The organism is Sphingomonas sp. RIT328 (assembly GCF_000632225.1).
Taxonomy (GTDB): Bacteria; Pseudomonadota; Alphaproteobacteria; order Sphingomonadales; family Sphingomonadaceae; genus Sphingomonas; species Sphingomonas kyungheensis.
The window spans coordinates 1-94414 of sequence record NZ_JFYV01000011.1; the positions used below are offsets into that span (position 1 = coordinate 1).

The 94414-nt window shown below is 69.8% G+C and carries 89 protein-coding genes, 1 tRNA gene, 1 pseudogene and 1 riboswitch; of the genes and pseudogenes, 46 read left to right on the forward strand and 45 right to left on the reverse strand.

The window, feature by feature from the left end:
* The first annotated feature begins 81 nt into the window (after nt 1-81).
* The 5 genes from BW41_RS20025 to BW41_RS05920 all read left to right on the forward strand — a co-directional run bounded on the left by BW41_RS20025 (nt 82) and on the right by BW41_RS05920 (nt 3311).
* Nucleotides 82-657 (forward strand): DUF6445 family protein, encoded by a 576-nt coding sequence (locus BW41_RS20025; RefSeq protein WP_051583295.1) that lies wholly within the window; start codon nt 82-84, stop codon nt 655-657.
* 26 nt (nt 658-683) lie between these two features.
* Nucleotides 684-863: a 50S ribosomal protein L32 gene (gene rpmF, locus BW41_RS05905; RefSeq protein ID WP_037532429.1), complete on the forward strand. Its 180-nt coding sequence runs from the start codon at nt 684-686 to the stop codon at nt 861-863.
* Between the two features lie 32 nt (nt 864-895).
* A complete protein-coding gene (plsX, locus tag BW41_RS05910; protein ID WP_037532431.1) occupies nt 896-1927 on the forward strand; it encodes a phosphate acyltransferase PlsX in 1032 nt (343 codons plus the stop codon).
* Nucleotides 1924-2892 carry a beta-ketoacyl-ACP synthase III gene (locus BW41_RS05915; RefSeq protein WP_037532432.1) on the forward strand — a complete coding sequence of 323 codons (969 nt, stop codon included), beginning with the start codon at nt 1924-1926 and terminating at the stop codon, nt 2890-2892. Before plsX ends, BW41_RS05915 begins: the two co-directional genes overlap by 4 nt.
* Before the next feature lie 119 nt (nt 2893-3011).
* Nucleotides 3012-3311 (forward strand): integration host factor subunit alpha, encoded by a 300-nt coding sequence (locus BW41_RS05920; RefSeq protein ID WP_037532435.1) that lies wholly within the window; start codon nt 3012-3014, stop codon nt 3309-3311.
* Nucleotides 3312-3383: 72 nt separating this feature from the next.
* Here BW41_RS05920 and BW41_RS05925 read toward each other — a convergent pair whose 3' ends face one another.
* The 3 genes from BW41_RS05925 to BW41_RS05935 form a co-directional block, all read right to left on the reverse strand.
* On the reverse strand, nt 3384-4910 hold the full coding sequence (locus tag BW41_RS05925; protein WP_037532437.1) for a peptide chain release factor 3: 1527 nt from the start codon (nt 4908-4910) through the stop codon (nt 3384-3386).
* Nucleotides 4911-5030: 120 nt separating this feature from the next.
* Nucleotides 5031-5906 carry an aldose 1-epimerase family protein gene (locus BW41_RS05930; protein WP_037532439.1) on the reverse strand — a complete coding sequence of 292 codons (876 nt, stop codon included), beginning with the start codon at nt 5904-5906 and terminating at the stop codon, nt 5031-5033.
* A gap of 47 nt (nt 5907-5953) precedes the next feature.
* The gene (locus BW41_RS05935; protein WP_235199618.1) at nt 5954-6547 is read right to left on the reverse strand and encodes a L,D-transpeptidase family protein; all 594 of its coding nucleotides are present in this window, start codon (nt 6545-6547) and stop codon (nt 5954-5956) included.
* 283 nt (nt 6548-6830) lie between these two features.
* Between BW41_RS05935 and BW41_RS05940 the strand changes: the two genes are divergently transcribed.
* Nucleotides 6831-7463, forward strand: a complete 633-nt coding sequence (locus tag BW41_RS05940) for a murein L,D-transpeptidase catalytic domain family protein (RefSeq protein WP_152542159.1) — start codon at nt 6831-6833, stop codon at nt 7461-7463.
* Between the two features lie 537 nt (nt 7464-8000).
* On the opposite strand, the gene pheT is transcribed toward BW41_RS05940, so the two are convergent.
* The 5 genes from pheT to rpmI form a co-directional block, all read right to left on the reverse strand.
* On the reverse strand, nt 8001-10382 hold the full coding sequence (gene pheT, locus BW41_RS05945; RefSeq protein WP_037532444.1) for a phenylalanine--tRNA ligase subunit beta: 2382 nt from the start codon (nt 10380-10382) through the stop codon (nt 8001-8003).
* The gene (pheS, locus tag BW41_RS05950; RefSeq protein WP_037532446.1) at nt 10379-11473 is read right to left on the reverse strand and encodes a phenylalanine--tRNA ligase subunit alpha; all 1095 of its coding nucleotides are present in this window, start codon (nt 11471-11473) and stop codon (nt 10379-10381) included. Before pheS ends, pheT begins: the two co-directional genes overlap by 4 nt.
* Nucleotides 11470-11793, reverse strand: a complete 324-nt coding sequence (locus BW41_RS05955; protein WP_037532448.1) for a GIY-YIG nuclease family protein — start codon at nt 11791-11793, stop codon at nt 11470-11472. The genes pheS and BW41_RS05955 overlap by 4 nt, the downstream gene beginning before the upstream one ends.
* A gap of 308 nt (nt 11794-12101) precedes the next feature.
* A complete protein-coding gene (gene rplT, locus BW41_RS05960) occupies nt 12102-12467 on the reverse strand; it encodes a 50S ribosomal protein L20 (RefSeq protein ID WP_037532450.1) in 366 nt (121 codons plus the stop codon).
* Nucleotides 12468-12479: 12 nt separating this feature from the next.
* Nucleotides 12480-12683, reverse strand: a complete 204-nt coding sequence (gene rpmI, locus BW41_RS05965) for a 50S ribosomal protein L35 (protein ID WP_017977259.1) — start codon at nt 12681-12683, stop codon at nt 12480-12482.
* Nucleotides 12684-12851: 168 nt separating this feature from the next.
* Between rpmI and BW41_RS05970 the strand changes: the two genes are divergently transcribed.
* Complete coding sequence (locus tag BW41_RS05970; protein WP_037532596.1) at nt 12852-14975, forward strand: AsmA family protein; 2124 nt, start codon at nt 12852-12854, stop codon at nt 14973-14975.
* Nucleotides 14976-15150: 175 nt separating this feature from the next.
* Here the strand turns inward: BW41_RS05970 and BW41_RS05975 are convergent, their stop codons facing one another.
* Nucleotides 15151-15960, reverse strand: coding sequence for an inositol monophosphatase family protein (locus BW41_RS05975; RefSeq protein ID WP_037532454.1), 810 nt, complete (start codon nt 15958-15960; stop codon nt 15151-15153).
* Between the two features lie 63 nt (nt 15961-16023).
* On the opposite strand from BW41_RS05975, the gene BW41_RS05980 reads away from it, so the two are divergent.
* The 3 genes from BW41_RS05980 to BW41_RS21495 all read left to right on the forward strand — a co-directional run bounded on the left by BW41_RS05980 (nt 16024) and on the right by BW41_RS21495 (nt 17884).
* Complete coding sequence (locus tag BW41_RS05980; protein WP_037532457.1) at nt 16024-16551, forward strand: peroxiredoxin; 528 nt, start codon at nt 16024-16026, stop codon at nt 16549-16551.
* A gap of 62 nt (nt 16552-16613) precedes the next feature.
* The gene (locus tag BW41_RS05985; protein WP_037532459.1) at nt 16614-17606 is read left to right on the forward strand and encodes a GGDEF domain-containing protein; all 993 of its coding nucleotides are present in this window, start codon (nt 16614-16616) and stop codon (nt 17604-17606) included.
* Nucleotides 17594-17884, forward strand: a complete 291-nt coding sequence (locus BW41_RS21495) for a hypothetical protein (RefSeq protein WP_152542152.1) — start codon at nt 17594-17596, stop codon at nt 17882-17884. The genes BW41_RS05985 and BW41_RS21495 overlap by 13 nt, the downstream gene beginning before the upstream one ends.
* Before the next feature lie 4 nt (nt 17885-17888).
* Here the strand turns inward: BW41_RS21495 and BW41_RS05990 are convergent, their stop codons facing one another.
* Entirely contained in the window at nt 17889-18509 is a 621-nt protein-coding gene (locus tag BW41_RS05990; RefSeq protein WP_037532462.1) for a YbhB/YbcL family Raf kinase inhibitor-like protein, read from the reverse strand.
* Nucleotides 18510-18512: 3 nt separating this feature from the next.
* Nucleotides 18513-19067: a hypothetical protein gene (locus tag BW41_RS05995; RefSeq protein WP_235199621.1), complete on the reverse strand. Its 555-nt coding sequence runs from the start codon at nt 19065-19067 to the stop codon at nt 18513-18515.
* On the opposite strand from BW41_RS05995, the gene BW41_RS06000 reads away from it, so the two are divergent.
* A complete protein-coding gene (locus tag BW41_RS06000) occupies nt 19066-19482 on the forward strand; it encodes a DUF1810 domain-containing protein (RefSeq protein WP_037532466.1) in 417 nt (138 codons plus the stop codon). The genes BW41_RS05995 and BW41_RS06000 overlap by 2 nt on opposite strands.
* Here the strand turns inward: BW41_RS06000 and BW41_RS06005 are convergent.
* A complete protein-coding gene (locus BW41_RS06005; protein WP_443027639.1) occupies nt 19479-19832 on the reverse strand; it encodes a tRNA-binding protein in 354 nt (117 codons plus the stop codon). The two genes, BW41_RS06000 and BW41_RS06005, sit on opposite strands and share 4 nt — an antisense overlap.
* Nucleotides 19813-20487, reverse strand: a complete 675-nt coding sequence (locus BW41_RS06010) for a glutathione S-transferase family protein (RefSeq protein WP_037532470.1) — start codon at nt 20485-20487, stop codon at nt 19813-19815. The genes BW41_RS06005 and BW41_RS06010 overlap by 20 nt, the downstream gene beginning before the upstream one ends.
* 95 nt (nt 20488-20582) lie before the next feature.
* On the opposite strand from BW41_RS06010, the gene BW41_RS06015 reads away from it, so the two are divergent.
* Together BW41_RS06015 and BW41_RS06020 are read left to right on the forward strand one after the other, a co-directional pair.
* Nucleotides 20583-20837, forward strand: a complete 255-nt coding sequence (locus tag BW41_RS06015; RefSeq protein WP_037532473.1) for a type II toxin-antitoxin system VapB family antitoxin — start codon at nt 20583-20585, stop codon at nt 20835-20837.
* Nucleotides 20834-21223: a type II toxin-antitoxin system VapC family toxin gene (locus BW41_RS06020; RefSeq protein WP_037532476.1), complete on the forward strand. Its 390-nt coding sequence runs from the start codon at nt 20834-20836 to the stop codon at nt 21221-21223. The genes BW41_RS06015 and BW41_RS06020 overlap by 4 nt, the downstream gene beginning before the upstream one ends.
* Before the next feature lie 4 nt (nt 21224-21227).
* Here the strand turns inward: BW41_RS06020 and gltB are convergent, their stop codons facing one another.
* The 5 genes from gltB to BW41_RS06045 all read right to left on the reverse strand — a co-directional run bounded on the left by gltB (nt 21228) and on the right by BW41_RS06045 (nt 29609).
* On the reverse strand, nt 21228-25733 hold the full coding sequence (gene gltB / locus BW41_RS06025) for a glutamate synthase large subunit (protein WP_037532478.1): 4506 nt from the start codon (nt 25731-25733) through the stop codon (nt 21228-21230).
* A 10-nt stretch (nt 25734-25743) separates the two neighbouring features.
* Entirely contained in the window at nt 25744-26292 is a 549-nt protein-coding gene (locus tag BW41_RS20030) for a DUF2059 domain-containing protein (protein ID WP_051583297.1), read from the reverse strand.
* Nucleotides 26289-27719: an NAD(P)-dependent oxidoreductase gene (locus BW41_RS06035; protein WP_037532481.1), complete on the reverse strand. Its 1431-nt coding sequence runs from the start codon at nt 27717-27719 to the stop codon at nt 26289-26291. Before BW41_RS06035 ends, BW41_RS20030 begins: the two co-directional genes overlap by 4 nt.
* A gap of 153 nt (nt 27720-27872) precedes the next feature.
* Nucleotides 27873-28670 carry an undecaprenyl-diphosphate phosphatase gene (locus tag BW41_RS06040; RefSeq protein WP_037532484.1) on the reverse strand — a complete coding sequence of 266 codons (798 nt, stop codon included), beginning with the start codon at nt 28668-28670 and terminating at the stop codon, nt 27873-27875.
* Nucleotides 28671-28679: 9 nt separating this feature from the next.
* The gene (locus BW41_RS06045; RefSeq protein WP_037532486.1) at nt 28680-29609 is read right to left on the reverse strand and encodes a complex I NDUFA9 subunit family protein; all 930 of its coding nucleotides are present in this window, start codon (nt 29607-29609) and stop codon (nt 28680-28682) included.
* A 110-nt stretch (nt 29610-29719) separates the two neighbouring features.
* Between BW41_RS06045 and BW41_RS06050 the strand changes: the two genes are divergently transcribed.
* A tRNA-Leu gene (locus tag BW41_RS06050) sits at nt 29720-29806 on the forward strand.
* A 402-nt stretch (nt 29807-30208) separates the two neighbouring features.
* Nucleotides 30209-30772, forward strand: a complete 564-nt coding sequence (locus tag BW41_RS06055; protein ID WP_051583298.1) for a GAF domain-containing protein — start codon at nt 30209-30211, stop codon at nt 30770-30772.
* A gap of 8 nt (nt 30773-30780) precedes the next feature.
* On the opposite strand, the gene BW41_RS06060 is transcribed toward BW41_RS06055, so the two are convergent.
* Nucleotides 30781-31425, reverse strand: coding sequence for a nicotinamidase (locus BW41_RS06060; protein ID WP_037532489.1), 645 nt, complete (start codon nt 31423-31425; stop codon nt 30781-30783).
* 117 nt (nt 31426-31542) lie between these two features.
* On the opposite strand from BW41_RS06060, the gene BW41_RS06065 reads away from it, so the two are divergent.
* From BW41_RS06065 to BW41_RS06090, 6 genes are all read left to right on the forward strand, one after another.
* Entirely contained in the window at nt 31543-31851 is a 309-nt protein-coding gene (locus tag BW41_RS06065) for a hypothetical protein (RefSeq protein WP_037532492.1), read from the forward strand.
* 120 nt (nt 31852-31971) lie between these two features.
* The gene (locus tag BW41_RS20445) at nt 31972-32961 is read left to right on the forward strand and encodes a glycosyltransferase (protein WP_161773119.1); all 990 of its coding nucleotides are present in this window, start codon (nt 31972-31974) and stop codon (nt 32959-32961) included.
* Nucleotides 32958-33941 (forward strand): acyl-CoA dehydrogenase, encoded by a 984-nt coding sequence (locus BW41_RS06075; protein ID WP_037532494.1) that lies wholly within the window; start codon nt 32958-32960, stop codon nt 33939-33941. Before BW41_RS20445 ends, BW41_RS06075 begins: the two co-directional genes overlap by 4 nt.
* A complete protein-coding gene (locus BW41_RS06080; RefSeq protein WP_037532496.1) occupies nt 33938-34579 on the forward strand; it encodes a PIG-L deacetylase family protein in 642 nt (213 codons plus the stop codon). Before BW41_RS06075 ends, BW41_RS06080 begins: the two co-directional genes overlap by 4 nt.
* Entirely contained in the window at nt 34576-35151 is a 576-nt protein-coding gene (locus BW41_RS06085; RefSeq protein ID WP_037532498.1) for a class I SAM-dependent methyltransferase, read from the forward strand. Before BW41_RS06080 ends, BW41_RS06085 begins: the two co-directional genes overlap by 4 nt.
* A gap of 49 nt (nt 35152-35200) precedes the next feature.
* Nucleotides 35201-37024 carry a DUF885 domain-containing protein gene (locus tag BW41_RS06090; protein ID WP_037532500.1) on the forward strand — a complete coding sequence of 608 codons (1824 nt, stop codon included), beginning with the start codon at nt 35201-35203 and terminating at the stop codon, nt 37022-37024.
* Here BW41_RS06090 and BW41_RS06095 read toward each other — a convergent pair.
* Nucleotides 37021-38199: an MFS transporter gene (locus tag BW41_RS06095; RefSeq protein WP_037532503.1), complete on the reverse strand. Its 1179-nt coding sequence runs from the start codon at nt 38197-38199 to the stop codon at nt 37021-37023. The genes BW41_RS06090 and BW41_RS06095 overlap by 4 nt on opposite strands.
* A 118-nt stretch (nt 38200-38317) precedes the next feature.
* On the opposite strand from BW41_RS06095, the gene BW41_RS06100 reads away from it, so the two are divergent.
* Complete coding sequence (locus BW41_RS06100; RefSeq protein WP_235199631.1) at nt 38318-40549, forward strand: hybrid sensor histidine kinase/response regulator; 2232 nt, start codon at nt 38318-38320, stop codon at nt 40547-40549.
* On the opposite strand, the gene BW41_RS06105 is transcribed toward BW41_RS06100, so the two are convergent.
* The 4 genes from BW41_RS06105 to BW41_RS06115 all read right to left on the reverse strand — a co-directional run bounded on the left by BW41_RS06105 (nt 40504) and on the right by BW41_RS06115 (nt 44691).
* Nucleotides 40504-41994, reverse strand: coding sequence for a PAS domain S-box protein (locus BW41_RS06105; RefSeq protein ID WP_235199637.1), 1491 nt, complete (start codon nt 41992-41994; stop codon nt 40504-40506). The two genes, BW41_RS06100 and BW41_RS06105, sit on opposite strands and share 46 nt — an antisense overlap.
* A 290-nt stretch (nt 41995-42284) precedes the next feature.
* On the reverse strand, nt 42285-43295 hold the full coding sequence (locus BW41_RS06110) for a metallophosphoesterase family protein (RefSeq protein ID WP_327195583.1): 1011 nt from the start codon (nt 43293-43295) through the stop codon (nt 42285-42287).
* Nucleotides 43208-43414, reverse strand: coding sequence for a hypothetical protein (locus BW41_RS21730; protein ID WP_235199639.1), 207 nt, complete (start codon nt 43412-43414; stop codon nt 43208-43210). Before BW41_RS21730 ends, BW41_RS06110 begins: the two co-directional genes overlap by 88 nt.
* Entirely contained in the window at nt 43411-44691 is a 1281-nt protein-coding gene (locus BW41_RS06115) for an MFS transporter (RefSeq protein WP_037532504.1), read from the reverse strand. The genes BW41_RS21730 and BW41_RS06115 overlap by 4 nt, the downstream gene beginning before the upstream one ends.
* A 224-nt stretch (nt 44692-44915) precedes the next feature.
* Here BW41_RS06115 and BW41_RS06120 point away from each other — a divergent pair, with 224 nt between their 5' ends.
* Together BW41_RS06120 and BW41_RS06125 are read left to right on the forward strand one after the other, a co-directional pair.
* On the forward strand, nt 44916-47750 hold the full coding sequence (locus BW41_RS06120) for a M16 family metallopeptidase (RefSeq protein WP_037532506.1): 2835 nt from the start codon (nt 44916-44918) through the stop codon (nt 47748-47750).
* A gap of 67 nt (nt 47751-47817) precedes the next feature.
* Nucleotides 47818-48816 (forward strand): cell wall hydrolase, encoded by a 999-nt coding sequence (locus BW41_RS06125; protein ID WP_051583307.1) that lies wholly within the window; start codon nt 47818-47820, stop codon nt 48814-48816.
* A 7-nt stretch (nt 48817-48823) separates the two neighbouring features.
* On the opposite strand, the gene BW41_RS06130 is transcribed toward BW41_RS06125, so the two are convergent.
* Nucleotides 48824-50734 (reverse strand): prolyl oligopeptidase family serine peptidase, encoded by a 1911-nt coding sequence (locus BW41_RS06130; RefSeq protein WP_037532507.1) that lies wholly within the window; start codon nt 50732-50734, stop codon nt 48824-48826.
* Nucleotides 50735-50800: 66 nt separating this feature from the next.
* Complete coding sequence (locus BW41_RS06135; RefSeq protein WP_037532509.1) at nt 50801-51202, reverse strand: glycine zipper 2TM domain-containing protein; 402 nt, start codon at nt 51200-51202, stop codon at nt 50801-50803.
* A gap of 114 nt (nt 51203-51316) precedes the next feature.
* Between BW41_RS06135 and BW41_RS21500 the strand changes: the two genes are divergently transcribed.
* Entirely contained in the window at nt 51317-51478 is a 162-nt protein-coding gene (locus BW41_RS21500) for a hypothetical protein (protein WP_200870360.1), read from the forward strand.
* A 27-nt stretch (nt 51479-51505) separates the two neighbouring features.
* Here the strand turns inward: BW41_RS21500 and BW41_RS06140 are convergent, their stop codons facing one another.
* Nucleotides 51506-51970 (reverse strand): hypothetical protein, encoded by a 465-nt coding sequence (locus tag BW41_RS06140; protein WP_037532511.1) that lies wholly within the window; start codon nt 51968-51970, stop codon nt 51506-51508.
* Between the two features lie 131 nt (nt 51971-52101).
* Here BW41_RS06140 and recF point away from each other — a divergent pair, with 131 nt between their 5' ends.
* Entirely contained in the window at nt 52102-53157 is a 1056-nt protein-coding gene (gene recF, locus BW41_RS06145; RefSeq protein ID WP_037532514.1) for a DNA replication/repair protein RecF, read from the forward strand.
* Nucleotides 53158-53397: 240 nt separating this feature from the next.
* Nucleotides 53398-55920: a DNA topoisomerase (ATP-hydrolyzing) subunit B gene (gyrB, locus tag BW41_RS06150; RefSeq protein ID WP_037532517.1), complete on the forward strand. Its 2523-nt coding sequence runs from the start codon at nt 53398-53400 to the stop codon at nt 55918-55920.
* Between the two features lie 268 nt (nt 55921-56188).
* Here the strand turns inward: gyrB and BW41_RS06155 are convergent, their stop codons facing one another.
* Both BW41_RS06155 and panC read right to left on the reverse strand, forming a co-directional pair.
* A complete protein-coding gene (locus BW41_RS06155; RefSeq protein ID WP_037532520.1) occupies nt 56189-56482 on the reverse strand; it encodes an SEL1-like repeat protein in 294 nt (97 codons plus the stop codon).
* Nucleotides 56483-56560: 78 nt separating this feature from the next.
* The gene (gene panC / locus BW41_RS06160) at nt 56561-57406 is read right to left on the reverse strand and encodes a pantoate--beta-alanine ligase (protein WP_037532522.1); all 846 of its coding nucleotides are present in this window, start codon (nt 57404-57406) and stop codon (nt 56561-56563) included.
* Nucleotides 57407-57492: 86 nt separating this feature from the next.
* Between panC and BW41_RS06165 the strand changes: the two genes are divergently transcribed.
* From BW41_RS06165 to BW41_RS06200, 8 genes are all read left to right on the forward strand, one after another.
* Complete coding sequence (locus tag BW41_RS06165) at nt 57493-58281, forward strand: division plane positioning ATPase MipZ (protein ID WP_037532615.1); 789 nt, start codon at nt 57493-57495, stop codon at nt 58279-58281.
* A complete protein-coding gene (locus BW41_RS06170) occupies nt 58278-58538 on the forward strand; it encodes a J domain-containing protein (protein ID WP_037532523.1) in 261 nt (86 codons plus the stop codon). Before BW41_RS06165 ends, BW41_RS06170 begins: the two co-directional genes overlap by 4 nt.
* Nucleotides 58538-59905 (forward strand): phosphoglucomutase/phosphomannomutase PgmG, encoded by a 1368-nt coding sequence (gene pgmG / locus BW41_RS06175; RefSeq protein ID WP_037532526.1) that lies wholly within the window; start codon nt 58538-58540, stop codon nt 59903-59905. Before BW41_RS06170 ends, pgmG begins: the two co-directional genes overlap by 1 nt.
* Before the next feature lie 31 nt (nt 59906-59936).
* Nucleotides 59937-60404 (forward strand): PH domain-containing protein, encoded by a 468-nt coding sequence (locus tag BW41_RS06180; RefSeq protein WP_037532527.1) that lies wholly within the window; start codon nt 59937-59939, stop codon nt 60402-60404.
* A 627-nt stretch (nt 60405-61031) separates the two neighbouring features.
* A complete protein-coding gene (locus BW41_RS06185) occupies nt 61032-61790 on the forward strand; it encodes an exonuclease domain-containing protein (protein ID WP_037532529.1) in 759 nt (252 codons plus the stop codon).
* 135 nt (nt 61791-61925) lie between these two features.
* The gene (locus tag BW41_RS06190; RefSeq protein WP_200870362.1) at nt 61926-63368 is read left to right on the forward strand and encodes a sensor histidine kinase; all 1443 of its coding nucleotides are present in this window, start codon (nt 61926-61928) and stop codon (nt 63366-63368) included.
* Entirely contained in the window at nt 63365-63811 is a 447-nt protein-coding gene (locus BW41_RS06195) for a response regulator (RefSeq protein ID WP_037532533.1), read from the forward strand. Before BW41_RS06190 ends, BW41_RS06195 begins: the two co-directional genes overlap by 4 nt.
* 28 nt (nt 63812-63839) lie before the next feature.
* Nucleotides 63840-64850 carry a sensor histidine kinase gene (locus BW41_RS06200; protein WP_235199645.1) on the forward strand — a complete coding sequence of 337 codons (1011 nt, stop codon included), beginning with the start codon at nt 63840-63842 and terminating at the stop codon, nt 64848-64850.
* Here BW41_RS06200 and BW41_RS06205 read toward each other — a convergent pair.
* Together BW41_RS06205 and BW41_RS06210 are read right to left on the reverse strand one after the other, a co-directional pair.
* Entirely contained in the window at nt 64847-65323 is a 477-nt protein-coding gene (locus BW41_RS06205) for a DUF1440 domain-containing protein (protein WP_037532537.1), read from the reverse strand. The genes BW41_RS06200 and BW41_RS06205 overlap by 4 nt on opposite strands.
* Before the next feature lie 63 nt (nt 65324-65386).
* Nucleotides 65387-66130: a class I SAM-dependent methyltransferase gene (locus BW41_RS06210; protein WP_037532540.1), complete on the reverse strand. Its 744-nt coding sequence runs from the start codon at nt 66128-66130 to the stop codon at nt 65387-65389.
* 47 nt (nt 66131-66177) lie between these two features.
* Between BW41_RS06210 and BW41_RS06215 the strand changes: the two genes are divergently transcribed.
* The 4 genes from BW41_RS06215 to BW41_RS06230 all read left to right on the forward strand — a co-directional run bounded on the left by BW41_RS06215 (nt 66178) and on the right by BW41_RS06230 (nt 70900).
* Complete coding sequence (locus tag BW41_RS06215) at nt 66178-67038, forward strand: oxygenase MpaB family protein (protein ID WP_037532542.1); 861 nt, start codon at nt 66178-66180, stop codon at nt 67036-67038.
* 111 nt (nt 67039-67149) lie between these two features.
* Nucleotides 67150-68640: a DUF4153 domain-containing protein gene (locus BW41_RS06220; protein WP_081792942.1), complete on the forward strand. Its 1491-nt coding sequence runs from the start codon at nt 67150-67152 to the stop codon at nt 68638-68640.
* An 11-nt stretch (nt 68641-68651) separates the two neighbouring features.
* A complete protein-coding gene (locus BW41_RS06225) occupies nt 68652-69350 on the forward strand; it encodes a response regulator transcription factor (RefSeq protein ID WP_037532544.1) in 699 nt (232 codons plus the stop codon).
* A complete protein-coding gene (locus BW41_RS06230; RefSeq protein ID WP_037532548.1) occupies nt 69347-70900 on the forward strand; it encodes a sensor histidine kinase in 1554 nt (517 codons plus the stop codon). Before BW41_RS06225 ends, BW41_RS06230 begins: the two co-directional genes overlap by 4 nt.
* Nucleotides 70901-71263: 363 nt before the next feature.
* On the opposite strand, the gene BW41_RS06235 is transcribed toward BW41_RS06230, so the two are convergent.
* From BW41_RS06235 to BW41_RS06290, 12 genes are read right to left on the reverse strand one after another with little or no spacing between them, the layout of a single operon-like run.
* Nucleotides 71264-73168 carry a CocE/NonD family hydrolase gene (locus tag BW41_RS06235; protein ID WP_037532550.1) on the reverse strand — a complete coding sequence of 635 codons (1905 nt, stop codon included), beginning with the start codon at nt 73166-73168 and terminating at the stop codon, nt 71264-71266.
* Between the two features lie 30 nt (nt 73169-73198).
* Nucleotides 73199-73774, reverse strand: a complete 576-nt coding sequence (locus BW41_RS06240; protein WP_037532553.1) for a histidine phosphatase family protein — start codon at nt 73772-73774, stop codon at nt 73199-73201.
* Entirely contained in the window at nt 73771-74535 is a 765-nt protein-coding gene (locus BW41_RS06245; protein WP_037532556.1) for an adenosylcobinamide-GDP ribazoletransferase, read from the reverse strand. The genes BW41_RS06240 and BW41_RS06245 overlap by 4 nt, the downstream gene beginning before the upstream one ends.
* Nucleotides 74532-75548 (reverse strand): nicotinate-nucleotide--dimethylbenzimidazole phosphoribosyltransferase, encoded by a 1017-nt coding sequence (gene cobT, locus BW41_RS06250; RefSeq protein ID WP_037532559.1) that lies wholly within the window; start codon nt 75546-75548, stop codon nt 74532-74534. Before cobT ends, BW41_RS06245 begins: the two co-directional genes overlap by 4 nt.
* Nucleotides 75545-77002 carry a cobyric acid synthase gene (locus tag BW41_RS06255; protein ID WP_037532562.1) on the reverse strand — a complete coding sequence of 486 codons (1458 nt, stop codon included), beginning with the start codon at nt 77000-77002 and terminating at the stop codon, nt 75545-75547. The genes cobT and BW41_RS06255 overlap by 4 nt, the downstream gene beginning before the upstream one ends.
* A complete protein-coding gene (gene cbiB, locus BW41_RS06260; protein WP_235199655.1) occupies nt 76990-77907 on the reverse strand; it encodes an adenosylcobinamide-phosphate synthase CbiB in 918 nt (305 codons plus the stop codon). Before cbiB ends, BW41_RS06255 begins: the two co-directional genes overlap by 13 nt.
* Complete coding sequence (locus tag BW41_RS06265; protein ID WP_037532565.1) at nt 77904-78674, reverse strand: ABC transporter ATP-binding protein; 771 nt, start codon at nt 78672-78674, stop codon at nt 77904-77906. The genes cbiB and BW41_RS06265 overlap by 4 nt, the downstream gene beginning before the upstream one ends.
* Entirely contained in the window at nt 78671-79633 is a 963-nt protein-coding gene (locus BW41_RS06270) for a FecCD family ABC transporter permease (RefSeq protein WP_037532567.1), read from the reverse strand. The genes BW41_RS06265 and BW41_RS06270 overlap by 4 nt, the downstream gene beginning before the upstream one ends.
* Nucleotides 79630-80439 carry an ABC transporter substrate-binding protein gene (locus tag BW41_RS06275; RefSeq protein ID WP_037532569.1) on the reverse strand — a complete coding sequence of 270 codons (810 nt, stop codon included), beginning with the start codon at nt 80437-80439 and terminating at the stop codon, nt 79630-79632. The genes BW41_RS06270 and BW41_RS06275 overlap by 4 nt, the downstream gene beginning before the upstream one ends.
* Entirely contained in the window at nt 80436-81050 is a 615-nt protein-coding gene (cobO, locus tag BW41_RS06280) for a cob(I)yrinic acid a,c-diamide adenosyltransferase (protein WP_037532571.1), read from the reverse strand. The genes BW41_RS06275 and cobO overlap by 4 nt, the downstream gene beginning before the upstream one ends.
* A complete protein-coding gene (locus BW41_RS06285; RefSeq protein WP_037532575.1) occupies nt 81047-82009 on the reverse strand; it encodes an aminotransferase class I/II-fold pyridoxal phosphate-dependent enzyme in 963 nt (320 codons plus the stop codon). Before BW41_RS06285 ends, cobO begins: the two co-directional genes overlap by 4 nt.
* A 4-nt stretch (nt 82010-82013) precedes the next feature.
* On the reverse strand, nt 82014-83948 hold the full coding sequence (locus tag BW41_RS06290; RefSeq protein ID WP_037532577.1) for a TonB-dependent receptor plug domain-containing protein: 1935 nt from the start codon (nt 83946-83948) through the stop codon (nt 82014-82016).
* Nucleotides 83949-84075: 127 nt separating this feature from the next.
* A riboswitch (cobalamin riboswitch) is annotated at nt 84076-84278 on the reverse strand.
* Nucleotides 84279-84306: 28 nt separating this feature from the next.
* Here BW41_RS06290 and cobU point away from each other — a divergent pair.
* Nucleotides 84307-84852 carry a bifunctional adenosylcobinamide kinase/adenosylcobinamide-phosphate guanylyltransferase gene (gene cobU / locus BW41_RS06295; RefSeq protein WP_051583308.1) on the forward strand — a complete coding sequence of 182 codons (546 nt, stop codon included), beginning with the start codon at nt 84307-84309 and terminating at the stop codon, nt 84850-84852.
* Between the two features lie 110 nt (nt 84853-84962).
* The gene (locus BW41_RS06300) at nt 84963-87563 is read left to right on the forward strand and encodes a TonB-dependent receptor (protein WP_037532580.1); all 2601 of its coding nucleotides are present in this window, start codon (nt 84963-84965) and stop codon (nt 87561-87563) included.
* Here BW41_RS06300 and BW41_RS06305 read toward each other — a convergent pair.
* Together BW41_RS06305 and BW41_RS06310 are read right to left on the reverse strand one after the other, a co-directional pair.
* Nucleotides 87533-88900, reverse strand: a complete 1368-nt coding sequence (locus BW41_RS06305) for a sensor histidine kinase (RefSeq protein ID WP_051583302.1) — start codon at nt 88898-88900, stop codon at nt 87533-87535. The two genes, BW41_RS06300 and BW41_RS06305, sit on opposite strands and share 31 nt — an antisense overlap.
* Nucleotides 88897-89577: a response regulator transcription factor gene (locus BW41_RS06310; protein ID WP_037532582.1), complete on the reverse strand. Its 681-nt coding sequence runs from the start codon at nt 89575-89577 to the stop codon at nt 88897-88899. Before BW41_RS06310 ends, BW41_RS06305 begins: the two co-directional genes overlap by 4 nt.
* Before the next feature lie 246 nt (nt 89578-89823).
* On the opposite strand from BW41_RS06310, the gene BW41_RS06315 reads away from it, so the two are divergent.
* The 5 genes and pseudogenes from BW41_RS06315 to BW41_RS06335 all read left to right on the forward strand — a co-directional run.
* The gene (locus tag BW41_RS06315; protein WP_268747109.1) at nt 89824-91497 is read left to right on the forward strand and encodes a PAS domain S-box protein; all 1674 of its coding nucleotides are present in this window, start codon (nt 89824-89826) and stop codon (nt 91495-91497) included.
* 11 nt (nt 91498-91508) lie between these two features.
* The gene (locus BW41_RS06320; protein WP_037532584.1) at nt 91509-92114 is read left to right on the forward strand and encodes a biliverdin-producing heme oxygenase; all 606 of its coding nucleotides are present in this window, start codon (nt 91509-91511) and stop codon (nt 92112-92114) included.
* A gap of 96 nt (nt 92115-92210) precedes the next feature.
* Nucleotides 92211-93122 (forward strand): transporter, encoded by a 912-nt coding sequence (locus tag BW41_RS20895; RefSeq protein ID WP_037532586.1) that lies wholly within the window; start codon nt 92211-92213, stop codon nt 93120-93122.
* Nucleotides 93112-93912 (forward strand): metallophosphoesterase family protein, encoded by an 801-nt coding sequence (locus tag BW41_RS06330; RefSeq protein ID WP_051583304.1) that lies wholly within the window; start codon nt 93112-93114, stop codon nt 93910-93912. The genes BW41_RS20895 and BW41_RS06330 overlap by 11 nt, the downstream gene beginning before the upstream one ends.
* Nucleotides 93912-94414: pseudogene (locus BW41_RS06335) on the forward strand (hypothetical protein); the annotation flags it as partial. The gene BW41_RS06330 and the pseudogene BW41_RS06335, both read left to right, overlap by 1 nt.

Sequence of the window (94414 nt, forward strand, 5' to 3'; positions counted from 1 at the left end):
ACCCCCAAATCAACGCCCCAAAGGACAAGCACATGCCCCTCCCTCCCCCGCGCGATCTGACGGTCCGCCGAACCAGGCCGGGTGAGGAAACCGGCGGGCGGCGACGGCACCGCCTTCTACAAGCATCGCCGCACCGGCTTCGAGTGGCTCGATGCGGCGCGTGCGCCGATCTATAGCGGACAGCGCGATGCCGAACTCCGCCACCATGGGCGGCCGCCCGCCGGCTATCTCTTTGGCTCGGCCCGCGTGTTCGAGCAGATCGCGCATATAGAGGCGCATTACAATCGAGCCCTCCTGTATCGCAGCGCGTCGCTGCACAGCGAGGCGATCGGCCCCGACGTCCCGAATCGCCGCAATCCTGCTTCCGCAACCAACTGCAAGAGAGTGACAGGCGGTGTCAGCAGCGTTCGCCTCATCGTCAGGCCGCGCGTGTCACGCGCGCGTCACGGGGACAGTCTACCGGTCGGCAACGAGACACCCTATCAGATAGCACCCGAGCCAGCGGGGCCGCGCGCGGCGGGCGCGCCGAAGCTTGCACCTGCGTGGAAAATCGCTATAGGCCCCCGCTTCGCGATGCGTCCGGTTGTCGGTGGCGTCCAGCGACCGGCGCTCCGTCGGTCGTCGGGGCGGCCCGTCGGGCTCATCGGTTTTCCGTAAGCCGATTCCTAGAACAAGGTGCCGAAATGGCCGTCCCCAAGCGAAAGACCTCCCCCTCCAAGCGCGGCATGCGCCGCAGCCACGATTCGCTGAGCATCGAATCGTTCCAGGAGTGCCCGAATTGCGGCGAGCTCAAGCGCCCGCACAATCTGTGCACCGCCTGTGGCCATTATAACGGCCGCGAGATCGTCTCGGTCGAGGGCTGAGCCCTCCCCTCCCATCCGGAAACGCGCTGACCATGTCCGACACTTCCTGGATCGCCGTCGATGCGATGGGCGGCGACAAGGGGCTGGCGGTCATGCTCGCCGGTGTGGCTGCCGCCCGCCGGCGGCATGACGGCATGCGCTTTCTGCTGGTGGGTGACGAGGCCAAGGTGGCGGAAGAGCTGAAAGGCCATCCCAACCTCAGCCAGCATAGCGAGATCGTCCACGCACCCGAGACGGTCGGGTCGAGCGACAAGCCCAGCCAGGCGATCCGCCGTGCCAAGACGACGTCGATGGGCATCACCATCGATCTGGTGAAGCAGGGCCGCGCCGGGGCCGCGGTCTCGTCGGGCAATACCGGCGCGCTGATGGCGATGGCCAAGCTCGCACTGCGCACCTTGCCCGGCATCGACCGTCCGGCGCTCGCCGCGCCGCTGCCGACGCTTGGCGACAATGACGTGGTGATGCTCGATCTCGGCGCCAATACCGAGGTGGATGCGCGCAACCTCGTCCAGTTCGCGGTGATGGGCGCGGCCTATGCCCGCACGATCATGGACCTCGAATCGCCCCGCGTCGCGCTGCTCAACATCGGCAGCGAGGACCAGAAGGGCACCGACGAGATCCGCGACGCCGCAGCGGTGCTCAAGGGCCAGTCGCATCTGCCGCTGACCTTCACCGGCTTCGTCGAGGGCGACCAGCTCGCGCGCGGCAATCACGACGTCATCGTCTGCGACGGCTTTGCCGGCAATATCGCGCTCAAGACCGCCGAGGGCACCGCGCGGTTCGTCGCCGATCTGCTCAAGCGCGCGTTCAGTTCGTCGGCGCGATCGAAACTCGGCTTCCTGATCTCGCGCCCGGCGACCGAATTGCTGCGCGATCACCTTGATCCCAACAACCACAATGGCGCGGTCTTCCTTGGCCTCAACGGCATCGTCGTGAAGAGCCATGGCGGCGCCAACGAGCGCGGCGTCGCCACCGCGATCGGCAATGCCGCCAAGATGGTGCGCGCCGACCTGACCCGCCGCATCGCCGACGATCTCGGCAATTTCGAAAAGAAAGCCGCATGATTCGATCGGTCGTCCGTGGCACCGGCTCCGCCCTGCCGGCGCGGCGCGTGTCGAATGCCGAGCTCGAACAGCAGCTCGACACCAGCGATGCCTGGATCGTCGAGCGAACCGGCATCCGCTTCCGCCACATCGCCGGGCCGGACGAGACGACCGCGACGCTCGCCGCCGACGCCTGCCGCGCCGCGCTCGCCGCCGCTGCGGTCGAACCGGGCGAGATCGACCTGATCGTGCTCGCCACCGCGACGCCCGACCAGACCTTCCCGGCAACCGCGACCAAGGTGCAGGCGATGCTCGGCATCGGCGATTGCGTCGCCTTCGACGTCGCGGCGGTCTGCTCGGGCTTTCTTTATGCGGTGCAGGTCGCCGATTCGATGCTGCGCACCGGCGTCCACCGTCGCGCTTTGGTGATCGGCGCCGAGACGTTCAGCCGGATCCTCGACTGGGAGGACCGTACCACCGCCGTGCTGTTCGGCGACGGCGCCGGCGCGATCGTGCTCGAAGGGCAGGAGAGCGCCGCCGACGATGGTCGCGGCATCCTCGCCACCAAGCTCCATGCCGACGGTCGCCACAACGACCTGCTCTATGTCGACGGTGGCCCGTCGACCACCGGCACGGTCGGCAAGCTGCGCATGAAGGGCCGCGAGGTGTTCCGTCACGCCGTCGTCAACCTCGCCGCCGTGCTGGAGGAATCGCTGGTCATCGCCGGACTGACGTCGGCCGACGTCGACTGGGTGGTGCCGCATCAGGCCAATGCCCGCATCCTCGATGCGACCAGCCGCAAGCTCGGCCTCTCCCCCGACAAGATCGTCGTCACCGTCGATCGCCACGCCAATACCTCGGCCGCCTCGGTGCCGCTCGCGCTCGATGTCGCGGTGCGCGACGGTCGCGTCCAGCAGAACGATATCGTCGTGCTGGAAGCGATGGGCGGCGGCTTTACCTGGGGCGCGGCGGTCATTCGCTTCTGATCGCCTGCGCCCCATGGCCCTGAACGCCGCGGCCGCAAAGAAAGTCACTTTCGGACACGTCTGCTATAGTGTACCGTGGAAACGGGCATCTTAGCAGATGGAGTGGGGCAAGCGTGTTGATGACGAGCGTTGGTACACTGACGAGGGCAGACCTGGCCGAGGCCTTGCATCGCCAGATCGGCCTGTCACGGACGGAGTCGGCGAAAGTCGTCGAACAGATCCTGACGGAAATGTGCGAAGCGCTGGCGCGCGGCGAGAACGTCAAGATTTCGGGGTTCGGCACCTTCGTCCTGCGCGACAAGGGTGAGCGGATCGGCCGCAATCCCAAGACCGGGGTCGAGGTGCCGATTGCGCCGCGCCGTGTGCTGACCTTCCGCGCCAGCCAGATGATGCGCGAGCGGATCGTTACCGGCACCTGACGCGATGCGCGTCGTCCGGCGGTCGGTGATTTCGGGGGAAATCACGACCCGGACGGCGCCCTCACCGCCGTATCAGCGTTCGCGCGTCGCCGCGAAGCGCACCTTATTGTAGCGATCGGCGATATAGCCGACCTCCCAAGCGCTCTTGGCGAGGAACACCGGATTGCCGTCGCGATCCTTCGCCATCGCCGAGCGATTGAGATCCATGAACGCCTTGAGATCGGCCGGATTCTCCGCCGACACCCAGCGCGCGGTCTCGAACGGCGCGGGCTCCAGCCCGGCCGCCACCTTGTATTCCGCATCGAGCCGGCTGAGCAGCACCTCGAGCTGGAGCTGGCCGACGACGCCGATGATCCAGTTGGAGCCAATCTCCGGATAGAAGACCTGCGTCACCCCCTCCTCCGCCATATCGTCGAGCGCCTTGCGCAACTGCTTGGTCTTGGTCGGGTCCTTGAGCTGGACGCGGCGCAGGATTTCGGGCGCGAAATTGGGCAGGCCGGTGAAGCGCACGTCGGCGCGCTCGCTCAGCGTGTCGCCGACGCGCAACGTGCCGTGGTTGGGGATGCCGATGATGTCGCCGGGGAAGGCCTCGTCGGCCAGCTCGCGGTTCTGGGCGAAGAACAGGATCGGCGAATGGACCGCGATCGGCTTGCCGTGGCCGGTCGGCACCAGCTTCATGCCGCGTTTGAAGGTGCCCGAGCATAGCCGCATGAAGGCGATGCGGTCGCGATGGTTGGGGTCCATGTTCGCCTGCACCTTGAACACGAAGCCGGTGACCTCGTCATTGTCCGGCGCCACCGGCGCGGGCTCGGCCGGCTGCGCGCGCGGCGGCGGGGCGTGTTCGGCGAGCGCGCCGATCAGCTCGGCGACGCCGAAATCCTTGAGCGCCGAGCCGAAATAGACCGGGGTCAGATCGCCGTTGCGATAGGCCTCGGCATCAAACTCGGGATAGCCCGCCTGCGCCAGCTCGATCTCCTCGGCCCAGCGTTCGGCGAGCACCGGCGCCGTCTCGGTCTTGCCGAGGAAGGCGCGGCTGTCGCCCTCCGGCCGGCTGATCGTGTTGGTGGCGAGGTCGAGCACGCCTTCGAACTCGCCGCCCATGCCGACCGGCCAGCTCATCGGCGCGACGTCGAGCGCGAGCATGTCGGCGATCTCGTCGAGCAGCTCGAAGATCGGCCGGCCTTCGCGATCGACCTTGTTGACGAAGGTGATGATCGGCACCGAGCGCAGCCGGCAGACCTCGAACAATTTGCGCGTCTGCGGCTCGATGCCCTTGGCGGCGTCGATCACCATCACCGCCGAATCGACCGCGGTCAGCGTGCGATAGGTATCTTCCGAGAAATCCTCGTGGCCCGGCGTATCGAGCAGGTTGAAGGTGATCCCCTCCCGCTCGAACGTCATCACCGACGAGGTGACCGAGATGCCGCGCTGCTGTTCGATCTTCATCCAGTCCGACCGCGCCCGCCGATTGGCCCCGCGCGCCTTGACCTCACCGGCAAGATGGATCGCGCCGCCGAAATACAGCAGTTTTTCGGTCAGCGTCGTCTTGCCCGCGTCGGGGTGGGAGATGATCGCGAAGGTACGGCGGGGGGAAGTCACTGGCTATATCCGGGTGGCAGGCGGCTCACGCGGAGCCGCGACAGGGGCAAGGCGGCTCGCGTCCGCGCGCGCCGCCTTGCCAGATGTCGCGCCCGGATGACAGGGGTAACGGTGCGCGGATCAGCCCTTGAGCGTGACGCTCATCGCGATCCGCGTCTCGCCACCCGCCGGCGTTTCGAAGACGCCCGGCTTGTCGCTATACTCGCCGGTATAGCCTTCCGGATCGGCGATGCCGTGCCACGGCTCGACGCAGACATAGGCCGCGCCCGGCTTGGTCCAGATGCCGAGCATCGGCGTATCGGGGAAGGCGATCCGCAACTGCGGTCCCTGCCCGGCGCCATAGGTCACGCCCGCCGAGCGGACGTCGTCCCACACCAGCGCATCGTTGGTGAAGAGATCGTCGCGCAGATGCAGCACCCGCCCGTCGAGCGGCGAGTCGCGGCGGGCGGTCGCGATCGTGCCGTCGGCGGCGATCGTGCGCAGCGTGTCGGGCTCGTCCGCGTCGAAAACGATGCGATGCGCGGCACGATCCTCGCCATACGGCAGCGGCCAGGCGAAAGCGGGATGGAAGCCGAAGCTCGCCGGCAGCGGAGTTTCCGCCGGATTGACGATCCGCGCCTCGACATGCAGCGTCGCGCCGTCGAGCCGGTAGGTCAGTTCGAGGCGGAAGGCGAAGGGATAGGCGGCGCGCGTCGCCTCGCTGTCCGACAGCGCGAAGGTCACCCGATCCGCCTCGACCGCGACGATTTCGAACTGCGACCGGCGCGCGAACCCGTGCTTGGGCATGGGATAGGCGGTGCCGTCGACGCGGATCGTCTCCTCGAACGGCAGGCCGACCACCGGGAACAGGATCGGCGCATGGCCGGTCCAGTAGGCCGGGTCGGCGTTGGTCATCAGCTCGCGCCCGCCAGCATCGCGCAGATGCGTCAATTCGGCGCCGAGCGGGTTGATCGCGGCGGTGAGGGCGATCGAGCGGATGGTGACGAGGTCGGTCATGCGCGGCCTTGTGCGTCAGCCTCCGGCGGCGTGCAACTCCCCGCGTCTCACTGTGCCGCGGTCTGGAGGACGCTGCCGTTCGCCGTCGCCGTCTCCAGCTGCATGTCTGCCGGATCCTCGGCGATCGGCGGCAGCCAGCCTTCGACGGCGGAGGCGTCGGTGACCATCACCGGCGTGCCCTTGCTGGTCACCGCGAACAGCTTCCTGGCGAAGGCCGTCGGCACCCGGATGCAGCCGTGCGAGGCGGGGAAGCCCGGATTGATCCCGGCGTGGATCGCCACCCCGTCCCAGGTCAATCGCTGCATGAACGGCATCGGCGCGCTGTCGTAGAGGTTGCTCTTGTGCACCTCCGACTTCTGCAGGATCGGGAAGGTGCCGATCGGCGTGTCCTTGCCGTCCTTGCCGGTCGAGACGGTCGACGCGCCGATCAGCGTCATGCCACGATAGACATAGGCCTTCTGGTCGGGGATCGACACGACGATGCTGACCGGGCCGAGCGTCGCATCGTCGTTCCACAGGAAGCGATTGGGGGCGAGACTGGTGACCTCGGGCGCCAGCGGATCGGCAGCGACCGCAGCCCGTGCCGGCTGCGTCTGGATCGCGCACAAGGCCGTGGCGGCGAGAATCATCCAGGGCTTCATCATCGTCTCCGTCTGTCAATCCCCCTTTCGCGCCGTCCAACGCGCGACTCCGCGGAACGTGCCACAACCGTTTCGGGCCGACAGGAGCGTCGCGCGCGGCCAACCGTGCAACCAGAACGCTGACCGGGGCGGCGTTGACGGGAAAATTAAGTCCGAAGCTGCTATATGATGAGCAGCGGGTTGAACCGGGGTTTTAAAGATTTTGACGCAAATCGAGCAAGATAGCATCCGCGACCGTCGCGCTTTGCTGAAGAACGGGGCAGTGCTGGCGGCGACGCTGGCGATGCCGGGCACGCTGTCGGCGACGCCGCGGCGTCTGACGCAGCGCGACCTGCGGCCGGTGTCCGAGCCGCCGTTGCCCGCCCCGCGCCCGATGGTGGCGGCGCGGCCAATCACCTCGCCGCGCGTCGTACGCCCGGACCTGATGCGCGAGGCGCTCGCCGCGCTCAACCAGCACAGCCGCCGCATCCCGCAGCGCGACCGGATCGCGATCGCCGACATGTCGGCGCCGTCGTCAGAGGCGCGGCTGCACATCGTCAATCTCGTCTCGGGGCGCAGCCAGTCGTTCCTCGTCGCGCACGGCAGCGGCTCGGACCCGGCGCATACCGGCTTCCTCAAGCGCTTCTCGAACGAGCCGAATTCGAATGCGTCGTCGGAAGGCGCCTTCGTCACCGACGATTATTACGTCGGCAAGCACGGTCGGTCGCAGCGGTTGATCGGCCTCGATCCGACCAACGACAATGCGATGGCGCGGGCGATCGTCGTCCACTCCGCCTGGTATGCCAATCGCGACATGCTGCGCACCCATGGCATGCTCGGCCGCAGCCAGGGCTGTTTCGCGGTCGGCGAGACCGACCTCAGCCAGGTGTTCGAGCAGCTCGGGCCGGGCCGGATGATCTTCTCGACCAAGGTGTAAGCTTGCGAGGCGGGCGATGACGGCCCGCCGCCGGTTACGCGATTGAGGGCCAGCGTCCGATCGCGCCCGGGCCTCCGCCCTTCGCCCGGTGCGATGCTCTACCTGACGAGGCCGGGTCTCCCGCGAGACTGCCCCAGGGTATCGAGCCGCGGCAAGACTCCCGAACGGGCGCGACCTCTACATCGACCCGCTGTCCTGCCGGACTCGTTCCGGCATCCGCCGTTCCGTAGTAGCTTGAGCCGTTGCTTTCGCGGCACGGCTGTTCCCGGAACACGTCCGGGTTGACGTCACGTGGTGGGCAAGGCGGAGGCTATGCCGTATTCCCGCGCGGGCCGGAATCCAGTGCCCAACAGGACAACGCTTGCCGCATAAGGAACCTGGGCTCCCGCCTGCGCGGAAGCACTGGTGCGGCGCTGGCAGCGCAGCGCGACGCTTGCAGGCAGGCGGAGCCGCCCGTGGCACGCCACCGCCCGCCCGCAGCCCCCCACCTAAGCCACAGCACCACCGCCCGCAGCAACGGGCGGCGTGCGCCCGCCCCTAGCCCCGCAGCACCGCCCCCTGTTTCGCCGCCGCGGCGACCACCTTGTCGGCGATGCCCTTGAGCATCTCGTCGGTGAAGCTCTTGTCGCTCGGCTGGAGCGTCACCTCGATTGCGACCGACTTGTGGCCCGCCTCGACGCCCGCACCGGTGAAGACGTCGAACACGCGCGCGCCGACGATCGCCGCCTTGTCCGCGCCGCGCACCGCGCGCACCAGCGCATCGGCGCTGAGCGTCTCGGGAACGAGGAAGGCGAAGTCGCGCCGCACCGATTGCAGCGCCGGCGGTGCGAATGCCGGACGCATGAAGTTGCGCGTGCCGCGTTTCGCCGGCAGCGCATCGAGGTACAGCTCGACCGCCGCGACCGCGCCGTCGAGATCGATCGCCTTGAGCAGCGCCGGATGCAGCATGCCGAACCGCGCCAGCACCGTCTTCGGCCCGAGCCGCAGCGTGCCGCTCTGCCCGGGGTGCCAGGCCTCGCCCGCCTCACCCATCACCTGCAGATTGTCGACCGGCGCCCCCGCCGCGGCGAGCAGCGCCAGCGCCTCCGCCTTGGCGTCATACGCATCGAACGCCGCCGCCTTGCCCTCACGCCAGCCGCGCTCGCGGCGATTGCCGGCAAGCACCAGCCCGAGCGTCATCCGCTCGTCGGACGCGCCCTTATCGTCCTTCAGGTACCGCCGGCCGATCTCGAACAGCCGCACCGCGCTCAGCCCGCGCTTGAGGTTACGCTCCGCCGCCGACAGCAGGCCGGGAAGCAGCGACGGCCGCATCACCTTGAGATCCTCGCTGATCGGATTGGCGAGCGTCCACGCGCCGCCGCCGAACGCCGCCGCCTGCGCCGCGCCGAGGAAGCTCCACGTCACCGCCTCGTCGAGCCCGCGCGCCGCCGCGGCGCGCCGCACGCGGCGTTCGAGCAACTGCTCCGCAGTCGCGGTCGGCCGGGCGACGCCGGGCGCACGCGGCAGCGGCACGGTCGCGACCTTGTCGATCCCCTCGATGCGGATCACCTCCTCGACCAGATCGGCGGCACCGTCGACGTCGCGGCGCCACGTCGGCGGGGTCACCTGCCAGTCGTCGGTGACGGTGAAGCCGAGCGATTCGAGGATCGCCCGCTGCCGCTCCGCCGGCACCGCCAGCCCGCCGAGCGTCTCGGCCAGCGACGGCGCGTAGCGGATCGTCGTCATCGTCGTCGGCGGCGATCCGGCGCGCGTCACGCCGCTCGCCGTCCCGCCGCAATAGTGCAGCACGAGGAAGGTGGCGATCGCCAGACCATCGTCGAGAAAGGCGGGATCGACGCCGCGCTCGAACCGCTGCCGCGCCTCGGAGGTCAGCGACAGCGCCTGGCCGGCGCGCGCGATCGCCTCGGGCGCGAAATAGGCGCATTCGATGATGACGTCGCGCGTCGTCTCCGACACGCCCGAATGCGCGCCGCCCATGATGCCGCCGATATCGTGCACCGCGACGTCGTCGGCGATCACCGTCATCCCCTCGGCGAGCGTATAGCTCTTGCCGTTGAGCGCCTCGACCGTCTCGCCGGCGCGCGCGCGCCGCGCGACCAGCCCGCCCGACAGCTTTGCCGTGTCATAGACGTGCAGCGGGCGGCCGAGATCGACCGTCATGTAATTGGTGATGTCGACCAGCGTGGAGATCGGCTTCTGCCCGATCGCGGTCAGCCGCTGGCGCATCCATTCGGGCGCCTCGCCGTTAGTCAGGCCGGACACCGCCTGCGCGAAGAAGGCGGGGCAGCCCGCGGCATCCTCGATCCGCACGTCGGGTCCGGGTCCCTCGCCCGCCACCGCCGGCACCTCGGGCGCGATCAGCGTGCCGAGCCCGGCCGCGGCGAGATCGCGGGCGATACCGTGGACGCCCATGCAATCCTGCCGGTTGGGCGTGATCGACACGTCGATCACCGGATCGTTGAGCCCGGCATAGTCCGAATAGCTGGTGCCGACCGGCGCATCGTCGGGCAGTTCGATAATGCCGTCATGCCCTTCGCCGATCTGCAACTCGCGCGCCGAGCACATCATACCGTTCGATTCGACGCCGCGGATCGCCGCGACCTTGAGCGTCACGTCGAGCCCCGGCACATAGGCGCCCGGCGCGCCGAACACGCCGACCAGCCCGGCGCGCGCATTGGGCGCGCCGCAGACGACCTGCATCGGGCCGTCGCCGGCATCGACCGACAGCACCTGCAATTTGTCAGCCTGCGGATGCCGCTCCGCCGACAGCACGCGCGCGACGCGGAAGGCGGCCAGCGCCTCGCCCGGATTGTGCACGCCCTCGACCTCCAGGCCGATGCGGGTCAGTCCGTCCAGGATCGCGTCGAGCGAGGCATCGGTGGCGAGATGGTTCTTCAGCCAGCCAAGGGTGAACTTCATGCGCCGACTCCTCCCGACAGCGTGGGTACGTCGAGGCTCGAGAAACCGTAATGTTTGAGCCAGCGGATATCGCCGTCGAAGAAGGCGCGCAGATCGTCCATGCCGTATTTGAGCATCGCCAGCCGGTCGATGCCGCAGCCGAAGGCGAAGCCCTGCCACACCGCGGGATCGAGGCCGCAGGCGGCGATCACCTTGGGGTGGACCATGCCGCTGCCGAGCACCTCCATCCAGCCGCCACCGGAACCGCCGATGACGCGCTTGCCCTTCTCGATCGTATAGCCGACGTCGACCTCCGCCGACGGTTCGGTGAACGGGAAATAGCTCGGCCGCAGCCGCAGCACGATATCGTCGCGCTCGAAGAAGGCCTTGAGGAAGGTCTCCAGCGTCCATTTGAGGTGGCCGAGCGTGATCCCCTTGTCGATCACCAGCCCTTCGACCTGATGGAACATCGGCGTATGCGTGGCGTCGCTGTCCGAGCGATAGGTCCGACCCGGCGCGATGATGCGGATCGGCGGCGGCTGGTCGAGCATCGTGCGGATCTGCACCGGGCTGGTATGCGTGCGCAGCAGCATCCGCGGCGCCTCGCCCGTTCCGGCGGCGCCGTCGGGGAAATAGAAGGTGTCGTGCATCGCCCGCGCCGGATGCGTCTCGGGAATGTTGAGCGCGGTGAAATTGTGCCAGTCGTCCTCGATCTCGGGCCCGGTGGCGACGGCGAAGCCGAGGTCGGCGAAGATCTCGGCGAGCTCGTCCATCACCTGGCTGACCGGATGCACGGTGCCGGCGATCGGCGCATCGGCCGGCAGCGTCATGTCGCGCGTCTCGCTCGCCAGCCGCGCGTCGAGCGCGGCGCGGTCGAGCGCCGCCTTGCGCGTCGCGATCGCCGTGGCGACCGCCTCACGCAGCCCGTTGATCCGCGGGCCTTCGCTCTGCCGCTGCTCCGGCGTCATCTTGCCGAGCGTCTTGAGCGCCTGGGTGATGCTGCCCTGCTTGCCGAGCGCCTCGACGCGCAGCGCCTCGAGCGCCTCGGCACTGTCCGCCGCGGGGATGGCGCCGAGCAGATGGTCGCGCAGGGTATCGAGGTCTTCGGTCACGTATCGCTCTCTTTCATGGGCGGCAGGCCGAGGCCGATCGCCAGATCTACCCAGTCCGCATTCTGCGCTTCGATCAGGACGATCTTCCACGCGCGCCGCCATTCCTTCAACTGCTTCTCACGAATGATGGCGGCCTCCATCGTCGCATGCCGCTCATACCAGACAAGCCGCCGCACGCCGTATGCCTTGGTGAAGCCAGGGATCAACCCCTCGCGATGCTGGACGAGGCGGGCGAGGAGGTTGGAGGTCACGCCGATGTAGAACGTGCCGTGACGCCGACTGGCCAGGATATAGACGCACGGCTCGAATACGTCTCGCATGCAGCGCCCCCCGTTCCGCCGGCTCGGGCAGCGCCGGCGTTGAGAGACGTCATAGCGAGACGCCGGGCTCCACTGCGCCGGAGGGCATCATTTCCACCGCGCCATGCCTCCCTCCGTCATTCCGACGAAAGCCGGGAACCATGGATACGGGCCGTCGAGGGCAGCACGCACCAGCCACCACACCGTGCCCGTGAATCCCGGCTTGCGCCAAAATGACGAGAGGAAGGAGGCAAGCCACCCACGCCCGCAACGAAAAAGGCGCCGGTGGTTGCCCACCGACGCCTCATCCGTCACCTTGGGTGCGAAGGTCACGCCGCCTGGGGCAGCGCCGCCTTGGCCTGCGCGATGATCGCGCTGAAGGCCGCACCCTCGTGCATCGCGATGTCGGCCAGCACCTTGCGGTCGAGCTGGACGCCGGCGAGCTTGAGGCCGTGCATGAACTGCGAATAGGTCAGACCCTCGGCGCGGACACCGGCGTTGATGCGCTGGATCCACAGACCGCGGAAGGTCCGCTTTTTGACCTTGCGGTCGCGATAGGCATATTGCCCGGCCTTTTCGACCGCCTGACGGGCGATGCGGATCGTATTCTTGCGACGGCCATAATAGCCCTTCGCCTGTTCCAGAATCCGCTTGTGCTTGGCGCGGGTGGTTACACCACGTTTGACGCGTGCCATATCCTGATGTCCTTACTTGAGGCCGTACGGCGCCCAGGCCTTCACCGTCGCGGTGTCGGCCTTCGACAGCACCTTGGTGCCGCGATTCTGGCGGATGTACTTGCTGTTGTGGCTGATCAGGCGGTGGCGCTTGCCGGCGACGCCGTGCTTCAACAGACCGCTCGCGGTCAGCTTGAAGCGCTTCTTGACGCCGCTCTTCGTCTTGAGCTTGGGCATTTTGGTCCTTTCGCTGTGAGCATGGCATGAACCGCCGCGGCAGCCCTTGATGGCCGGGCAGTCCTGTAGCGCCTCGCTCGGGAAGCGGGCTCCTTAGCGACGTGCGACAGGAAACGCAACCGATGCGGAACCGGAACGAGCGCTGGCGCGATTCAGCCGGTGATGGAGATGCCGCCGCCCGCCACGGACCCCGCCGCGGATCCCGCCCCGGTGCCGACGCGCCGGCGGCGACTGCGACGGATCGGCGGCCGGATCGCGCTCGCGCTCGCCGTCCTCCTCGTCGCGATCTGGCTGGTGCTCTACGTCACCAAGGGGCGCTTCCTGCGCCATCCGTTCGAGCGGTTCGTCGGTGGCCAGACGCATCGCCCCGTCACCGTGGCGGGCGACTTCCAGCTCTACTTCGCGCCCTTCCGCATCAAGTTCGTCGCGGAGCGGATGACGATCGGCAATCCGGCCTGGGCGACGCGCCCCTATCTGTTCCAGGCGGAACGGATCGATACGCGGATCGCGCCGCTGTCGCTGCTGTGGGGCAAGCGTCGCCTCTACTGGCTCGATCTGGTCGACGGCGCGGTCGACCTCGAATGGAATGCGGACCACAGCGCCAACAGCTGGACGTTCAGCAGCAGCAAGGGCGGCAAACCCCTGCCCTTCCCGCGGATCGACACCGCGACGGTGCGCGGCACCACCGTCCGCTATCGCGATCCGCGCATGCGGCTGCTCGCCGACCTCAAAGTCGACGACATCCGCTCGACCGACGCGCGGATCGGCAAGGCGGTCGGCGTCGATGGCCATGGCACGATCCGCGACACGCCGTTCCGCGTCGCCGCGCGGCTGCTCGCCCCCGATGCGACGGTCAATCGCGGCAAGAACGAGCTGGTGCTGCGGGCCTGGGCGGCGGACAATGTCGTCGACGTGTCGGGCACGCTGCCGTCGATCGCGGGGATCGAAGGCGTGCCGTTGCAGACGCGCGCGCAGGGCCGCAACCTCGCCGACCTGCTCGGCATCATCGGCGTCGCCATCCCCAATACCCGCCGCTACCGGCTGAAGGCGCAACTGGTCCAGCAGGACCAGCTCTACACCTTCACCCATATGCGCGGCACCGTCGGCGCCAGCGATCTTGCCGGCACGCTGACGATCACCAACGGCGCGCGACTGCACCTCGATTCGCGGCTGGCCACCAGGACGCTCGACATCATCGATGCCGCGCCGTTCATCGGCTACAACCCCGATATCGTCGCCGCCAGGGGCGCGCTCGCCGCCGCCGCCGCGACCGGCGCCGCGCCGCAGCGCATCCTGCCCGAAGCGGCGCTGCCGATCGCGACGATGCAGCGCTTCGATGCCGACCTCCGCTGGACGATCGGCCGAGTGCGCTCGCGCAACCTGCCGATCAGCGACATCGCGATGACGCTGGCGCTCGACCGCGGCAAGCTCACCCTGTCGCCGCTGACCATGGCGATGGCGCGCGGCAACGTCGCCGCCGACGTGACGTTCGATACGCGGCAGCGGCCGGCGCTCGACACCTATGACATCCGCCTGTCGCCGACGCCGATGGGCAAGTTGCTCGCCGGCTATGGCGTTGCCGAGGCGGGGACGACGGGCACGATCAAGGGGCGAATCCAGCTCGTCGGCCGCGGCGATTCGATCCACCAGTCGCTCAGCACCGCGCACGGCCGCATCGCCTTCGTCATGCCGCACGGCCAGCTGTGGACACGCAACGTCCAGCTCGCCGAGCTCGATGTCGGCACGTTCGTCCAGAAGATGTTCGAGGACAAGCTCAAGAAGCCGGTCGAGGTCAATTGCGGGCTGATCGGCTTCACCGTCCGCAACGGCGTCGCCGCGGCGGACCCGATCCTGATCGACACCACCAAGAACGTCATCGTCGGGCGCGGCGGGTTCAGCTTCAGAAGCGAGGCGATCGACCTCGCCTTCCGCGCCGACGGAAAGAAGTTCAGCCTGTTCTCCGGCCAGTCGCCGGTCGGCGTCGGCGGCTATTTCGCCGCGCCGAAGCTCGACGTGATCAGCGGCCAGCTGCTCGAACGCGCCGGTGCCGGCCTCGGCCTGGCGGTGGTGGCGACGCCGGTGGCGGGCATCCTCGCCTTCGTCGACATCGGCGACGCCAAGTCCGCCGCCTGCGGCCCGGTGCTCGCCGGCGCCACCGCGCAGGCGCAGCGCACCACCAAGGGCAAGCCCCGCGACGACGTCGGCCACGGCACCACCGCCAAGGACGAGGACGGCAAGACCACCAGCGCGGAGAAGAAGAGCCAGCGGAAGAAGTTCCTGGGGATCTTCTGATGGCGGGCTATCCGCGGCCCTTCGTCATCCCGGCGAAAGCCAAGACCCATGGCCACGATGTCACCACCGACAGCGCAACCTGCGCCTGTCCCGTATCCATGGATCCCGGCCTAGGCGGGGATGACGAAGGTCGGCGGCATTCCATCCGCCTCTTCGGGGCGGCGCAAAGCCTTCCTCAGTGCGTATGCCCCGCGGTCGCGCGGATCGCCTCCAGCACGTCGTCGGTGCGCGCCGGGTCGCCGATGGCGAGCACATGGCCCGCGCTCGCGGCGGTGAGCGGGTCGCCGTTCCAGTCGCACATCCGTCCGCCGGCGCCCTCGACCACCGGTACCAGCGCGGCAAAGTCGTAGAGCTGGAGCCCCGATTCGACGACGATGTCGAGATGACCGCTCGCGAGCAGCCCGTAATTGTAGCAGTCGCCGCCATAGACCGGCCCCTGCCGCGTGTGCCCGCCCGAGGCCGCGGCGACCAGCGCCATATAATGCGGCACGTCGCCCTCGGCGAACAGATGCGGGCTGGTCGTGGCGAGCACCGCGCCTTCGAGCTGCGCACAGGTCCGCGTCCGCGTCGGCCGGCCGTTGAAGGTCGTCGGCCGCCCGGCGACGCCGACCCAGCGCTCGCGCTGCACCGGCTGGTCGATGATGCCGAGCAGCGGCCAGCCATCCTCGACCAGCGCGATCAGCGTGCCGAAGATCGCGCGGCCAACGGTGAAGCTGCGCGTGCCGTCGATCGGGTCGAGCACCCATTGGCGGCCGGTGACGCCCGGCTTCTCGCCATATTCCTCGCCGATCACGCCGTCGCCCGCCGCCTCGGCATCGAGCAGCTTGCGCATCGCCGCCTCGGCCTCGCGATCGGCGCGGGTGACGGGGGAGTGATCCGCCTTGATCTCCAGCCCCTGTTCCTCGCGGAAATAGGGGCGGATCGCCGCGCCCGCGGCATCGGCGAGGCGGCTGGCGAGCTGGATGTCGGCGGCGGTAATCGGCATGACGACAGCCCTATCGCCTCGCCTGGCGGCGCGCTAGGGTGCGCGAAACCGAGAGGAATTGCCATGCGCCTGCCCGCCGCCTTCGCCGCCATCGCCCTGGTCGCCACACCCGCCATCGCCGGCCTGCCGGTCGGGGCCAAGGCGCCGACCTTCTCGACGCGCGGCGCGGTCGCCGGTCAGGTCGTCGGCATCGACCTCGCGCAGCAGCTCAAGAAGGGGCCGGTGGTGCTCTATTTCTTCCCGGCGGCGTTCACCGGCGGCTGCAATGCGGAGGCGCATGCCTTTGCCGAAGCGATCCCCGATTTCCAGAAGGCGGGCGCGACGGTGATCGGCATGTCGGCGGACGACGTGCCGACGCTGCAGCGCTTCTCGGCGGAGAAATGCGCGGGCAAGTTCGCGGTGGCGAGCGCCGGGCCGGCGGTGATCAAGGGCTATGACGTCGCGCTCAACGGCGGCGGCCGCGCGCTGACCAAGCGCACCAGCTACGTCATCGCGCGCGACGGCCGCATCGCCTATGTCCACGACGACATGAATCCGGCGCAGCACGTCGCCCTCACCCTCGCCGCCGTGCGCAAACTTCACCATAACTGAGCAATTTGAAACCGTCCGCTAAGTAATTGCGCGTATAGTCGCGGCGGGACAAAGGGTGGAACATGCGCGGGAACGCAGCGAGAAAGACTGGGGGCGCCGATCTGTATACGCGGATCGGCCACTTCCTCGCCGATCACGGCCTGTCGCCGGAACCGTCGCATTACAGCTTTGCTTATGACGTTATCGCCGATCCGCAGGGCGCGATCGCGCAGGCGGTGCGCCGGCTGACCGACGGCGGCATCCGCCTCAGCCGGTCGGATATCGAGGCGCTCGGCGGCACCGTGCAGGACGATGATGCCGCCATTCTGGTGGCAAAAACCCAGGCCCAGGTCGACGGCTTCGCGACGATGATGCGCGAGATGCAGGACGAGACGCGCGGTTTCGGCCGCGATCTCGCACAGAGCGCCGCCGCGATCCGCCATACCGCCCCGACGCTGCCCGCGGCGGGGCTCGACGAGATCGCCCGCATCACCGGCGCGATGCTGACCCGCATCCGCGAGGCGGAGGTGCGGCTCGCCAAGGCGACCGACGAGGCGGAGGCGCTGCGCATGAAGCTCGCCGAGGCGAATGACAGCGCGCGTCGCGACCCGCTCACCGGCCTGCGCAACCGCCGCGCCTTCGACGAGGCGTTCGCGAATCGGCGCGAGTCCGACGGCCCCTTCTGCCTCGCGGTCTGCGATATCGACCGGTTCAAACGGATCAACGACAAGCACGGCCATCCGGTCGGCGACCGGGTGCTCAGCGCGGTCGCCAAGATGCTCGCCGACCTATGCGCCAGCCACCTCGTCGTCCGGCATGGCGGCGAGGAATTCGCGGTGCTGTTCAACGGCATCACCCTGGCCGACGCGGCCGCGCATCTCGACACGGTCCGCGATGCCATCGCTGGCAAACGCTTCCGTCTGCGCGAGAGCGACACGCCGCTCGGGCAGATCACCGTGTCGGTGGGCGTCACCGCGGTCCATACCGGCGAGACGATCACCGACGCCTTCGATCGCGCCGACCGTTTGCTCTACACCGCCAAGGCCGAAGGCCGCGATCGGGTGTGCGCCGCCTGATCCTGGCACGATACGCCAAGCCGATCGGCGGAAATTACCAACTCTCCTGCGTACCCATCGGCCCGACCGCGCATTTGCGTGCTTTCCGGCATTTGGCACGAAGTCTGCAATGCCCATTGTATCGGCCGGGAACAGTCCCGCGCCGCTACAGCAAAGGGATCAGGATCATGTTTGCCCGTTTCGAAAGCACGCAGCGCTCGGTTGTTTCGGTCGTCGCCGCCTTCGCCTTCGCGATGATCGCGATCAGCGCCGCCGTGCCGGTGATGCCGATCGCCTGACGGCTCAGGCGTGCGCGGCGGCCCCGACCGGGCCGACCGCCGCCGCCTCGCCGCGATCATAGGTCGCGGTCAACACCCCGGCGGCGAGCACATGCCCCGCCATCGCAGCCAGGATCGCACTCCGCCCCGGCGTCTCGCCCGGCGCGCCCACACCGGCGTCGAGGGCGAACAGCTGGAAGACGTACCGATGCGCGCCATGGCCGGTCGGCGGATCGGGCGGCAGCCAGCCCTCGCGCAGATAGGAATTGCGCCCGACATCGCGCTCCGGCGTCCCCGCGCCGTCACGGCTGATCGCGCCCTCGGCGAGCCGTCCGACATCCGCGGCGATGCCCCATACCACCGCATGGACCAGCGGCTGCGGCGCCGGTGCATCGGCATCCTCGACCAGCAGCGCATAGAGCGCCGTCCCTTCGGGCGCCGCACCCCAGGTCAGCGGCGGCGACACGCCCTCGCCGTCCGCGGTGAACCGCGCCGGCAGCCGCGCGCCGTCGGCAAAGGCGGGGCTGGTCAGGTCGAGCGACGGAAAGCCCGCGCCGAGCTCCGGCCGGGCAATCGCCAGCTTGTCGGCGCCGGCGCGCACGCTGCTGAGCGCCTGACCGAGCCAGGCGGGGACATGTTCGAGCATCGCTTACTCCTGGGGGCAATCGCCGGGGCGGGACCGCGGCGGCGATCCGGCGGCATACCAGCGGCTGGTCGCCGCCATCGTCGCCTGATCATGGTAACAGGCCTCGCCCCGGCTGCCGTCCGGCGCGACGAGGAAGGTCCAGTTGGTGTCGGCGCAATCATGCGGCGCACAGCCATGTGCGGCGATGCGGCCGTCGCGGCTGCGGAAGATCGGCACGCTCACCGCCTCGCGCGAGGTGAAGCGATGGCGCAGCTTCTCGTCACCGACCGCGTCGATCAGCCCGCGCGACACTTCGGTGCGATCGTAGAAGCCGACGCCGTCGACCGCATCGCCCGGATATTTGCCGACATAAGCGGTGATCGGATTGCTGTGCTCCTGCCCCGGCAAGGGCTTGGGCGGCAGCGTCGGCGGCGGCACGAAAGCGGCGGCGGCGGCATTGTCGTCGCGGGTGGCGGTCTCACGGCTGCCGCAGGCGGCGAGCAGGACGAGCGGGACAAGGCAGAGGGCGCGCATAGGAATGGGGAACGCGGCAGCCACCCCGGCGGTTGCCTCGCCCATGACTGACGCGCTCGACCGTTTCCTCTCCGCCCAGGCCCTCGTCCACGATCAGGCGCTCGCCGAACTGCGCCGGGGCCGCAAGACCAGCCATTGGATGTGGTTCATCTTCCCGCAGATCGCCGGCCTCGGCCATAGCGAGACGGCGCGCTTCTACGCGATCCGCGACGCTGTCGAGGCACGCGCCTATCTCGCCCATCCCCTGCTCGGCCCCCGGCTGATCGAGGCGACGCGGACGGTCACCGCCGCGCCGGGCAGCGCGCTGTCGATCCTCGGCGAGGTCGATGCGCTGAAACTCCATTCGTCGATGACGCTGTTCGCCGAGGTCGCCGACGATCCGGCGCCGTTCACCGCGGCGCTCTCCCGCTTCTACCGTGGTCAGCGCGATCAGGCGACGCTGGCGCTGCTCGCCGGCTAGAACAGCCGCCCGCCATCCGGTACCGGCTGCCCCGGGCCGATCAGCACCACTGCGCCGTCCCCATCGGGGAAGCCGAGGGTCAGCACCTCGGACAGGAATGGCCCGATCTGCCGCGGCGGGAAATTGACGACCGCGGCGACCTGGCGCCCGACCAGCGCCTCGGGCGTATAGTGGGTGGTGATCTGCGCCGACGACCGTTTCACGCCGATCTGCGGGCCGAAGTCGATGCGCAGCTTGATCGCCGGCTTGCGCGCCTCCGGGAAGGGTTCGGCGGCGACGATCGTGCCGACGCGGATGTCGATCCGCTCGAAGTCGGCGATCGTCGCGGGGTCAGAAGTCGACATTGTCATAATGCGCCGGTGGCCCGATCATCTCCATCCGTTCGGACAGCAGCGGCCGGAAGCTCGGCCGGCTCTTGAAGCCGCGATACCAGCGCGCGGTCTGGTCATGCCCCTTCCAGTCGATTCCGCCGAGATAATCGGCGACCGAAATCTGCGCCGCCGCGGCGAGATCGGCGAGGCTCAGCGTCGCGCCGCCCAGCCAGTTGCGATGGTCGAGCAGATAATCGGTGTAATCGAGGTGGCTGACCGCCGCCTTCATCGCCTCGCGCAGCCCGCGGGCGTCCGGCGAGGCACGATGCGCGAGCCGCTTGACGACCCGCTCGTGCAACAGCGGCCCGGTGACGTCACGGTAGAAATGCGTGTCGAACCAGCTGACCAGCCGGCGGATCTCGGCGCGATTGGCGGCGGTGCCGTTGATCATCGCCGCCTTGTCGACCGTCTCCTCGAAATATTCGCAGATCGCCATCGAATCGATCAGCGGCGCACCCGGCCGCGCGGCATCGACCATCACCGGCGTTTCGCCGGCGGGGTTCATGTCCATGAACTCGTCGCGCCGGTCCCACGGCGATTCGCGGACCAGCGCATAGCCGACGCCCTTCTCGCCGAGCAGCAGCCGCACCTTGCGGCTGAACGGACAAAGCGGGAATTGGTAAAGCTGCCACATGCCGGCTCTGTAGGGCATCGGCGGGGGCGAGGTGAAGCCGTTGTGTTTCGTCCTTCCGTCTATAATTTGTCAGTGCGGTTCGAGAGAGATTGGCGATGGACGTCCATATCGAGCACGAAGGGTACGAACGGGCCATTCGCGAACTTGCCGCCAGTCGTGGGCTGTCGGTGAGCGATGGGATCGGCGTCGCCGTCTGCGCCGAGTTGGAACGCGACCTCGATCAAAAACGGCGCGCCGCTTTTCTGGAGCGAGTGAAAGAGGCGCAGGCGATTTTTGCCGCCGCCTCGATCAACGACGCGCGCACCGCGGAAGAGATTTTAGGCTATGACGAACACGGTCTGCCGACGTGATCGCGCTGGACAGCTCGGCCCTCATCGCGCTGGTCCAGAACGAGCCTGAGGCCCAGCGGATCGCCGAACGCATGGCAGCTGCTGCCAAATGGTTGATCGGCTACCCGACCGAGCTTGAACTGCATATGGTCACGGCAGGCAAGTCGAACGAAGCGGCCGCGCGGCAGGTGCTGCATAGGCTGATTGGCGACGCCGAACGGATCAGCTTCGATCGTGTGCATCTAACCGCGGCTCAGCTTGCCTTTGATCGCTTCGGTAAGGGCCGGCATCCCGCGGCGCTCAATTATGGCGACTGCATGGCCTATGCCGTCGCGCGCGTCGCCAATTGCCCCCTGCTCTACAAAGGCGAGGATTTCGCGCGGACCGATATCCGGCCCGTGCTGTAACCCCTTACTCCGCCGCGACCAGCGCCACCGAATCATCCAACGGATAGGTCTGACGCGACAGCATCTCCTTGGGCACCACCTGCCAGAAGTCGCCGGCGACCCGGTCCCAATCGGCGAGCAGCCCCTTCGACCATTTGCTGTCGGTCGCCGCCGCATGGCGCTGGACGAGATCGTGCAGCACGCCCGCCCAATGCGCCGAGGCAAGCCGTTGCCAGACGATGCTCTCCGGATTGGCGCGCTGGGCGAATGCGCCGTCGGGATCGTAGACGAAGGCCATGCCGCCGGTCATCCCGGCGCCGAAATTCTGGCCGACCCGGCCGAGCAGCACCGCGACGCCGCCGGTCATATATTCGCAGCCATTGGCGCCGCAGCCCTCGACGACCACGGTCGCACCCGAGTTGCGCACCGCGAACCGCTCGCCCGCCTGCCCGGCGGCGAGCAGCGTTCCCGACGTCGCGCCGTAGAGCACCGTATTGCCGAGGATGGTATTGTCCTGGCTCGCCAATGGTGACGATACCGCGGGCCGCAACACGATGATCCCGCCCGACAGGCCCTTGCCGACATAATCGTTGGCGTCGCCGAACACTTCGAGCGTGATGCCCTTGCACAGGAAGGCGCCGAGGCTCTGCCCCGCGCTGCCGCGCAGGCGGACGGTGACGTGGCCGTCGGCGAGCTTGCTCATCCCGAACCGGCGGGTGACCTCGCTCGACAGCCGCGTGCCGACCGCGCGATGCGTGTTGCGCACCGAATAGGTGAGCTGCATCTTCTCGCCGCGGCTGAACACCGCCGCGGCATCCTTGATGATCTGCGCGTCGAGGCTGTCGGGCACTTCGTTGCGGAAGGTCGACAGCGAGAAACGCCGTTCGGCATCGGTCGCATCGACCTTGGCGAGGATCGGATTGAGATCGAGATCGTCGAGATGCTCGGCACCGCGGCTGACCTGACGCAGCAATTCGGTCCGCCCGATCACCTCGTCGAGGCTGCGCACACCGAGCCGGGCGAGGATGTCGCGCACCTCCTCGGCGATGAAGGTCATCAGGTTGATGACCTTTTCCGGCGTGCCGACGAACTTGTCGCGCAACGCCGGGTCCTGCGTGCAGACGCCGACCGGGCAGGTGTTGCTATGGCATTGGCGCACCATGATGCAGCCCATCGCGACGAGGCTGAGCGTGCCGATGCCGAATTCCTCGGCACCCAGGATCGCGGCGATGACGATGTCGCGCCCGGTCTTGAGCCCGCCGTCGGTGCGCAGCCGCACCCGGCCGCGCAGGCCGTTGAGCGTGAGCACCTGATTGACCTCGCTGAGGCCCATTTCCCACGGCGTGCCGGCATATTTGACGCTGGTCTGGGGCGAGGCGCCGGTGCCGCCGACGTGGCCGGCGACCAGGATGACGTCGGCATGCGCCTTGGCGACGCCCGCCGCGACCGTGCCGATCCCCGATGAGCTGACCAATTTGACGCAGACGCGCGCGCGCGGATTGATCTGCTTCAGGTCGTAGATGAGCTGCGCCAGATCCTCGATCGAATAGATGTCGTGATGCGGCGGCGGCGAGATCAGCGTCACGCCCGGCGTCGCATGGCGCAGCTTGGCGATGAACTCGGTGACCTTGAAGCCGGGCAGCTGCCCGCCCTCGCCGGGCTTGGCACCCTGCGCGACCTTGATCTCGATCTCCTCGCACGCGCCGAGATATTCGGCGGTGACGCCGAAGCGGCCGCTGGCGATCTGCTTGATCGTCGAATTGGCGTTGTCGCCATTCTCATAGGGGGTGAAGCGCTTGACGTCCTCGCCGCCCTCGCCCGACACCGCCTTGGCGCCGATCCGGTTCATCGCGATCGCCAGCGTCTCGTGCGCCTCCGGCGACAGCGCGCCCAGCGACATGCCCGGCGTGACGAAGCGCTTGCGGATCTCGGTGATCGCCTCGACCTGATCGACCGGCACGCCCTCGCTCGGGAAGTTGAACTGGAGCAGGTCGCGCAGATAGACCGGCGGCAGATCGGCGACGCCGCGGCTGAACTGGAGATAGCTGGTATAGCTGTCGGTCGACACCGCGGTCTGCAACAGGTGCATCAGCTGCGCCGAATAGGCATGCGTCTCGCCGGTATGGCGCTGCCGGTAGAAACCGCCGATCGGCAGCTTGGCGACCGCCTCGTCCCAGGCGAGCTCGTGCCGCATCATCGCCGAATGGTGCAGCGAGTTATAGCCCTCGCCCGAGATCTTGGCGGGCATGCCGGGGAACAGGTCGTTGACCAGGCTGCGGCTGAGACCGACCGCCTCGAAATTATAGCCGCCGCGATAGGAGGAGATCACCGCGATCCCCATCTTGCTCATGATCTTGAGCAGGCCTTCCTCGATCGCATGGCGATGGCGCTTGAGGCATTCGTCCAAGGACAGGTCGCCGAACAGCCCGCGCGCCTGCCGGTCGACGATCGCCGCCTCCGCCAGATAGGCGTTCACCGTCGTCGCGCCGACGCCGATCAGCACCGCATAATAATGCGTGTCGAGGCATTCCGCCGAGCGCACGTTGATCGAGGCATAGGAGCGCAGCCCCCGGCGGACGAGGTGCGTGTGCACCGCCGCCGCCGCCAGCACGCCGGCGATCGCGATCCGGTCTTCGCCGACATGTTCGTCGGTCAGGAACAGCTCGCTCTTGCCCTGGCGCACCGCCTGCTCCGCCTCGTTGCGGATGCGCTGGATCGCGGCGCGCAATTTCTCCGGACCACCGTCGGCATCGAAGGTACAGTCGATCTCGGTCGCGGTGCGCGCGAAATGCGCCTTGAGCCGCGCCCAATGCTGGCCGGTCAGCACCGGCGAATCGAGCACCAGCACGCGGTCGCGCTGATCCTCGGTATCGAGGATATTGGCGAGATTGCCGAAGCGGGTGCGCAGCGACATGACGTAGCGTTCGCGCAGCGGGTCGATCGGCGGATTGGTCACCTGGCTGAAGTTCTGGCGGAAGAACTGGCTGATCAGGCGCGGCTTGTCGCTGATGACGGCGAGCGGCGTATCGTCGCCCATCGAGCCGATCGCCTCCTTGCCGGTCTCCACCATCGGGGAAAGGATCAGCTCCATGTCCTCGAGCGTCTGGCCGGCGGCAACCTGCCGCCGCGCCAGCGCGGGCCGGTCGTAGCGGACCACCGCCTCCTCGACCTCGGGCAGATCGTCGAGCGTGTGGAATTCGCCGATCATCGCCGGATAATCATGCTCGGCGGCGATCCGGTCCTTGACCTCGCGATCGCCGAGCACCTGCCCCTGTTCGAGGTCGACCGCGATCATCTGCCCCGGCCCGAGCCGCCCCTTGGCGACGACGGTCGATTCGGGCAGCGCGACCATGCCGGTCTCCGACCCGACGACGAGCAACCCGTCCGAGGTGCGCGTATAGCGCAGCGGCCGCAGCGCATTGCGGTCGACGCCCGCCACCGCCCAACGGCCATCGGTCATCGCCAGCGCGGCGGGGCCGTCCCACGGTTCCATCACCGAGGCGAGATATTGGTACATGGCGAGGTGCGCCGGCGGCATGTCGTCCGAATAGGCCTCCGGCACCAGCATCAGCTTGGCGGTCGGCGCGTCGCGCCCCGATCGGCAGATCGCCTCGAACACCGCGTCGAGCGCGGCGGTGTCCGACGCGCCCGCCGGAATCACCGGCTTGATGTCCTCCGAATTGTCGCCGAACGCGAGGCTCGCCATGCGGATCTCGTGGCTGAGCATCCAGTTCTTGTTGCCGCGGATCGTGTTGATCTCGCCGTTATGCGCGAGGCAGCGGAACGGCTGCGCCAGCCACCATTGCGGGAAGGTGTTGGTCGAATAGCGCTGGTGGAAGATCGCGACGCGCGATTCGAACCGCTGGTCCTGCAAATCGGGATAGAAGACCGACAGGCTCTCGGCGAGGAACAGCCCCTTGTAGACGATCGAGCGGCACGACAGCGAGCAGACGTAGAAGCCCTGGATCTGCGCGGCGATGATGCGCTTCTCGATGCGGCGGCGGACGAGGTAGAGGTTCTTCTCGAATTCGGCGGCGCTGACCTCGTCGGGCATCGGCCCGGCGATCATGATCTGCTCGATCTCCGGCCGCGTCGTCTGCGCCTTGAGGCCGATCACCGACACGTCGACGGGCACCTGCCGCCAGCCGTAGATGGTATAGCCCGCCTCGATGATCGCGCTCTCGACGATCGTGCGGCACATCTCCTGCGCGCCGAGGTCGGTGCGCGGCAGGAAGATCATGCCGACCGCGAGCCGGTTGGGCAGCACCTTGTGCCCCGATGCGACGACGGCGTCGTCGAAGAAGCGGTGCGGCAGGTCGATATGGATGCCCGCGCCGTCGCCGGTCTTGCCATCGGCATCGACCGCGCCGCGGTGCCACACCGCCTTCAGCGCATCGACCGCCGACTGGACGACGCGCCGCGACGCGCGCCCGTCGGTCGCGGCGACGAGGCCGACGCCACAGGCGTCGCCCTCGCTGTCGGGGCGGTACATGCCATGCTCGGCGAGATAGGCGCGGGGATCGGTGGTCATCGGATAGGTCCTACTTGCCGGCCGGGGTATCGAGCGCGCTGAGACGCGCCTGGACTTTCGGGAACGCTGCCATTGCAGCATCGCGGCCTACGCCGCGTCCTGCCTCGGACAGCGCCTTCTGCAACGCCGGCTGGGCGTCGAGCAGCTTGGCGCCGGTCGGCGATCGATAGAAGGCGAGGATCGTCGTCAGTTCGCTTTCGCTGAACGTCTTACGATATTCCTCCGCCGTCGCTTCGGCGATCGCCGGATAGCGCTCGCGGAACGCGCGTGCGAATTCTTCGGAGATGATCGCGCCGACCTGCTGCCGGCCCGCATCGGTGGCGAGCCGTGCCTTGAGCGCCGCCGGTGCCGCCGTATCGGCCCGCATCGCATTTTCGACGTTGCTGACCATCAGCGGCATGAGCTGTGCGAACATCGGATCGAGCACGCGCTCCATCCGCATCTGCGCCACAAGGGCGCGGGCGGTGGCGATCGTGCCGGGTTGCGCCGCTGCCTGCGCCAGCACGGGCTCAGGTGCGACCAATAGCGCGGTCGCGACGAGCAGCCGGAGCGGGCTCATGCCGCCACCTTGCCGACCTTCGCCTTGGCCTTCAGCCACTTGTGCATCGTCGCCGCGACATCGCGACCGTCGCGGATCGCCCAGACGACGAGGCTCGCGCCGCGCACGATGTCGCCCGCCGCGAACACGCCGTCGAGGCTGGTCATCAGCGTCTTGCCGTCGACCAGCACCGTGCCCCAGCGGCTGACGCCGAGCTCGGGCGCGCCGAACAGCGTCGGCAGGTCTTCGGGGTCGAAGCCCAAGGCCTGGATCACCAGATCGGCATGGAGCGTGAAGTCGCCGCTCGGGTCCGCTTCGGGCGCGCGGCGACCGCTGGCGTCGGGGGCGCCGAGCCGCATCTTGCGGGCGCGCACCGTGCCGTCCGCCTCGAACGCCGCCGGTGCCGAAAGCCAGACGAATTCGGCGCCCTCTTCCTCGGCATTGGCGACCTCGCGCTGGCTGCCCGGCATGTTCTTGCGATCGCGGCGGTACAGGCATTTGACCGAGGCGGCGCCCTGGCGGATCGCGGTGCGCACGCAATCCATCGCGGTATCGCCGCCGCCGATCACGACGACATGCTTGCCCGCCGCATCGAGCGCGCCCTGATCGAATGCCGGCACCGCATCGCCGAAGCCCTTGCGGTTCGAGGCGATCAGATAGTCGAGCGCCGCCACCACGCGATCGTCGCCGCCGGCGACGTCGAGCGCCCGCGCCTTGTAGACGCCGGTCGCGATCAGCACCGCGTCATGCTCGCGACGCAGTTCGTCGAGGCTCGCCTGTTCGCCGACGTCGAACCCTTCGTGGAAGACGATGCCGCCTGCCTTGAGGCGCTCGACGCGGCGCATCACCACCGGCTTCTCCAGCTTGAAGCCGGGGATGCCATAGGTCAGCAGCCCGCCGGCGCGGTCGTGGCGGTCGTAGACGTGAACCTCATAACCGTGGCCGCGCAGATATTCCGCCGCGGTCAGCCCCGCCGGCCCCGCGCCGATCACCGCGACCGACGCGCCGCGCGCCGGACCGGGGACGAGCGGCTCGACCCAGCCCTCTTCCCAGGCGGTGTCGGTGATGAACTTCTCGACCGAACCGATCGTCACCGCGCCGTGGCCGGAAAATTCGATGACGCAATTGCCCTCGCACAGCCGGTCCTGCGGGCAGATGCGGCCGCAGATCTCCGGCATGGTCGAGGTGGCGTTGCTGAGCTCATAGGCCTCGCGCAAACGGCCCTCGGCGGTGAGGCGCAGCCAGTCGGGGATATGGTTGTGGAGCGGGCAATGAACCGAGCAATAGGGCACGCCGCATTGCGAGCAGCGCCCGGCCTGATCCTCCGCCGCCGGCGGCGCATAGCGCGCGGCGATCTCGGCGAAATCCTCCGCGCGCGCCTCCGCGGCACGCTTCGCCGGATAGGCCTGCGGCCGGGCAACGAACTTGAGCATGGAATCGTGCGCCATGGGGCCTCCTTTCGCTTCCGCTAGAAAGGAAAGGCCGCCATGTCACGCACAAATCATGTGTTAGGTAAGCTAATATGCCCTAAAAAGTCGCACCAAACGGGATGAGGCTATCGGCCCGGCCCGCAGGTATCCTCTTTAGGTTCTGATCCGGTCCTATCGCAGTTGGAGGGCAACCAGGGCGACCGCGCCGATGACGATGCGATACCAGGCGAAGGGCGCGAAGCCGTGCCGGCTGACGATGCCGACGAACCAGCGGATCACCACCAGCGCGACGACGAACGAGACGACGAAGCCGATCGCGATGCTGAGCCATTCGCCCTGTCCCAGCGTCGCCCCCGACTTGAGCAGGTCGTAACCCGATGCCGCGAGCATCGTCGGGATCGCGAGGAAGAAGGAGAATTCCGCCGCCGCACGGCGATCGACGCCGAGGCTGAGCGCCCCCATGATCGTCGCGCCCGAGCGGCTGACGCCGGGGATCATCGCGAGACACTGGACGACGCCGACGCCGAGCGCGGTCGTCCACGGCATCGCCTCGACCGATTCGATCCGCGCCTGCTTGACCAGCCGCTCGATGACGAGGATCGCGACACCGCCGACGATCAGCGCCACCGCGACGACGGTGGGGCTTTCGAGCAGCGACTTCACCGCCTTGTACACCAGCACGCCGATCGCCGCGGCGGGCAGGAAGCCGAGCGCGATGTTGCGCACGAAGGCAATCGCCTTGGGCTGCCCGCCGGCCAGTCCCGTCGCCACGTCCCAGAAGCGCCGCCAGTAGAGGACGATCACCGCCAGGATCGCGCCCAACTGGATGACGATGTCGAAGGTCGCGGTCGCCTGATCCTGCACGCCGAGCAACGTACCGGCGAGGATGAGATGCCCGGTCGAGGAGACGGGCAGGAATTCGGTGACCCCCTCGACGATGCCGAGGAGGATGACGGTCAGCAGATCCATGGATGGTCCTTAGGCGGCGAGTGTTGCGGCACGGCGACCGAAGCGGCCGGTGCGGCGGAAGCGGACGAGCCATTCGGGCGCAACCGCCTGCAACGGCGTCGGATCGACACCGAGCGCGGCGAGGCCCGGCGCACCCGGCGTGACGACATTGTCGCGCTGGAGCATCAGCCACTGATCCTTGGTGATCGGCGCGAACGGCAGCCTGGCGAGGAAGGCGCCGGCCGCGTCGGGCAGTTCGACGATCGACGGGCTGCGGCCGATCGTCTGTGCGATCCAGCGGATGATCTCGCCCATCGTCAGCACGTCCGGGCCGCCGAGCTCGAACGTCTCGCCGGCGAAGCGCGCGTCGGTCGCCGCCGCCATCGCCTCGCCGACGTCGCCGGCGAACACCGGCTGGAACTTCACGCCGGCGCGCAGCACCGGCACCACCGGCGCCTTGCCGATCATCGCGGCGAAGCGGTTGATGAACTGATCCTCGCGCCCGAAGACGATCGACGGGCGGATGATTGCCGCGCCCGGGAAAGCGGCGCGCACCGCTTCCTCGCCGCGCCCCTTGCTGCTGCCATAAGCGGATCGCGCCTGCGCATCGGCACCGATCGCCGACATATGGACGAGCGTTTCGACGCCCGCCGCCGCCGCGGCCTCGGCGACGATGCGCGCGCCGCCGACGTGGACGCGCTCGAAATCGCCGGCCAGCACGCCGACCATGTTGATCACCGCATCGGCGCCCTGCACCGCGCGCGCCACCGTCTCGGGCAGCGTCACGTCGGCGGCGACGAATTGAGTCTGACCGAGCCCACCCAAGGGCTTGAGGAACCACGCATGCCGCGGATCGCGCTCGGCGACGCGGACGCGCGCACCGCCGTGCAGCAGCGCCTGCACCACGTAGCGACCGACGAATCCGCCGCCGCCGAAGATCGTAACCAGCTTGTCTTTCATCGCCCGGGCCTCATTTTTTTCGTCGCTGTGCTGATGTTTCGCCCCTTGCCCCGTGAAACCCGTGTTGACAAGCGCGCCGACCGCCCCCTAAAGGCCGCCGCCTACCCCGTGCCCAGATGGCGGAATTGGTAGACGCACCAGCTTCAGGTGCTGGCGATCGCAAGGTCGTGGAGGTTCGAGTCCTCTTCTGGGCACCATTTTCCAAAGAGCAGCAGGCTCGCGATCCGAACGGTCGCGGGCTTTTGCCCGTTTCGAGGAGGCACGGGCGCGAATGGCATCGGGCGAAGATCTTCGACCTGCCGCTCCTGCACCTTCGCGCTACCGGGCATGACTTGCCGCGACCCGCTACTCGCCGTCTACACCCTCGCGAAGTTGTCGCGCAGACCTTAAGCGCCATCCCAGAGCAGGCATCAGCTTCGGACGACAAGACGGCTAATATGTCATTAACCGATAACCGAACCACTTTGACCGGCAATTGCTCGACGCGTTGCCCGCAAATCCTCGATGCGAGACAGGCCGCCCCATCTTGCGATGCAATTCCCTTTGCATAAGTCGTCGCCTCCTTCGATACCCCGTAAGCGTGACGAAGGGAGAGTGATGTGCAGGAACCGAACGTCGACAATTGGTTTCAAGCCTTCTCCGCCGAGAAGAAGCGGCAGGGCGCGGTCGATCGCAGCCGGGTGGTGAGCTTGCGCGGCAGCAGCGAATTGCTGCGGATCGTCGACGAGGTCCCCGATCATTATCGCACCCCCTTTGCCGCCATCTCGATCATCGACCGGCGCTCGCAGCTGTTGCTTGCCGAACGCGGCCTCGGTTACGCCGAGACGGCTCGCAGCACCGCCTTTTGTGCGGTAACGATCCAGCAGGGCGGGCGGGCGCTGGTCGTGCCCGACGCGCGGACCGATGTGCGCTTCGCCGGCTATGAGTCGGTGACCGGCGATCCCTATATCCGATTCTACGCCGGCGTGCCGATCCACGACGACGGCGGCATGGCGCTCGGTGCGATCTGCGTCGCCGACAATGCGCCGCTCGCCGCCGGTTTCGACCGGTCGCTGCTGGTGCGCATGGCGCGCGAGGCCGAACGCGCGATCGCCGAGACGCTGCCGCCCGAACCGCCGGCGGCGCCGACCGCATGGAGACTCCGCCTCGATTCGGACGTCTGAGCGCCGGCTCAGTCGCGCACGGTGACGCCCGCGGCGGCGAGCGCGCGGTCGATCGCGTCGACGCTCGTCCCCGAACCGGCCGGCATCGCGATCGCGCGGGTCAGCGGCCGCAGGATCGTCGCGGCGAACCCCTCGCGCCGCGCGTCGAGCGCCGACCAGCCGACGCAGAAATCATACGCCAGACCGACGAAGACGCAGCGCGTCACGCCGAGATCGCGCAACGCACCGGCGAGCCCGGTGCGCGTCCTCCGGTCATTCTCGAAGAAGGCGGAATAGGAATCGACTGCCGGGTCGATCCCCTTGCGGACGATCAGCCGCGCGCGCGCGACCGCCGCCGCCACGGCCGGATGGAAATCGGCGCCGTCGCTGCGTTGCAGGCAATGGTCGGGCCACAGCACCTGGTCGCCATAGGGCATCGCGATCACCTCGTACGGCGCGCGGCCGGCATGGCTGCTCGCGAACGAGCCATGGCCGGCGGGATGCCAGTCCTGCGTCACCACGACATGCGCGAAGCGTTCGGCGAGCGTGGCGATCGGCGCCATCACCGCATCGCCCCCGGCGACGGCGAGCCGTCCGCCCGGGCAGAAGTCGTTCTGCGGATCGACGATGACGAGCGCCTCGGCGCCGTCGGACGGATGGGCTCGGCTGGTCATGGCGGCTGTGTAGCGCGTCGCCGTGCCGCCGCAACGCCATGACGATTCGCCTGCGCCCGAACACCCTGCGCCGGGCGTTGACCGCATGGCGACCACGACGGCCGCCGGGAGACGATGATGAGCACGACCCTGACCGCCCGCTTCGCCACCCGCCGTGAGGCGGAGATGACGGTGGAACGCCTGGTGCAGCAGTTCGAAGTGCCGCGCGAGGCGATCCGCGTCCTCGCCGACGGCGCGGCGAACACCACCGGCGTCGAACAGGCGGGCAGCGACGAGGCCGCGGCCGCTCCCACGCCCGAACCGCGTGACGACGCACCGCTCGCCGGGGCGGTGCGCGTCTCCGTCGCCATCGCCGACGCGACGCTCGCCGACGAGGTCCGCGCCGCCTTCGCCGAGTTCGACGGCACCGGCGTCGCCGCCGCCTGACACATGGATCAATACGATAAGTTACGACGGACAGACGATAAACCGCTACGCCGGCGCCGCGGTCCCGGCACCGCGGTTTGGAGGTCTGCGCTGCTGTCACCCTGCCCGGTCCTGGTCTGCGTGCCCGTCCGCAACGAGGAACGGGCCCTGCCCGGGCTGCTTGCGGCATTGCGGCGCTGCGATCCTGCCGGCGCGGTGACCAGCTGTTTCTACCTCGACGGGTGCAGCGACGGCAGCGAGGCGCTGCTCCGTGCCGCTGCCGCCGACCGTCCGATCCGGATCGCGATCGGCCCGCGCCAGGCCGATGCCAATGCCGGTCGGGCCCGGCGGGCGGCGATGCTTATGGCGCTCGACCGGATCGGTGACGCCGACGCGCTGCTCTTCACCACCGATGCCGACAGCACCCCCGCCGCCGACTGGATCGCCGCCGGGCGCGCGGCGCTTGCCGTCGCCGACGTCGCCGCCGGCCGCATCGTTCGCCGCAACGGCAGCGCCGATCCCCTGCAAGGCCGCGTCGAACGCTATTTCGACCGGCTCCACGCCTATCGCCGGCGGCTCGATCCGGTCGACTGGGAGGATCGCGCCAGCCACCATTTTGGAGGCGGCGCCAATCTCGCCGTCCGCGCCGCCTGCTATCGCGCGCTCGGCGGCTTTCGCACGCTGCCGCACGGCGAGGATGCCGATCTGCTCGACGAGGCGGCGCGCGCCGGCTTCCGCGTCCGACGCGATGCGGCGATGGTGGTCGAGACCTCGTCACGGCGGATCGGCCGGGTCGACGGCGGGCTGGCCGGCCAGTTGCGCCGGCTCGACGACGGCGATCTGCCGCAGGTCGCGCATCCCGCCGGCATCGCCTGGCAGGCGCGCGCGCAGGCCGCCTCGCGGCGGGCGTTCGCGACGATCGACGATCCGGCGAGCCGCGGCCGGCTCGGCGCGGTGATCGGGCTCGATGCCGACCATATCCTCGGCGTCGCGCGCGATTGCCCCAATGGCGAGGCCTTTGCGATGCGCGTCGTCCCGGCCGCTTCGGTCCAGCCGGCGCTGCTGCCGCTGGGCCTTGCCGAGGCGGCGCTGGCCGCGCTCGAGGCGCAGCCGCAGGAGGAAGCGGCATGATGCGCGATCTGCTGCGCGATGCGATCCGCGCGCAGGGCTGGGACGAGACCCCACCCGGCGATCCGACCGATACCGACGCCTATCTCGCCCTGCTCCGCGCGCTCTACGCCACCGGCCGGCGTGATCTGCCGCTCGGCCGGCTGCTCGAAGGCCATGTCGATGCGGTGCAGATCGTCCGCCGCTACGCGACGCCGGCGCAGGTCGCCGCGCTCGGCGAGGCGCTGCGCGGCGGGGCGACGCTCGGCGTGTGGAATGCGGCGCTCGCCGATGCGCCGCTGCGGCTCGTCGGCGACCGGCTGGGCGGCGGCAAGAGCTATGCCTCGGGCGCCGGTGTGCTCAGCCATGCGCTGGTCACCGCGCAGGCGGAGGACGGCACCCGGCTGCTGCTGCTCGATCTCGCCGCGACGCCGCCGGCGATCGACCGCGACTGGTGGCGGACCACCGGCATGCAGCGATCCGAGACGCATCAGGTCCGCTGGCACGACGCCATCGTCCCGGCGACGGCGCGGATCGGCGCGGCCGATGTCTATGCACGCGAGCCGCACTTCAGCGGCGGCGCGCTGCGCTTCGTCGCGGTCCATGCCGGCGGCGTCGCGGCCGTGTGCGACCGGACGCGCGACCACCTCGTCGCCACCGGCCGCGCCGACGATCCGTTCCAGACCGCCCGGCTCGCCGAAGTGTTCACGCTCGCCGAACAGGCCGCGGCGGCGGTGCGGGCCGCCGCGGCCTACTGGTTCGCGAACGACGGCGAGGCGCGGCTGGCGCGCATCGCCGCGGCGCGGCTGGCGGTGACCGAGGCGGCGACGCGCGCGATCACCGTCGCGCAGGAGGCGGTCGGCCTCGCCGGCCATTTCGTCGCGCATCCGCTGTCGGCGACGCTCACCGACCTGTCGGTCTATCTGCGCCAGCCCGTCCCCGATGCGCAGCGGCTGCGCGTCGGCCGCGCGGTCGGCGAGGGACTGCTGGCACCGGCGCTGTGAGGCTGCGCCTCGCCGGCATCCGCCGCGCGCTGATCGTCGCGCCGCACCCCGATGACGAGATCATCGGCGCCGCCGGGCTGATCCGCCGGCTGAAGACGATCGGCGCGGCGGTGTCGGTGGTGATCGTGTCCGACGGCGGCGCCTCGCATCCCGGCAGCCGGCGCTGGCCGCGCGCGCGGCTGGTCGCCGAACGCCGCCGCGAGAGCCGGCGCGCGCTGCTGATGCTCGGCGTCAGCGCGCGCGATCTGCGCTGCCTCGCGCTTCCCGACGGCGACCTGCCCCGCCACGTCGCCGAGGCGGTGCGCCACCTGCGCCGCCTGTCGGCCCGCGCCGACCTGATCGTCGGACCGGCGGCGGACGATGCCCACCCGGATCATCGCGCCGTCGCCGCGGCGCTCGATCGCCTGCCCGGCCGTGCCCGCCGGCTGAGCTATCGGGTCTGGCCGCCACGCCGCCGCGGCGACGTACAGGGGCTGACGCTGCCCGTCCCCGGCGGCAGCGCGTTCAAACGCCTGCTGATCGCGCGGCACCGCACGCAGCTGGGCGCGATCCGCGACGACCCTGCCGGTTTCGCGATCGCCGCGCACGAGCTGCGCGCCTTCGCGCAACCGATCGAGCGGTTCGGGGGCGCGCGGTGAGCGCGATCCGGCTGGACGGCTTCGCCGCCAAATTCGCCGCCGAGGACGATCCGTGGCGGACCTTCACCAACCGCGACGAAGCGATCAAGCGCGCCGCGATCCTCCATGGCCTCGGGCCGGCACCGCTCGGCCGGGTGCTCGAACTCGCCAGCGGCAACGGCTCGAACAGCGCCGCGATCGCCCCCCGCGCGCGCCGGCTCGACGCCACCGAAGGCACGCGCGAGGGCACCGCGCTCACCGCCGCGGCGATCCGCCGCTGGCCGCGCGCCCGCGCGCTGACGCTGGTGCTGCCCGCGCCGCTGCCGCGGCCGGTCTATGATGCGGTGGTGGTGGCCGAATTGCTCTATTATCTCGATCCGGCGGCGATGGCGGCGGTCGCCCGCGCGGTCGGCCGGGTGATGCGCCGTGGCGGACGATTGGTGCTCGCGCACCACCGGATCGACTTCTACGATTTCGCGCAGACCGCTGCCGGCATCAACCAGCGCTTCCTCGCCGCCACCGGCGTCGCGTGGCAGGTGACGCCGATCCGGGCGACGCGGCGCTGGCAGGTGCTTGCCGCGATCCGCCGGTGACGTAAGATTGCCGCAGCCGGGCGCTCCGCCCCGCGTCCGGGATCCATCCATGCGTCTTGCCCTTGCCCTGCTGTTGTTATCCGCGGCCCCCGTCGTCCAGGCCGATGCCGCCCCGCCGGTCGCCGCCACCGCCGCCACCGCCGCCACCGCCGCGCAGGATGCCGCGCTGCTCCAGTTCCTCGATGCCGCGTTCGACGAACAGCTCGATCGGCATCCCGAATCGCTCAGCCAGCTCGGCCTCAAGACGCATCATGACCGGCTCGACGATTATACCGAGGCGGGCGCGCGGGCGGACCAGGCGCTCGCCGAACGCCAGCGCGCCGCGATGCATGCCCGCTTCCGCCCCGACCAGCTCGGCGAGAGCGCGCAGGTCAGCTATCGCCTGTTCGACTATGAGGTGACGCGCGGCCGCGAATCGCTCCGCTTCCGCAGGCTCAACTTCCCGGTGTCGACCAACGGCAGCCCGGCGGGCGACATTCCGGTGCTGCTGATCAACACGCACAAGATCGACACGGTCGAGGATGCGCGCGCCTATATCGCCCGGCTGCGCGATACCGAGCGGGTGATGCGCGAAGTCAGCACGACGATGCGCGATCAGGCGGCGGCGGGGATCATCCCCAACAAGGTCAATTTCGCCCCCGTCCGCGCCGATGCCCGCGCGGTGATCACCGGGGCGCCGTTCGACGGCGGCGCCGATTCGACGCTGCTCGCCGACTTTCGTAAGAAGGTCTCGGCGCTCACCGTACCGGCGGCGACCAAACAGGCGTTGATCGCCGACGCCTCGGCCGCGCTGGTCGGCCCGTTCCGCCGCGGCTACGACCAGCTGTTCGCGACGCTCGATGCGATCGAGCCGCTGTCGACGGGCAATTACGGCGCCTGGCACCTGCCCGACGGCGCGGCTTACTATGCCGACCGGTTGAAGAGCTCCACCACCACCAGCATGACCGCCGACGAGATCCATGCGCTCGGCCTCGCCCGCGTCGCCGCGATCCGGGCCGAGATGATGGCGATCCTGCGGGAGGTCGGCTTCACCGGCACGCTGGAGCAATTCTCCGACAAGGTGCGCACCGATCCGCAGTTCAAATATCCCAACACCGCGGCGGGCCGGCAGGCCTATCTCGCCGATGCCCGCGCGGTGATCGACGGGGCGATGGCCGCCGCGCCGCGCTATTTCCGCACCTTGCCCAAGGCGCCGCTCGAGGTGCGCGCGGTCGAGCCGTGGCGCGAGCGCACCGCCTCCACCGCCTTCTACAACCCGCCGTCGGCGGACGGATCGCGTCCCGGCATCTATTACGTCAACCTCGTCGACATGACGCAGACGCAGAAGGTGCAGGTCGCCGGCATCGCCGCGCACGAAGGCGCGCCCGGCCACCATTTCCAGATCGCGCGGCAGCAGGAGCTGACCGGTATCCCCAAGTTCCGCAAGTTCGGCGGCTATGGCGCCTATGTCGAAGGCTGGGGCCTCTATGCCGAGCGGCTGGCGGACGAGATGCACCTGTACAAGGATCCCTATGCGCGCTTCGGCATGCTGTCGTTGCAGATGTGGCGGGCGATCCGGCTGGTGCTCGATACCGGCATCCACGCGCAGCGCTGGGACCGGGACCGCGCCATCGCCTATTTTCGCGCCAACAGCTCGGTGTCCGACACCGACATCGCGCGCGAGGTCGATCGCTATTTCAACTGGCCGGGACAGGCGACCAGCTACATGGTCGGCCAGCAGCGCATCGCCGCCTTGCGCGCCCGCGCCGAACGCGAGCTGGGGCCGAAGTTCGACATCCGCGACTTCCACGAAGCGGTGCTCGATCAGGGCGCGCTGCCGCTCGACGTGCTCGACGAGCAGGTGACGCGCTACATCGCGGCGGCGAAGCGCTAGCCACGCGGTTCGGTCAAGAACAGGAGGAAGGCCGCGGCGGTCAGCACGGCGCCGACCGCCGCGGTCATCGTCCAGCCGCCGTAGCTGTAGGTCAGCGTCGCGAGCATCGATCCGGATGCGCCGCCCACGAACACGATGGTCATGTAGACCGAGTTGATCCGCCCGCGCGCTTCCGGGGCGATCGAGAACAGCACGCGCTGGCCGAGCACCTGGTTGAGCTGCGTCGCGGCATCGAGCAGGACGGCGGCGAGGCCGAGCAGGATCAGGGCATGCGCCGCCCCCGCCCAGCCGGCGAGCAGGAAGGCGAGGATCGCCGTGCCCAGCGCCACCGCGGTGCCGGCGCGGATATAGCCCCGGTCGCCGAGCCGCCCGGCGATCGGCGCGGCGAGCGCGCCCCCCGCGCCGGCGAGCGCGAACAGGGCGATCCCCTCCTGCCCGAAGCCGAAGCGCTGCGCGAGCAGCAGCGGCACCGTCGTCCAGAACAGGTTGAACACGACGAACATGATCGCCTGATAGGCGGTGCGCCGCCGGATCGCCGGGGTGCGTACCAGCAGCGACAGCCCCGATCGCAGCAGCGCGCCGTAACCGAGCGTCGGCCGCGGTCGCCAGGCCGGCACGGTTCGCGCGATCAGCAGCGCGAGCAGCGCCATGGCGACCGCCGACACGCCGAACACCGTCCGCCAGCCGGACAGCGCGGCAAGGCCGTTGGCGAGCGGCCGGGCGAGCATGATGCCGGTGATGAGACCGCCCATGATATTGCCGACGACCTGCCCGCGCCGCTCCTCGGGCGCGAGATGCGCGGCGAGCGGCACCATGATCTGGGTGCCCACCGAGCAGAAGCCGGTGACGAACGAGCAGAGCAGGAATCCGGTCGCGCTGCGCGCCAGCACGCAGCCGACCAGTCCGGCGCAGGCGCCGAGGGTCAGCACCAGGATCAGCCGCTTGTTCTCGATCCGGTCGGCGAGCGAGACGATGAAGAACAGTCCCGCCCCGTAACCGAGCTGGGTCAGCGTCACGATCATGCCGCCGACCGACGGGCGCAGGCCCAACGCCGGGGTGATCGCGCCAATCAGCGCTTGCGCATAATAGATATTGGCGACCATCATCCCGCAGGCGATCGCGAAGATGGCGGTGAGCCCCGGGCTGATCCCGGCAGGCTGGGTCTGGCTGCTCATCGCGCCCGACTAGCGGGTCGCTGCGCCGCCGTCGCGTGCCGATCGCCTGCCGGGGATCAACTCGATGTCTCGCCGGTTTAGCCGCCACGCGAATAACGATGACGGACGGGGGAAGAGGGTGGTTCCGATTGGCGGCGGCGAGATGGCGGGACGGATCGCCGCGCATGACTGGGCCGCCTCGCCGCTCGGGCGCCGCACCGACTGGCCGGCGCACCTTGCCACCACCGTCGAGGTGATGCTGCGATCGCCGCTGCCGATGGCCTTGCTGTGGGGCGAGGATGGTCGCCTGCTCTACAACGACGGCTATGCCGGCATCGTCGGCCGCTATCATCCCGCGATCCTCGGGCAGCCGGTGATCGACGCGATGCCGGAAGCCGCGGCGTTCAACCGCGAGGTGCTCCGCACCGGACTGGCCGGCGCGCCGCTGACCTTCTCACGCCAGCCGATCACCCTGTTTCGCGACGGCTATCCGGCGGCGCTGTTCTTCGATCTTACCTATGCGCCGGTGCCGGGGCCGGACGGCGCGCCGGCCGGGTTGCTGGCGATGGTGATCGAGGTGACACAGGCGGTGGCGATGGAGGAGGAACTGCGCGCCGAGACGCACAGCCTCGAAACGCTCAACCGGATCGGCGCCGCACTCGCCGCCGAACTCGAACTCGAACCGCTGGTGCAGATGGTCACCGACGCCGGTGTGACGCTGACCGGTGCCGCCTTCGGCGCCTATTTCCACAATCTGTGGGACGAAACGGGCGAACGCCTGCATCTCTACACGCTGTCCGGCGCGCGCCGCGAGGATTTCGAGGCGCTCGGCCGCCCGCGCGCCACCGCGGTCTTCGCACCGACCTTCCGCAACGAGGGCGTGGTGCGATCGGACGATATCCTCGCCGACCCGCGCTATGGCCGCAACGCGCCGTTCGACGGCCTGCCGCCGGGGCACCTGCCGGTGCGCAGCTATCTCGCCGCGCCGGTGGTGTCGCGCTCGGGCGACGTGCTCGGCGGGCTGCTGTTCGGCGATCCCGAGCCCGGCCGCTTCCATGCCCGCCACGAACGGCTGCTCGTCGGCATCGCGGCACAGGCGGCGATCGCGATCGACAATGCACGGCTGTTCGCGGCGGTGCAGGACGTCAACGAAACGCTCGAACGCCGCGTCGCCGAACGCAGCGAGGCGCTGACCCGCGCCAACGAGGCGCTGCGTCAGGCGCAGAAGATGGAGACGCTCGGCCAGCTCACCGGCGGCATCGCGCACGACTTCAACAATCTGCTGACGGTGATCCGCGGCTCGACCGACCTGCTGCGCCGGCCGGGGCTGACCGAGGCGCGGCGCGACCGCTATATCGATGCGATCGCGCAGACCGCCGACCGGGCGAGCAAGCTGACCGGCCAGCTGCTCGCCTTCGCCCGCCGCTCGTCGCTGACCCCCGAGGTGTTCGACGTCGGCGACACGATCCGCAGCCTCACCGACATGATGGAGATGCTCGCCGGCGCGCTGATCGCGGTCGACCTCGACCTGCCGGAAAACCCCTGCCTCGCACATGCCGACGTCAGCCAGTTCGAGACTGCGATCGTCAACATGGCGGTCAACGCCCGCGACGCAATGGGCAGCGAGGGGCGGCTGACGATCGCGGTCGGCGCCTGCGACCATATCCCGCCGGTACGCAACCATGACGCGCGCAGCGGCGACTTCCTCAAGATCGCGATCACCGATACCGGCACCGGCATCCCGCCCGATCATCTCGACCGCATCTTCGAACCCTTTTTCACCTCGAAGGGGGTCGGCCACGGCACCGGGCTCGGCCTGTCGCAGGTGTTCGGCTTCGCCAAGCAATCGGGCGGCGAGGTGCTGGTGGACAGCCGGCTCGGCGAGGGCACGACCTTCACGCTGTTCCTGCCCCGCGAGCGCGCCGCGGCGCCGCCGCCGGCGGCCGCGGTCGCCGCCACGCCGGCCGATACGGCGCTGCGCATCCTGGTGGTCGAGGACAATCCTGAGGTCGGCGCCTTCGCCACCGCCGCGCTGAGCGACCTCGGCCACGACATCGCGCTCGCCCGCAACGCGCGCGAGGCGATCGGCTGGCTGGAGCGGCCCGACGAGCCGTTCGACGTCGTCTTCTCCGACGTGATGATGCCGGGGATGAACGGCATCGAGCTCGCCCGGCTGGTCCGGACGCGCTGGCCGGCGCTGCCGGTGATCCTGACCAGCGGCTATAGCGAAACCCTGTCGCGGCAGGGTGCTGGCGAGTTCGAGCTGCTCCACAAACCCTATTCGATCGATGCGCTCGCCGCGGTCTTCGAGCGCGTCGCGCCGGGTCAGATCACCGCGTCGACGATGAAACGCACGCCTTCGGGCGGATAATCGATCGTCGCCTGACCCCGCACATGCTGCGACAGCACGCGTGAGATCATCCGCGTGCCGAAGCCGGTGCGCGTCGGCGGCGTCACCGGCGGCCCGCCGCTCTCCTGCCACGACAGCCGAAGCCGATGCGGGTCGGCAGGATCGATATGCCGCCAGGCCAGGTCGACACGCCCGCCCGCCGCGGACAACGCACCATATTTCGCCGCATTGGTGGCGAGCTCGTGCAAGGCCATCGACACCGCGAGCGTCACCGCCGGTGACAGCCGCACCTCCGGGCCGTCGATCGTGAACACCTCGTGCGCGCGGTCCATGAACGGCATCAGCGCGCGCTCGGCGACCTCACGCAGCGTCGCGCCCTCCACCTCGTCGCGGATCAGCAGGTCGTGCGCCGCGCCGAGGCTGGCGATGCGCCCGGCGATCGCCGCCTCTGCCTCCGTCACCGAGGTCGCGTTGCGCAGCGACTGGCCGACCACCGCGCTGACCGTCGCCAGCGTGTTCTTGACGCGATGGGTCAGTTCCTGCGCGAGCGTGACGCGATGCTCCTCGGCGAATTTGCGCGCGGTGATATCGGTCGAGAAGCCGATCATCATCGCCGCCTCGCCGTCGCGGCGTTGGGTGATCTCGGCACGGGTCTGCACCCAGCGCATCTCGCCCGCCGGCGTGACGATGCGGTAATCGAGCGCGCATTCGGCGGCATCGTTGATCGTCGCCCGGATCGCCTCGCCGACCATCGCCGCATCGTCGGGATGCACCGCTGCGGCGAAGGCGGCATAGTCGAACGGCATGTCGGCATCATAGCCGAAGATCGCCTTGCACCCCGGCGACACGTCGAGCGTCTGCGTCGCGATGTCGAAGCTCCAATAGCCGAGCCCGCCGGCGCGCAGGGCGAGCTGCAACTGCAATTCGCGCTCGGCGAGCGCGCGGCCCTGGGCCGCCACCTCGCCGGCGAGCTTGGCGCGATCCTCTTCCAGCGCGATCAGCCGGTGGCGTTCGAGCGTCACGTCGGCCTGCGAGGCGACGAAATAGGTCAGCGCGCCGTCGCCGCCGAAGACTGGCATCACGGTCAGCCGGTTCCAGAAGGCGCTGCCGTCGCGACGATGGTTGAGCAGGTCGACCTCGACCCGCTCGCGTGCCGCCAATGCCGCGCGCAGCCGCTGCACCGCATCGGCATCGGTCTGCGGCCCTTGCAGCATGCGGCAGTTGCGGCCGACGATCTCGGCGGCGGCATAGCCGGTCAGCCGCTCGAAGGCCGGATTGACGTAGATGATCGGCGCGTCCGGCAGAGTGGGATCGCTGATCGCCATCGGCAGCACCGCATCGCGAAAGCCGACGACGAAGGGGTCGGTGCCGTCGAGCCGTGCCGCAAAGGCATCGATCGCCGCCTGCACCGCCGGGGCGGGGGCGACCGGTACGATGCGATCGGCGGAGAGAAGATAGCGATCCAAGCAGAACCCGCGTTATTCAAGACGTTCGTCGGCAGCAATCGGCAAGGGTGCCGGAATTGGAACCGTTTCGGTGTGGCTTATCGCCGGCCGCCGGGTCAGTGCCGGCGCTTACCGGCTGGTGATCCGGCGGGATCGCGTCCGTCTGCTGCAACCATGGTTAACCCCCTGTCGTCGCACCATTGTGTCGACAGGTGCCTTGTCCGCCAAGGCCGTGGCGAAGTCGACCGCAAATCACGGCGTCCGGCGGCGGAACCACACCGGTATTTGCACTAGCCGCTGGTGCTTTTGCGCTACCAGCCGCCGCCGTTGCGATTGGGGCCGAGCTGCGCGCCGAGGATATGCCGCGACGGCCAGGCGCCGATGGTGTGGACGGCATGGCCCGGCACCACCGGGCGGCCGCGCTTGGGGCGATCCTTGCGGTCGCGGACGAGGATGTCGATCGTATCGACCGCCGCCCCGCTGCGCACGCTGAGCGGATGCAGCCCCGGCGTGGCGATCGTCACCGCCGCCTGCCACGTCGCCGCGACGCCGGGCACGGGGTGCATCGTCACCGAACGGCCGGCGACCTCCGCCACCGGCGCGGCGGCAGCCTCGCCGAACACGCGCGCCACCACCTCGATCTCACCCGGCGCGGGGACGTGGCGGGGATCGTGCGGCCGGGTGAGCAGCCGCACGTCGGCGGGCGAGACGATCTGGACATGCGGCCAGCCCGCCGCCCCCGCGCCGATCGGGCGGAAGGTCCAGCTCGGCACACCGTCATGGACGCTGACGATCGTATAGCCCGCCGCGCCGTCCGCCTCCTCAATCTGCGCGGTCGACCGGGTCGCGCCATAGACGACGCGGCCGTCGTTGAGCAGCTCGTTGTAATGGGTATGGCCGGTGTCGACGAAGGCGACGCCCGCCTCGGCGAACAGGCTGGCGACCGCCTCGCCGCCGTCGCTGAGGTCGCCGGGATAGGCGTGCATGAAGACCAGCGGCGTCTCTCCGGCATCGTCCGCGTCGGCGAGCGCTTCGGCGAGGCGGCGGCGCTGGCCGGCGCCGATGCGGAAATCCGGCCCGCCGCTGCCGGCGCTGACGATGTCGAGGAACAGGCAGCGATAGCCCTGGATCCCGCGCGCGAACGGCCGCATCGCCTCGGGCGTGCCGGCGCGGAAGGCGGCGAGCGTGCCGTCCTCGAAATCATGGTCGCCGGGGATGGTGAAGACCGGCAGCGTCAGCGGCGCGAGCGCGGCGCGGATCCGGTCATATTGTTCGGCGGTGGCGTGGTTCGCATTGTCGCCGGGCAGGAAGACGAAATCGATCCCTCGCGCACGTCGGCAAGCTCGGCGACGATCGCCTCCAGCCGGCGGATGCCCAGCCAGTCGTCGGCCTCGTCGGCATGCAGGTCGCCGACATGCACCCAGCTGATCGTCCCGCTCATGCCGTCGTCTCCCGATGTTTGCCTTCGCACGCCGGGCGCAGCAGGCCCGCGAAGCCGATCCACAGGCCGAGGCTGGCGAGCGCGAAGCTGCCGAGGATCAGGAAGGCGGCGTGATAGCCGAGCGCCTGCGCGATCCAGCCGCCGATCGCCGGGCTGAGCGACGCGCCGAGCCCCTGGATCGTCATCACCGCGCCCTGGCCGACGTTGACCCGCCCCGTCCCGTCGAGCAGGCAGGCGACCAGCCCCGGCACCGCGACGCTCTGCAAGCCGGCCCCGATGCCGTCGAGCGCCTGCACCGGCCATACGCCCCAATGTTCGATGAACGTTCCGGCGAGGAACCCGCGCAGCGGCAGCGCCGCGAAGGAGATCAGCAGCACCAGCCAATAGCCGCGCCCCGCCGACATCTTCATCGCGACCAGCGCCGCGACGATCATCACCGCCTGCGCGACGACCACGGTGGTCGCGGTGAACAGCGCCGCATTGCCCTTGCCCGCGCCGACCACCGCGAGGCTGTAGAGCGGCAGCATCGCGCCGTTGCCGAGGTGGAAACAGGCGAGCGCGGCGGCGAGGATCAGCATCGGCTTGTTGGCGAGCAAGGTCTTGAACCCCTCCGCCTGACCGCCGCTCTTGCCGTCGTCGTCGTCCTCGCCGTTTTCGAGACCGCGCGCCGCCTGATGGTCGATCGCGCGTTCCGGGATCATCAGCACGCTGATGATCGCCAGCACGCCGAAGGCGGCGGCGAGGTAGAAGATCGCCGGCATGCCGAACTTCCAGCCGAGGAATCCCGACAGCCCCGCGCCGATCATGTTGCCGGCGTGGTTCCAGGCCTGGTTACGACCGTTCTGCGCGTTGAAGCCGCGCTGGCGGACGACGCCGAGCGTCATGCCCGTCACCGCCGGGCCGATCGCCGCGCCGGCGATCGCGGTCGCCACCTGGCTGACCGTCACCACCCATCCCGATTGCGACAGCAGGATCAGGAACGACGCCATCACCGTGCAGATGCCGGTGACGATCACCACCAGCCGCTTCTTCTCGGTATGATCGATGAACGCGCCCGCCGGCACCGTCATGATCATGCCGGCGACGCCGCCCGCCGACATCACCGTGCCGATCGGCCCCGACGTCCAGCCGCGCTGCTGGAGGAAGACGCCGAGGAACGGCCCGATCCCTGCCTGCATGTCGGCCATGAAGAAATTGAGCGCCTGGAGCGCCGTCGTCGCCCGTTTCCGGTCGTTCGATCCTGTCGCGGATGATCCGGTAAGTGCCTGCGTCGCCATGCCTTGCCCTCGGGTTCGAGGGGCTCAACTCGATCAGGCCGGTTTGGCCGCATCGACTTCTGGCGCTGGCGTTTCAGCACGCCGCCATTTTGGAGGATTATCTAGCAACTTAAGTTACTTAGCCTTAAGATGAATTCGGTGTCATGTGCGCCTTGCGCGAGGCCGATTGACACCGCTCGCGCTGCCGGCTCAACCTGCATCATCACCAGCCGGAGCCCTCATCCATGCGTCTCGTTCGTGCCGCCCTGTTGCTCGGGGCCGCGCTCCTGCCCCTCGCCGCCACCGCCCAGAGTGTTCCGCAAGCCGCCACCGCCGCCGTCAAGCCGATCGCCTTCACCGAACGCACGCTCGCCAACGGCCTGCGCGTCTATGCGCTGCGCGACACCGGCACGCCCAATGTCGCGGTGCAGGTCTGGTACGACGTCGGTTCGAAGGACGATCCGCGCGGCCGTTCGGGCTTCGCGCACATGTTCGAACATCTCATGTTCAAGGCGACGCGCAATCTCGTCTCCGAACAGATGGACCGGCTGACCGAGGATGTCGGCGGATACAACAACGCCTCGACCAACGACGATTACACCAATTATTACGAGGTGATCCCGGCCAACCACCTGCAACGGCTGCTGTTCGCCGAAGCGGACCGGATGGCGAGCCTGGTCGTCGAGCCGAAGAGCTTCGCCTCCGAGCGCGACGTGGTGAAGGAGGAGCTGCGCCAGTCGACGCTCGCCCGCCCCTATGGCAAGCTCTTCTCCACCTATCTGTCCGCCGCCGCCTATACGACGCATCCCTATGCGCGCTCGACGATCGGCAGCATCGAGAATCTGGAAGCCGCGTCGATCGACGACGTCCGCGCCTTCCATGCGACCTATTATCGGCCGGACAATGCGATACTTGTCGTCGCCGGCAACTTCGATCCGGCGCAGCTCAACGCCTGGGTCGACCAGTATTTCAGCAAGATCGCCAAGCCGTCGACGCCGATCCCGCGCGTCACCGTGCAGGAGCCGCCGCGCACCAAGGCGGTCCGCTACACCGTCTACGAACCCAATACGCCGCTGCCCGCGGTGCTGATGAGCTGGCACGTCCCCGCCGATCGCGACGCCGACATTCCGGCGCTGACCGTGCTCCAGACGATCCTGTCGACCGGCGAGAGCAGCCGGATGTACGAAAGCCTCGTCTATCGCGACCAGCTGGCGCAGGACGCCTCCGCCTTCCTCGACAGCAAGCAGGGCACCGGCAACCTCATCGCTTATGCGATCCTCGCCGGCGGCAAGACGGTGGAACAGGGCGAGGCCGGCCTCGCGCGCGAGATCGCGCGCTTCCGCGACGCGCCGGTCAGCGCCGCCGAACTCGCCGAGGCGAAGAACGAGATCCTCACCGCCGCGATCAAGAGCCGCGAGACCGCCGAGGGCAAGGCGCGCATCCTCGCCTCGTCGGTGATCATCGACGGCGATCCGCGCGCCGCCGACCGTCAGCTCGCCGAAATCGCCCGCGTCAGCGCCGCCGACGTGCAGCGCGTCGCGCGCCGCTATCTCGGCGTCGAGCAGGCGGCGACGATCCGCTACCTGCCCGACACCGCCAAGCCGGCCGGGCAAAGCGGCGACCGGATCACCGTCGCCGCGACCGTGCAGACCGCGCCGCTCACCCCGCCCGCGCAGATCGCGATCGTCACCCCCGCCAGCGAGGCGGAGCGTATCCAGCCGCCCGCCCCCGCCGCGCCGGTCAAGGCCAATCTGCCGCAGCCGATCGAGACACGGCTCGCCAACGGGCTGCGCGTCATCACCGTCGAACGCCACGACCTGCCGATCGCCACCGCCTATCTGGTCGCCACCGGCGGGCAGATGCTCGACCCCGTCGACCGTTCGGGCGTCAGCAACCTTGCGGCGACGCTGATGACCAAGGGCACGACCACGCGCTCGGCGACCGAGATCGCGCGACAGGTCGAAAGCCTCGGCGGCTCGATCGGCGCCGGCTCGGACAACGAGGGCGGCAGCGTCTCGGTGACGGTCAAATCGGATCAGCTCGCGCCGGCGATGACGATCCTCGCCGATGTCGCGACGCATCCGGTGTTCGCACCCGACGAGCTCGAACGCGCCCGCGCGCAGCAGGTCGATGCGGTCACCGTCGCGTTCAAGAATCCGTCGCAGCTCGCCGCGATGGTCGCCGACCGTGCCGCCTTCGGCGCATCACCGTTCGGCGCGCCCGGTGGCGGTACGCCGACCTCGCTGAAGGCGATCAGCCGCGGTGACGTCACCGCCGCCTATGCCCGCACCTGGCGCCCCGATCAGGCGACGCTGATCCTGGTCGGCGACGTCACCCCGGCGCAGGCCAGGGCGCTCGCCACCGCGCAGCTCGGCCAGTGGCGCGCGCCTGCTGGAGCGGCGGCCGCGCCGGTCGCGCTCGCCGCGCTGCCCGCGCCGCGGACGATCGTCGTCGACATGCCCGGCGCCGGTCAGGCCGGCGTCGTCGTCGAACGCCCGGCGATCCCGCGCGCCGATCCGCGTTACTATCCGCTCGCGGTGGCCAATACCGTGCTCGGCGGCGGCTTCTCGTCGCGGCTCAACCAGGAGGTGCGGATCAAGCGTGGCCTCGCTTACGGCGCGTCGAGCGGCGTCGATGCGGCGCGCGCGGTCGGCAGCTTCGCGGCGCGGACCCAGACCAAGAACCCCACCGCCGCCGAGGTGGTGACGCTGATCACCGCCGAGATGGCGCGGATCGGCGCAGCGCCGGTGCCGGACAGCGAGCTGTCGACACGCAAGGCGGTGCTGGTCGGCAATTTCGGGCGGACGGTCGAGACCACCGGCGGCATCGCCGGGCTGATCGGCGGCTATGTGCTCGACGGCGTGCCACTCACCGAATTGCAGAGCTACACCAGCAAGGTCGAGGCGGTGACGCCGGCCGCGGTCCAGTCCGCGGCGGTCGCGCTGCTCGACCCCAAGGCGGCGAGCGTCGCGGTGGTCGGCGACGCCAAGCAATTCCTCACCCCGCTCAAGGCCGCGCGCCCCGAAACCGAGACGCTGACCGAGGCGCAGCTCAACCTCGACAGCCCGACGCTGCGCTAGGCCGCCCCTTCAACCGGCGGGCGACGCGCAACCGGATGTAAGCTATTGGCGGCCTATGCCGCTGCCGATGCAGACGATCCGCCTGACCACCCGGCACTGGCGCGCGTTCGCCGCGCTGGCGCTGGCGGTCGCGGTGCTGCTCGCCGGGCTGTCGGGCTGGCGGGCGATCGTCGCGCACGGCGGCGCGGCGCCGCCCCTGCCCGCGCCCGCCGGCTATGAGGCGGAGGATCACTTTCCCGGCGCGGCGCTGCTCTACGCCGCCATGCCCGCCACCCCCGACGGCGAGAGCGCCGCGCCCGCGGTCGGCGTCACCGGCACGACCGCGCTGCCCGCCGCGCCGATCTCCGCCGCCGCGCTCGCCGCCGCGCTGCGTGCCGGCGGCAGCGTCGCACCGCCCTTCACGATGGCGGGCGCGAGCGCGCAGGATCGGGCGCGCGCGCTCGAATGCCTCACCGCGGCGATCTATTACGAGGCCGCGTCGGAAGCGGATGCCGGCCAGTCGGCGGTCGCGCAGGTGATCCTCAACCGTGCGCGCCACCCCGCCTTCCCCGCGACGATATGCGGCGTCGTCTATCAGGGATCGGAGCATGCCGGCTGCCAGTTCAGCTTCGCCTGCGACGGCGCGCTGGCGCGGGTGCCGTCGCGCAGCGGCTGGGCGCGCGCGGCGCGGCATGCGGCGATGGCGCTCGCCGGCTATGTCTTCGCGCCGGTCGGGCTGGCGACGCATTACCATACCTATGCCGTCACGCCGGCGTGGAACCGCGCCATGGTGATGACCGATGTGGTCGGCGCGCATCTCTTCCACCGCTGGAAGGGCTTCTGGGGGACGAGCGCCGCCTTCGCGCAGCGCTATCGAGGTGGCGAGCCGCTGCCCGGCCCGCATCTGCGCCTCGCCGAACCGCCGCTCGTGCCCCCGCCGGCGCTGATCGCCGCCGCCGCGCCGCTGCCGGTCGCGCCCGGCGCCGCGCCGCCGCCGCAACCGGTCGCGACGCCGACGCCCGACCTGCTGCCGCCCGCCTCCACCGTGCTCGACAAGTGGAAGGATTCGGGCAAGCCGCTGATGTGAAGGCCTATTATTTGGCGTTCTTCACATAGCGATCGAACCAGGCGATCGCGCGCGCCCGCACGTCGCTCGCCTGGTCGGGCGCGGTGACGCAATGGCCGGCGTCGGGGTAGATCACCAGGCTGACCGGCACGCCGCGGTCCTTGAGCGCGTGCCACCATTCGATCGACTGGGTCGGCGGCACCTCGATGTCACGTTCGCCGACGTAGATGAAGGTCGGCGTCTTCGCCGTCTTGGCGTGATAGACCGCCGACACGCCCTCATAGGCCTTGATGTCGTCGTACATCGTCTTGCCGAAGAACGGCAGCAGCCACTGGTCGATGCCGTTGGTGCCATAATAGCTCACCCAATTGGACAGGCCGGCACCGGCGACGATCGCCTTGAAGCGGTTGGTCTGCGTATTGGTCCACATCGCCATGAAGCCGCCGTAGCTGCAGCCGCCGAGGCCGAGGCGGTTGTCGTCGATCGGCGCGACGCGCTCGACCGCATCGATCCCGGCGAGGATGTCGCGCAGGTCGCCGCCGCCGAAGTCGCGCTTGTTCGCGGCGGTGAACGCCTCGCCCTGGCCGTAGCTGCCGCGCGGATTGGGCAGGAAGACATAATAGCCCGCCTTGAGCAGCGCGCCGTTCATCGATCCCGCCGAGACATAGCCGGGCATCGACGCCGCCGAGGGGCCGCCGTGCACCATCGTGATCATCGGCGCCTTGCCGCCCGCCGGCGCCTCGCGCGGCGCGAGCAGCCAGCCCTGCACGTTAAAGCCTTCGTTGGTCCAGGCGACGCTGCGCGCGCGCGTCATCGCCGGCGCGGCGTCATTGTCGTGGGTGATCTGGCGCACGCCCGCGGCGCCCGTCGCCGCGACCGGCCCCGCATAGATCGCCGGCGCATGCTCGTAGTCCTGCACCACTGCGGCGACGACGCGGCCGTCGGCGCTGAACACCGCGCGGCCGTCGCCCGCGCTGCTGCTCGCCGGCTTGGCGAAGCCCGGCGTCACCGCCGCGCCGGGGGTGAGCGTGCCGAACTGGACCTGATCGCCCGACAGCGTCACGGTGCGCAAGCCCGCCGCGGTCCAGTCGATCGTCGTCACCGTCGACTTGGCGCCCGCGGTAATGTTGCGCGGCGTGCCGCCGGTGATCGGCACGGTGAAGACGTCGCCGCCGATCGAGCCGAAATCGCTCATCAGCCCGCCGATGAAGGCGACGGTACGGCCATCGGGCGAGACGCGCGGCTGGTTGAGCTGCGTCGCCGGCCTGGCGATCGAGCGCACCGCGCCGGTCTGCGCGTCGATCGCGTCGAGCGACGCCACCCACCAATTGTTGTCGCCATTGCCGAGCGCGGTGGTCGCGACGAAGCCGCGCCCGTCGGGCGTCCAGTCATATTCGTAGACGTAGCGGCCGGCGGGCGAGATCGGCGTCACATTCGTCGCCGGGCGGGCGATGTCGAACACCGCCAGCCGCTGCTCGTCGTTCTTCTCGCCGATCTCGCCGATCATCCGCACGCCCGCCTGCGTCGCGCCCGATTCCTTGGCGGCACCGAGCGTGACGAGCAATGCGATCCGTTTGCCGTCGGGCGAGACGCGCGGGGTCTGGGCGATGCCGGCGATCGTCGCGATCGTCCGCGTCGTCGTCGCATCGGCATAGATCAGCCGCACCGATCCGGTCTCGCGGCCGAGCAGGACGATATCGCCATTGGGCGCGAAGGTCAGCCCGGCATAGCTGCACGTCTTGCACGGATCGATCGTGCGGACGACATGCCCGTCGGCGACCGACCGCACCGTCACGACGCTCCGGCTGCCGTTGCTCTCGATCGCCGCGACGCGATCGCCGGCGGGGGCGATGGCGAGCGCGCCATATTGATGCAGCGCCTGCGCGGCGGCGGGTGCGGCGGTCGAGGCAAGCAGGGCGGCGGCGAGGATCAGGCGCATCGGAACTCCGTCATACGGGCAATAGCCCTGACGCTTAACGCCTCGCCACGCCGCCGCAAGCCGCCGCTAGCGGCAGCGCACGTTGTTGCGATCGACCGAGCGGCCGACCGCCGCACCCGCCGCGCCGCCCAGCAACGTGCCGAGCAGCCCGGAATTGCCCGGCGCGATGATGTTGCCGAGCACGCCGCCGGCGATGCCGCCGACGATCAGGCCGGTCGTGCCGTCGCTGCGCCGGCAATAATATTGGCCATTCTCGCCGCGATAGATGCGATCGCGCGACGACAGCCGGCGTTCGCGATAGCGCGGCCCGTCGACATAATAGCGATCGGCATAATAGCCGCCGTACGACGGATCGACGCGATTATAATCATAGGCAGAATAGCCGCGGTAGCGCGTGTCGGTGCCGTAGCTCGAACAGCCGGCCAGCGTCGTTGCAGCCACCGCCGCCGCCATCATCATCGTCCGCATCGCATCCTCCCTGTTCGTGTCGATGCAAATCAAATGCCCTGTGCAACAGTTGGTTGCATCCCGGGAACGCGCCGGGCGGACCGACGGTTGGTCGGAATACGAAGGAGAGAAGCGATGAAAGACGATCTCAAATCGACCACCGAGACGCGCGACCCCAATCTGTCGACCGAGCATCAGCAGCCCGGCGACGCGCGCCGCCCGAGCGAGACGCTCGACAAGGGTCAGCCCAAGGGCGAGACGATCCCGCGCAAATCGTCGCTGCTCGGCAACGACTGACGGGGCGCACGCCGCGCCCCGCCGGGATCAGGCCGCGCCGGCTGCCTCGCTGAAGCCGCTGCCGCGATCGGCGACCAGCGTCGGCGCCGGGCCGGTGGCGGGGCGCAGCGCTTCCTTCTCGGCGTCGCTCGGCACCGCGGTGGGATCGGGACGGAAGGCGTCGACCGCGCGGCTGTCGTTGCCCGGATGGCTGTCGCCCATCAGGTCGGTGGGGACGTGTTCGGCGGCGGGGTTGCCGGCGCGTTCCTCGAAATGCTTCTCGGTCTCCGCCATGCCGACCGGCGCGGCGGCCATCGTCGCCGGACGCGGCGCGATCGGGCTGGTCGTGCTGTCACCCGGCACCGCTCCGACGCCGCCGGTCGGCTTCGGCGGTTCGGCAGGCCGACGCGGGCGCGATCCCGGTGCGGGACCGAAGGCCGCCGTCGCTGCGGTCCATGCCGCCGCGCCGGCCGCGAAGGCGGCGAGGCCGAAGCCGAGTCTCTTGTAATCCATCATCACTGTCCCGGTTGCTGCGGTTCGTCGCCCTCCAACGGTGCGGCCCGAAGCCGGGTTCCGCTGCGCGCAGCACGTTGCGATGCGAGGATGATTTCACCCCTGCCCGCTTTGCTATAGGCGAACCGGCAATGCTTTCGCGCCTGGTCCTGACCGATTACCGCAACCATGCGGCGCTGCCGCTCGCGCCCGGTCCCGGTTTCGTCGTGCTGACCGGCGAGAATGGCGCGGGCAAGACCAACGTGCTCGAAGCCGTGTCGCTGCTCGCCCCCGGCCGCGGGCTGCGGCGGGCGGCGCTCGCCGACATGCAGCGGCAGGGCGGCGCGGGTGGTTTCGGCATCGCCGCGACGCTCGCCGCGGCGGCGGGCGATGTCGAGATCGCCACCGGCACACTGCCCGGCGCACCCGATCGCCGCCAGTTGCGCATCCAGGGCGCGACTGCGACCGCCAATACGCTCGCCGAATGGCTGACCGTGCTGTGGCTGACCCCGGCGATGGACCGGCTGTTCGTCGAGCCCGCCGGCGAGCGGCGCCGCTTCCTCGACCGGCTGACGCTCGCGCTGCGCCCCGGCCATGCGCATCACGCGGCGCGCTACGAAGCGGCGATGCGCGCGCGCAACCGGCTGCTCGCCGCCGAACTGCCCGCCGATCCCGACTGGCTGACCGCGCTCGAGGCGCAGATGGCCGATCATGGCGGCGCGATCGCAGAGGCGCGTGAAGAGACGGTCGCGCTGCTCGGCGACGGGCTGGCGGCGCAGCCGGAGGGGGTGTTCGCCCGCGCCGCGCTCGCGCTGACCGGCTGGCAGAGCGATGCGGCGGAACTGCGCGACCTGCTGCGCGCCGGCCGCGCGCGCGACGCCGCCGCGGGACGCGCGCTCGCCGGACCGCATCGCGTCGACCTGCTCGTCACGCATCTCGGCAAGCAGCAGCCGGCGGCGCTCGCCTCGACCGGCGAGCAGAAGGCGCTGCTGCTCGGCATCGTCCTCGCCCATGCCGAGCTGGTCGCGCAACGCACCGGCCAGCCGCCGATCCTGCTGCTCGACGAGGTCGCCGCGCATCTCGACCCGCTGCGCCGCGCCGCGCTGTTCGAGCGGCTCGCGGCGCACGGGCAGGTGTGGATGACCGGCACCGAGCCGGCGCTGTTCGCCGCGATCGGCGACGCAGCGACGCGGGTCGAGCTGGGGTAACGGGCGGCGGTGCGCGGACCTGCATCCACAGGCCTGATTTCCCGTCCTCCCGCCCCTCTGTCGTGATCCCGGCGCAGGCCGGGATCCATCGTCACGGAACAGGCGTGAGGCGCGCCGACGCCGGCGTCATCGCAACCATGTCTCCCGGTCTGCGCCGGGATGACGAAAGGAGAGGAGGCCCGGCGCCCGCCCCGCCCCATTTCGCTTTCGTTCCGCCCCCGCAATCCCTATATACTCGCTATGGCAGAACCCCAGAATGCGAACGAATACGGCGCCTCGTCGATCAAGGTGCTGAAGGGCCTCGACGCGGTCCGCAAGCGCCCCGGCATGTATATCGGTGACACCGACGACGGATCGGGCCTCCACCATATGGTGTTCGAGGTCAGCGACAATGCGATCGACGAAGCGCTGGCGGGCCATTGCGACCGGATCGACATCCAGCTCAACGCCGACGGTTCGGTCAGCGTCACCGACAACGGCCGCGGCATCCCGACCGGCATCCACCCCGAGGAAGGCGTATCCGCGGCCGAGGTCATCATGACCCAGCTCCACGCCGGCGGAAAGTTCGAGAATACCAGCGACGACAATGCCTACAAGGTGTCGGGCGGCCTCCACGGCGTCGGCGTCTCGGTGGTCAACGCATTGAGCGAATTCCTCGACCTCACCATCTGGCGCGACGGCCAGGAACATTACATGCGCTTCGCCTTCGGCGACGCCGTCGCCCCGCTCAAGGTCGTCGGCCCCGCCGCGCCCGGCCAGAAGGGCACGCGCGTCACCTTCCTGCCCAGCCCGGCAACGTTCAAGATCACCGAATTCGACTTCGAGAAGCTCGAACACCGCTATCGCGAACTGGCGTTCCTCAACTCTGGCGTGCGCCTGTTCCTCACCGATGCGCGCCACGACGAGCCCAAGACGGTCGAACTCTATTACGAGGGCGGCATCGCCGCCTTCGTCAAATGGCTCGACCGCGCCAAGACGCCGCTCTTCCCGGAGCCGATCGCGATCAACGGCCAGCGCGACGAAGTCGGCATCGACGTCGCGCTCGAATGGAATGATTCCTATTACGAGAACGTCCTCGCCTTCACCAACAACATCCCGCAGCGCGACGGCGGCACCCACCTCGCCGCGTTCCGCGCCGCGCTGACCCGCACGCTCAACAATTATGCGGAGAAGTCGGGGCTGCTCAAGAAGGAGAAGGTGACGCTCACCGGCGACGACATGCGCGAGGGCCTCACCGCGATCGTCTCGGTCAAGCTGCCCGATCCCAAGTTCAGCAGCCAGACCAAGGACAAACTGGTCAGCTCCGAAGTGCGCCAGCCGCTCGAATCGCTGATGGCGGACAAGCTCGCCGAGTGGTTGGAAGAGAATCCGGCGCACGGCAAGGCGATCGTCGGCAAGATCATCGACGCCGCCGCGGCGCGCGAGGCCGCCAAGCGTGCCCGTGAACTGACCCGCCGCAAGGGCGTGATGGACATCGCCTCGCTGCCCGGCAAGCTGGCGGACTGCCAGGAGAAGGACCCCGCCAAGTCGGAGCTGTTCCTCGTCGAGGGCGATTCGGCCGGCGGCTCGGCCAAACAGGGGCGCGACCGCCATTTCCAGGCGATCCTTCCCCTGCGCGGCAAGATCCTCAACACCGAGCGAGCACGCTTCGACCGGATGATCTCGAGCCGCGAGATCGGCACGCTGATCCAGGCGATGGGCACCGGCATCGGCCGCGACGACTTCAACGCCGACAAATTGCGCTACCACAAGATCGTCATCATGACCGACGCCGACGTCGACGGCGCGCATATCCGCACGCTGCTGCTGACCTTCTTCTACCGGCAGATGCCCGAGCTGATCACCCGCGGCCATCTCTTCATCGCGCAGCCGCCGCTCTACAAGGCGACCAAGGGCCGGTCGGAGGTCTATCTCAAGGACGATGCCGCGCTCGACGAATATCTGGTCGATGCGGGCGTCTCGACGATGCTGTTCGAAGCGCCGGGCGGCACGCGCTCGGGGGCGGACCTCAAGAGCCTGCTCGATCATGCCCGCCGCATGCGCACGCTGATGCGCTATGTGCCGCGCCGCTACGATCCGGTGATCATCGAAGTGCTGGCGCTCGCCGGTGCGCTCGACCCCGAGTTCAGCCGCGACCAGCGCGCCGCGACCGTCGCCGAGGTGACGCGCCGGCTCGAATCGGGGGACGAGGAGGCGCGCTGGACGGCGCGGCTGACCGAGGACGGCGGCATCCACTTCGAGCGGCTGTGGCGCGGCGTCACCGACCATCATATCGTCGAGGCGAGCTTCCTCGCCAGCGCCGAGGCGCGCAAGCTGCACGGCCTCGCCGCCGAACAGGCGGACAGCTTCGCCGCGGCGGGCCGGCTGATCCCGATCAAGGGCGTCGCGGCGACCGCCGAAGCCGAGCCGCTGCCCGACAACGGCGACGAGCCGGAGGAGAATGCCGGCCAGATCGGCAGCGTCACCGCGACCAAGACGCGCGGCGAAAGCCTCGTCGCGCGGCCGTCGCAATTGCTCGATGCGATCCTCGCCGCCGGGCGCAAGGGGCTGGCGATCCAGCGCTACAAGGGCCTCGGCGAGATGAACGCCGAGCAATTGTGGGAAACGACGCTCGATCCGTCGAACCGGACGATGCTGCGCGTCACCTCGGACGACGTCTCGGCCGCCGACGTGATCTTCACCCAGCTGATGGGCGAAGTCGTCGAACCGCGCCGCGAGTTCATCCAGGACAATGCGCTGAACGTCGCCAATCTGGATGTGTAAAGGTTAGAGCCGGCGATAATTGAAGCGCCACACCGTCGGCTCGCCGAATCAGCGCGCGAACAGAGTTTGTGGGAAAATCGTGTCGACCGCCCCGGCGAAGGCCGGGTCCCAGTTGGGAAACTGTGGTAAGTCTCCCGTGAGCTTCACCCTGCCGGACCCCGGCCTTCGCCGGGGTGGAGCATCGGAAGGACATACGGGAAGACGTCCGCCAAAGCGCGCCCTCACAGGCGCCAACGTCTCATCGAACCGGCAGACCGTCGCCCCACCGTCAAGCCGCGCGGCGCGTCATCCCCAGCCAGTCGCGCGCCTGGCGCTGCGCCAGCGCGATCTCGCGCGCGGTCATGTCTTCGGCGACTTCGGCGCGCGCGCCGGCCGCGTCACGGAAACCGGCGACCGCGGCGAGGTTGAACCATTTGTGGGCTTCGATCAGGTCGACGACCGCGCCGGCGGTGCCGGTCTGGTAGCAGATGCCGAGGTCGTACAACGCCTCCGGCTGGCCCTGCATCGCGTCGGCGATGCGGCTGTCTAGCAGGAACTGCGCGCTTTTCGAACTAATGCCCATTGGTTGCCCCCATCGATCATGAGGGCAGATTGCGCGATTCGTCCTGAAAAATGGTTAACGTCGCAGGAACCGCACGTTTCAGCCGATCGGCTCGATCGCGACGTTATCGATCAGCCGCGTCGCGCCCATCCGCGCGGCGGCGAGCAACCGGCGCGGGCGATCCGCCGCCGGCGATTCCGCGAGCGTCTCGGCATCGGCAAGCGCGATATAGTCGACGGCGAAGCCGGCCCCGTGCAGCGCCGCCCGCGCCTCCGCCAGCGCCGCCTCAACATCGTCGCCGCGCCCGATCGCCCGCGCCGCGACGCCGAGCGCGCGCGGCAAGGCGACCGCCTTGGCCCGCTGCGCATCGTCGAGGTAGATGTTGCGCGACGACAGCGCGAGGCCATCGTCGTCGCGCTGGATCGGCACGCCGACGATCTCCACGCTCATGTCGAGATCGGCGACGATGCGGCGGATGACGGCGAGCTGCTGGAAATCCTTCTCGCCGAAATAGGCGATGTCGGCGCGCGTCTGGTTGAACAATTTGGTGACGACGGTGGCGACGCCGTCGAAATGCCCGGGCCGCGCCGCGCCGTCGAACGAGTCGCTGACCCCGCTCACCGTCACGCCGGTGGCGAAGCCCGCCGGATACATCGCCTCGACCGGCGGCAGCCAGACGCCGTCGCAGCCGTGTTCGGCGAGCAGCCGCACGTCCGCCGACTCGCGGCGCGGATAGCGGGCAAGGTCCTCGTCCGGCCCGAACTGCTTGGGATTGACGAAGATCGAGACGATCACCCTGGTCCCCGGCCGCCGCGCCGCCTCGACCAGGGCGATATGGCCGGCGTGCAGCGCGCCCATCGTCGGCACCAGCGCGATCGTCGCGCCCTCTGCGCGCCATGCGGCGACCGCCGCGCGCAGCCCGTCCAGGTCTCGGATCGTCAGCACCGTTTAATCCCTCGAACAATGAGCGCGCGGCTTCTATGAAGAGCGTCGTGACCGAGCAACCCGCCAGCATCGATAAGGAACGAACCGTGCCCGCAGGGCCACACGTCATCGTCTTCGCCAATGAGAAAGGCGGCACCGGCAAGTCGACGACTGCCGTCCATGTCGCCATCGCGCTCGCCGCCAAGGGCGCGAAGGTCGCGTGTTTCGACCTCGACCATCGCCAGCGCACCGTCGGCCGCTATCTCGACAATCGCGCCGCCACGATCAAACGCACCGGCAGCGCGCTGCCGATGCCGGTCCATGCGACGCACGACGGCGAAAGCGAGTCGGTGTTCGAGGAGACCTGGGGCCGCCTGTCCGAGGGCGCCGACTTCCTGATCGTCGACACGCCCGGTCGCGACGATTATTTCGCCCGCACCGCCGCCGCGCTGTCCAACACGTTGGTCACGCCGATGAACGACAGTTTCGTCGACTTCGACCTGATCGGCCAGGTCGATCCCGAGACGTTCAACGTCACCCGGCCGAGCTTCTATTCGGAACTGATCTGGGATGCCCGCAAGCAGCGCGCGCGCGCCGACGGCACGCAGATCGACTGGGTGGTGCTGCGCAACCGCCTGCAGCATATCGAGGCGCGCAACATGCGCCGCGTCTCCGATGCGCTCGGCCAGCTCGCCAAGCGGGTCGGCTTCCGCATCATCCCCGGCCTCGGCGAGCGCGTCATCTATCGCGAGCTGTTCCCGGCCGGGCTGACGATGATCGATTCCAAGGAGTTCGGCGCGATGGGCCTCGGCCATGTCGCCTCGCGCCAGGAGCTGCGCGAGATGATGAGCGCGCTGCAACTGCCCGAGCACAGCACGCCGGTGGTCGCCGCGTGAAGTGGCTGCTCGCGATCGCGTTGATCTGGTTCGCCTGGCGTTACCTCAAGCCCGCCCCGAAGCCGGCGCGGCTGACCGAGACGCAGCGCGCCCGCCGGCTGCTCGGCCTGCGCGCCGACGCTGACGAGGGCGAGATCCGCGCCGCGCACCGCCGCCTCGTCGCCGAGGCGCATCCCGATCGCGGTGGTTCGTCGGAGGCGAGCATCGAGCTCAACGCCGCGCGCGACCTGCTGCTCGGCGCGCTGCGGCGGGGCTGATGGCGCATCGTCTGTCGCCGGCGATCCTGCGCGAATATGACGTGCGCGGTACGGTCGGCCGCAACCTCGGCACCGACGATGCGCGCGCGATCGGGCGCAGCTTCGCGACGCGCGTCCGCGCCGCGGGCGGCCGCCGCGTCGCGGTCGGCCGCGACGGCCGCCTGTCCTCGCCGGACCTCGAAGCGGCGCTGGTCACCGGGCTGACCGCGGGCGGCGTCGACGTCGTGCGGATCGGCATCGGACCGACGCCGATGCTCTATTTCGCCGAGGCGACGCTCGCCGTCGATGCCGGCATCCACGTCACCGGCAGCCACAATCCGCGCGACGACAATGGCTTCAAGATGGTGCTCGGCCATCGTTCCTTCTACGGCGCCGACGTCCAGGACCTCGCGCGCATCGCCGCCGGGGGCGCGTGGAGCGAGGGCGCCGGTCAGGTGACCGAGGTCGACGTGCTCGACTCCTATGTCGCGCGGCTGCTCGCCGGGCATCGCGGCGGCGCCTATCGGATCGGCTGGGATTGCGGCAACGGCGCCGCCGGCCCGGCGGTGGCGCGGCTGACCGCGGCGCTGCCCGGCGAGCATCACCTGCTCTACACCGAGGTCGACGGCCGCTTCCCCCACCACCATCCCGATCCGACCGAGGAGCATAACCTCGCCGATCTGAAGGCGTTGGTCCGGCGCGAACGGCTCGACTTCGGTATCGCCTTCGACGGGGACGGCGACCGGATCGGCGCGGTCGACGGCGACGGCCGCGTCCTCTGGGGCGATCAGTTGCTCAGCCTGCTGATCGAGCCGGTGCTCGCCGCCTGCCCCGGCGCCGCGGTCGTCGCCGACGTCAAGACCTCGCAATTCGTCTTCGATCGCATCGCCGCGCTGGGCGGCGTGCCAATAATGGGCCCGACCGGTCACAGCCTGATGAAGGAGGCGATGATCGCGCACGACGCGCCGATCGCCGGCGAGCTTAGCGGCCATATCTTCTTCGCGCACGACTGGTACGGTTTCGACGACGCGCTCCACGCCGCGGTGCAGCTGATCGGCGCGGTGGCACGCAGCGGCCGCTCGCTCACCGCATTGCGCGCGGCGATGCCGCCGCTGGTCAACACGCCCGACCTGCGCTTTCCGGTCGATCCGGCGCGCAAGTTCGCCGCGGTCGACGCGATCCGCGACCGGCTCGTCGCCGCGGGGGTCGAGGTGGTGGCGATCGACGGCGTCCGCGTCACCACGCCGCATGGCTGGTGGTTGCTGCGCGCCTCCAACACGCAGGATGCGCTCACCGCCCGTGCCGAGGCGCACGATGCGGCGGGGCTCGCCACGCTGCTCGCGGAGATCGACGCCGCGCTCGCCGCCGAAGGGTTGGCGCGTGATTGACAGCCACCGCGCAGCCGATAGGCTCGGCGCCATGGTGGGGACCTATGATGCCGAACGCGCGGTCGACAGCTTCCGCTCGAGTACCAATCGCTGGCTGTTCGGCAGCTTCACCGGCTGGCTGACCATCCTGTCCTGCGCGATCGGCGTTGGCCTGGTGGTGATCGCGGTGCGCTGGCTGCAGAATCTGGCCGCCGCCTATGAGATCACCGACCAGCGGCTGATCGTGCGCCGCGGGCTGGTGATGAAATCGATCGACGAGATCGAACTCTATCGGATCAAGGATGTGCGGGTCGACTATTCGCTGGTCAACCAGATTACCGACATCGGCACGATCACCATCACCTCGAGCGACCGGACGACCGGCAATGCGCAATTCGTGCTGCGCGACATCCCCGCCGCGCGCGAACGCCGCGAAGGCATCCGCAAACTCGTCGACCGCGCCCGCCGCCTGCGCGGCGTCCGCGAGATGGATATCGACGACGAGCGCGATTACCGCTGAATAGACTATGGTGCGACCGTGGGGCGGAGATCAGCACCCAAGTTCCGCAAGGTAAAACTCTGGAACGGCCACCACACAGGTTAAGTCAGTATTCCCGCGCAGGCGAGACCTCTGCGAAAGTTTCGAAACCGCCCCGGCGAAGGCCGGGGCCCAGTTGGGAGGCCGTTGTAACTGATTGCAAGGCTTCACCAAACTGGACCCCGGCCTGCGCCGGAGTGGTACGTGAGCAGGTAAGATTGCTACTTTCGCAGAGGTTTCGCGCAGGCGGGAATGCAGTGGCGACGCGGAACAGGCGTCTATGGCACGAAGAACACTAGGCTCCCGCTTTCGGGGGAGCACTGATGCTGGGCCGGCCGTTCTCTTTGAGACGGAAAGCTATCCAGCAACCCCGAATGCCCCCATCGCGACACCCCCTCCGCGCCTCCGCGTGAACTCATTTTGAGGACCGCCCGCCGAGCGATGATGATCTCACGCGAAGACGCGAGGACGCGAAGAAGGGAGTTCACGCGGAGGCGCGGAGGGGTTTCGCGGCTTCGCGCGATCACGGCGACGTCAGCCACTCGCCGTTCCGGCACCCGCCGGACGCAAGGCTGGCAAAAGCCGCGGCGAGCGCCCATTTAGGGTGCAATGCGTCCGACCCCCCAGATCATCCGCGTCATCGACCTCGAAACCACCGGCAGCGCACCGCCCGCACATGGCGTGTGCGAGATCGGCTGGCAGGATGTCGCGCTCCAGCCCGGCGGCCGGTGGGAGCTGGAGGGCGAGGGCGGGGCGATCCTCGTCAATCCGGGGCGCGCGATCCCGCCGATCACCCAGGCGATCCACCATATCCTCGACGAGGATGTCGCCGACGCCCCCTGGTGGCACGATGTCGCGCGCCGCGTGCTCGACCCCTATCCGCGCCGCGTCGCGCTCGCCGCGCATCGTGCCGATTTTGAGCAGCAATTCTGCACGCCCAACCTGACCCATGGCCAGGACTGGATCTGCACGTGGAAATGCGCGCTGCGGCTGTGGCCCGATTCGCCGAGTTTCTCGAATCAGGTGCTGCGCTACTGGCGGCGGCCGGCGGGGCTCGACCAGAGCCGCGGCCTGCCCGTCCACCGCGCCTTCCCGGACGCCTATGTCACCGCGCATCATCTGCGCGACCAGCTCAACGAGGCGAGCGTCGCGCAACTGCTCGAATGGTCGCGCGATCCGGGGCTGATCCCGCGCGTCCGCTACGGCCCGCACCGCGGCAAGGCGTGGAGCGAGCTCGACCATGAGAGCCTGATGGCCTTCCTGACCGATCGCGATCCCGATATCCGCTTCACCGCCAATGCCGAGATGGACCGGCGCAGCGGCGGGGGCGCGGTCGGCAAGCCCAGCGCGCAGGATCTGCTGCTCTAGCCTGGGTTGACGGCTTTACCGGCAGCATCGCTGGCGTAACGACATCGGCTCGCGTAAGGCTGGGCGGTGCTGAGCAAAGTCCGCAATCCATTCATCATTTCGGAAGGCCGGCTCGGCCGCGCGCTGGTCGTCTTCATGGCGCTCGGGTTTCTCGCGCTCGTCGCCGCGGGCGCCGGTGCGGGCTGGGCGTCGCGGCAGAACGAGGCGCATACCGCCGCCGTCGCGCATACCTATCAGGTCGAGTTGGCGATCAGCAACGCGCGTCGCCTCATCGAACAGGGCGAGGCGTCGCGACGCGGCTATCTGCTCACCGCCAACCCCGACTATCGCGACGCCTATCACCGCTGGTCGGCCGCCACCCCGGCGGCGCTCGCGCGCATCGCCGATCTCACCCGCGACAATCCCGACCAGGTCGCCGCCCTGAAGCTGTTGCAACGCGAGGTCAGCGCGTTGCTCGCGCAGCGCGCGCGGACGATCGGTCTGATCGACAGCGGTCATGCCGATACCGCCACCACCCTGTTCCGCACCGAGGCGAGCGTCCGCCGGCTGACGACCATCCGCGATACGTTCGAACGGATGGCAGTCACCGAACGCCGCCTGCTCGCCCAGCGCGATGCGGCGCAGCAGGCGAGCGTGCGCGCCTTCTATATCATCCTCGGCGTCGCCGCGGTGCTGCTCGCGCTCGTCGCGCTCGCCTCGCTGCTCACCATCATCGGGTACACCCGCGATCTGTCGCGGTCGCGCGACCGGCTGCGCGACTTCAATGAGCGACTCGAGGAGACGGTGCACGAACGCACCTCCGACCTCAGCCGTGCCAATGAAGAGATCCAGCGTTTCGCCTATATCGTCAGCCACGATCTGCGCTCGCCGCTGGTCAACGTGATGGGCTTCACCGCCGAGCTCGCCGCCGCGACCACCCCGCTCGCCGAGCTGGTCGACCGGGCCGAGGCGGAGGCGCCGCAGATCGTCAGCGACGAGGCGCGGCTCGCGGTACGCGAGGATCTGCCCGAGGCGATCGGCTTCATCCGCACTTCGACGCAGAAGATGGACCGGCTGATCAACGCCATCCTCAAACTGTCGCGCGAAGGCCGCAGGGTCATCACGCCCGAGCCGATCGATCCCGCCGCCATCGCCGATACCGTCGCCGGATCGATCCGCCACCTGCTCGACGACCGCGGCATCAGCTTTTCGGTACGGCGGCCGATGCCGTCGCTGGTCACCGATCGCGTCGCGATCGAACAGATCCTGTCGAACCTGATCGAGAATGCGACCAAATATCTCGAACCCGGCCGCCCCGGCGTCATCACCGTCTCCGGCGAGGCGAAGCGCGACCGCGTCCTCCTGTCGGTGACCGACAACGGCCGCGGCATCGATCCGCGCGATCACCAGCGCATCTTCGACCTGTTCCGCCGCTCCGGCCGGCAGGACCAGCCCGGTGAGGGAATCGGGCTGGCGCATGTCCGGGCGCTCGCCTATCGGCTCGGCGGGACGATCGACGTCGATAGCGAACCGGGCCGCGGATCGACATTTCGCCTCAACCTTCCAAAGACCTACGTCAGTCAGGACAGCGCTGCATGAATGCCCATCAATCCGTCGGCATCGTCATGATCGAGGATGACGAGGGCCACGCCCGGCTGATCGAGAAGAACATCCGTCGTGCCGGCATCCTCAACGATATCCGCCATTTCACCGACGGCACCCAGGCGCTGCACCATCTGTTCGAGGCGGAGGACGGCCCCGCCAAGAACGGCCCGGCGCTGATCCTGCTCGACCTCAACCTGCCCGACATGAGCGGCACCGACATCCTCCAGCGGATCAAGGCGGAGGGCAGCCCGCTCAAGCGCACCCCCGTCGTCGTGCTCACCACTACCGACGACAAGATCGAGATCCAGCGCTGCTACGATCTCGGCTGCAACGTCTACATCACCAAGCCGGTCAATTACGAAAGCTTCGCGCAGGCGATCCGCCAGCTCGGCCTGTTCCTGTCGGTGATCCAGGTTCCCGCCTTCGAGGGTCATTGATCTGACCGACCCCGCCCTCCCCAGCGTTTTGTACATCGACGACGACGATGGTCTGCGCCGCCTCGCCGCGCGCGGGCTGGAGCGGCGTGGCTATCGTGTCACCACCGCGGCGGGGGGCGCCGAGGGGGTCAGGCTCGCCGCCGCCGCGCCGTTCGACCTGATCGCGGTCGATCACTACATGCCGGACATGGACGGGCTCGACACGCTCGCGCAGCTCGCCGAGCTGCCGGCAATGCCGCCGGTCGTCTACGTCACCGGGTCGGACGAGGGACGGATCGCGATCGCCGCGCTCAAGGCGGGGGCGGCGGATTATGTGGTCAAGTCGATCGGCGACGATTTCTTCGACCTGCTCGCCAACAGCTTCGGCCAGGTGCTCGACCGCAGCCGGCTGGCGCGTGAGAAGGCGCGGGTCGAGGAAGACCTGCGCGCCAGCAACGCACGGCTCGAGGCGCTGCTCGGCGAGGTCAATCATCGCGTCGCCAATTCGCTCCAGCTCGTCTCGGCGATGGTGCGGTTGCAGGCGAGCGCGCTCGCCGATCCGGCCGCGCGCACCGCGCTCGACGATACGCAGCGCCGGATCGCGGCGATCGCGCAGGTCCACCGTCGCCTCTATTCGGCGAATGACGTCGAGAGCGTCGACATGCGCGACTATCTCGGTTCGCTGATCCGCGAGCTCAACGACACGCTCTCGTGCGACACCGCCCCCCATACGCTGCACCTCGACGCCGAACCGATCCGGCTGCCGACCGACAAGGCGGTGTCGCTCGGCGTCATCGTCACCGAACTCGTCACCAACGCGTGCAAATACGCCTATCCCACCGGCGACGGCGGCGAAATCCGCGTCACCATGCTGCGCGAGGCGGAGGGCTTCCGCCTGTCGGTCGAGGATGACGGCTGCGGCATGGCCGAGGGGGCCGCGCCCAAGGGCACCGGGCTCGGCACACGCCTGCTCCAGGCGATGGCGCAGAGCCTGCATACCACGATTCTCTACGAACCGCGCGAGCGCGGCGTCTGCGCGACGGTGCGCGCCGCGATCTAGTCGACCGCCGCCAGCGTCGCGCGGCGGGTCGCTTCGAGCGCGAGCCCGAAAACGACGTGGCTGGCGAGGCCATAGGCGTGCGTCGCCGGCGGCGTTTCGGTCGGCCCGGGACCCCAGCCGAAGGCGGGTACGGCGAGATCGTCGAGCAACGTCGCGACGCCCACCCCGAACGCGGTGCCATAACCCGCCTTGGATTCGGGCCATTGCCGCACCGCCAGCGCATAGCCCACGCCGAGCGCCACGCCGGTCGCATAATGGACGAGGCTGCCGGCGGTTTCGCGATGCTTCTGCGTCACGTCCTCGCCGGTCACCGCCTGTTTGGCGGTGTCGGCGGCCTTGACCGTGGCGGGGTCGTCGTTGCTGCCGGTCTGGCCGAAGGCGGAGGCGCTCACCGACTGGAACAGGTTCATCGCCAGGCTGGCGACGAGACCGCCGGCGACGCCGGCGGCAAGGGTCTTGGCGATCGACGGCACGGGCGCTCCTTGGGCTAGATCAGCTCGGACAACGCGCCGTGCCGCAAAAAGATCGGCGAGGGCTCAGGGTTTGCGGAACTTGAGCACGAACTGATCGGTCTTGCCGCGGATCGCGGGATCGAACACCGGCTTGCTGTGATCGTCGGCCGGGTTGGCGAGCACCCGGCTTGCGCCGGCGAAGCGGAAGCCCGCCGATTCGATCTGCCGGCGCACCGCCGCCGGATCGATCCGGTGCCGCGTCTCGGTACCCGACAGGCCGGTGCCGGGCGCATCGGCGTGGTCGATCACCACATAGGTGCCGCCGTGCTTGAGCAGCTTGAACACCGCCGCATCGAAGGCGCGCAGCGCCGGCTCGCCCGCGCCGTTATTGGCGATGTCGTGATAATTCTGCACGGTCCAGAACAGATCGACCGGCTGCGGCGCGGTCGGCAGATCGGTCGCCTGCACCTGGGCGACGACGTTGCCGAGGTTGCGCGCCTGCAACGCCGGCAGGCTCTTGGTCGCGTATTTGGCGCCGGCGGCGGGCCAGAAGGCATAGACCTTGCCCTTCGGCCCGACCACGCCGGTGAAGATCCGCGTCCAATAGCCCGCACCCGGCAGGTAATCGATCACCGTGTCGCCCGGCTTGACCCCGGAGAAGGCGAGCACCGCCGCCGCCTGCCGCCGCGCATCGTCGCCCGCCTGATCGGCGCGCGCCGGATCGGCGAGCGCGCGGGTAATCGCCGGGCCCGCCGGCGCCGCCTTGTCCTGCGCCACCACCGCGGTGGTCAGCGCCGCTGCCGCGAACATCGATAAAGCCAGCCGCATCACTCGTCCTCCTGGATTGGCCGCCCGGCCGCACTAGATGTCACAGCATGACCGATCTTCGCGACGCGATCCAGAGTGAGGTGCATCGGCTGGTCGGGTTCGGCGACGGTGCGGTCGACCTGACCCGCCCGCCCGGCGACGACGGACTGTTCGGCCCCGGTTCGGCGGCGTGGGTGGTGCATGGCGACCTCACCGCGATGATGGCGGGCGGCGTCGCCGCGTTGCTGCTCCAGATGCTCCATCCCGGTGCGCTCGCCGGCGTCTGGGACCATTCCAACTTCCGCGCCGACATGCTCGGCCGGCTGCGTCGCACCGCGCAATTCATCTCCGGCACCACCTATGGCGCGACCGCGACCGCCGAGTCGCTGATCGCGCGCGTCCGCCGCATCCATGATCGCGTCGCCGGCATCCTGCCCGACGGCACGCGCTACAGCGCCAACGATCCCGACCTGCTGACCTGGGTGCATGTCGCCGAGGTCGCGAGCTTCCTCGCCGCGCACCGCCGCTATCGCGACCCCGCCTTCCCCGTCGCCGAGCAGGATCGCTACCTCGGCGAATATGCCGTCGTCGCCGAGAAACTGGGTGCCACCGCGGTTCCGCGCACCCGCGCCGCGCTCGATGCCTATCTCACCGCGGTCCGCCCGCAGCTGCGCGTCGATCATCGCACGCGCGAGGTGGCGCGCGCGCTGCTGCGCCAGCCGCCCGCGCGGCCCGCGATGGCGCCGGCGCAGGCGTTGCTGATGCAGGGCGGCATCGACCTGCTGCCCGACTGGGCGGCGCGGATGCACGGGCTCGACCGCCGGCCGCTCGCCCGACCCGCGGTGCGCGCCGGCATGGCCGGGATCGGCTCGGTGCTGCGCTGGGCGCTGCGCGACGGCTCGGCGAAGCGGGCGGGCCAGCAGGGCTGAGGCCGGCTGCACCGGATCTGCACACGATCCCCGCACAACGCAGACGCCGGCGGCACGCCGCGCAGCATCGCGATCCGTCACACCCGCCTCCCGACCATAAGGAGGCCCGGCATGACGATGCGACGACGAACGATATCGGTGGCAGCCAAGGCGGGGGTCGCCGCGCTGCTGGTGCTGGTCCTCGAACTGATCGTCGATCGCGCGGAGGTGCTGCTGCCGCTGGCGATGCTCGGCTGGCTGATCGCGCTCGCCGCGCTGCGCCCCGCGGTGATCCGCCATCGCCAGCCGCGGATCGCGCTGGTTGCCGCCATGCTGGCGATCGCCGCTTATGCCGATCAGCCCAATCTGCTCGCCTTCTGCCTGTTCCTGACCGCGACCGGACTGGCGGCGACGCTGCCGCGGCGGCGGTTCGACGATGCCGCGAGCTGGGCGGTGCGGCTCGGCAGGCTGGCGCTCGCCGCGGTCGTCGGGCCATGGCGCGATCGCCGACGGCTTGCGCATATCCGCGCGCACCGGCTGCACCCGCGCGTGACGGTGACGGCGGTGGCGGCGGCGCTGATCGTGCCGCTCGGCGGCGCCCTGCTGTTCCTGATCCTGTTCGCCACGGCCAATCCGCTGATCGCCCGCGCGCTCGACAGCATGATCCTGCCCGATATCCGGACGGTGATCTGGCGCACCGCCTTCGCGCTGGCGGTGCTGCTGCCGGTCTGGGCGACACTCCGCCCGGCGGCGGGCGCGACCCGCTGGCAGGCGCCGGGCGGGCAGACCGTGCCGCCGCTGCTCCGGCCGGGCACGCTGATCCTGTCGCTGGCGACGTTCAACGCTGTCTTCGCCATCCAGAACGGGCTCGACCTCGTCTTCCTGTGGAGCGGCGCGGCGCTGCCCGACGGCGTGACGATGGCGGATTATGCGCATCAGGGCGCCTATGCGCTGATCGTCACCGCTTTGCTCGCCGCGGTCTTCGTGCTGACGATGCTGTCGCCGGGCAGCGCGAGCGCCGCCCATCCGCCGATCCGCTGGCTGGTGACGGCATGGATCGGCCAGAACGTGCTGCTCGTCGCGTCGAGCGCGCTGCGGCTGATCGATTATGTCGATGCCTATGGCCTCACCCCGCTGCGGCTCGCGGCGCTGATCTGGATGGCCCTGGTCGCGACCGGGCTGATGCTGATCCTGTGGCGGCTGCTCGGGCGGCGCTCGGCGGCATGGCTGATCAATGCCAATGCGCTGGCGCTGACGCTGGTGCTCGCCGCGTGCAGCGTCGTCGACCTGTCGGCGGTCGCCGCCGACTGGAACGCGCGCGTCGCGCTGGCGAAGGGGCGCAGCGGCCCGCCGCTCGACCTCGCCTATTTCGAACAGCTCGGCCCGGGGGCGCTGGTGCCGCTGGCGATGCTCGAACGCCATGCCGGCTCGCCGCGGCTGCACGACCGGATCGAGCACATCCGCTTCTGGATGCAAACGCAGATGGAAGAGCAGCAATCGAGCTGGAATGGCTGGAGCCCGCGCAACGCCCGCCGGCTGGCTGCGGCCAAAGCGCTGCTCGCGGACCGGGGATCCGGCGCCGCGCCGCCCGCTCGCCGATTGACGGGAGCGCAACAGCCGTGATCCTATGCCCGATGCCGCGCACCGTCCTCGTCGTCGACGACGATCCCCATATCCGCCAGTTGCTCGTCTTCGCCCTGCAGAAGGCCGGCCTCGACACGATCGAGGCCGGCGACGGCGAGGCGGCGCTGGCGCTTGCCGGCAGCCACGCCCCCGCCCTCGTCATCCTCGACATCAACATGCCGCGGCTCGACGGGCTGGAGGTGTGCCGCCGGCTGCGCGCCGGCAGCGACGTGCCGATCCTCTTCCTGTCGAGCCGTGACGAGGAGATCGACCGCATCCTCGGCATCGAGCTCGGCGGCGACGACTACGTCGTCAAACCCTTTTCGCCCCGCGAGGTGGTGGCGCGGGTGATGGCGATCCTGCGCCGCACCGCCGCACGCCCGCCCGCGCTGGAGGACGGACGCAGCCTCGCCCACGGCCGGCTGCGGCTCGATCTCGACGGCTGGCGCGCGCTGTGGGCGGGGCAGGAGGTCGGGCTTACCGTCACCGAATTCTCAATCCTGCGGCTGCTCGCCTCGATGCCCGCCAAGGTGTTCAGCCGCGATGCGATCATCGATCGGCTGCACGGCCCGGGCTTCGCCGTCACCGACCGGACGATCGACAGCCATATCCGCAACCTGCGCCACAAATTTGCCGCCGCGGGCGGCGACGACCTGATCGAGACGCGCGCCGGCATCGGCTATCGGCTCGGCGCCTGCGGCACCGCGTGATCGCGCGCGCCAAGGAGTGGGCGAAGCGCCGCTGGCCGCGGTTGCGGCTGCGCACCATCCTGTTCGCGACCCTGTTCTTCGTCGCGGCGCTGCCCGGCTTCGGCGCGGTCTTCCTGCGCGTCTACGAAAATACCCTCGTCCGCCAGACCGAGGCGGAGCTGGTCGCGCAGGGCGCGGCGCTCGCGGCCGCCGCGGCGGCGCAATGGCCGGGCGGCGACGGCCGGCTCTATCCGCGGCGGATCGTGCCGCCCGGCGGGGGCGTCGATCTCAGCCAGACGCCGATCCTGCCCGAACGTCCGTCCCCGGCCCCGGCGGGCACGGTCGCCGCCGACGCCCGCATCGTCGCGCCCCGCCTCGCGCCGATCCTGCGTGCGACGCAGAGGACGACGCTCGCCGGCATCGTGCTGCTCGACGATCGCGGCCAGATCGTCGCCGGCAGCGCGGCGCGCGGCAGCTACGCACAGCTGCCGGAGGTCGCGGCCGCGCTGGCGGGGCGACCGTCTACCGTGCTGCGCCGCAACGGCGCCTATCGCGCCGTCTATCGGTTCGAATGGCTGTCGCGCGCCGCGGCGATCCGCGTCCATCATGCGCGCCCGATCGTCGTCGGCGGGCGGGTGGTCGGCGTGCTGCTGCTGTCGCGCTCGGCGCGGGCGCTGTTCCGCGGTCTCTACGAGGATCGCGGCAAGATCGCGATTGGCGTCGCGGCGATCTTCGCCCTGCTGATCGTGCTGAGCGGGGTGATCTCGCGCGGGGTGACGCGGCCGATCGAACGGCTCGGCCGGGCGACGCGCGCGGTGGCAAGCGGTCGCGGCGCGATCCCCGACGTACCGCCGACCGCGGCGATCGAGATCCAGGGTCTCTACGCCGATTTCGCGGCGATGAGTGCGGCGATCGAGCGGCGGTCGCGCTATCTGCGCGACTTCGCCTATGCGATGAGCCACGAGTTCAAGACGCCGCTCGCCGGCATCCGCGGCGCGATCGAGCTGATGCAGGATCATGCCGACATGGCCGCGGCGGACCGCAGCCGCTTCCTCGCCAATGCCGATGCCGATGCCGGGCGGCTCGCGCTGCTGGTGACGCGGCTGCTCGAACTGGCGCGCGCCGATATGGCGGCGCCCGTCGCGGCGGCGACCGACCCGCTCCCGGTGGTCGCGCGTACCGCCGACGCCTATCGCAGCACCGGTTTCAGCATCGCGATCGCCTGGTCCGCGCCGCCGCCCGCCGTCGCGGTGCCCGCGGCCACGCTCGAACATGCGCTCGCGACGCTGTTCGAGAACAGCCGGCAGGCGGGCGCGTCCGCCGCCACGGTGACCGGCGCGTCGACCGCGACGACGGTGACGCTGCGGATCGCAGACGATGGCCCCGGCATCGCGCCCGGCGACGTCGCCCGCCTGTTCGAGCCCTTCTTCACCACCCGTCGCAGCAGCGGCGGCACCGGCCTCGGCCTCGCCATCGCCCGCTCGCTGATCGAGGCGAGCGGCGGGACGATCGCGCTGGCCGAGGCGCGGGCGGCGGTGTTCGAGATCGTTCTGCCGCGGGTCGACGGCTGAGCTGGGTTCGCGCAGAGGCGCGGAGAAGGCAGAGGGGTGGCAGTAACCGCGCGAGATCTTTGAACTTCGGGACGTCGCCTCGAAGCTGCCGTCACTCCTTACTGATTGCGGGGTCCACCGTTCCGCAGGCTCGACCGCTCAGGCTCATGAGACACCGTCGATGCCAGAACGAACCGGGCATGACGGATCGAGGCTGCGGCGTTCTCGAACCCGACCCGCCGCTATAGCCGCAGCGCGCCGCCATAAACCTATCCCCTCTGCGTCCTCTGCGCCTCTGCGCCTCTGCGCGAAACACCGATGCGGTCTCCCGACACGCGAGACGATGATCGACGCGGAGGCGCGGAGGCGCTTTGCTCGCGGCGCCTATTGCTGCGCCACCGGCACCACCGGCAGCAGCACCGCGCTCGGCGTCGCGCCGCCGCGGCGCAGCGTCACCGTCGCCTTGCGATAGTCGGCCGGCTTGGCGAAGAAGATGTTCGGCACATAGGTCTGCGGATTGCGGTCGTAGAGCGGGAACAGGCTCGACTGGACCTGCACCATCACGCGATGCCCCGGCTGGAAGACGTGGTTCACCGTCGGCAGCCGGAAGCGATAATGCTGCACCCTGTTGGCCGGAATCGCGCTCGGATGCGCGAAGCTGTCGCGGTAGCGGCCGCGGAAGATGTCGAGGCTGATCGGCAGCTGGTATCCGCCCATCTTCGGATCGGTGGCATTCTCCGCCGGATAGACGTCGATCACCTTGACGACGAAATCGCCGTCGGTGCCGGTCGTCGCGGCATAGAGATCGGCGATTGGCGCGCCGGAGACGCGCATCGCCTCGGTCAGCACCGGCGTCGAATAGGTCATCACGTCGGTCCGCCCGTCCGAGCCGCGCTGGTCGCTGACCAGCCAGTCGCCCCAGCGGCCGTCCTTGAAATTGACCGGGCGCGGCAGGTGCGGCACCGGCTTGGCGGGATCGGAGACATAGCTGTCGCCGCCCGCCGCGCCCTTGGCGAAGCCGAGGCCGCCGTCCGCCTGCAAATAGATCGGCTTGAGCGGCGCGGCGCAGCCCGTCTCGCAGGCGAGCGGCCATTGCGCCAGCCGGTCCCAGTGGTTCTCGCCGGTATTGTAGATCGCCGCCTGCGGCAGATTGGCGGGCGGGCCGTCCTTCAGATACTGGTCGAACAACGGCAGCACCATCTGCTCGCGGAATTGCGCGGCGGTGTCGCCGTCCCACTGGAACGGCCCGAGGCTGCGGCCCTCGCGATTGACCTGGCTGTGCCGCCACGGCCCCATCACCAGATAATTGTTGCCCGCCTTGCCCTTCGCCTTCAGCGCTTCCCAGGCGGTGATCGCGCCGTACATATCCTCCTGATCCCACAGACCCTGTTCCCAGATTGTCGGGACGTTGGAGGGGTTGGCGGCAAGCAGCTTGTCGAGCGCCTGACCCTGCCAGAAGGAATCATAGGCCGGATGCTGCGACATCCGCGTCCAATAGGGCAATTGGTCGTAGCCCGACTTCTTCGCCCAGTCGCCCGCCGAACCGACCTCGCGGAAATTGTCGTAATCGTCCCAGCCGCCGGTCGGCGGCACCGTGCCGCCGCCCTTGTAACCGGTCTGTCCGCCGAGCCAGGCGATGTTGGCGAGGCGGAAGGCGCCGTAATGGAACCAGTCGTCGCCCATCCAGCCGTCGATCATCGGGCTTTCCGGCGCGGCGACCTTGAGCGCGGGGTGCGGCGTGAGCAGCGCCATCACCACGGTAAAGCCTTCGTAGGACGATCCGATCATGCCGACGCGGCCGTTCGACTGCGGCAGGTTCGCCTTGTTCACCAGCCAGTCGATCGTGTCATAGGCGTCGGTGACGTGATCCACCTTGGTCGGGTTGAGCGGCCCGATCACCGGCCGCGTCACGACGTAATCGCCCTCCGAGCCGTATTTGCCGCGGATGTCCTGATAGACGCGGATATAGCCGCCCTCCACGAAGATCTCGTCGGCGAGCGGCAGCGTCGCCAGCATCGACGCGCTGTCGCTGCGGTTGGCGCGCGCCTTGGCATTATACGGCGTGCGGGTCAGCACGATGGGCGCGTTGGTCGCGCCCTTGGGGATGACGATCACCGTGTAGAGCTTGGTCCCGTCGCGCATCGGGATCATCACTTCGCGCTTGATATAATCGTTGGCGGTGTCGACCAGCTTGAAATGCGAAGGGATGTCCCCCGCCGGCTGCTGCTGCGCCTGGACGCCGATCGGCAGCAGGGCGAGCGTGGACAACAGCAGGACGGATGCGCGCATGTGGATCTCCGACAGAAGGGATGACCTATGCTAGCGCCTGCCGCCGCCGCTGCAAGCGTCGCGCGGCAGGCGCACGATCGCGCCGCACGCCGGCACCGCCTCGATCATCCGTTCGAGCGGACGGCCGGCGACATGGGTGCCGATCGCCGCGATCGGGCCGCCATGCGTCACCACCAGCACCCGCCCGCCCTGCGGCAGCGCGTCCCACGCCGCGAGCGCGCGCCGCGACAGCTCGCCACCGGTCTCGCCGCCGCCGGGGCGGAAGCCGTGCGGATCGGTCATCATCCGGTCCATCAGATCGCCCGTCTCCCGCCAGATCGCATCCCACGACCGACCTTCCCAGCTGCCGAAATCGCGTTCTACCCAGCGCGGATCGGCGATCGTCGCTCCGCCGCCGCGCCGCGCCACCCAGCCGGCGAGTCGCCGGGTGCGGATCATGCCCGAATGGACGATGGCATCGAACGTCTCGACCGCCAGCTCCGCCGCCAGCCGCCGGGCGAGCGCGGCGCCGGCGCGGCTCCATCCCATGTCGGAGCGGCCGTAGCAGCGCCCCGCCCAATGCTGCGCCACCGGCGGATGGCGGACGAGCAGCACCTCGCCGCTCATCGCGCCGCGACGCCGAGCAGCAGCGCGAGTTGGCCGATCGCAACCGCGAAGCCGAGGCCGTCACCGGTGCTGCCGCCGATCCGCCGCCGTAGGAAGCGGGCGAGCGCGGGCAGCAGCACCAGCGCGACCGCGGCCTGGATCGCCACCGCCGTCGGCATCGACCAGGCGAGCGGCGCGACGCCGGGCACGCTCGCCAGCAGCGCGAGCAGCGCCCGCCGCGGCGGCACCCCGCCGGTCCGCGCCGCCGTCCCCGCGCCGACCGGCGGCAGGATCGCGGCAAGCAGCACCGCCCACAGCCGCCCCAGTGTCGCCGCCGCGACGATCGCCGCCACCGCCAGCGCCGGCGGCAGGGCAACGATCGCGGCGCAGCGCAGCGCGACGGTCAGGCCGAGCCCGAGCGCCCCATAGCTGCCGATCCGGCTGTCGCGCAGGATGCGGAGCGCCTCTTCACCGCGGGCATGGCCGCCGAACGCGTCGCAGAAATCGGCGACCGCATCCTCGTGCAGCGCGCCGGTCAGCAGTGCTTCGACGACGAGCGCGAGCAGCGCCGCGATCACCGGCGGCCACAGCATCGCGCTCGCCGTGAACACCGTGGCGGTGACCAGTCCGATCGCCGCGCCGACCAACGGCAGCCACGCCATCGCCCGCGCGAAGCCGTCCGCCGCCGCCGCCGCACTCAGCCGCGCCAGCCCCGGCACCGGCAGGCGGGTGAGGAACTGCACCGCGAGCAGCGGCGGCGCCCAGGCCGGCGCGCGGCTCAATCGGCGCGCTCGGCGCCGATCGCGTCGAGCCGCGCGACATCGGCGAGCAGCGCCGCCGCGGCGTCGACCAGCGGCAGCGCGACCAGTGCGCCGCTCCCTTCGCCGAGCCGCATCCCCCAGTCGAGCATCGGCGTCAGGCCAAGCTGCGCGAGCGCTGCGCCATGGCCCGGCTCGACCGAGAGGTGACCGGCGATCATCGCCCGCTCGCTGCCCGGCGCGAGATGCGCGGCGACCAGCGCCGCCGCAGTGGCGACATAGCCGTCGAGCAGCAGCGTCGCGCCGCGCGCCGCGCCCTCCGCGAAGAATCCCGCCATCGCCGCAATCTCATAGCCTGCCACCGATGCGATCGCGGCGCGGTCGTCGTGGCCGAGCAACGGTGTCGCCCGCGCCACCGCCGCGGTGACGACACAGGCCTTGGTCACGACGATCGCGGCATCGGCGCCGGCGCCGGCACCGACCGCCTCGACCGGCGACAGGCCGGTCAGCAAGGTGGTCAGCGCCGCGGCGGGGGTGGTGTTGCCGATCCCCATCTCGCCCGCGATCAGCAGCGCCGCGCCGTCCGCCACCGCGGCCTGCGCCTCCTCGACGCCGACGCGCCACGCCGCGTCGAACTGCGCCGCCGTCATCGCCGCGTCATGCGCGAGACTGACCGTCCCGTCGGCGACGCGCGCATCGCGGAAGAAGGGCGGCGGCGCGACCGGCCTGGCGCTCGCCACGCCGACGTCGACCAGCCGCAGGTCGCACCCGTGCGTCGCGGCGAGCGCGCTGCTCGTCGCGCGGCCGGCGAGGATCGTCGCCACCATCATGCCCGTCACCGCCGAGGGCCAGGCGGAGACGCCATCGGCGACGCAGCCGTGATCGCCGGCGAACAGCACGATCCGCCGCGGCCGGGTGCGCGGATCGAGCCGGTGCTGGGTCAGCGCGAGCGATACGGCGATATCCTCCAGCCGGCCGAGGCTGCGACGCGGCTTGGCGAGCGCGTCGAGATGGGCGCGAACATCGTCTTCGGTCATCGGGCGGTCCTTGCCAAAATGATCAGGGCGTCGATTGCCATCGACCGTTCCAATGTAGCGGCAATTCGATCGAGCGCCGCGTCGATCGCCTCGCGCCGGTCGAGCCCGTCCGAAGCGACGCCGAGCGGTGCGAGCAGGTGCGCGCGCGCCTCGGCGCGGTCGAACAGGCCGTGGACGTAGCAGCCGGCGATCCGCCCATCGGCGACCACCGCACCGTCGTCCGCCCCGTCGGCGAAGCGCAGCAGCGGCGCGGTGCCGGCAGCGACGCGCGTCACCCCGGCGTGGATCTCATAGCCGGCGAAGGCCGCGCCGCCGTCCGCGAACCGTCCCGCGACCGGCCGGACGCGCTTGTCCGCATCGATCACCGTATCGACCGGCAGCAGGCCGAGCCCGGCGACCGTCTCCGCCGGCCCCTCGATACCGAGCGGGTCGGCGATCGTCCGGCCGAGCATCTGATAGCCGCCGCAAATCCCCAGCACGCGCCCGCCGCGGCGGACATGCGCGGCAAGATCGACGTCCCACCCCTGCGCGCGCAGGAAGGCGAGGTCGGCGATCGTCGCCTTGCTGCCCGGCAGCACGACCAAGGCGGCATCGCCCGGCAGCGGCGTGCCCGGCGGGATCATCCGCAGATCGATCCCCGCTTCGTGCGCGAGCGCATCGCAATCGTCGAAATTGGCGATGCGCGACAGCATCGGCACCGCCACCGTGACGCCGCCGCCCGCCGCGCCGCGGCCGAGCGCCACCGCATCCTCCGCCGGCAACAGCGCCGCCTCCGCCAGCCACGGCACGAGGCCGAGGCTCGGCCAGCCGGTGCGGTCCGCGATCGCGGCGAGGCCGTCGTCGAACAGCGTCGGGTCGCCGCGGAATTTGTTGACGAGGAAGCCGTGGATCATCGCCGCATCGTCGGGATCGATCACCGCCTGCGTGCCGACCAGCGATGCGATCACTCCGCCGCGGTCGATATCGCCGACCAGCACCACCGGCACCCCGGCGGCGCGGGCGAAGCCCATATTGGCGATGTCGTTGCGGCGCAGGTTGATCTCGGCAGGCGATCCCGCGCCCTCGACGACGACGATATCGGCTTGCGCGGCGAGCCGGCGGTAGGCGGCGCAGACGTCACCGAGCAGATCGGGCTTGCGCCGCCAATAGTCGCCCGCGGCAAGCGTCCCCTGCGAGCGGCCGGCGACGACGAGCTGCGACGTCCGGTCGCTCTGCGGCTTGAGCAGCACCGGGTTCATGTCGACGCTGGGGGCGACGCGCGCGGCGATCGCCTGCAACGCCTGCGCGCGGCCGATCTCGCCGCCGTCGGCGGTGACCGCGGCGTTGTTCGACATGTTCTGCGGCTTGAACGGGCGGACGGTCAGGCCGCGATTGGCGAGCGCCCGGCACAGGCCGGCGACGAGCACCGACTTGCCGACGTCGGAGCCGGTGCCCTGCAGCATCACCGCCGCCATGCCAGCCCTCCGATCAGCATCCAGAACAGCAGGCAGGCCATGCCGTAGATGCGCAGCGCGCGCGTCAGATCGGCGGCATCGGGCGCGCGCCCCTGCCCCAGCCAAGTGCGCGCCGCCGGCTCGCCGTCATAGCTGACCGGCCCGCCGAGCCGCCGGCCGAGCGCCCCCGCCATCGCCGCTTCGGGCCAGCCGCCGTTGGGCGAGGCGTGATGCCGCGCATCCCGTGCCATCGTCCGCCAGCCGCCGCCGCCGGCAACGCCGATCAGCACGCCCGCCAGCCGCGCCGGCAGCCAGTTGACGGCGTCGTCGGCGCGCGCCGCCGCCCAGCCGAAGGCGGCGTGACGCGGCGTGCGGTGGCCGATCATCGAATCGGCGGTGTTGATCGCCTTGGCGGCGAACAGGCCGGGCAGGCCGAGCAGCAGGAACCAGCAGGCCGGCGCGATCACCGCATCGCAGAAGCTCTCCGCAAGGCTCTCGATCGCCGCGACCGCGACGCCCGCCTCGTCGAGGCCGTCCGTATCGCGCCCGACGATCATCGCCACCGCCCGGCGCGCCGCGACCAGATCGCCCGCGGCGAGCGGCGCGCGGACCGCCGCGACATGATCGTAGAGGCTGCGCTGCGCCAGCCCCGTCGTCCCGACCGCCACGACGAGGAGCAGGCCCCAGCCCCCGACACCATCCGCCAGCCGCTCGATCGCCGTGCCGATCAGCGCCGACAGGCCGACCAGCAGCGTGACCAGCGCGACCCCGGCGATCCGCCGCCGCCCCGCCGCGCCGCGGTTCCAGCGTCGCTCGACAAAGTCGATCAGCGCGCCTGCCGCCATCACCGGATGCGGCCAGCGCGCCGGATAGCCGCACACCGCCTCGACGATCAGCATCGCGAGCAGCGCCGGCGCATGCGTCACCGGGCGATCGGCAGGATAAAGCGCTGCCCCGCGGGGGTGATGCCGATCTCGACCGCGACGCCGAACGCCTGTTCGAGCAGCGGCGCGGTCAGCACCGCCTCCGCTGCGCCCGCCGCGACGACGCGGCCGTGGCGAAGCAGCACCGCATCGTCGGCGATCCGCGCGGCAAGGTGGAGATCGTGCAGCACCAGGATCACACCGCTGCCCGCATCGGCGACGCTGCGCAGCCGCGCCAGCACGTCGAGCTGGTGGGCGGGGTCGAGGCTGGCGAGCGGTTCGTCGGCGAGCAGCCAGTCGGGTTCGCCGGCGAGCACGCGGGCGAGCAGCGCGCGGCCGCGTTCGCCGCCCGACAGCCGCTCGACGCCGCGCCGCGCGAAGCCGGTCATGTCGGTCGCGGCGAGCGCCCGCGCCACCGCGGCGCGATCCGCCTCGGTCTCGCCCCAGCGGCCGCGATGCGGCAGCCGGCCGAGCCCGACCAGCGTCTCGACGTCGATGTCCCAATGCACGTCCGCCGCCTGCGGCAGCAGGCCGATCGCGCGCGCGCGCACCCGCCGGTCGAGCGCCTGCACGGCGACGCCGTCGAGCCGCGCCGCGCCCTGGTCGGGCACGCGCAGCGCGGCGAGGCAGGCGAGCAGGCTGCTCTTGCCCGCCCCGTTGGCGCCGAGCAGCACCGTCACCCGCCCGCGCCGGAACGCATGGCTGACGGCGTCGAGCACGCGCGTCGCGCCGAGCGTCAGGCCGATTCCGTCGGCGATCAATCCGCTCATGCCAGCCTCCGCCGCATGCCGATGAGCAGGTAGAGGAAGAACGGCCCGCCGAGCATCGACATGGCGATGCCGAGCCGCAACTCGCTCACCGTCGGCAGGATGCGCACCAGCGCATCGGCAAGCGTCAGCAGCAGCGCGCCGCCGAGCGCGGCGGGCAGCAGCGTCGCCGACGGGCGATGGCCGGCGAACGGCCGCACCATATGGGGGACGATCAGCCCGACGAAGCCGATCTGCCCCGCCGCCGCCACCGACGCACCGACGGTCAGCGCGACCCCGGCGATGACGACGCGCTGCAACCGCACCGGATCGACCCCCATCGACCGCGCCGCCTGCTCGCCGAGCGTCAGCGCGTCGAGCGCGCGCCCGGTGGTGAACAGCAGGCCTGCGCCGAGCGCGATCAGCGGCGCGGCGATCCTGACGTCGTCCCAGCTGCGGTCGGTCAGCGCGCCGAGCAGCCAGGTGACGATCTGCGACGAGACGAACGGCGTCGGCGCGAGGCTGATCGCAAGGCTGGTCAGCGAGCCGAAGATGCTGGTCAGGATCATGCCGGCGAGCGTGAACAGGATCAGGCTGCCCGAGCGCCCCGCGATCACCGCGAGCAGCGCCATCGTCAGCCCGGCGCCGATCAGCGCGAAGCCGGGCAGCAGCCACAATTGCGCGGCATAGCCGAAGAACAGCGCGAGCACCGCGCCGAACGCTGCGCCGGTCGACACGCCGAACAGCCCCGGATCGGCGAGCGGGTTGCGCAGATAACCCTGCATCACCGCCCCCGCCAGGCCGAGCGCCGCGCCGACGAGCAGCGCGAGCACGGTGCGCGGCAGGCGCAGCTGGACGATGATGATCGATCGCGGATCGGCGGCGGTCCAGGCGTCCCACGGCACCCACACCTTGCCCGCCGCGACCGACAGCGCCGCGACGCACAGCAGCGCGACGATCAGACCGATGTTGAGCCGCGTCATGCCCCCACTCCCTGCCGCACCTCTCGCAGCCGCGCCATCGCGGCGATGATCGTCGGCCCGCCGCAATTCATCAGCCACGTCGGATAGGCAGCGACGGTGATCCGCCGCGCCAGCTGCCGGACGGCGGGATGCGAGGTCATCCGGTCCTCGCCGACGTCCGCCGCGGCGGTCGACAGCAGCACGCGCGGCGGCCGGGCGACGAGATATTCGAGCGGCAGCACGTCCCATTTCTTGAGGCCGTAGACCGCGCTCATGTCGCGAAAGCCGGCACGGCGCAGCAGGTCGGCGGGCAAGGTCCCGGTGCCCGGCACCAGCCCGCCCGATTGCCAGATCAGCGCCGGCACCGGCGTCACCGCCGCCGGCCGCGCCGCCGCCGCGATCCGGCCCGCCAGCGCCTCGCCGCGCGCGGCATGGCCGACGACGCGGGCGATGTCGCGCACCTGCGCCTCGCTCTCCTCGACGGTGTCGGGCACCGGGTACTGGACGATGCGGATCTTCATCCGGGTCAGCGCGGCGATCGTCGCCGGCGCGACATGCGCGCCGGTGAGCACCAGATCGGGGGCGAGCGCCACCACCTCCTCCGCCGTCCCCGACGTCGCCTTGAAACGCCGCGCCTGCGCGAGCGGGATCGAGGTCGCGCGCGGATCCTGCGAATAATGGCTGATCCCGGCGATCTGGCGCGGGTCGGCGACGTGCATCAGCACCGCGTCGACGCACGGATTGATCGAGACGATCCGCGGCGCGCGCGGCAGCGTCGCCGAGGCGAGCGGCACCACCGCCGCGACGAGGGCGAGCGCCCGGATCAATATTCGACGCCCTTCTGCGCCTTGAACCCGGCATTGTACGGGTGGCGGACCTCGGTGAAGTCGGTGACCAGATCGGCGATTGCCAGCAATTCGGGGCGGGCATGCCGCCCGGTGATGCAGATATGCTTGGTCAGCGGGCGGTCTTTGAGAAAGTCGACCACCGGCGCGATGCCGAGCGTGCCGTCGCGCAGCACGATGTTGAGTTCGTCGAGGATGACGAATTCGACGTCCGGATCGAGGATCATCGCCTTCGACCGCTCCCACGCCGCCGCCGCCGCGGCGATGTCGCGCGCGCGATCCTGCGTGTCCCAGGTGAAGCCCTCGCCCATCACCTCGAAGGTGGCGAGATCGGGATGCGCCTCGAAGAAGTTGCGCTCGCCCGTCTCCCACTTGCCCTTCACATATTGCAGGATGGCGACCCTCATCCCCCAGCCGATGCTGCGGATCGCCATGCCGAAGGCGGAGGACGACTTGCCCTTGCCGTTGCCGGTGTGGACGATCAGCAGCCCGCGTTCGAGCGTGCGGCGCGCCTGCATCTTGGCGCGGGCGGCGGCGACCCGCTCCATCCGCGCATTGTGCCGGGCGTGGTCGTCGGGCGGCGGGACGGTCATCGGCGAAACTCCTCGAAGGCGGCGGCGAGGCGCGCCGCGGCGGCAGGCGGCGGCAGGCCGATGCGCAACCGGTCGGCGCGATCGGCGAAGGGACGGGTCAGGATAGCATGATCGGCGAGCGTCGCGAACAGCGCCGCCGCATCGTCGCAGGCGATCAGCCGGAACAGCGGCGCCCGGCCGACGCAGGCCAGCCCCGCCGCGGCGAAAAGCGCATCGAGCGCCGCGCCCGCCGCGACGATGCGCTGCTGCTGCGCCTGCTGCCAGGCGCGGTCATGATAGGCGGCGGTACCGATCGCGATTCCCGCCGACGATACCGGCCAGTCGCCGAGCGTCGCGCGGAGCGCCGCCGCGACGCGATCGCCGGCGATCACGAAGCCGAGCCGCAGGCCGGGCAGACCGTAGAATTTGCCGAACGACCGCAACACGATCAGCCGGTCCGACGCACGCGGCGCGAGGCCGGGCGCGGGATCGGCATAGGCCTCGTCGACGACCAATGTCATCGCCGCGGCGAGCCGCTCCGCCGTCGCGGCATCGAGCAGGCGGCCATCGGGATTGGCGGGGCTGGCCAGCACGAACAAATCGTGGTCACCCGGTTCGTCCGCGACCGGCTCGGCATCGGGCCAGGCGGCGCGATGCCCGGCATAGCCCGGCGTGCGCACCGCCGGCCGTTCCGCGGCGAGGATCGGGGCGAGCAGCCGCATCGCCAGATCGCTGCCCGGCACCGCGACCACCCGCGCCGGATCGGCGACGCCGAACGCCGCCGCCGCCGCCGTCTCCAGCGCGGCGATCGCCGCCGGCTCGGGCAGCCGCTCGAGCCCGAGCGGCCCCGTCACCGGCCAGCTCCACGGCGCGATGCCGGTCGACAGGTCGATCCAGTCGTCGCCGCCGAAGCGCGCACGCGCCGCCGCCACCCGCCCGCCGTGCGCGGTGAATTCGGCAAAAGCGGCGACGTCGCGCATCGGTTCAATAGGTCAGGCGGATGCCGCCGAACGCGGCGCGGCCCGGCTGGCCATATTGGTAGATGGTCTGGTAGCGCACGTCGAACAGGTTCTCGATCCGGCCATAGACTTCGAGATGCGCGAACACCGGGAAGGCGGCGCGCACGTCGGTGAGGACATAGCCGTCGAGCCGCCGGGTGTTGGTGGCATTGTCGAAACTGTCGCCGACCGCGGTGATCGTCGCGCCGGTGGTCAGACCGAACGCCCAGCGATAGTCGGCGTTGACCGTGACGCTGTTGTCGGGCCGGCGGGCGAGCGCCCGGCCGAAATTGGCGGTGCCCGTCGAGCGGTTGGTCGCGTCGAGATAGGTATAGGCGGCGCTGAAGGTCAGCGCCTCGACCGGGCGCAGCGTCAGCGCGAACTCGACGCCCTGCGCCCGGCTGCGCGCGACATTGTCATAGGTCCCGAACGGCCGGTCGACGCAGATGCCGGTCAGCGGTTCGGCACAGGAGACGAAGTTGATCAGGTCGAAGGAGGTGCGCCGGAAATAGGTCGCGCTCGCCTCGATCGCGCCGTCGAGCGCCTTCTGCGTCACGCCCGCGTCCCAGCCGCGCGACCGTTCCGGCCGGAGCGCGGCATTCCCGTATTCGCTCTGCAGCTGGTACAGGGTCGGTGCCTTGAAGCCTTCCGAATAGCTGGCGCGGAAGGCGGTCTTGCCGTCGTTGGGCGACCAGACACCGCTGCCCGATACCGTCGTCGCGCCGCCGAAGATATTGTGATCGTCGTGGCGGATGCCGCCGGTCGCGGTCAGTCCGGCGATCGGCGTCACCGCCAGCTGGCCATAGACGCTGAAGATGCGCGCCCGGCCCACCGTCGGCGTGCCGCCATAGCTCGAGGTGGTGAAGCGCGACACCTCGCGCTCCGCGCCGAAGGTCGCGAACACCGCCTGGGTCAGGTCGACCGCACCCTGATATTCGATCCGGTCGTTGCGCCCCTTGCCGGCGAAGGTCTCGCGCGGATCGCCGTCGGGATCGTAATTGTGGCGGTTGCTGTCGGTATGCGCATAGCCGAGGCGGTTGCGGAAGCGGCCGTCGAACAAGGCGGCGTTAAGGCCACCATAGCCGGTCCAGCGCTCGCTCGTGCCATATTCGCGCGTGTCGCCGAAGCTGAACGTCGGCGGCGGGAAGCCGTCGATGTCGGTGCGGCCGTTCGAGTAGAAACCGCGCAGGTCGACCGAGACGTTCGGCGCGAGCGTGATGCCGAGGCTGCCGTTGGCGGCATAGTTGCGATAGCCGTCGCGCTCCGTGCCGGGCGCATAGGCCGAGATCCCGTCGGTGGTGTAATAGCCGCCGCCGAGGCTCGCCGCGACCGGCCCCATCTTGCCCGACACGTTGGCGAAGCCCTGGCCGGTCCCGTGCCAGCCGCCCTCGGCGCGCGCATTGACCGACAGCTGCTCGGTCGGCTGGCGGGTGATGAGGTTGACGACGCCGCCGATCGCCTGGCTGCCCCACAGCACCGACTGCGCGCCGCGCAGCACCTCGATCCGGGCGATGTTGCCGATCAGCAGCCCGCCGAAATCGAAGCCGCCGCCCGGCGACGACGGATCGTTGAGCTTGATGCCGTCGATCAGCGCCACGGTCTGGTCGCTCTCCGCACCGCGGATGTTGACCGAGGTGGCGGTGCCGACGCCGCCGTTGCGCACCACGGTGACGCCGGGGGTCTGGCGCAGCAGGTCGGAGACGACCACCGCCTGCCGCTGCGTGATCGTCGCGGTGTCGAGCACCGTCACCGCCTGGCCGACGGTATCGGCGGGGCGGGCGGCGCGATTGGCGGTGACGATGATGTCGTCGCCCGCGGCGGCGGCACGCGCGAGGTCGCCGGTCGCCTGCGCCGATTGGGCAAGGGCAGGCGGGGTTGCCGCGAGGCACGGCAACAGGATCAGGCAGGCATAGGTCTTCACGATGGTTTCCCCCCGTTCGCAACAACGGAGGCACGCGCCGCTCATCGCCGGAACCGGTCCGTCGCGCGCCCCCAACACCGTCGTCACGCGAGGAAACCCTCGATCGCCCGGAACACCCCGTCCGCACGAAGGACAACCGCGACAGGCAGGTCTCCTGGCTTCCGGGTCGTCACCCTGCCCGGCCTTCCCGGATCGCTCCGATCCAGTGGCACGCGGGGAGCAGGACTCGCCGGTCACAGTTGCGGGGACAGCCCCGGATGACGAGCGTCACGCTCGCTTCCGGGTTCCCTTTTCATCCCATCTCTGGGAACCTGTCGTGTCGGCGCCCCTAGGCCGATGCGGAGATGAAGGCAAGATGATCGCAGCCAAGACGCTGTTCCTCGGCGGTGCACGCTCGGGCAAGAGCCGGCTGGCGCAGGCCGCGGCGGAGCGGTCCGCCGGCCCGCTCCACTATCTCGCCACCGCCGAGGCGCATGACGACGAGATGGCAGAGCGGATCGCCCGCCACCGCGCCGATCGCGACGATCGCTGGCGGACGATCGACTGCCCGGTCGCGCTGCCGCAGGCGATCGCCGCCATCCACGAGGGCGCGATCCTGGTCGATTGCCTCACCTTGTGGCTGAGCAACGTCATGCTCGGCGGGCATGACCTCGCCGCGCAGGGCGAGGCGCTCTGCGCCGCGCTCGCCGCGACCCGCCGGCCGGTGTTCGTGGTCAGCAACGAGGTCGGGCTCGGCATCGTCCCCGACCACCCGCTCGGCCGCGCCTTCCGCGACGCCGCCGGGCGGCTGCACCAGCAGGTCGCGGCGGTGATGCACGACGTCTATTTCGTCGTCGCCGGCAGGGTGTTGCCGTTGCAGCCCTTCCCGCACGACACGGCAGCGCCCGGTGATCTCGCTAAATGAACGCAAGATGAAACTACCATTCTAACGGCGTCACCGAACGGTCACGGAGACTACGCAGGACAGCTCTAACGGCCCGGATCATCCAACAAACGAGATCAGGGGGACGTCGCATGTCCAAGGTTACCCACGCCCGTAGCTATCTGCTGACCGGGGCCGCATTGCTGGTGCTCGGCGGCACCGCACCCGCGCTGGCGCAGACGCAGTCGACCACCGCGGGCGATCCCGCCGCGGCGCCCAGCGTCGTCGCCGATCCCGATCCGGACACCGGCGGCGGCCAGTTGCAGGACATCGTCGTCACCGCGACGCGGCGCGAGACCAATTTGCAGAAGACGCCGATCTCGATCAGCGTGCTCACCACGCAGGGCCTGCAGGACCGCCACGTCCTCAGCCTGTTCAACCTCGCCGACGGCACCATTCCGTCGCTGCGCGTCGCGACCTTCGAAGCGCGCCAGTCGGCGCTGACCATCGGTATCCGCGGCATCGTCCCCTACGACCAGAACCAGACCGCCCGCGACGGCGGTGTCGGCGTCTATATCGATGGCGTCGCGCTGGGTAAGACGCAGGGCCTCAACGCGGCGCTGTTCGACATCGAGCGGATCGAGGTGCTGAAGGGCCCGCAGGGCACGCTGTTCGGCCGCAACACCGAAGGCGGCGCGCTGTCGCTCGTCTCTAAGGCGCCGACCGGCCAGTTCGGTGGCCGCGTCACCGGCGGCGTCGGCAATTACGGCAGCTACAATACCGACGCGCACCTCGACCTGCCGTCCTTCGCCAATATCGCGCTGAAGCTGGACGGCGTCATCCAGCATCAGGACCCGACCGTGAAGGATCCGCTCACCGGTTCGACCGGCTGGAACTATTACGATCGCAAGGGCGGCCGCATCGCCGCGCGCTGGAAGCCGGTCGACGGCCTCACCGCCGACTTCGCCTATGATTATGCGAAGGACGAGAACACGCCGCAGTACAGCCAGCTGATCAGCTACAATCCCAACAACTATACCGTCGGCGCGTACAACGGCCTGTCGCTGGTCCTGCCGGGCACGACCACCCCGTGCGGCGGCACCATTGCTGCGGGCAACACCAAGCCCGTCTGCATCGCGCCCAAGGCGCCGCTGGTCGGCGTCCACCCCGATCGCCAGACGGTCGCCGACGTCGGCGTGCCGCAGCAGCCCAGCGTCGACATCACGCACGGCGTCTCGTCAAACCTGCGCTACAGCGTCGCCCCGGCGGTCGAGCTGCGCTCGATCACCGCATGGCGCGGCGTCAGCACCGACCAGTGGGACAATTCGGGTGGTCCGGAGCGTCAGACGTTCACGCCGAGCTCGGCGTTCAGCCGCTACAGCCTGTCGTTCCTGCGCCAGCACCAGTTCAGCCAGGAATTGCAGGCGGTCGGCAGCGTGCCGCAGCTCGATTACGTCGTCGGTGCGTATTATTACACCGAACATGCGACCGAATATGCCGCGACGCCGCTCAGCAACCTGTGGAACACCAACGGCACGGCCTATACCATCCGCAGTCCGATCCCCGGCAATGCCAATGCGATCAGCAGCAGCAATTCGGGCTATCAGCAGTATGATCCGTCGTGCAACAACACGCTTGCGACGACGGTGCCGCAATTCGCCAACAGCTGCCAGTTCATCACCCGCGCCAGCCAGGCGAGCGATCACAATTACTCGCTGTTCGGCAATCTGACCTTCACGCCGGCGGCGCTCGACGACGTGCTGCACGTCACGCTCGGCGGTCGCTGGACCAAGGACAAGCGCCACGGCACGCTCTACGTCGTCAACAACCGTGCCGACCTGGCCACCCCGGGCACGGTGTCGCCGTTCGGGTTCCGCAACAGCATCAGCCGCTTCGACCCGATGGTCAACGTCGCGTTCGATGCGACGCCGGACGTCCACCTCTACGCCAAATATGCCACCGGCTTCCGCGCCGGCGGCGCCAACGACCGCTCGCTCGCGTTCAACGCCTTCGGTCCGGAAGCGGTCAAGTCGTATGAGATCGGCTCCAAGATGGACTTCTGGAACCACAAGGCGCGCCTGAACCTGGCGGGCTACATCATGAACCGGTCGGGCACGCAGTTCGACTTCGACTATTACGACACCAACGGCTCGAGCCCGACGCTGGGCACCCACATCGAACAGACGATCAACGCCGGCAAGAGCAAGATCCGCGGCATCGAGGCCGACCTGACCGTGGCACCAGTCGATGGCCTGACGCTGACCGGGTCCTACGCCTATACCTATTGGAAGGCACCGTCGGCGGTGAACCCTCTGACCCCCGGCGCGCCGGCGCAGCAGCTCTACATCGTCTACACGCCGCGCAACGCCGCGTCGGGTGCGATCGACTATAAGGTGCCGGTCGGCAACGGCGACGCCACCGTCCGCTTCCACCTCGACGGCAATTATGCGAGCAGCCAGTACAGCTTCCAGCTCGAACCGACCAAGACCGACGCCAGCTTCATCATGAACGGCCGTCTGTCGCTCGCCGATATCGCGGTGTCGGATCACAACAAGGTGACGTTCGCCTTCTGGGTGCGCAATCTGCTCGACACGACCTACATCTACCGGCGTTCGTCGGCCAATTCGTCGCCGGTGTACAATTACGGCGCCAACGGCCAGCTCGTCTCGACCAACTATGGCGGCATCCTCGGCGATTATGCCAACTTCAACCCGCCGCGCACCTACGGCCTCGAAGCGACCGTCCGCTTCTGATCGTCCGCATCGCGCGGAAAGGCGAGCCCGAGCACCAGCCCGGGCTCGCCATCCGCGAGGTGCAATTCGCCGCCGTGCAGCCGCATGATCGCGGCGATCAGCGGCAGGCCCAGGCCGTGGCCGGGCCGCTGGCGGCTCGCTTCGAGCCGCCCGAACCGCCGCAGCGCCAGCGCGCGCTGCTCCGCCGGTATCCCCGGCCCATCGTCGGCGATCCGCACCACGGCGCGATCGCCGACGATCGCGGTCCCCATCACGATCCGAGACCCGGCCGGCGTGTGCCGCAGCGCGTTTTCGACGCCGTTGATCAGCGCCTGTTCGATCAGCCGCGCATCACCGACGATCCACGCCGGGCGCGCGGTTTCGACGACCAGCCGATGCCCGCTCTCCTCCGCCACCGGCGCGAGCGTCTCGCCGATCTCGCCGATCAGCATCGTCAGGTCGGTGGCGGCGAAGCCGGCGGTGCGCCGTCCCGTCTCGATCTCCGCGATCCGCAGCATCGCCGCCACCATCGCGAGCAGCGAATCGCATTCGCCGATCGCCTGGTCGATCGCCACCGCCGTCTCCGGCGCGGCGCCCGCCGCGATCGTCGTCAGCCGGCTGCGCAGCCGCGCGAGCGGCGTCCGCAGGTCGTGCGCGACGTCGTTCGAGACGTTGCGCAGCCCCGCCATCAGCTCGGCGATGCGATCGAGCATCCGGTTGAACGCCTGCGCCTGCGAATCGAACTCGTCCTGCGCCCCCGTCACCGGCACCCGCCGCTGCATGTCGCCGGCGATGATCGCCTCCACCGTCCGCCGCGTCGCCGCAAAGCGCCGCGCGATCGTCCGGCCGAAGACGATCAGCCCGCCCAGCACGACGACGAGGATCAGCCCGTAGCCGAACAGATAGATGCGCAGCCTCACGCCGCCATAGCCGTCGAACGGTTCGGTTTCGGCGATGGTGGTCAGCGTCAGCCCGTCGCCGACCCGGCGGGTGAAGGCGCGCCCCGCGGTCAGCCCCTGGATCCGGTCGAGCCGCCGCACGTCGCTGTAGCCGGGCGAGAACCGCCGGGTCAGCGTGACGTTGCCGCCGAGCCGCCGCCCCGCCGCATCGGTCAGCTGGAAACCGATATCGCCGGTATCGCGCCGCCCGGCGAGCGCATCGATCCGCGCGAGCAGCACCGGTGCGCCGTCCCGCGCGCCGTCGGCGGCGACGAGCGCGCTGACGTTCTCGATCCGGCGATCGACCAGATCGGTGATCGTGCCGATCGTCAGCCGATAGGTCGCATAACCGGTCCCCGCCGTCGCGACGAGGAAGGCGGCGAGGAAGCCGACCGTCAGCGACCGCAGGCCGGGCTTCATCCGCGCAGCATATAGCCGATGCCGCGCAGCGTCTGGATCGGATCGTCGTCGCCGCCCTCGGTCAGCTTGCGGCGCAACCGGCGGATATGGACGTCGACCAGATTGGTGTCGGGCATGAAGTCATAGCCCCAGACTCGCTCGATCAGCATCGCGCGGGTCAGCACCGCATCGGCGTTGCGCACCAGCTCGATCAGCAGCTTGAGTTCGAGCTTGGCGAGGTCGATCGGCCGGCCGCGGCGCCATGCCCGGAACGTCGTCGGGCTGACGACGATATCGCCCGCCTGCAACGTGTCGGCGCTCGACGCGGTCCAGCCGCGCCCGCGCAGGATCGCGGTCAGCCGTGCCTGCAGTTCCGACGCCGCGACCGGCTTGACGACATAATCGTCGGCGCCCGCCTCCAGCCCCTCGACCTTGTCCTGCGACGCCGACAGCGCGGTGAGCATGATCACCGGCAGCGTCATCCCGCCGCTGCGCAGCGTCTGCAACACCGACATGCCGTCGAGCCGCGGCATCATCCGGTCGAGGATCACCGCATCGAACGCCGCCTCGTTCATCGCGGTCAGCGCCGCGCGGCCGTCGCCGGCGACCGTCACCGTATGGCCGATGCCGCGCAGTTCGTCGGCCAGCGCCGCGGCATAAGCGGCATCGTCTTCGACCAGAAGCAGTTGGAGCGTCATGCCGCGACTAAACGCTATTCCCGCATCGATCCGTCAAGCGCTTTCACCGGGACCGGCGGACGCCGCGGTGAACTGGATTCGCCGGCGTGGCGTGGCTAAGGCGGGTGCCTTCGAAGGAAAGGCCGAAAGATCAACGACCAACGCGCCATTTCCGCCTTTGGACCGCCCGATGCCTGGGCGGCGCTCGCCGCCGCCACGCATGCGATCCTGATCACCGACGCCCGTATCGAATCGCCCGGCCCGACGATCCTCTACGCCAATCCGGCGATGCAAGTGCTGAGCGGTTATGCCGACGACGAGCTGATCGGGGCGACGCCGCGGCTGCTGCAAGGCGCCGACACCGATCGCGCGGTGCTCGCCGAGATCCGCGCCGCGCTCGTCGCCGGGGCGAGCTTCAAGGGCGAAGGCGTCAATTATCGCAAGGACGGCAGCCGCTATGTCGTCGACTGGACGATCGACCCGATCCGCGACGCCGCCGGCACGATCACCGCCTGGCTGTCGGTGCAGCGCGACGTCACCGCGCAGCGGGCCGAAGCCTTGCGCGCGGCGGACCATGCGACGCGGCTCGATGCGATCTTCGCTTATGCCTCGGTCGGCCTGTCGGTGATCGGGTCCGACGGCGCCTTCCTGAGCGTCAATCAGGAACTGTGCCGGATCCTCGGCCGCAGCGAAACCGATCTGCTCGGCTGCACCGTAGTCGACGTCACCCATCCGGACGATCTGCCGGCCTCACGCCGCGCGCTCGCCCATGCGATCACCGCACGGCAACCCGCGGTGCTCGACAAACGCTATGTCCGCCCGAACGGTGAGCTGATCTGGGCGAACAGCACCGTCACGCCGATGGCGGACGTCCACGACCGGCCCGGTCATCTGCTCGTCGTCACCGTCGATCTCACCCAGCGGCTGTCGATCGAACGGGCCTTGCAGGAGAGCGAGACGCGCTTCCGCCAGTTCGGCGATGCCTCGTCCAACGCATTGTGGGTGCGGGAGGCGACGACGCTGCGGCTCGAATATGCCAGTGCCGCCTTCGCCCCGCTCTACGGCCTGCCGCCGGGCGGCGAGGAGGCCCCGCCCTGGTCGACGTTGGTCGTCGCCGAGGATCGCGCGGTCGCATTCGAGGCGATCCGCCGCGCGACGGCGGGCGAGCAGCGCACCTGCACCTATCGCATCCGCCGCCCCGACGGCGAGTTGCGCTGGATCCACGACACCGTCTTCGCGCTGAGCAGCGGCGGCGAGCTGGTCGAGCGGATCGGCGGGATCAGCGTCGACGTCACCGATGCGATCACCAATTCGGAACGGCTCGAGATGCTCGTCGCCGAATTGCAGCATCGCACGCGCAACCTGATCAACCTCGTCCGCTCGATCGCCGATCGCACCGCGCGGTCGAGCCGCGACCTGCCCGATTTTCGCGCGCGCTTCATCGACCGGCTCGATGCGCTGGCGCGTGTCCAGAAACTGCTGTCGCGGCTGCAGGATGTCGACCGGGTGTGTTTCGACGAACTGCTGCGCGGCGAATTGTCGGTGATCGCCGGCGTCTCCGACCGGATCGTGCTCGACGGTCCCGCCGGCATCCGGCTGCGCTCGTCATCGGTGCAGATGGTCGCGATGGCGCTGCACGAGCTCGCCACCAATGCGGTCAAATATGGCGCGCTCGGCCAGCCGCAGGCGCATCTCACCGTGCGCTGGTCGCTCGTCACCGCTGCCGACGGCGCGCCGCGCCTGTCGATCGTCTGGCGCGAGTCGGCGGTGGTGATGCCCGCCGACCCTTCCGCCACCGCGCAGGGCAGCGGCCAGGGCCGCGACCTGATCGAACGCGCCCTGCCCTATCAGCTCGACGCCGAGACCCGCTTCGTGCTTGAGACGGACGGACTGTTGTGCACGATCGAGCTGCCCGTCTCGACGACGCCCCCCTCTTCCTGACGGAGACGATGATGACCGAACCCGCCCCCGGCCGCGCCAGGCGGCTCAAGGCGCTGACCGAGGCGACGCACCAGTGGCTCGATACCACCGTATCGGGGGTCGGCAGCTTCGCGACGCGCGCGGCCTATGCGCGCTTCGCCACGATGCAGTGGCTGTTCCATCGCGACATCGACGCGCTCTATACCGATCCGGCGGTACAGGCCTGGCTGCCCGGTCTCGCCGAGCGACGCCACCTGCCTGCGCTGCGTCAGGACCTCGCCGACCTCGACAGCGCGCTGCCCGACGGCGCGGCGCCGCTCTTCCCCGCGGCAGGGACCGTCGATCCCGCCACCGCGCTCGGCTGGCTCTATGTCGCGGAAGGATCGCGGATGGGGGCGGCGCTGCTGCGCAAGGCGGCGGCGCGGCTCGGCCTGTCCGATACGTTCGGCGCGCGCCATCTCGCCCCGGCGGCGGCGGGGCCCGCCGCCTATTGGCGCGCCTTCACCGCCGCGCTCGACGCGGTGCCGCTCGACGCGGCGGGCGAGGCGCGCGTCGTCGCCGGGGCGGAGGCGGCCTTCGCGCGGGTCCAGGCGCTCGCCGACGCGATGCTGCGCCGAGCGGAGACGCAGATCGGCTAATATCCTCCGGAACAACGCAAATTATCGATTAACCATAACCGATTCATGATACGTCTCCCGGACAGGGAGATCGATATGAGGCAGCGGGCGATACGCTTGGGCTCCGCCATCGCCGCACTCGCGGCGAGCCAGGCGGCAGCGGCACAGGACGGACGGGCGGGCGTCACGGCGCAGCCGATCCGCTTCGACGTCGCCGCGCCTCTGTCCCCGTCGAGCGGCACCTCGACCGTGTCGCCGAGCAGCGTGCCGCAGGCGATGGAGCGGATGCGCGCCGACGACACCACCGCCGACCTCTCGCTCGGCACGATCTACGCGCAGGGCAAGTTCGGCACCGGCTCGACCACCTCGATCTGGAGTTCGGCGCTCGGCGCGCGGCTGCGGGTCGGCGACTGGACGCTGTCCGCCTCGCTGCCGTGGATGCGCATCCGCAGCCGCTCGACGATCTTCACCGGGATCGATTCGACACCGATCCTCGTCGCCCCCGATACCGCGCCGGTCCGCCGCACCAACCAGGGCTTCGGCGATCTGACGCTCGGCGCGAGCTATACGATCATCTCCGATTCGACCCCGCTCGAGGTGCAGCTCTCCGGCCGCGCCAAGATCAACACCGCGACCGCGAGCAGCCGCCTGTCGAGCGGCGAGAATGATTATGCCGCCGGCGTCGACGTCTCCTATCCGATCGGCAAGGTGACGCCGTTTGCGGCGTTCAGCTATCGCTTCCTCGGCGATACCGCGCTCTACCGGCTGCGCGACGGACCGGCGGCCTCGGCGGGCGCCTCCTATGCGCTCGACAGCAACAGCTTCCTGCTCGCCTCCTATCATTATTCGCGCGCCGCGACGCGGCTGGTCGACGATGCGCACGAGCTGTTCGCCGGCGCCTCGACGCGGCTGCGCGGCACGCCGCTGCGCGCCACCGGCTTCGCCACCGTCGGCCTGTCGCGCGGCGCGGCGGCGGCCTCGGCCGGCCTGTCGCTGTCGCTCGATCTACGGAGGCGCGATGCCCGCTGACCCCGGCCCCGACGGCGATGATGTGACCCGGGTCTATGCGATCGGCGACGTCCACGGCCGCTACGACCTGTTCCGCCGGCTGATGAACATCATCGAGCGCGACCAGGCGAGCCGCACGGCGGTGCCGACGCGGATGATCCTGCTCGGCGACATCGTCGACCGCGGTCCCGATTCGGCGAAGATGGTGCGCGGCTGCATGAACCTTACTGCCGCAACCGATCGTTTCATCGTCCTCAAGGGCAATCACGAGGAGATGATGGCGGATGCGCTCGGTGGCAGCCTGTACGCCTATCGCCAGTGGCTCAAGTTCGGCGGGCGCGAGACCTTGCTGAGCTGGGGCGTCGAGGATGCGGTGCTCGACGGCCCGCCGACGATGGACAAGCTGCGCACCGCCGCCGCGACCGTCGGCGAGGAGGCGATCCAGTGGCTCGCGCGCCTGCCGCTCTATCATCGCCACGGCGCCTATCTGTTCGTCCATGCCGGCATCCGCCCCGGCGTGTCGCTGCGCCGCCAGAAGGCGGAGGACATGCTGTGGATCACCGACGACTTCCTCGATTCGGATCGCCCGCACGGCATGATTGTCGTCCACGGCCATACCGTGTCGGAACATCGTCCGGTGGTGCGCAACAACCGGATCGGCATCGATACCGGCGCCTATCGCACCAACCAGCTGACCGCGATCGGCATCGAGGGAGACGAGCGCTGGATGCTGCACACGACGCTGCTGCCCGAACTGATGCTCCCCGCGGAGGATGCCACCGACGCCCCGCCGCTGGCGCAGCACGGCTGATGTCATCCGGCTTCAACGACAAGCGGCTCGACGCGAGCATCGACGCGATCCTCGGTCTCGGCCGCGACGGGTCCCGCCCGGCGCCGCCCGCCGAAGAGGCGGATCTGCCGACCTTGCAGCGGATCAAGACGTCGCGCCGCGCCTCGACCTCGGTGGCGGTGTCGCTCGGCATCGCGGCGACCGCGGGGGTCGGCTTCGTCGTCGGTCATCACGGCAGCAGCGATGCGCCGACGCCGCCGCACCGCGTCATCGACGTGCCGGCGACCCCCGCGGCCGAACCGGAATCGCCCGCGACGACGGCGGTCGATACGGTCGCGGCGCGCGCCCGCCGACCCCGCCGCCCGCACGCCGCCGCCACCGATGCGGCGATTCCGATCATCCCGGCGACGCCGCTGCTCGCCGAGGCGCTGGCCGCGGCCGTGCGCGGGGACGATCCGCCCGCGCCGATCGCCACCGCCGCCGCCGCGCCCTCGCCTGCGCCTTCACCCGCGTCCGCACCGAC

What these genes read in the sequence shown, in the direction of transcription:
- rpmF (WP_037532429.1), top strand. Translation starts at nt 684, where the DNA reads ATGGCCGTCCCCAAGCGAAAGACCTCCCCCTCCAAGCGCGGCATGCGC.
- plsX (WP_037532431.1), top strand. Translation starts at nt 896, where the DNA reads ATGTCCGACACTTCCTGGATCGCCGTCGATGCGATGGGCGGCGACAAG.
- BW41_RS05915 (WP_037532432.1), top strand. Translation starts at nt 1,924, where the DNA reads ATGATTCGATCGGTCGTCCGTGGCACCGGCTCCGCCCTGCCGGCGCGG.
- BW41_RS05920 (WP_037532435.1), top strand. Translation starts at nt 3,012, where the DNA reads ATGACGAGCGTTGGTACACTGACGAGGGCAGACCTGGCCGAGGCCTTG.
- BW41_RS05930 (WP_037532439.1), bottom strand. Translation starts at nt 5,906, where the DNA reads ATGACCGACCTCGTCACCATCCGCTCGATCGCCCTCACCGCCGCGATC.
- BW41_RS05935 (WP_235199618.1), bottom strand. Translation starts at nt 6,547, where the DNA reads ATGAAGCCCTGGATGATTCTCGCCGCCACGGCCTTGTGCGCGATCCAG.
- BW41_RS05940 (WP_152542159.1), top strand. Translation starts at nt 6,831, where the DNA reads ATGCCGGGCACGCTGTCGGCGACGCCGCGGCGTCTGACGCAGCGCGAC.
- pheT (WP_037532444.1), bottom strand. Translation starts at nt 10,382, where the DNA reads ATGAAGTTCACCCTTGGCTGGCTGAAGAACCATCTCGCCACCGATGCC.
- BW41_RS05955 (WP_037532448.1), bottom strand. Translation starts at nt 11,793, where the DNA reads ATGCGAGACGTATTCGAGCCGTGCGTCTATATCCTGGCCAGTCGGCGT.
- rplT (WP_037532450.1), bottom strand. Translation starts at nt 12,467, where the DNA reads ATGGCACGCGTCAAACGTGGTGTAACCACCCGCGCCAAGCACAAGCGG.
- rpmI (WP_017977259.1), bottom strand. Translation starts at nt 12,683, where the DNA reads ATGCCCAAGCTCAAGACGAAGAGCGGCGTCAAGAAGCGCTTCAAGCTG.
- BW41_RS05970 (WP_037532596.1), top strand. Translation starts at nt 12,852, where the DNA reads ATGCCGCCGCCCGCCACGGACCCCGCCGCGGATCCCGCCCCGGTGCCG.
- BW41_RS05975 (WP_037532454.1), bottom strand. Translation starts at nt 15,960, where the DNA reads ATGCCGATTACCGCCGCCGACATCCAGCTCGCCAGCCGCCTCGCCGAT.
- BW41_RS05980 (WP_037532457.1), top strand. Translation starts at nt 16,024, where the DNA reads ATGCGCCTGCCCGCCGCCTTCGCCGCCATCGCCCTGGTCGCCACACCC.
- BW41_RS05985 (WP_037532459.1), top strand. Translation starts at nt 16,614, where the DNA reads ATGCGCGGGAACGCAGCGAGAAAGACTGGGGGCGCCGATCTGTATACG.
- BW41_RS05990 (WP_037532462.1), bottom strand. Translation starts at nt 18,509, where the DNA reads ATGCTCGAACATGTCCCCGCCTGGCTCGGTCAGGCGCTCAGCAGCGTG.
- BW41_RS06000 (WP_037532466.1), top strand. Translation starts at nt 19,066, where the DNA reads ATGACTGACGCGCTCGACCGTTTCCTCTCCGCCCAGGCCCTCGTCCAC.
- BW41_RS05995 (WP_235199621.1), bottom strand. Translation starts at nt 19,067, where the DNA reads ATGGGCGAGGCAACCGCCGGGGTGGCTGCCGCGTTCCCCATTCCTATG.
- BW41_RS06005 (WP_443027639.1), bottom strand. Translation starts at nt 19,832, where the DNA reads ATGACAATGTCGACTTCTGACCCCGCGACGATCGCCGACTTCGAGCGG.
- BW41_RS06010 (WP_037532470.1), bottom strand. Translation starts at nt 20,487, where the DNA reads ATGTGGCAGCTTTACCAATTCCCGCTTTGTCCGTTCAGCCGCAAGGTG.
- BW41_RS06015 (WP_037532473.1), top strand. Translation starts at nt 20,583, where the DNA reads ATGGACGTCCATATCGAGCACGAAGGGTACGAACGGGCCATTCGCGAA.
- gltB (WP_037532478.1), bottom strand. Translation starts at nt 25,733, where the DNA reads ATGACCACCGATCCCCGCGCCTATCTCGCCGAGCATGGCATGTACCGC.
- BW41_RS20030 (WP_051583297.1), bottom strand. Translation starts at nt 26,292, where the DNA reads ATGAGCCCGCTCCGGCTGCTCGTCGCGACCGCGCTATTGGTCGCACCT.
- BW41_RS06035 (WP_037532481.1), bottom strand. Translation starts at nt 27,719, where the DNA reads ATGGCGCACGATTCCATGCTCAAGTTCGTTGCCCGGCCGCAGGCCTAT.
- BW41_RS06040 (WP_037532484.1), bottom strand. Translation starts at nt 28,670, where the DNA reads ATGGATCTGCTGACCGTCATCCTCCTCGGCATCGTCGAGGGGGTCACC.
- BW41_RS06045 (WP_037532486.1), bottom strand. Translation starts at nt 29,609, where the DNA reads ATGAAAGACAAGCTGGTTACGATCTTCGGCGGCGGCGGATTCGTCGGT.
- BW41_RS06060 (WP_037532489.1), bottom strand. Translation starts at nt 31,425, where the DNA reads ATGACCAGCCGAGCCCATCCGTCCGACGGCGCCGAGGCGCTCGTCATC.
- BW41_RS06065 (WP_037532492.1), top strand. Translation starts at nt 31,543, where the DNA reads ATGAGCACGACCCTGACCGCCCGCTTCGCCACCCGCCGTGAGGCGGAG.
- BW41_RS06075 (WP_037532494.1), top strand. Translation starts at nt 32,958, where the DNA reads ATGATGCGCGATCTGCTGCGCGATGCGATCCGCGCGCAGGGCTGGGAC.
- BW41_RS06090 (WP_037532500.1), top strand. Translation starts at nt 35,201, where the DNA reads ATGCGTCTTGCCCTTGCCCTGCTGTTGTTATCCGCGGCCCCCGTCGTC.
- BW41_RS06095 (WP_037532503.1), bottom strand. Translation starts at nt 38,199, where the DNA reads ATGAGCAGCCAGACCCAGCCTGCCGGGATCAGCCCGGGGCTCACCGCC.
- BW41_RS21730 (WP_235199639.1), bottom strand. Translation starts at nt 43,414, where the DNA reads ATGAGCGGGACGATCAGCTGGGTGCATGTCGGCGACCTGCATGCCGAC.
- BW41_RS06115 (WP_037532504.1), bottom strand. Translation starts at nt 44,691, where the DNA reads ATGGCGACGCAGGCACTTACCGGATCATCCGCGACAGGATCGAACGAC.
- BW41_RS06120 (WP_037532506.1), top strand. Translation starts at nt 44,916, where the DNA reads ATGCGTCTCGTTCGTGCCGCCCTGTTGCTCGGGGCCGCGCTCCTGCCC.
- BW41_RS06125 (WP_051583307.1), top strand. Translation starts at nt 47,818, where the DNA reads ATGCAGACGATCCGCCTGACCACCCGGCACTGGCGCGCGTTCGCCGCG.
- BW41_RS06130 (WP_037532507.1), bottom strand. Translation starts at nt 50,734, where the DNA reads ATGCGCCTGATCCTCGCCGCCGCCCTGCTTGCCTCGACCGCCGCACCC.
- BW41_RS06135 (WP_037532509.1), bottom strand. Translation starts at nt 51,202, where the DNA reads ATGCGGACGATGATGATGGCGGCGGCGGTGGCTGCAACGACGCTGGCC.
- BW41_RS21500 (WP_200870360.1), top strand. Translation starts at nt 51,317, where the DNA reads ATGAAAGACGATCTCAAATCGACCACCGAGACGCGCGACCCCAATCTG.
- BW41_RS06140 (WP_037532511.1), bottom strand. Translation starts at nt 51,970, where the DNA reads ATGGATTACAAGAGACTCGGCTTCGGCCTCGCCGCCTTCGCGGCCGGC.
- recF (WP_037532514.1), top strand. Translation starts at nt 52,102, where the DNA reads ATGCTTTCGCGCCTGGTCCTGACCGATTACCGCAACCATGCGGCGCTG.
- gyrB (WP_037532517.1), top strand. Translation starts at nt 53,398, where the DNA reads ATGGCAGAACCCCAGAATGCGAACGAATACGGCGCCTCGTCGATCAAG.
- BW41_RS06155 (WP_037532520.1), bottom strand. Translation starts at nt 56,482, where the DNA reads ATGGGCATTAGTTCGAAAAGCGCGCAGTTCCTGCTAGACAGCCGCATC.
- pgmG (WP_037532526.1), top strand. Translation starts at nt 58,538, where the DNA reads ATGGCGCATCGTCTGTCGCCGGCGATCCTGCGCGAATATGACGTGCGC.
- BW41_RS06180 (WP_037532527.1), top strand. Translation starts at nt 59,937, where the DNA reads ATGGTGGGGACCTATGATGCCGAACGCGCGGTCGACAGCTTCCGCTCG.
- BW41_RS06185 (WP_037532529.1), top strand. Translation starts at nt 61,032, where the DNA reads ATGCGTCCGACCCCCCAGATCATCCGCGTCATCGACCTCGAAACCACC.
- BW41_RS06190 (WP_200870362.1), top strand. Translation starts at nt 61,926, where the DNA reads ATGGCGCTCGGGTTTCTCGCGCTCGTCGCCGCGGGCGCCGGTGCGGGC.
- BW41_RS06195 (WP_037532533.1), top strand. Translation starts at nt 63,365, where the DNA reads ATGAATGCCCATCAATCCGTCGGCATCGTCATGATCGAGGATGACGAG.
- BW41_RS06210 (WP_037532540.1), bottom strand. Translation starts at nt 66,130, where the DNA reads ATGCGGCTGGCTTTATCGATGTTCGCGGCAGCGGCGCTGACCACCGCG.
- BW41_RS06215 (WP_037532542.1), top strand. Translation starts at nt 66,178, where the DNA reads ATGACCGATCTTCGCGACGCGATCCAGAGTGAGGTGCATCGGCTGGTC.
- BW41_RS06220 (WP_081792942.1), top strand. Translation starts at nt 67,150, where the DNA reads ATGACGATGCGACGACGAACGATATCGGTGGCAGCCAAGGCGGGGGTC.
- BW41_RS06225 (WP_037532544.1), top strand. Translation starts at nt 68,652, where the DNA reads ATGCCGCGCACCGTCCTCGTCGTCGACGACGATCCCCATATCCGCCAG.
- BW41_RS06235 (WP_037532550.1), bottom strand. Translation starts at nt 73,168, where the DNA reads ATGCGCGCATCCGTCCTGCTGTTGTCCACGCTCGCCCTGCTGCCGATC.
- BW41_RS06240 (WP_037532553.1), bottom strand. Translation starts at nt 73,774, where the DNA reads ATGAGCGGCGAGGTGCTGCTCGTCCGCCATCCGCCGGTGGCGCAGCAT.
- cobT (WP_037532559.1), bottom strand. Translation starts at nt 75,548, where the DNA reads ATGACCGAAGACGATGTTCGCGCCCATCTCGACGCGCTCGCCAAGCCG.
- BW41_RS06255 (WP_037532562.1), bottom strand. Translation starts at nt 77,002, where the DNA reads ATGGCGGCGGTGATGCTGCAGGGCACCGGCTCCGACGTCGGCAAGTCG.
- BW41_RS06265 (WP_037532565.1), bottom strand. Translation starts at nt 78,674, where the DNA reads ATGAGCGGATTGATCGCCGACGGAATCGGCCTGACGCTCGGCGCGACG.
- BW41_RS06270 (WP_037532567.1), bottom strand. Translation starts at nt 79,633, where the DNA reads ATGACGCGGCTCAACATCGGTCTGATCGTCGCGCTGCTGTGCGTCGCG.
- cobO (WP_037532571.1), bottom strand. Translation starts at nt 81,050, where the DNA reads ATGACCGTCCCGCCGCCCGACGACCACGCCCGGCACAATGCGCGGATG.
- BW41_RS06285 (WP_037532575.1), bottom strand. Translation starts at nt 82,009, where the DNA reads ATGCGCGACGTCGCCGCTTTTGCCGAATTCACCGCGCACGGCGGGCGG.
- BW41_RS06300 (WP_037532580.1), top strand. Translation starts at nt 84,963, where the DNA reads ATGTCCAAGGTTACCCACGCCCGTAGCTATCTGCTGACCGGGGCCGCA.
- BW41_RS06305 (WP_051583302.1), bottom strand. Translation starts at nt 88,900, where the DNA reads ATGAAGCCCGGCCTGCGGTCGCTGACGGTCGGCTTCCTCGCCGCCTTC.
- BW41_RS06310 (WP_037532582.1), bottom strand. Translation starts at nt 89,577, where the DNA reads ATGACGCTCCAACTGCTTCTGGTCGAAGACGATGCCGCTTATGCCGCG.
- BW41_RS06320 (WP_037532584.1), top strand. Translation starts at nt 91,509, where the DNA reads ATGACCGAACCCGCCCCCGGCCGCGCCAGGCGGCTCAAGGCGCTGACC.
- BW41_RS06330 (WP_051583304.1), top strand. Translation starts at nt 93,112, where the DNA reads ATGCCCGCTGACCCCGGCCCCGACGGCGATGATGTGACCCGGGTCTAT.